Source organism: Pseudomonas sp. BB438 (genome assembly GCF_057180225.1).
Genome location: NZ_CM170001.1, coordinates 1 through 110590, shown reverse-complemented (window position 1 = coordinate 110590; position 110590 = coordinate 1). Strand labels below are relative to the sequence as shown.

General features: G+C 65.8%; 106 protein-coding genes and 1 pseudogene (1 of these 107 cut by a window edge). 62 read left to right on the top strand and 45 right to left on the bottom strand.

Features of this window, described 5'->3' with window-relative positions; all coding sequences use genetic code 11:
* The 4 genes from AC1ZV1_RS00535 to AC1ZV1_RS00520 all read left to right on the top strand — a co-directional run.
* Nucleotides 1-1239: the 3' portion of an inorganic phosphate transporter gene (locus tag AC1ZV1_RS00535; protein ID WP_484297678.1), read on the top strand. It extends 366 nt beyond the left edge of the window; only the last 1239 of its 1605 coding nucleotides appear in the window; its start codon lies off the left edge, out of view; its stop codon occupies nucleotides 1237-1239.
* An 84-nt stretch (nucleotides 1240-1323) separates the two neighbouring features.
* On the top strand, nucleotides 1324-2382 hold the full coding sequence (locus AC1ZV1_RS00530) for a PA0069 family radical SAM protein (RefSeq protein ID WP_484295060.1): 1059 nt from the start codon (nucleotides 1324-1326) through the stop codon (nucleotides 2380-2382).
* Nucleotides 2383-2661: 279 nt separating this feature from the next.
* Nucleotides 2662-3378, top strand: a complete 717-nt coding sequence (locus AC1ZV1_RS00525) for a carbonic anhydrase (protein ID WP_484295059.1) — start codon at nucleotides 2662-2664, stop codon at nucleotides 3376-3378.
* A gap of 195 nt (nucleotides 3379-3573) precedes the next feature.
* Complete coding sequence (locus AC1ZV1_RS00520) at nucleotides 3574-5109, top strand: SulP family inorganic anion transporter (RefSeq protein ID WP_484295058.1); 1536 nt, start codon at nucleotides 3574-3576, stop codon at nucleotides 5107-5109.
* 3 nt (nucleotides 5110-5112) lie between these two features.
* On the opposite strand, the gene AC1ZV1_RS00515 is transcribed toward AC1ZV1_RS00520, so the two are convergent.
* Complete coding sequence (locus AC1ZV1_RS00515; RefSeq protein WP_484295057.1) at nucleotides 5113-5757, bottom strand: hypothetical protein; 645 nt, start codon at nucleotides 5755-5757, stop codon at nucleotides 5113-5115.
* A gap of 417 nt (nucleotides 5758-6174) precedes the next feature.
* Between AC1ZV1_RS00515 and coxB the strand changes: the two genes are divergently transcribed.
* The 4 genes from coxB to AC1ZV1_RS00495 all read left to right on the top strand — a co-directional run bounded on the left by coxB (nucleotide 6175) and on the right by AC1ZV1_RS00495 (nucleotide 10621).
* On the top strand, nucleotides 6175-7299 hold the full coding sequence (gene coxB, locus AC1ZV1_RS00510; RefSeq protein WP_484295056.1) for a cytochrome c oxidase subunit II: 1125 nt from the start codon (nucleotides 6175-6177) through the stop codon (nucleotides 7297-7299).
* 10 nt (nucleotides 7300-7309) lie between these two features.
* Nucleotides 7310-8905, top strand: coding sequence for a cytochrome c oxidase subunit I (ctaD, locus tag AC1ZV1_RS00505; protein WP_184586152.1), 1596 nt, complete (start codon nucleotides 7310-7312; stop codon nucleotides 8903-8905).
* 106 nt (nucleotides 8906-9011) lie between these two features.
* On the top strand, nucleotides 9012-9569 hold the full coding sequence (locus AC1ZV1_RS00500) for a cytochrome c oxidase assembly protein (RefSeq protein ID WP_484295055.1): 558 nt from the start codon (nucleotides 9012-9014) through the stop codon (nucleotides 9567-9569).
* A 164-nt stretch (nucleotides 9570-9733) separates the two neighbouring features.
* Entirely contained in the window at nucleotides 9734-10621 is an 888-nt protein-coding gene (locus AC1ZV1_RS00495; protein WP_484295054.1) for a cytochrome c oxidase subunit 3, read from the top strand.
* 106 nt (nucleotides 10622-10727) lie between these two features.
* Here AC1ZV1_RS00495 and AC1ZV1_RS00490 read toward each other — a convergent pair whose 3' ends face one another.
* Nucleotides 10728-10937, bottom strand: coding sequence for a twin transmembrane helix small protein (locus tag AC1ZV1_RS00490; protein WP_015474903.1), 210 nt, complete (start codon nucleotides 10935-10937; stop codon nucleotides 10728-10730).
* Nucleotides 10938-10981: 44 nt separating this feature from the next.
* Between AC1ZV1_RS00490 and AC1ZV1_RS00485 the strand changes: the two genes are divergently transcribed.
* The 17 genes from AC1ZV1_RS00485 (at nucleotide 10982) to AC1ZV1_RS00405 (ending at nucleotide 28351) form a co-directional block, all read left to right on the top strand.
* Nucleotides 10982-11746 (top strand): SURF1 family protein, encoded by a 765-nt coding sequence (locus tag AC1ZV1_RS00485; RefSeq protein ID WP_484295053.1) that lies wholly within the window; start codon nucleotides 10982-10984, stop codon nucleotides 11744-11746.
* Nucleotides 11724-12287, top strand: a complete 564-nt coding sequence (locus AC1ZV1_RS00480; protein WP_484295052.1) for a hypothetical protein — start codon at nucleotides 11724-11726, stop codon at nucleotides 12285-12287. The genes AC1ZV1_RS00485 and AC1ZV1_RS00480 overlap by 23 nt, the downstream gene beginning before the upstream one ends.
* Nucleotides 12288-12333: 46 nt before the next feature.
* On the top strand, nucleotides 12334-13407 hold the full coding sequence (locus AC1ZV1_RS00475; RefSeq protein WP_484295051.1) for a COX15/CtaA family protein: 1074 nt from the start codon (nucleotides 12334-12336) through the stop codon (nucleotides 13405-13407).
* Nucleotides 13408-13490: 83 nt separating this feature from the next.
* Nucleotides 13491-14393 carry a heme o synthase gene (cyoE, locus tag AC1ZV1_RS00470; RefSeq protein WP_484295050.1) on the top strand — a complete coding sequence of 301 codons (903 nt, stop codon included), beginning with the start codon at nucleotides 13491-13493 and terminating at the stop codon, nucleotides 14391-14393.
* A gap of 155 nt (nucleotides 14394-14548) precedes the next feature.
* Complete coding sequence (locus AC1ZV1_RS00465) at nucleotides 14549-15184, top strand: SCO family protein (protein WP_484295049.1); 636 nt, start codon at nucleotides 14549-14551, stop codon at nucleotides 15182-15184.
* Nucleotides 15185-15809: 625 nt separating this feature from the next.
* Nucleotides 15810-16928 carry a Re/Si-specific NAD(P)(+) transhydrogenase subunit alpha gene (locus AC1ZV1_RS00460; RefSeq protein ID WP_259758384.1) on the top strand — a complete coding sequence of 373 codons (1119 nt, stop codon included), beginning with the start codon at nucleotides 15810-15812 and terminating at the stop codon, nucleotides 16926-16928.
* Nucleotides 16929-16998: 70 nt separating this feature from the next.
* Nucleotides 16999-17313 (top strand): NAD(P) transhydrogenase subunit alpha part 2, encoded by a 315-nt coding sequence (locus tag AC1ZV1_RS00455; RefSeq protein ID WP_015474896.1) that lies wholly within the window; start codon nucleotides 16999-17001, stop codon nucleotides 17311-17313.
* Nucleotide 17314: 1 nt separating this feature from the next.
* Nucleotides 17315-18751: an NAD(P)(+) transhydrogenase (Re/Si-specific) subunit beta gene (locus AC1ZV1_RS00450; RefSeq protein WP_081518899.1), complete on the top strand. Its 1437-nt coding sequence runs from the start codon at nucleotides 17315-17317 to the stop codon at nucleotides 18749-18751.
* A gap of 184 nt (nucleotides 18752-18935) precedes the next feature.
* Complete coding sequence (locus AC1ZV1_RS00445) at nucleotides 18936-20672, top strand: hypothetical protein (protein ID WP_484295048.1); 1737 nt, start codon at nucleotides 18936-18938, stop codon at nucleotides 20670-20672.
* Between the two features lie 79 nt (nucleotides 20673-20751).
* Entirely contained in the window at nucleotides 20752-22479 is a 1728-nt protein-coding gene (locus AC1ZV1_RS00440) for a hypothetical protein (RefSeq protein WP_484295047.1), read from the top strand.
* Between the two features lie 185 nt (nucleotides 22480-22664).
* Nucleotides 22665-24161, top strand: coding sequence for a succinyl-CoA:acetate CoA-transferase ScpC (gene scpC, locus AC1ZV1_RS00435; RefSeq protein WP_484295046.1), 1497 nt, complete (start codon nucleotides 22665-22667; stop codon nucleotides 24159-24161).
* Between the two features lie 358 nt (nucleotides 24162-24519).
* Nucleotides 24520-24726 carry a DUF1127 domain-containing protein gene (locus AC1ZV1_RS00430; protein WP_015474893.1) on the top strand — a complete coding sequence of 69 codons (207 nt, stop codon included), beginning with the start codon at nucleotides 24520-24522 and terminating at the stop codon, nucleotides 24724-24726.
* A gap of 280 nt (nucleotides 24727-25006) precedes the next feature.
* Complete coding sequence (locus tag AC1ZV1_RS00425; protein WP_484295045.1) at nucleotides 25007-25204, top strand: DUF1127 domain-containing protein; 198 nt, start codon at nucleotides 25007-25009, stop codon at nucleotides 25202-25204.
* Between the two features lie 92 nt (nucleotides 25205-25296).
* A complete protein-coding gene (locus AC1ZV1_RS00420) occupies nucleotides 25297-25617 on the top strand; it encodes a DUF2388 domain-containing protein (RefSeq protein WP_484295044.1) in 321 nt (106 codons plus the stop codon).
* 111 nt (nucleotides 25618-25728) lie between these two features.
* Nucleotides 25729-26022 carry a DUF2388 domain-containing protein gene (locus tag AC1ZV1_RS00415; RefSeq protein ID WP_484295043.1) on the top strand — a complete coding sequence of 98 codons (294 nt, stop codon included), beginning with the start codon at nucleotides 25729-25731 and terminating at the stop codon, nucleotides 26020-26022.
* A gap of 38 nt (nucleotides 26023-26060) precedes the next feature.
* On the top strand, nucleotides 26061-26396 hold the full coding sequence (locus tag AC1ZV1_RS00410) for a DUF2388 domain-containing protein (RefSeq protein ID WP_484295042.1): 336 nt from the start codon (nucleotides 26061-26063) through the stop codon (nucleotides 26394-26396).
* Nucleotides 26393-28351 (top strand): DUF7844 domain-containing protein, encoded by a 1959-nt coding sequence (locus AC1ZV1_RS00405; protein WP_484295041.1) that lies wholly within the window; start codon nucleotides 26393-26395, stop codon nucleotides 28349-28351. The genes AC1ZV1_RS00410 and AC1ZV1_RS00405 overlap by 4 nt, the downstream gene beginning before the upstream one ends.
* Before the next feature lie 107 nt (nucleotides 28352-28458).
* Here AC1ZV1_RS00405 and AC1ZV1_RS00400 read toward each other — a convergent pair whose 3' ends face one another.
* The 5 genes from AC1ZV1_RS00400 to AC1ZV1_RS00380 all read right to left on the bottom strand — a co-directional run bounded on the left by AC1ZV1_RS00400 (nucleotide 28459) and on the right by AC1ZV1_RS00380 (nucleotide 32961).
* On the bottom strand, nucleotides 28459-28860 hold the full coding sequence (locus tag AC1ZV1_RS00400; protein WP_484295040.1) for a GFA family protein: 402 nt from the start codon (nucleotides 28858-28860) through the stop codon (nucleotides 28459-28461).
* A 15-nt stretch (nucleotides 28861-28875) separates the two neighbouring features.
* On the bottom strand, nucleotides 28876-29598 hold the full coding sequence (locus tag AC1ZV1_RS00395) for a phytanoyl-CoA dioxygenase family protein (protein WP_484295039.1): 723 nt from the start codon (nucleotides 29596-29598) through the stop codon (nucleotides 28876-28878).
* Nucleotides 29595-30518 carry a LysR family transcriptional regulator gene (locus tag AC1ZV1_RS00390; protein WP_484295038.1) on the bottom strand — a complete coding sequence of 308 codons (924 nt, stop codon included), beginning with the start codon at nucleotides 30516-30518 and terminating at the stop codon, nucleotides 29595-29597. The genes AC1ZV1_RS00395 and AC1ZV1_RS00390 overlap by 4 nt, the downstream gene beginning before the upstream one ends.
* 75 nt (nucleotides 30519-30593) lie before the next feature.
* Nucleotides 30594-31550 carry an agmatinase gene (speB, locus tag AC1ZV1_RS00385; RefSeq protein ID WP_484295037.1) on the bottom strand — a complete coding sequence of 319 codons (957 nt, stop codon included), beginning with the start codon at nucleotides 31548-31550 and terminating at the stop codon, nucleotides 30594-30596.
* A gap of 25 nt (nucleotides 31551-31575) precedes the next feature.
* Nucleotides 31576-32961: a sodium:solute symporter family protein gene (locus AC1ZV1_RS00380; protein WP_484295036.1), complete on the bottom strand. Its 1386-nt coding sequence runs from the start codon at nucleotides 32959-32961 to the stop codon at nucleotides 31576-31578.
* Nucleotides 32962-33222: 261 nt separating this feature from the next.
* Between AC1ZV1_RS00380 and AC1ZV1_RS00375 the strand changes: the two genes are divergently transcribed.
* Nucleotides 33223-33450 (top strand): CopG family ribbon-helix-helix protein, encoded by a 228-nt coding sequence (locus AC1ZV1_RS00375; RefSeq protein WP_045213580.1) that lies wholly within the window; start codon nucleotides 33223-33225, stop codon nucleotides 33448-33450.
* Nucleotides 33447-33728 carry a type II toxin-antitoxin system RelE/ParE family toxin gene (locus AC1ZV1_RS00370; RefSeq protein WP_484295035.1) on the top strand — a complete coding sequence of 94 codons (282 nt, stop codon included), beginning with the start codon at nucleotides 33447-33449 and terminating at the stop codon, nucleotides 33726-33728. The genes AC1ZV1_RS00375 and AC1ZV1_RS00370 overlap by 4 nt, the downstream gene beginning before the upstream one ends.
* Before the next feature lie 243 nt (nucleotides 33729-33971).
* Here the strand turns inward: AC1ZV1_RS00370 and AC1ZV1_RS00365 are convergent, their stop codons facing one another.
* Nucleotides 33972-34259: a DUF2218 domain-containing protein gene (locus tag AC1ZV1_RS00365; RefSeq protein WP_484295034.1), complete on the bottom strand. Its 288-nt coding sequence runs from the start codon at nucleotides 34257-34259 to the stop codon at nucleotides 33972-33974.
* A 97-nt stretch (nucleotides 34260-34356) separates the two neighbouring features.
* On the opposite strand from AC1ZV1_RS00365, the gene AC1ZV1_RS00360 reads away from it, so the two are divergent.
* Together AC1ZV1_RS00360 and AC1ZV1_RS00355 are read left to right on the top strand one after the other, a co-directional pair.
* Nucleotides 34357-35274 carry a LysR family transcriptional regulator gene (locus tag AC1ZV1_RS00360; protein WP_484295033.1) on the top strand — a complete coding sequence of 306 codons (918 nt, stop codon included), beginning with the start codon at nucleotides 34357-34359 and terminating at the stop codon, nucleotides 35272-35274.
* A 43-nt stretch (nucleotides 35275-35317) separates the two neighbouring features.
* Entirely contained in the window at nucleotides 35318-35773 is a 456-nt protein-coding gene (locus tag AC1ZV1_RS00355) for a GNAT family N-acetyltransferase (RefSeq protein ID WP_484295032.1), read from the top strand.
* A 1-nt stretch (nucleotide 35774) separates the two neighbouring features.
* Here AC1ZV1_RS00355 and AC1ZV1_RS00350 read toward each other — a convergent pair whose 3' ends face one another.
* Nucleotides 35775-36725 (bottom strand): alpha/beta fold hydrolase, encoded by a 951-nt coding sequence (locus AC1ZV1_RS00350; protein WP_484295031.1) that lies wholly within the window; start codon nucleotides 36723-36725, stop codon nucleotides 35775-35777.
* Nucleotides 36726-36891: 166 nt separating this feature from the next.
* Here AC1ZV1_RS00350 and AC1ZV1_RS00345 point away from each other — a divergent pair, with 166 nt between their 5' ends.
* The 4 genes from AC1ZV1_RS00345 (at nucleotide 36892) to AC1ZV1_RS00330 (ending at nucleotide 41727) form a co-directional block, all read left to right on the top strand.
* The gene (locus AC1ZV1_RS00345; protein ID WP_484295030.1) at nucleotides 36892-37182 is read left to right on the top strand and encodes a hypothetical protein; all 291 of its coding nucleotides are present in this window, start codon (nucleotides 36892-36894) and stop codon (nucleotides 37180-37182) included.
* Nucleotides 37183-37292: 110 nt separating this feature from the next.
* Nucleotides 37293-39386: a 3-hydroxyacyl-CoA dehydrogenase NAD-binding domain-containing protein gene (locus AC1ZV1_RS00340; protein ID WP_484295029.1), complete on the top strand. Its 2094-nt coding sequence runs from the start codon at nucleotides 37293-37295 to the stop codon at nucleotides 39384-39386.
* 9 nt (nucleotides 39387-39395) lie between these two features.
* The gene (locus AC1ZV1_RS00335) at nucleotides 39396-40586 is read left to right on the top strand and encodes an acyl-CoA dehydrogenase family protein (RefSeq protein WP_484295028.1); all 1191 of its coding nucleotides are present in this window, start codon (nucleotides 39396-39398) and stop codon (nucleotides 40584-40586) included.
* Between the two features lie 10 nt (nucleotides 40587-40596).
* A complete protein-coding gene (locus AC1ZV1_RS00330) occupies nucleotides 40597-41727 on the top strand; it encodes an acyl-CoA dehydrogenase family protein (RefSeq protein WP_484295027.1) in 1131 nt (376 codons plus the stop codon).
* Between the two features lie 500 nt (nucleotides 41728-42227).
* Here the strand turns inward: AC1ZV1_RS00330 and AC1ZV1_RS00325 are convergent, their stop codons facing one another.
* The gene (locus AC1ZV1_RS00325) at nucleotides 42228-43013 is read right to left on the bottom strand and encodes an IclR family transcriptional regulator (protein WP_484295026.1); all 786 of its coding nucleotides are present in this window, start codon (nucleotides 43011-43013) and stop codon (nucleotides 42228-42230) included.
* 210 nt (nucleotides 43014-43223) lie between these two features.
* On the opposite strand from AC1ZV1_RS00325, the gene AC1ZV1_RS00320 reads away from it, so the two are divergent.
* Both AC1ZV1_RS00320 and AC1ZV1_RS00315 read left to right on the top strand, forming a co-directional pair.
* Nucleotides 43224-44855, top strand: a complete 1632-nt coding sequence (locus AC1ZV1_RS00320) for an AMP-binding protein (RefSeq protein WP_484295025.1) — start codon at nucleotides 43224-43226, stop codon at nucleotides 44853-44855.
* 47 nt (nucleotides 44856-44902) lie between these two features.
* Nucleotides 44903-46426 (top strand): 3-hydroxyacyl-CoA dehydrogenase, encoded by a 1524-nt coding sequence (locus AC1ZV1_RS00315; protein ID WP_484297677.1) that lies wholly within the window; start codon nucleotides 44903-44905, stop codon nucleotides 46424-46426.
* Between the two features lie 51 nt (nucleotides 46427-46477).
* Here the strand turns inward: AC1ZV1_RS00315 and AC1ZV1_RS00310 are convergent, their stop codons facing one another.
* Nucleotides 46478-47569 carry an aminopeptidase gene (locus tag AC1ZV1_RS00310; protein ID WP_484295024.1) on the bottom strand — a complete coding sequence of 364 codons (1092 nt, stop codon included), beginning with the start codon at nucleotides 47567-47569 and terminating at the stop codon, nucleotides 46478-46480.
* Nucleotides 47570-47633: 64 nt separating this feature from the next.
* Here AC1ZV1_RS00310 and AC1ZV1_RS00305 point away from each other — a divergent pair, with 64 nt between their 5' ends.
* The 3 genes from AC1ZV1_RS00305 to AC1ZV1_RS00295 all read left to right on the top strand — a co-directional run bounded on the left by AC1ZV1_RS00305 (nucleotide 47634) and on the right by AC1ZV1_RS00295 (nucleotide 49006).
* Nucleotides 47634-48050, top strand: coding sequence for a PA0061/PA0062 family lipoprotein (locus tag AC1ZV1_RS00305; RefSeq protein ID WP_484295023.1), 417 nt, complete (start codon nucleotides 47634-47636; stop codon nucleotides 48048-48050).
* A gap of 43 nt (nucleotides 48051-48093) precedes the next feature.
* On the top strand, nucleotides 48094-48534 hold the full coding sequence (locus tag AC1ZV1_RS00300; protein WP_484295022.1) for a PA0061/PA0062 family lipoprotein: 441 nt from the start codon (nucleotides 48094-48096) through the stop codon (nucleotides 48532-48534).
* Nucleotides 48535-48643: 109 nt separating this feature from the next.
* Nucleotides 48644-49006, top strand: a complete 363-nt coding sequence (locus AC1ZV1_RS00295; RefSeq protein ID WP_484295021.1) for a hypothetical protein — start codon at nucleotides 48644-48646, stop codon at nucleotides 49004-49006.
* Between the two features lie 38 nt (nucleotides 49007-49044).
* Here AC1ZV1_RS00295 and AC1ZV1_RS00290 read toward each other — a convergent pair whose 3' ends face one another.
* From AC1ZV1_RS00290 to AC1ZV1_RS00270, 5 genes are all read right to left on the bottom strand, one after another.
* Nucleotides 49045-49287 (bottom strand): DUF1161 domain-containing protein, encoded by a 243-nt coding sequence (locus tag AC1ZV1_RS00290; RefSeq protein ID WP_484297676.1) that lies wholly within the window; start codon nucleotides 49285-49287, stop codon nucleotides 49045-49047.
* Nucleotides 49288-49372: 85 nt separating this feature from the next.
* A complete protein-coding gene (locus tag AC1ZV1_RS00285; protein WP_484295020.1) occupies nucleotides 49373-49795 on the bottom strand; it encodes an OsmC family protein in 423 nt (140 codons plus the stop codon).
* A gap of 153 nt (nucleotides 49796-49948) precedes the next feature.
* The gene (locus AC1ZV1_RS00280) at nucleotides 49949-50170 is read right to left on the bottom strand and encodes a DUF1161 domain-containing protein (RefSeq protein ID WP_024763675.1); all 222 of its coding nucleotides are present in this window, start codon (nucleotides 50168-50170) and stop codon (nucleotides 49949-49951) included.
* Between the two features lie 132 nt (nucleotides 50171-50302).
* Nucleotides 50303-50518, bottom strand: coding sequence for a dodecin (locus tag AC1ZV1_RS00275; protein WP_017518905.1), 216 nt, complete (start codon nucleotides 50516-50518; stop codon nucleotides 50303-50305).
* Between the two features lie 103 nt (nucleotides 50519-50621).
* Nucleotides 50622-51518 (bottom strand): LysR family transcriptional regulator, encoded by an 897-nt coding sequence (locus AC1ZV1_RS00270; protein WP_484295019.1) that lies wholly within the window; start codon nucleotides 51516-51518, stop codon nucleotides 50622-50624.
* Nucleotides 51519-51675: 157 nt separating this feature from the next.
* On the opposite strand from AC1ZV1_RS00270, the gene trpB reads away from it, so the two are divergent.
* Nucleotides 51676-52884, top strand: a complete 1209-nt coding sequence (gene trpB / locus AC1ZV1_RS00265; RefSeq protein WP_484295018.1) for a tryptophan synthase subunit beta — start codon at nucleotides 51676-51678, stop codon at nucleotides 52882-52884.
* Nucleotides 52881-53687 (top strand): tryptophan synthase subunit alpha, encoded by an 807-nt coding sequence (trpA, locus tag AC1ZV1_RS00260; RefSeq protein WP_484295017.1) that lies wholly within the window; start codon nucleotides 52881-52883, stop codon nucleotides 53685-53687. The genes trpB and trpA overlap by 4 nt, the downstream gene beginning before the upstream one ends.
* A 143-nt stretch (nucleotides 53688-53830) precedes the next feature.
* On the opposite strand, the gene AC1ZV1_RS00255 is transcribed toward trpA, so the two are convergent.
* Nucleotides 53831-55339, bottom strand: a complete 1509-nt coding sequence (locus AC1ZV1_RS00255; RefSeq protein WP_484295016.1) for a YdgA family protein — start codon at nucleotides 55337-55339, stop codon at nucleotides 53831-53833.
* 189 nt (nucleotides 55340-55528) lie between these two features.
* Here AC1ZV1_RS00255 and gloA2 point away from each other — a divergent pair, with 189 nt between their 5' ends.
* Nucleotides 55529-55915 (top strand): SMU1112c/YaeR family gloxylase I-like metalloprotein, encoded by a 387-nt coding sequence (gloA2, locus tag AC1ZV1_RS00250; protein ID WP_484295015.1) that lies wholly within the window; start codon nucleotides 55529-55531, stop codon nucleotides 55913-55915.
* 31 nt (nucleotides 55916-55946) lie between these two features.
* Here gloA2 and AC1ZV1_RS00245 read toward each other — a convergent pair whose 3' ends face one another.
* A complete protein-coding gene (locus AC1ZV1_RS00245) occupies nucleotides 55947-56888 on the bottom strand; it encodes an AraC family transcriptional regulator (protein ID WP_017518899.1) in 942 nt (313 codons plus the stop codon).
* 311 nt (nucleotides 56889-57199) lie between these two features.
* Between AC1ZV1_RS00245 and AC1ZV1_RS00240 the strand changes: the two genes are divergently transcribed.
* On the top strand, nucleotides 57200-57517 hold the full coding sequence (locus AC1ZV1_RS00240) for an antibiotic biosynthesis monooxygenase family protein (protein ID WP_484295014.1): 318 nt from the start codon (nucleotides 57200-57202) through the stop codon (nucleotides 57515-57517).
* Nucleotides 57518-57545: 28 nt separating this feature from the next.
* Here AC1ZV1_RS00240 and AC1ZV1_RS00235 read toward each other — a convergent pair whose 3' ends face one another.
* The 5 genes from AC1ZV1_RS00235 to AC1ZV1_RS00215 all read right to left on the bottom strand — a co-directional run bounded on the left by AC1ZV1_RS00235 (nucleotide 57546) and on the right by AC1ZV1_RS00215 (nucleotide 62989).
* The gene (locus tag AC1ZV1_RS00235; protein ID WP_484295013.1) at nucleotides 57546-59930 is read right to left on the bottom strand and encodes a TonB-dependent receptor; all 2385 of its coding nucleotides are present in this window, start codon (nucleotides 59928-59930) and stop codon (nucleotides 57546-57548) included.
* A 267-nt stretch (nucleotides 59931-60197) separates the two neighbouring features.
* The gene (locus tag AC1ZV1_RS00230; RefSeq protein WP_484295012.1) at nucleotides 60198-61136 is read right to left on the bottom strand and encodes a FecR family protein; all 939 of its coding nucleotides are present in this window, start codon (nucleotides 61134-61136) and stop codon (nucleotides 60198-60200) included.
* A complete protein-coding gene (locus tag AC1ZV1_RS00225; RefSeq protein WP_484295011.1) occupies nucleotides 61133-61654 on the bottom strand; it encodes a sigma-70 family RNA polymerase sigma factor in 522 nt (173 codons plus the stop codon). Before AC1ZV1_RS00225 ends, AC1ZV1_RS00230 begins: the two co-directional genes overlap by 4 nt.
* A 103-nt stretch (nucleotides 61655-61757) precedes the next feature.
* The gene (locus tag AC1ZV1_RS00220) at nucleotides 61758-62096 is read right to left on the bottom strand and encodes a DOPA 4,5-dioxygenase family protein (RefSeq protein WP_484295010.1); all 339 of its coding nucleotides are present in this window, start codon (nucleotides 62094-62096) and stop codon (nucleotides 61758-61760) included.
* Nucleotides 62093-62989 (bottom strand): choline sulfate utilization transcriptional regulator, encoded by an 897-nt coding sequence (locus tag AC1ZV1_RS00215; RefSeq protein WP_484295009.1) that lies wholly within the window; start codon nucleotides 62987-62989, stop codon nucleotides 62093-62095. Before AC1ZV1_RS00215 ends, AC1ZV1_RS00220 begins: the two co-directional genes overlap by 4 nt.
* 129 nt (nucleotides 62990-63118) lie before the next feature.
* On the opposite strand from AC1ZV1_RS00215, the gene betC reads away from it, so the two are divergent.
* The 3 genes from betC to AC1ZV1_RS00200 are packed head-to-tail and all read left to right on the top strand — an operon-like array spanning nucleotide 63119 to nucleotide 67175.
* Nucleotides 63119-64636, top strand: coding sequence for a choline-sulfatase (betC, locus tag AC1ZV1_RS00210; protein ID WP_484295008.1), 1518 nt, complete (start codon nucleotides 63119-63121; stop codon nucleotides 64634-64636).
* 30 nt (nucleotides 64637-64666) lie between these two features.
* Nucleotides 64667-65608, top strand: coding sequence for a choline ABC transporter substrate-binding protein (gene choX / locus AC1ZV1_RS00205; RefSeq protein ID WP_484295007.1), 942 nt, complete (start codon nucleotides 64667-64669; stop codon nucleotides 65606-65608).
* A gap of 7 nt (nucleotides 65609-65615) precedes the next feature.
* Nucleotides 65616-67175, top strand: coding sequence for a SulP family inorganic anion transporter (locus AC1ZV1_RS00200; protein WP_484295006.1), 1560 nt, complete (start codon nucleotides 65616-65618; stop codon nucleotides 67173-67175).
* Between the two features lie 128 nt (nucleotides 67176-67303).
* Here AC1ZV1_RS00200 and aroE read toward each other — a convergent pair whose 3' ends face one another.
* Nucleotides 67304-68125 (bottom strand): shikimate dehydrogenase, encoded by an 822-nt coding sequence (gene aroE, locus AC1ZV1_RS00195; protein WP_484295005.1) that lies wholly within the window; start codon nucleotides 68123-68125, stop codon nucleotides 67304-67306.
* 164 nt (nucleotides 68126-68289) lie between these two features.
* Complete coding sequence (hemF, locus tag AC1ZV1_RS00190) at nucleotides 68290-69204, bottom strand: oxygen-dependent coproporphyrinogen oxidase (protein WP_484295004.1); 915 nt, start codon at nucleotides 69202-69204, stop codon at nucleotides 68290-68292.
* 182 nt (nucleotides 69205-69386) lie between these two features.
* On the opposite strand from hemF, the gene AC1ZV1_RS00185 reads away from it, so the two are divergent.
* Complete coding sequence (locus AC1ZV1_RS00185; RefSeq protein WP_484295003.1) at nucleotides 69387-70364, top strand: NADPH:quinone reductase; 978 nt, start codon at nucleotides 69387-69389, stop codon at nucleotides 70362-70364.
* Between the two features lie 60 nt (nucleotides 70365-70424).
* Here AC1ZV1_RS00185 and tsaC read toward each other — a convergent pair whose 3' ends face one another.
* The 3 genes from tsaC to AC1ZV1_RS00170 all read right to left on the bottom strand — a co-directional run bounded on the left by tsaC (nucleotide 70425) and on the right by AC1ZV1_RS00170 (nucleotide 73286).
* Nucleotides 70425-70982 (bottom strand): L-threonylcarbamoyladenylate synthase type 1 TsaC, encoded by a 558-nt coding sequence (tsaC, locus tag AC1ZV1_RS00180; protein ID WP_484295002.1) that lies wholly within the window; start codon nucleotides 70980-70982, stop codon nucleotides 70425-70427.
* Between the two features lie 41 nt (nucleotides 70983-71023).
* Nucleotides 71024-72130, bottom strand: coding sequence for a DNA-processing protein DprA (gene dprA, locus AC1ZV1_RS00175; RefSeq protein WP_484295001.1), 1107 nt, complete (start codon nucleotides 72128-72130; stop codon nucleotides 71024-71026).
* A gap of 130 nt (nucleotides 72131-72260) precedes the next feature.
* Entirely contained in the window at nucleotides 72261-73286 is a 1026-nt protein-coding gene (locus AC1ZV1_RS00170) for a LysM peptidoglycan-binding domain-containing protein (protein ID WP_484295000.1), read from the bottom strand.
* A 138-nt stretch (nucleotides 73287-73424) separates the two neighbouring features.
* Between AC1ZV1_RS00170 and def the strand changes: the two genes are divergently transcribed.
* From def to kdoO, 6 genes are all read left to right on the top strand, one after another.
* Complete coding sequence (gene def / locus AC1ZV1_RS00165) at nucleotides 73425-73931, top strand: peptide deformylase (protein WP_259758317.1); 507 nt, start codon at nucleotides 73425-73427, stop codon at nucleotides 73929-73931.
* 52 nt (nucleotides 73932-73983) lie between these two features.
* Nucleotides 73984-74943, top strand: coding sequence for a methionyl-tRNA formyltransferase (gene fmt, locus AC1ZV1_RS00160; protein WP_484294999.1), 960 nt, complete (start codon nucleotides 73984-73986; stop codon nucleotides 74941-74943).
* On the top strand, nucleotides 74940-76250 hold the full coding sequence (gene rsmB, locus AC1ZV1_RS00155; protein ID WP_484294998.1) for a 16S rRNA (cytosine(967)-C(5))-methyltransferase RsmB: 1311 nt from the start codon (nucleotides 74940-74942) through the stop codon (nucleotides 76248-76250). Before fmt ends, rsmB begins: the two co-directional genes overlap by 4 nt.
* 45 nt (nucleotides 76251-76295) lie before the next feature.
* A complete protein-coding gene (gene trkA / locus AC1ZV1_RS00150; protein WP_484294997.1) occupies nucleotides 76296-77669 on the top strand; it encodes a Trk system potassium transporter TrkA in 1374 nt (457 codons plus the stop codon).
* A gap of 16 nt (nucleotides 77670-77685) precedes the next feature.
* Nucleotides 77686-78006, top strand: coding sequence for a tetratricopeptide repeat protein (locus tag AC1ZV1_RS00145; protein ID WP_484294996.1), 321 nt, complete (start codon nucleotides 77686-77688; stop codon nucleotides 78004-78006).
* An 86-nt stretch (nucleotides 78007-78092) separates the two neighbouring features.
* The gene (gene kdoO / locus AC1ZV1_RS00140) at nucleotides 78093-78965 is read left to right on the top strand and encodes a Kdo hydroxylase KdoO (RefSeq protein ID WP_484294995.1); all 873 of its coding nucleotides are present in this window, start codon (nucleotides 78093-78095) and stop codon (nucleotides 78963-78965) included.
* A gap of 98 nt (nucleotides 78966-79063) precedes the next feature.
* Here kdoO and AC1ZV1_RS00135 read toward each other — a convergent pair whose 3' ends face one another.
* The 9 genes from AC1ZV1_RS00135 to ehuR all read right to left on the bottom strand — a co-directional run bounded on the left by AC1ZV1_RS00135 (nucleotide 79064) and on the right by ehuR (nucleotide 89407).
* Complete coding sequence (locus AC1ZV1_RS00135) at nucleotides 79064-80443, bottom strand: aminotransferase (RefSeq protein WP_484294994.1); 1380 nt, start codon at nucleotides 80441-80443, stop codon at nucleotides 79064-79066.
* Between the two features lie 16 nt (nucleotides 80444-80459).
* Nucleotides 80460-81917, bottom strand: coding sequence for an NAD-dependent succinate-semialdehyde dehydrogenase (locus AC1ZV1_RS00130; RefSeq protein ID WP_484294993.1), 1458 nt, complete (start codon nucleotides 81915-81917; stop codon nucleotides 80460-80462).
* 134 nt (nucleotides 81918-82051) lie between these two features.
* Entirely contained in the window at nucleotides 82052-82702 is a 651-nt protein-coding gene (locus tag AC1ZV1_RS00125) for a 7-cyano-7-deazaguanine/7-aminomethyl-7-deazaguanine transporter (protein WP_088420633.1), read from the bottom strand.
* 202 nt (nucleotides 82703-82904) lie between these two features.
* The gene (locus AC1ZV1_RS00120; protein WP_484294992.1) at nucleotides 82905-83384 is read right to left on the bottom strand and encodes an Lrp/AsnC family transcriptional regulator; all 480 of its coding nucleotides are present in this window, start codon (nucleotides 83382-83384) and stop codon (nucleotides 82905-82907) included.
* A gap of 18 nt (nucleotides 83385-83402) precedes the next feature.
* Nucleotides 83403-84419 (bottom strand): N(2)-acetyl-L-2,4-diaminobutanoate deacetylase DoeB, encoded by a 1017-nt coding sequence (gene doeB / locus AC1ZV1_RS00115; protein WP_484294991.1) that lies wholly within the window; start codon nucleotides 84417-84419, stop codon nucleotides 83403-83405.
* Between the two features lie 4 nt (nucleotides 84420-84423).
* Nucleotides 84424-85614: an ectoine hydrolase DoeA gene (gene doeA / locus AC1ZV1_RS00110; RefSeq protein ID WP_484294990.1), complete on the bottom strand. Its 1191-nt coding sequence runs from the start codon at nucleotides 85612-85614 to the stop codon at nucleotides 84424-84426.
* A gap of 76 nt (nucleotides 85615-85690) precedes the next feature.
* Complete coding sequence (locus AC1ZV1_RS00105) at nucleotides 85691-86683, bottom strand: cyclodeaminase (protein ID WP_484294989.1); 993 nt, start codon at nucleotides 86681-86683, stop codon at nucleotides 85691-85693.
* On the bottom strand, nucleotides 86676-87650 hold the full coding sequence (gene eutB / locus AC1ZV1_RS00100; RefSeq protein ID WP_484294988.1) for a hydroxyectoine utilization dehydratase EutB: 975 nt from the start codon (nucleotides 87648-87650) through the stop codon (nucleotides 86676-86678). The genes AC1ZV1_RS00105 and eutB overlap by 8 nt, the downstream gene beginning before the upstream one ends.
* A gap of 362 nt (nucleotides 87651-88012) precedes the next feature.
* On the bottom strand, nucleotides 88013-89407 hold the full coding sequence (gene ehuR, locus AC1ZV1_RS00095; RefSeq protein ID WP_484294987.1) for a MocR-like ectoine utilization transcription factor EhuR: 1395 nt from the start codon (nucleotides 89405-89407) through the stop codon (nucleotides 88013-88015).
* 405 nt (nucleotides 89408-89812) lie between these two features.
* Between ehuR and ehuB the strand changes: the two genes are divergently transcribed.
* From ehuB to ehuA, 4 genes are all read left to right on the top strand, one after another.
* Nucleotides 89813-90667 (top strand): ectoine/hydroxyectoine ABC transporter substrate-binding protein EhuB, encoded by an 855-nt coding sequence (ehuB, locus tag AC1ZV1_RS00090; RefSeq protein WP_484294986.1) that lies wholly within the window; start codon nucleotides 89813-89815, stop codon nucleotides 90665-90667.
* A 77-nt stretch (nucleotides 90668-90744) separates the two neighbouring features.
* The gene (gene ehuC / locus AC1ZV1_RS00085; RefSeq protein ID WP_484294985.1) at nucleotides 90745-91401 is read left to right on the top strand and encodes an ectoine/hydroxyectoine ABC transporter permease subunit EhuC; all 657 of its coding nucleotides are present in this window, start codon (nucleotides 90745-90747) and stop codon (nucleotides 91399-91401) included.
* Nucleotides 91401-92057 carry an ectoine/hydroxyectoine ABC transporter permease subunit EhuD gene (gene ehuD / locus AC1ZV1_RS00080; RefSeq protein ID WP_484294984.1) on the top strand — a complete coding sequence of 219 codons (657 nt, stop codon included), beginning with the start codon at nucleotides 91401-91403 and terminating at the stop codon, nucleotides 92055-92057. Before ehuC ends, ehuD begins: the two co-directional genes overlap by 1 nt.
* Nucleotides 92058-92161: 104 nt before the next feature.
* Nucleotides 92162-92926: an ectoine/hydroxyectoine ABC transporter ATP-binding protein EhuA gene (gene ehuA, locus AC1ZV1_RS00075; protein ID WP_484297675.1), complete on the top strand. Its 765-nt coding sequence runs from the start codon at nucleotides 92162-92164 to the stop codon at nucleotides 92924-92926.
* A gap of 119 nt (nucleotides 92927-93045) precedes the next feature.
* Here ehuA and AC1ZV1_RS00070 read toward each other — a convergent pair whose 3' ends face one another.
* The 3 genes from AC1ZV1_RS00070 to AC1ZV1_RS00060 all read right to left on the bottom strand — a co-directional run bounded on the left by AC1ZV1_RS00070 (nucleotide 93046) and on the right by AC1ZV1_RS00060 (nucleotide 95682).
* Complete coding sequence (locus AC1ZV1_RS00070; RefSeq protein ID WP_484294983.1) at nucleotides 93046-93312, bottom strand: PilZ domain-containing protein; 267 nt, start codon at nucleotides 93310-93312, stop codon at nucleotides 93046-93048.
* A 57-nt stretch (nucleotides 93313-93369) separates the two neighbouring features.
* Nucleotides 93370-94683 (bottom strand): Nramp family divalent metal transporter, encoded by a 1314-nt coding sequence (locus AC1ZV1_RS00065; protein ID WP_484294982.1) that lies wholly within the window; start codon nucleotides 94681-94683, stop codon nucleotides 93370-93372.
* Between the two features lie 111 nt (nucleotides 94684-94794).
* Entirely contained in the window at nucleotides 94795-95682 is an 888-nt protein-coding gene (locus AC1ZV1_RS00060; RefSeq protein WP_484294981.1) for a lysophospholipid acyltransferase, read from the bottom strand.
* 157 nt (nucleotides 95683-95839) lie between these two features.
* Between AC1ZV1_RS00060 and AC1ZV1_RS00055 the strand changes: the two genes are divergently transcribed.
* Both AC1ZV1_RS00055 and xrtQ read left to right on the top strand, forming a co-directional pair.
* Entirely contained in the window at nucleotides 95840-97831 is a 1992-nt protein-coding gene (locus AC1ZV1_RS00055) for a VIT and vWA domain-containing protein (protein WP_484294980.1), read from the top strand.
* Nucleotides 97828-99168, top strand: coding sequence for an exosortase Q (gene xrtQ, locus AC1ZV1_RS00050; protein WP_484294979.1), 1341 nt, complete (start codon nucleotides 97828-97830; stop codon nucleotides 99166-99168). The genes AC1ZV1_RS00055 and xrtQ overlap by 4 nt, the downstream gene beginning before the upstream one ends.
* Here xrtQ and AC1ZV1_RS00045 read toward each other — a convergent pair.
* Nucleotides 99165-99719 carry a DNA-3-methyladenine glycosylase I gene (locus tag AC1ZV1_RS00045; protein ID WP_484294978.1) on the bottom strand — a complete coding sequence of 185 codons (555 nt, stop codon included), beginning with the start codon at nucleotides 99717-99719 and terminating at the stop codon, nucleotides 99165-99167. The genes xrtQ and AC1ZV1_RS00045 overlap by 4 nt on opposite strands.
* 192 nt (nucleotides 99720-99911) lie before the next feature.
* On the opposite strand from AC1ZV1_RS00045, the gene glyQ reads away from it, so the two are divergent.
* From glyQ to AC1ZV1_RS00025, 4 genes are all read left to right on the top strand, one after another.
* Nucleotides 99912-100859 (top strand): glycine--tRNA ligase subunit alpha, encoded by a 948-nt coding sequence (glyQ, locus tag AC1ZV1_RS00040; RefSeq protein ID WP_253441723.1) that lies wholly within the window; start codon nucleotides 99912-99914, stop codon nucleotides 100857-100859.
* Nucleotides 100859-102913, top strand: a complete 2055-nt coding sequence (gene glyS, locus AC1ZV1_RS00035; protein WP_484294977.1) for a glycine--tRNA ligase subunit beta — start codon at nucleotides 100859-100861, stop codon at nucleotides 102911-102913. The genes glyQ and glyS overlap by 1 nt, the downstream gene beginning before the upstream one ends.
* 100 nt (nucleotides 102914-103013) lie before the next feature.
* Nucleotides 103014-103544: a D-glycero-beta-D-manno-heptose 1,7-bisphosphate 7-phosphatase gene (gmhB, locus tag AC1ZV1_RS00030; RefSeq protein ID WP_484294976.1), complete on the top strand. Its 531-nt coding sequence runs from the start codon at nucleotides 103014-103016 to the stop codon at nucleotides 103542-103544.
* A 13-nt stretch (nucleotides 103545-103557) separates the two neighbouring features.
* Nucleotides 103558-104331 (top strand): lysophospholipid acyltransferase family protein, encoded by a 774-nt coding sequence (locus AC1ZV1_RS00025; protein ID WP_484294975.1) that lies wholly within the window; start codon nucleotides 103558-103560, stop codon nucleotides 104329-104331.
* 63 nt (nucleotides 104332-104394) lie between these two features.
* Here the strand turns inward: AC1ZV1_RS00025 and gyrB are convergent, their stop codons facing one another.
* The 4 genes and pseudogenes from gyrB to dnaA all read right to left on the bottom strand — a co-directional run bounded on the left by gyrB (nucleotide 104395) and on the right by dnaA (nucleotide 110590).
* Nucleotides 104395-106812 carry a DNA topoisomerase (ATP-hydrolyzing) subunit B gene (gene gyrB, locus AC1ZV1_RS00020; RefSeq protein ID WP_484294974.1) on the bottom strand — a complete coding sequence of 806 codons (2418 nt, stop codon included), beginning with the start codon at nucleotides 106810-106812 and terminating at the stop codon, nucleotides 104395-104397.
* A gap of 3 nt (nucleotides 106813-106815) precedes the next feature.
* Nucleotides 106816-107918: pseudogene (gene recF, locus AC1ZV1_RS00015) on the bottom strand (DNA replication/repair protein RecF).
* Between the two features lie 9 nt (nucleotides 107919-107927).
* Nucleotides 107928-109034, bottom strand: a complete 1107-nt coding sequence (gene dnaN, locus AC1ZV1_RS00010) for a DNA polymerase III subunit beta (RefSeq protein WP_017518853.1) — start codon at nucleotides 109032-109034, stop codon at nucleotides 107928-107930.
* 29 nt (nucleotides 109035-109063) lie between these two features.
* Nucleotides 109064-110590, bottom strand: a complete 1527-nt coding sequence (dnaA, locus tag AC1ZV1_RS00005; RefSeq protein WP_484294973.1) for a chromosomal replication initiator protein DnaA — start codon at nucleotides 110588-110590, stop codon at nucleotides 109064-109066.

Here is a 110590-nt window from a genome sequence, read left to right as displayed (position 1 = left end):
GCCTTCGCCATCGTCTCGTTGCTGCCGCTGGACCTGCTACTCAAGGTGGACAGCAGCGCCGGCCTGGCGATGATCTTCGCCCTGCTGATCGCTTCGATCCTGTGGAACCTCGGCACCTGGTGGCTGGGGCTGCCGGTATCCTCGTCGCACACGCTGATCGGCTCCATCGTCGGCATCGGCCTGGCCCACGGCGCCATGGCCGGGCACATCGGCCTGTCCGGCAACGCCTGGTCGCAGCTGCTGACGGTGGGCTATGCGCTGTTTCTCTCGCCGGTGGTCGGCTTCTTCGCCGCCTTTGTGCTGCTGAGGGTGATGAGCTCCACCATCCGCAACCGCGCGCTGTTCCACGCGCCGGAAGGACGCACACCGCCGCCCCGGTGGATTCGCGCAATCCTCATCCTGACCTGCACTGGCGTGTCCTTCGCCCATGGCTCCAATGACGGGCAAAAGGGCATCGGTCTGATCATGCTCATTCTGATCGCTACCGTTCCCTTGGCGTTTGCCGTGGATCGCGCCCACTCCCCGGACCAGACCCGCCAGTTGCTCACCCTTACCCAGGCCAGCCAGGAACAGTTGCACCGCACTGGTGGCAGCCCGGCGGCCGATCCGCGCCAGGCGCTGCTGAACTACCAGGAGGATGACGTGGTGAAGCCTGAACTGCTGCCCTCGCTGGGCAGCGTCATCGGCGACATCAGCGCGCGCCTGGAGCGCTACGGCCAACTGGACAAGGTGCCGGCCGAAGAGGTGCAGCAACTGCGCAACGACCTCTACCTGATCCTGGAGACCATCCGCCTGCTGGACCGCAGTGGCCAGCATATCGAACTCGACACCTGGAGCAGCCTGCAGGCGCTGCGTGCCGAGGCCGACCAGACCATCCGCTTCATCCCCGTGTGGGTGAAGGTCGCGGTGGCCCTGGCACTCGGCCTGGGCACGCTGGTGGGTTGGCGACGCATCGTCACCACGGTCGGCGAGGGCATCGGCAAGACCCCGCTGACGTATGCGCAGGGCGCCTCGGCGCAACTGGTGGCCATGCTCACCATTGGCGCGGCGGACGGCTTCGGCCTGCCGGTGTCGACGACCCAGGTACTCTCCTCCGGCGTGGCTGGCACCATGGCGGCCAACGGCAGCGGCCTGCAATGGCCGACCATCCGCAATATGTTGCTGGCCTGGGTGCTGACGCTGCCGGCCGCCATCGGGCTGGCGGCGGGGCTGTACTGGCTGCTCACGCGACTACTGTAGGAACCGTCGAGCAGTTAGTGCTGGCTGTGGAAAACTTCGTGGATTACTGTATTCATATACAGTATTTCTTCAGAGCTTTCCCACATGAGCACGTCCCTTCCACCCCGCGGCCGGGGCACCGCCAGCAATCCGCACAACCGCTTCGCGCCGACCACCTCGGTGCCTGTGGATAACGACTGGTACGACGAAGTCCCCAAGCCGCAAGTGACCGAAATCCGCAGCGAGCGAGCGAAGTCGGTGATTTCGCGCAACCAGTCGCCGGACCTGCCCTTCGACCGTTCGATCAATCCCTATCGCGGCTGCGAGCATGGCTGCATCTACTGCTATGCCCGACCTAGCCACGCCTACTGGGACCTGTCGCCGGGGCTGGACTTCGAGACGAAGCTGATCGCCAAGACCAATGCCGCCGAGGTGCTGGAAGAGGAACTGAGCCGCAAGGGCTACGTCTGCGCGCCGATCAACCTGGGCACCAATACCGATCCCTACCAGCCCATCGAACGCCAGCAACGCCTGACCCGGCAGATCCTCGAGGTGCTGTTGCGTTACCGCCATCCGGTGACCATCGTCACCAAGGGCTCGCTGATCCTGCGCGATCTCGACCTGCTGGCCGAGCTGGCGCAGCACAAGCTGGTGGGCGTAATGATCAGCCTGACCACCCTGGACGATGAGCTCAAGCGCATCCTTGAACCCCGCGCCGCCGCGCCATCCGCTCGCCTGCGGGCTATCCGCGTCCTGCGCGAACACGGCATTCCAGCGGGCGTGCTGTGTTCGCCGATGATCCCCATGATCAACGACCGCGAACTGGAAGCGCTGCTCGAAGCCGCCCATGACGCCGGCGCGCAGAGCGCCAGCTACATGATGCTGCGCCTGCCGCGCGAGGTCGGGCCGCTGTTCGAGGAATGGCTGGCAGCGCACTACCCACAGCGCGCCAGTCATGTAATGAGCCTGATCCGCCAGGTGCGCGGCGGGGAAATCTACGACAGCCGCTTCGGCCACCGCTTCCGCGGCGAAGGTCCGTTCGCCGACCTGCTCGCGAAGCGTTTCGAGGTCGCGATGCGCCGCCTGGGCCTGAACCGGCGCGGCGGCTTCGGCCTGGACTGCACGGCGTTCGCCCCGCCGCGCAGCCAGATGAGCCTGTTCTGACAATTGCCACTCGGAATTTTCGACCAGCGGAATACAATCACCGCACCATCTTTTCGCCATGATAGCTTGCCGATATCATCTTGAAATATCGGCGAAACATCATGCAAAAGCTCATTCCAGAGCGGTTTTTTAATTTTGGTTTAATCTTCTTTGTCTAGGGTTTGAGCACAAAGTGACTAATCGGTCACGACAGATTTTTCCTCACGGCTGTGCCTTTTCTCCCCAGGGAGAGCGTCGGCTGACGTGGGAAAATTCTTCGTCATTCTTCGAGGCTGATACATGAACGACAAAACGCACGGTGAGGAACACGCCCACGAATCTGCCGACGAGGCGCTGCGCCATATCGTCGAGGGTTTCCGCCAGTTCCGTCATGAGGTCTTCCCTCAGCAGGAAGAGCTGTTCAAGAAGCTGGCCCACGCGCAGAACCCGCGCGCCATGTTCATTACCTGTGCCGACTCGCGCATCGTCCCCGAGCTGATCACCCAGAGCTCGCCGGGCGACCTGTTCGTCACCCGCAACGTGGGCAACGTGGTACCGCCGTATGGCCAGATGAACGGCGGCGTCTCGACCGCTATCGAATTCGCGGTCATGGCCCTGGGCGTTCAGCACATCATCGTCTGCGGCCACTCCGACTGCGGCGCGATGAAGGCGGTGCTGGCTCCCCAGACCCTGGAAGGCATGCCGACGGTAAAAGCCTGGCTGCGCCACGCTGAAGTCGCCCGCACCGTGGTCGCGCAGACCTGCGGCTGCGCCACTCAGGAACACCTGGGTGTGCTCACGGAGGAGAACGTGGTCGCGCAGCTCGATCACCTTAAAACCCACCCGTCCGTGGCTGCTCGCCTGGCGTCCGGCCAACTGTTCATCCACGGCTGGGTCTACGACATCGAGACCAGCGCCATCAAGGCCTATGACGCCCAGGAAGGCCGCTTCCGCGCCCTCGACGGCGAAGGCCCGACACCCAGCGCCACCCCGCGCCCGCGTTATTCCCCGCAATAAGCGACTGGCGCCCGTGAGTTCCAGGGGCGCGGCGGCCCGTCAGAACAAACGCCGCGCCCTCTTCTGATCTGATTCCTGCCTGAGGCGCACGCTGCCCTGCGTTCGCCCTTCCCTTGAATTGCGCGTGTCGATGCGGTCGAGACCGGCGTCGTGGGCTTTCGCGCGCCCGAAAAATGCTTGAAGGAGAACAGCGCCATGTCGGCCTCCCATCCTGTTCCATCCGGACTCTCCCAGCTGCGCCATGCGCTGCCGCGCGACCTGCTCGCCTCGGTGGTGGTCTTCCTCGTCGCCCTGCCACTGTGCATGGGCATCGCCATTGCCTCGGGCATGCCGCCGGCAAAGGGCCTGGTGACCGGCATCATCGGCGGCGTCATTGTCGGCTTCCTCGCCGGCTCGCCCTTGCAGGTCAGCGGCCCGGCGGCGGGCCTCGCGGTGCTCGTCTTCGAACTGGTTCGCACCCACGGCGTGGCCATGCTCGGGCCGATCCTGCTGCTGGCCGGCGTGCTGCAAGTACTGGCTGGAAGGCTACGCCTGGGCTGCTGGTTCCGCGTGACCTCGCCCGCCGTGGTCTACGGCATGCTCGCGGGCATCGGCATCCTGATCGTGCTGTCGCAGGTTCACGTGATGCTCGACCTCACGCCGCAGGCGTCTGGCCTGGATAACCTGCTGGCGTTCCCGGCCGCGCTCCTGTCCGAGACCAGCGGCTTCGACGCGGCACTGCTCGGGCTGGGCACCATGGCCTGCATGGCGATATGGGACCGCTTCAAGCCGGGCCGGCTGCGCATGCTGCCCGGCGCACTGATCGGCGTGAGCCTGGCGACGCTGGCGAGCATCGCGCTGCGTCTGGATGTGCTGCGGGTGAGCGTGCCGGAGAACCTCGGTGACGCCATCGACTGGGTCCGCCCGGACGATCTGGCCGCCCTGCTCGACCCGACACTGCTGTTGGCCGCCGTGGTGGTTGCCTTCATCGCCAGCGCCGAAACGCTGCTCTCGGCCGCTGCGGTAGACCGCATGCACAACGGACCGCGCTCGGACATGGACCGCGAGCTGAGCGCCCAGGGCGTAGGCAACATGCTCTGCGGACTGGTCGGCGCACTGCCGATGACCGGGGTGATCGTGCGCAGCTCGGCCAACGTACAGGCCGGTGTGCGCAGTCGCGCCTCGGCGATCTTCCACGGGCTGTGGCTACTGGCGTTCGTCGTGCTGCTGGGCGGGCTGCTGCGGCAGATCCCCATCGCGAGCCTGGCGGGCGTGCTGGTCTACACCGGAATCAAACTGGTGGACCTGAAGGCGCTCCGTTCGCTCGGCCGCTATGGACGCATGCCGATGCTGGTGCACGCGGCGACGGCGCTGGCCATCGTCGCCACCGACCTGCTGACCGGCGTACTGCTGGGTTTCGCGCTGACAGTGCTGAAGCTGGTGCTCAAGGCCGCGCGGCTGAAGATCAGGCTGCGCTACGACGACGAGGGCAACGGCGCCGAGCTGCGCCTTGCCGGAGCGGCAACCTTCCTCAAGGTGCCGGCGCTGTCCCAGGCCCTGCAGTCGGTGAAGCCCGGCACGCACCTGCGCGTGCCGCTGCAGCACCTGAGCTACATCGACCACGCCTGCATGGAGCTGCTGGAAGACTGGGGGCGCAGCGCCACCGCCCGCGGCTGCCGGCTGTCCATCGACGGCAACGGCCTGCGTCGTCGCGTCGAAGGCCGGGTACGTGCACTACAGCGAGCGGGCTGAGCCTCAGGCGCGGCCCAGTTCCAGCTCGACGCCGAACTGCCGCGACAGGCACGGCCACTGCTGCCAGGCCATGACGACCTGCGGGTCGTTGAGGCGCGCGCGGTAGCTGACGGCGGATTCGGCACTGAAGGTGCTGTCATCGAGCATGCCGTTGACCGCGTGGTGCACCGCTTCATCCAGCTGATTGGCGAAGGGTTCGCCGATCAGCTGGTGCGCCACCAGGTTGGCCACCGTGGTGTCCAGCGGAATCAGCGGCTGGTTGAAGTGGGCGATGTAGCGGTCGTTCACCTCTTCCACCAGCCGATGGGCGAGGTAGGCCTCGTCCAGCAGCGCGTCCAGGCCATCGTGGCCGTCGAGCAGCGCGGGTGGCGTGAGGAAGAACTGTTCGGCGAGCTTGAGTACCGGCTTGATGCGGTCCTCGATACCGGCCTCGCGGGCCACCGCATTGGCAGCGTCGAGGAAGTCCGGCACCTGTTCGATATAGGCGTGGACGAAGCGCGTCAGCGTGCCGCTGGGATCTTCGCCGGCCAGGGCGATGCTCTTGTGCAGGCTTTGCAGTTGGCTCTGGATCAGGCGGGCGAGATGGCCTTGGCGGGATTCGAGCAGGTGGGCATTCCGGATCAGCTCACGCAGTGCAGCGGTGTTCATGACAACTCCAAGACAACGGGTTTGGAAGGTGAAGAAAGACCTTAGCCGCACCCCGGGCGTAGCTAAGACGCGATTGTCATATTCATGAGCTGGTTATGCCGGCACGGCATATCAGACGGCCAGCATGGTACTCCAAACCCGCGCCGTCCGTGGCTTTGAGATCACACTTCGGTCTTTTAAACAGGTTTTTTACTCTGCGTTGTTATGTCGCAACCCATGGCTATACTCCGGTTCGACACACCGAAAACCTGATGGACCCGGCCTGCCCTGCGTGCTGCCGAGGTACGACGTCAAAGTAAGTTGTCTTGGCGGTCACTCCCTTGGCCGTTGGCGTGTTCAGGCTCGAACCCTCTGGAATGGGGATCGCAGCCAGGGCGCTATGCCGGCGGGATAAAAACAACGATAAGGGGAACCCGAATGCTGCGACATCCACGAGTCTGGATGGGCTTCCTTTTGCTCTTGGCTTTCAGTCAGGCAAACGCCGCCTGGACGGTCAACATGGCCCCCGGTGCGACGGAAGTCAGCCGTAACGTTTTCGATCTGCACATGACGATCTTCTGGATCTGCGTGGTCATCGGCATCGTCGTCTTTGGCGCGATGTTCTGGTCGATGATCGTCCATCGCCGGTCCACCGGGCAGCAGCCCGCGCATTTCCACGAGAGCACCACGGTGGAAATCCTCTGGACCGTCATTCCCTTCCTGATCCTGGTGGTGATGGCCGTCCCGGCCACCAAGACGCTGATCCACATGTACGACACTTCGGAGCCCGAGCTGGACGTGCAGGTCACCGGCTACCAGTGGAAGTGGCAGTACAAGTACCTGGGCCAGGACGTGGAGTTCTTCTCCAACCTCGCCACGCCCCAGGACCAGATCCACAACAAGGCCGACAAGGACGAGCACTACCTGCTCGAAGTGGACAACCCGCTGGTGCTGCCGGCCGGGGTCAAGGTCCGCTTCCTGGTCACTTCCAGCGACGTGATCCACTCCTGGTGGGTGCCGGCCTTCGCGGTCAAGCGCGATGCCATTCCCGGCTTCGTCAACGAGGCCTGGACCAAGGTCGACCAGCCCGGCGTATACCGTGGCCAGTGCGCCGAGCTGTGCGGCAAGGACCACGGCTTCATGCCCATCGTGGTGGACGTGAAGTCCAAGCCTGACTTCGACAAGTGGCTGGCCGAGCGCAAGGAAGAAGCCGTCAAGCTCAAGGAGCTGACCAGCAAGGAATGGACGAAGGAGGAGCTGGTCGCTCGTGGCGACAAGGTCTACCACACCATCTGTGCCGCCTGTCACCAGCCCGAAGGCCAGGGCATGCCGCCGATGTTCCCCGCGCTCAAGGGGTCGAAGATCGTCACCGGGCCCAAGGAGCACCACCTGGAAACCGTGTTCAACGGCGTCCAGGGCACCGCCATGGCGGCCTTCGGCAAGCAGCTTTCGGAAGTCGACATCGCCGCGGTGATCACCTTCGAGCGCAACAGCTGGGGCAACAACGACGGCGACATGGTGACCCCGCAGGACGTGGTCGCCTACAAGCAGAAACAACAATAAGGAGGCCGCGATGAGTACCGTGATCGATCACCCCGACCATTCTCACGCCGGCGACCACCACCATGGCCCTGCCAAGGGCCTGATGCGCTGGGTTCTGACCACCAACCACAAGGACATCGGCACGCTGTACCTGTGGTTCAGCTTCTGCGCCTTCCTGCTCGGCGGCTCCTTCGCCATGGTGATCCGCGCCGAACTGTTCCAGCCGGGCCTGCAGATCGTCGAGCCGGCGTTCTTCAATCAGATGACCACCATGCACGGCCTGGTGATGGTCTTCGGTGCGGTGATGCCGGCCTTCGTCGGCCTGGCCAACTGGATGGTGCCGCTGATGATCGGCGCGCCGGACATGGCCCTGCCGCGCATGAACAACTTCAGCTTCTGGCTGCTGCCGGCGGCCTTCGGCCTGCTGGTGAGCACCCTGTTCATGCCCGGCGGCGGTCCGAACTTCGGCTGGACCTTCTACGCGCCGCTCTCCACCACCTTCGCGCCGCACAGCGTGACCTTTTTCATCTTCGCCATCCACCTGATGGGCATGAGTTCGATCATGGGCGCGATCAACGTGATCGCCACCATCCTCAACCTGCGCGCGCCAGGCATGACGCTGATGAAGATGCCGCTGTTCGTCTGGACCTGGCTGATCACCGCGTTCCTGCTGATCGCGGTGATGCCGGTGCTGGCGGGGTGCGTAACGATGATGCTGATGGACATCCACTTCGGCACCAGCTTCTTCAGCGCGGCCGGCGGCGGCGACCCGGTGCTGTTCCAGCACGTATTCTGGTTCTTCGGCCATCCCGAGGTGTACATCATGATCCTGCCGGCGTTCGGCGCCGTCAGCTCGATCATCCCGGCCTTCAGCCGCAAGCCGCTGTTCGGCTACACCTCGATGGTCTACGCCACCGCCTCGATCGCCTTCCTGTCCTTCGTCGTGTGGGCGCACCACATGTTCGTGGTCGGCATCCCGCTGGTGGGCGAGCTGTTCTTCATGTACGCGACCATGCTGATCGCCGTCCCCACCGGGGTGAAGGTGTTCAACTGGGCGTCGACCATGTGGCAGGGCTCGCTGACCTTCGAGACGCCGATGCTGTTCGCCGTGGCCTTCGTCATCCTGTTCACCATCGGCGGTTTCTCCGGCCTGATGCTGGCCATCGCACCGGCGGACTTCCAGTACCAGGACACCTACTTCGTGGTGGCGCACTTCCACTACGTGCTGGTGCCCGGCGCGATCTTCGGCATCTTCGCCTCGGCCTACTACTGGCTGCCGAAGTGGACCGGCCACATGTACGACGAGACCCTGGGCAAGCTGCATTTCTGGATGAGTTTCATCGGCATGAACATGGCGTTCTTCCCGATGCACTTCGTCGGGCTTGCCGGCATGCCGCGGCGGATCCCGGACTACAACCTGCAGTTCGCCGACTTCAACATGGTCTCGTCCATCGGCGCCTTCATGTTCGGCACCACGCAGCTGCTGTTCCTGTTCATCGTCATCAAGTGCATCCGCGGCGGTCCGCCGGCCCCGGCCAAGCCGTGGGATGGTGCGGAAGGCCTGGAGTGGACCATTCCCTCGCCGGCGCCGTACCACACCTTCAGCACGCCTCCGGAAGTGAAGTAGACACGAACTGGCAGGAGCGAGCTTGCTCGCGAACGGGCCTCCCCGGAGGCCAAGGCATCAAGCGGTTCGCGAGCAAGCTCGCTCCTGCAGGTTGAGGAATCGACCCATGAGCGACGGCAACATCGAAACGCGCAAGCTGGTGACCCGGCTGGTCATTGCCGTGGTCGCCATGTTCGCCTTCGGCTTCGCCCTGGTGCCGCTGTACGACGTGATGTGCAAGGCACTGGGCATCAACGGCAAGACATCCGGCAGCGCCTACCAGGGCGACGGCCAGGTGATCGATCAGTCGCGCGAGGTGAAGATCCAGTTCGTCGCCAACAACAACATCGACATGGTCTGGGAATTCCACCCCGAGGCCGAGCAACTGGTGGTGCATCCGGGTGCGGTGAACCAGATGCTGTTCGTCGCCTACAACCCCACCGACAAGCCGATGACTGCCCAGGCGATCCCGAGCATCGCGCCGTCGGTGGCGGCCACCTACTTCCACAAGACCGAATGCTTCTGCTTCACCCAGCAGGTACTGCAGCCCGGCGAGCGCATCGAAATGCCGGTGCGCTTCATCGTCGACCGCGACCTGCCCAAGGATGTGCGTCACCTGACGCTTGCTTACACGCTGTTCGACATCACTGCCCGCAAGCCACCCGTGGCCAGTAACGAGCGCTGAGAAATCGGTTGATGATCGTTCGAGCTAGAGCGAGGCAAGGCGGGAACGGCCGAGGAGCCGGAGTTTACGAGCTGTAAATGAGGATTCCGAGGCCGTTACCAACGCAGCCTCACCGACGCGCAGTAGATCAGCAGCCGATTTCTGGGCTAAGGAGAACAAAAACGATGGCAACCCACGATCCCTATTACGTCCCCGCGCAGAGCAAGTGGCCGATCATCGCCACCATCGGCATGCTGGTGACGCTGTTTGGCGTCGGCACCTGGATGAACGACATGAGCGCCGGCAAGGATCACTCGCACGGCCCGTGGATCTTCTTCGCCGGCGGGCTGATCCTGGCGTACATGCTGTTCGGCTGGTTCGGCAACGTCATCAAGGAAAGCCGCGGCGGTCTCTACAGCCCGCAGATGGACCGCTCGTTCCGCTGGGGCATGAGCTGGTTCATCTTCTCCGAGGTGATGTTCTTCGCCGCGTTCTTCGGCGCGCTGTTCTACGTGCGCCACTTCGTCAACCCGTGGCTGGGCGGCGAAGGCCACCACGGCATCTCGCACATGCTCTGGCCGCAGTTCGAAACCGGCTGGCCGCAGCTGAACAACCCGGACAACAAACTCTTCCCGCCGCCCAGGGAAGTGATCGATCCGTGGAAGCTGCCGCTGATCAACACCCTGCTGCTGGTCACCTCCAGCTTCACCGTGACCTTCGCCCACCACGCGCTGAAGAAGAACCATCGCGGCCCGCTGAAGCTGTGGCTGGCGGCGACCGTGGCACTGGGTGCGTGCTTCCTGGTGCTGCAGGCCTACGAGTACCACGAGGCCTACAGCGAGCTGGGCCTGACCCTGGGCTCGGGCATCTACGGCGCGACCTTCTTCATGCTCACCGGCTTCCACGGCGCCCACGTGACCATCGGCGCGATCATGCTGAGCATCATGCTGATCCGCATCATCCGCGGACACTTCGACGCCGACAAACACTTCGGCTTCGAGGCGGCCAGCTGGTACTGGCACTTCGTCGACGTGGTGTGGATCGGGCTGTTCATCTTCGTTTACGTGTTGTGAAGCCGATGGACCTTTAGGAGCCAGCTTGCTCGCGAACCGCCCAACACTGAGGCATCAGGAAAAAGCGTTCGCGAGCAAGCTCGCTCCTACCAAGAGCGGTACGGAACTAGAAATGCCAGGGGGCGGAGCTGCCGAGTTGGCCGCTGAAGAAACCCCAGGCGATGAGTGCGACGGTCAGGGCAGTGAGGGTGACGCGCACGGTCAGTGCGTTGACCACCCGCGAACCGTGGCCTTCGTCCTTGACCAGAAAGAACAGGCCACTGAACAGGCTGACAACGGTCGCCAGCAACAACAGAACGATCGCAGCTTTGAGCACTACCGGCCTCCTGTCCGCAGGGGACTGGGGTTGAGGGGGATGACTTGCAGTATAGCCAGCATGCTTCCGAGCACCGCGCGGCCCGCGCCACGCGTGCCTTCCGGCCCGGCATCGCACCGACCCTGGTGGTCCTCGCGCTGCTGCCGGTTTTGATCGGCCTGGGCTTCTGGCAACTCTCCCGCGCCGCCGAAAAACGCACCCTGCTCGCTGCCGCCGAAGTCCAGCGCCAGCAGGACCCGATCAGCATCGCCGAGCTCGAACGCCAGCCGCCACGCAGCTATGTTCGCGTGCGCCTGCAAGGCCAGCTCGACGCCGAGCACACTGCCCTGCTCGACAACCGCACCCGCAACGGCCAGGCCGGTGTCGAGGTACTGCAGCCCTTCTTCGACCGCGTCGGCCATCAGTGGCTGCTGGTCAATCGCGGCTGGGTGCCCTGGCCCGACCGCCGCGTGCCGCCAAAGATCGATACGCCCAGCCACGACCTGCTGCTGGACGCCTGGTCCTACGTCCCTCCAGCCGCCGGCCCGAGCGCTCCGCTCGCCGGCTGGCCGCGCCTGATCACCCAGGTGGACGCGCCGTTCCTGTGGGACCAGCTCGGCCGCGAAGGCAGCCCGCTGGAGATTCGCCTGGAGCCGGGAGACGCCGCCTTCGATACCGACTGGCCGATCGTCGCCATGCCACCGGAGCGCCACGTCGGCTACGCCGTGCAGTGGTTCGCCCTGGCCATCGCGCTGTCCGGCCTTTACCTCTACCTCGGCATCCGTCGCGCACGGGAGACCCTAGACCATGACCGCCATGACTCTGCCTGACGCCCCCAACCGCCGCCGCGGACGCGTTCAACTGCTGCTCATCCTCGGCATGGTGCTGGGGCCGATGCTGCTCGCCACCGCCATGTACAAGCTGCAGTTCTGGGTGCCGGAGGGGCGCAGCTACCACGGCGACCTGATCGCCACCGGGCAGACCCCGGCCGATCTCGGTGTGCAGGACGACAAGGCCAGCGACCAGTGGCAACTGCTGGTCACCGCCCCGGAAACCTGCACCAGCGACTGCCAGCAACTGGTCTACCTGGCGCGCCAGATCAACATCGGCCTGGGCCGCGAGGCCAGCCGCGCCGAGCACGTGCTCGCCTTCGCCAAGCCGCTGCCGGCCGAGTTCACCGGCCTGCTCGAGAAGGACTACCCGCGCCTGCAGCGCCTGGGCCTGACGCCCAACCAGCACACTGGCGCCCAGCCGCAACTGTGGATCGTCGACCCCCACGGCAACCTGGTGCTGCGCTACGACGCCAAGGCCAACGGCAAGTCGATCCTCAAGGACCTGCAGCTGCTGCTGAAGCTGTCGAACATCGGTTGACGCGTTTCTCGCCAGCCCACGACAACAACAAGATCGGGAGCGACGCATGATCCAGGCAAGACGCAAACCCGCCTTCTACCTTGCCGTGCTGGCCACGGCGCTGGCCTTCGTGGTCATCCTGCTGGGCGCTTACACCCGCCTGACCCACGCCGGCCTCGGCTGCCCGGACTGGCCCGGTTGCTACGGCTTCGTCCATGTGCCCCTGAACGAAGCGCAGCTGGCTCACGCCGAGATGCACTTCCCCGACTCGCCGGTGGAGGCGCAGAAGGGCTGGAACGAGATGATCCACCGCTACTTCGCCGGCAGCCTCGGCCTGCTGATCCTCGGGCTCGCGGTGCACGCCCTGGTGCGTCGCGGCCGCGACGGCCAGCCGATGCGCCTGCCGCTGGTGCTGCTCGCGGTGGTGATCGCCCAGGCAGCGTTCGGCATGTGGACGGTCACCCTCAAGCTCTGGCCGCAGGTGGTCACTGCACACCTGCTGGGCGGCTTCACCACGCTGTCGCTGCTGTTCCTGCTCAGCCTGCGCCTCTCCGGCGCCTTCGCCCCGCTGCAACTGCCGTCGAAGCTGCGCGCACTGGCGGCCCTGGCCCTGCTGATGGTGATCGGGCAGATCGCACTCGGTGGCTGGGTCAGCAGCAACTACGCGGCGGTGGCCTGCATCGACCTGCCGATGTGCCACGGCGAGTGGTGGCCGAACATGGACTTCGCCAACGGCTTCCACCTCACCCAGCACATCGGCCCGAACTACCTGGGCGGCCAGCTCGACAGCGACGCCCGCACGGCCATCCACATGACCCACCGCATGGGCGCACTGTGCGTGACCGCCGTGATCCTGCTGCTGGCCTGGAACCTCCAGCGCCACGGCCTGATCGGCATCACCGCGCTGATGCTGCTGGGGCTGTCCTTCCAGATCGGCCTGGGCATCAGCAACGTGCTGCTGCACCTGCCGCTGCCGGTGGCAGTGGCGCACAACGGCGGCGGTGCGTTCCTGCTGCTGATGCTGGTACTGGTGAACTACCGGGTGCGCGCGCCCGCGGCGAAACGCGTCGAGCTGCCCGCCGGCAGCCCGACCGTCCTGGACGCCCTGGAGCGGCCGGTGGCCTATCCCTCGCAAGGATGACATTGAACGGTTGAGCACGACGGCCGGCGCCGCGGCGCACCGGTCCCCATCCAAGCAGTCAGCACGAAGACGGAGAAATGCCCATGGCCAGCGTCATCAGCACTTCCAGCCAAGCCAGCTGGCGCGACCTGCTCGAACTGACCAAACCCAAGGTGGTCCTGCTGATGCTGATCACCTCGTTGATCGGCATGCTGCTCGCCACCAAGGCCGGCGTTGCCTGGCAGGTGCTGGTGTTCGGCAACCTCGGCATCGGCCTGTGTGCCGGTGGCGCGGCGGCAGTGAACCACGTGGTCGACCGCCGCATCGACTCGATCATGGCGCGCACCCACAAGCGCCCACTGGCCGAGGGGCGCGTCTCGCCACCCATCGCGCTGGGCTTCGCCATGCTGCTGTCGGTGGCCGGAATGGCCGTGCTGCTGGTGTTCACCAATGAGCTGACGGCCTGGCTGACGCTGGCCTCGCTGCTGGGTTACGCGGCGCTCTACACCGGCTTCCTCAAGCGCGCCACGCCGCAGAACATCGTTATCGGCGGCCTCGCTGGCGCCGCACCACCGCTGCTGGGCTGGGTCGCGGTGACCGGGCAGATCTCCGCCGAACCGCTGCTGCTGGTGCTGATCATCTTCGCCTGGACCCCGCCGCATTTCTGGGCGCTGTGCCTGCATCGCAAGGACGAGTACGCCAAGGCCGATATCCCGATGCTGCCGGTGACCCACGGCGAGCACTACACCAAGCTGCACATCCTGCTCTACACCCTGGTGCTGTTCGCCGTGACGCTGATGCCCTTCGCCATCCACATGGCCGGGCTGGTCTACCTGTTCGCCGCGCTGGCCCTGGGCGCGCGCTTCCTCGACTGGGCCTGGGCGCTCTACTGCGGCAGCCGACCCCATGCGGCGATCAAGACCTTCAAGTACTCTATCGCCTACCTGTTCCTGCTGTTCATCGCGCTGCTGGTGGACCACTACCTGCCGCTGCACCTGAACTACTGAGGGTTCGCGAGCAAGCTCGCTCCTGCAGTTGCGCCCAACGGCGGTGCGCTTTTCGTAGGAGCGAGCCTGCTCGCGAACATCGCCGCCGCGCTGTCAGATACGGGCACGGTAGGAACAGCAGCCCAAGCCCAGACGTCCCGACCCACGAGAACCCCATGTCCCGAGTCAACAAGACCGTCTTCATCCTCGTCGCCATCGTCGCCCTGATCCTCGGCCTCACCGTCCAGAAGGTGCTCAACCAGCGCCACCAGCTCGACCCGACCGTGCTGCTCGACGCCGGCATCGTGATCCTGCCGCAGACCCGCAGCGTTCCTGACCTCGCCTTCACCGACCAGGACGGCCAGCCGTTCCAGACCGCCAGCCTGAAGGGCAAGTGGTCGCTGCTGTTCTTCGGCTACACCTTCTGCCCGGACGTCTGCCCCACCACCCTGGCGCAACTGCGCGAGCTGCAGACCAAGCTGCCGCCGGACGTGGCGAAGAACCTGCAGGTGGTGTTCGTCAGTGTCGACCCGCACCGCGATACCGCGCCGCGCATCAAGGAATACCTCGGCTTCTTCAACGCCGGCTTCAAGGGCATCACCGGCTCGGAAGAGAGCGTGCAGAAACTGGCCAACGCCATGAGCATCCCCTACATCCCGGCGGATACCAGCAAGCCCAACTACACCGTCGACCACAGCGGCAACCTGGTCATCATCGGCCCGGACAACACCCAGCACGGCTTCATCCGCGCCCCGCTGCACAACGACAAGCTGGTCGCCCAGTTGCCCAACGTGATCAGCGCCGGCAACTGATCCCCGCGACACCGTGTCTCACCCCCAGCGGCCACCCGATAACGGTGGCCGTTGTTTTTTCTGCGTCACTCACGCCTTCCCCGGACAAATCCAACCTTTCTGCTAAACCACTTCTCAGGGCTCTGGCGCGTTGCAACATGCGGCCTTGAAGCTTTCTGACAATTTTCCTGACCCCGTAGTCAATGTAAAAAATCTGCTACAGAAAGTCAGATATCAGGAATGACTCATACTCCATATTAGAAACATTAATTAACACCTATGCCTGAGCCTGTTGCAGGATTACCGGGCCTTTCGGTGGGCATGGGGAGCCTCTGATGGGGGGTCATTCACGGCGAGGATGACATTTCCGTCCGGTCACAATAGGCAATTAGGCTAAACGCCAGGGCCCACGCGGCCTCGGTGGCGACCGGAAAACTACGGGTCCAAACGTGACTTGTAGTTATCGCTCAGTACCACTCCAGAACTTCTTGATGCCCTCCAGGTTCGATTGCACAATGCCGCGGCCACCGGGTCACAGCCCGGTCACACAAGCTCCTAAAATAAAAAACAGACCGTTGCCAGTTCAAAACCCGGGTCGCCAACGTAGTAGCCCGGACAATCCCAGGATCACGCAGGAGATTTGCAAGTGCAGATCGGTGTACCCCTCGAGACCCAAGCCGGTGAGACGCGGGTCGCAGCAACGCCGGAGACGGTCAAGAAACTGATCGGGCAAGGCCACCAGGTCGTCATCCAGAGCGGAGCGGGCGTCAGCGCCAGCCAGCCGGACGCCGCTTATGAGGCCGTTGGCGCCAGGATCGGCACTGCCGCCGATGCGTTCGGCGCAGAGCTCGTGCTAAAGGTTGTCGCGCCCAGCGAAAGCGAGCTGGCGCAGATGAAGCCGGGTACCGTGCTGATCGGCATGCTCAATCCGTTCAACAACGAGAACATCGCCCGCATGGCCGAACGCGGCGTCACCGCCTTCGCCCTCGAGGCCGCGCCGCGTACTTCCCGCGCGCAGAGCCTGGACGTGCTCTCCTCCCAGGCCAACATCGCCGGCTACAAGGCCGTGATGCTCGCTGCCAATCACTACCCGCGCTTCATGCCCATGCTGATGACCGCCGCCGGCACCGTTAAGGCCGCCCGCGTGCTGATCCTCGGCGCCGGCGTCGCCGGCCTGCAGGCCATCGCTACAGCCAAGCGCCTGGGTGCGGTGATCGAGGCGTCGGACGTACGTCCGGCGGTGAAGGAGCAGATCGAGTCGCTGGGCGCCAAGTTCGTCGACGTGCCCTACGAGACCGACGAAGAGCGCGAGTGCGCCGAAGGCGTTGGCGGTTACGCTCGTCCGATGCCGGCCTCGTGGATGGAGCGCCAGGCCAAGGCCGTGCACGAGCGCGCCAAGCAGTCGGACATCGTCATCACCACCGCGCTGATTCCGGGCCGCAAGGCGCCGACGCTCCTTCATGAGGCCACAGTGGCCGAAATGAAGCCGGGCTCGGTGGTCATCGACCTCGCGGCATCGCAAGGCGGCAACTGCCCGCTCACCGAGGCCGATCAGGTCGTGGTCAAGCATGGCGTGACCATCGTCGGCCTGAGCAACCTGGCCGCGCTGGTACCGGCGGACGCCTCCGCGCTCTACGCACGCAACCTGCTCGACTTCCTCAAGCTCACCCTGACCGCCGAAGGCTTCACGGTGAACCTGGAAGACGACATCGTCGCCGCGTGCCTGATGTGCCGTGACGGCCAGATCGTGCGCAAGAACGGCTAACGAGCAATCGCCCTTCTTATATAAGAACGCGCCGGACCCCGCGTCCGGCCCTGAAGACCGGTGAGAAACTATGGAAGACATGCTGATCTCCCACGGCATCTACAACCTGATCATCTTCGTGCTGGCGATCTACGTCGGCTACCACGTGGTCTGGAACGTCACCCCTGCCCTGCACACCCCGCTGATGGCCGTGACCAACGCCATCTCGGCCATCGTGATCGTCGGCGCCATGCTGGCCGCCGCCCTGACCGTCACCCCGCTGGGAAAGGCCATGGGCACCCTGGCCGTGGCCCTGGCTGCAGTGAACGTGTTCGGTGGCTTCCTGGTCACCCGCCGCATGCTGGAAATGTTCAAGAAGAAAGCGCCGAAGGCGGAGAAGCACTGACATGAGCATGAACCTCGTCACCCTCCTCTACCTCATCGCCTCGGTCTGCTTCATCCAGGCCCTCAAAGGCCTGTCGCACCCGACAACGTCGCGCCGCGGCAACCTGTTCGGCATGATCGGCATGGCCATCGCCGCGCTGACCACCGTCGCTCTGGTGTTCAAGATCAGCAGCGAGATCGCCACCACCGGCATCGTCTACGTGATCATCGGCCTGCTGGTCGGCGGCACCGCCGGTTCGATCATGGCCAAGCGCGTCGAAATGACCAAGATGCCGGAACTGGTCGCCTTCATGCACAGCATGATCGGCCTGGCTGCCGTGTTCATCGCCATCGCCGCCGTGGTCGAGCCGCAGTCGCTGGGCATCGTGCAGAACCTGGGCGATACCATTCCGACCGGTAACCGCCTGGAGCTGTTCCTTGGTGCGGCCATCGGTGCCATCACCTTCTCCGGTTCGGTAATCGCCTTCGGCAAGCTCTCGGGCAAGTACAAGTTCCGCCTGTTCCAGGGCGCACCGGTACAGTTCACCGGTCAGCACATGCTCAACCTGGTGCTGGGCCTGACCACCCTGGGCCTGGGCCTGCTGTTCATGTTCACCGGCAACCTGACCGCCTTCGTCGTGATGCTGGCCCTGGCCTTCATCCTCGGCGTGCTGATCATCATCCCGATCGGTGGCGCGGACATGCCGGTAGTCGTGTCCATGCTGAACTCCTATTCCGGCTGGGCCGCGGCAGGTATCGGCTTCTCGCTGAACAACTCGATGCTGATCATCGCCGGTTCCCTGGTGGGCTCCTCGGGCGCGATCCTCTCCTACATCATGTGCAAGGCGATGAACCGCTCGTTCTTCAACGTCATCCTCGGTGGCTTCGGCGCCGAAGCGGACGCTGGCGGCCCGGCTGGCGCCAAGGAAGCCCGCCCGGTGAAATCCGGCTCGGCCGACGACGCCTCGTTCCTGCTGACCAACGCCGACAGCGTGATCATCGTTCCCGGCTACGGCCTGGCGGTGGCCCGTGCCCAGCACGCGCTGATGGAACTGGCGGAGAAGCTGACCCATCGCGGCGTCAACGTGAAGTTCGCCATCCACCCGGTTGCCGGCCGTATGCCGGGCCACATGAACGTCCTGCTGGCCGAGGCCGAAGTGCCTTACGAGCAGGTGTTCGAGATGGAGGACATCAACTCCGAGTTCGGCCAGACCGACGTGGTGCTGGTACTGGGCGCCAACGACGTGGTCAACCCGGCCGCGAAGAACGACCCGAAGTCGCCGATCGCCGGCATGCCGATCCTCGAGGCCTACAAGGCCAAGACCGTGATAGTCAACAAGCGCTCGATGGCCAGCGGCTACGCCGGCCTGGACAACGAACTGTTCTACCTGGACAAGACCATGATGGTCTTCGGCGACGCCAAGAAAGTCATCGAAGACATGGTCAAGGCCGTCGAATAACGTCGATCCTCGCCCTACAAGACACCGGCCTCGCGCCGGTGTCCTTGTTTTTGCCTCCGTGATGGCCTGATGGACCGCAACATGGTTAGATAACGCCGCCAGCGCCTCCGGGGGGAGGCGCCAGACACGCTGTGCCGTCATGGCGCACGCGTCGACCTACAACAAGAAAGCCAAAGAAGTCACGATGACCACTACCAGCCCTTCGCCGCACCAGAATCTTCCGGGCAACGTCCTCTTCCTGTTCGCCGTCCTGGCCTACATGACCTTCTACGCCCTGGGCTGCTTCTTCATCGAAGAAGATAGTTACATCTACTTCCGGGTCGCCGAGAACATTGCCCACGGTTTCGGCTACGTCTTCAACATCGATGACATTCCGATCGAATCCGGTAGCGGCCCCCTCTGGCAGTACCTGCTCGCGCTGGGGGTGTGGCTGGGATGCAATGTGGTGGTGCTGGCCAAGGCAATGGGCCTGATGTTCGGGCTGGGCACACTATTCGTGAGCTATCGCGTCGCCCGACAACTGTCTACGCCGGTGACGGCGGGCTGCCTGGCCATCGCGCTGGCAGCCAGCGTTCCCTTCATCTGGTGGACCGGCAGCGGCCTGGAGGTTTCGCTCTACACACTGCTGCTGGTCAGTTGCGTGGCATTCGCCTGCGCGCCCCAGCCACGCGCGGACGGCTGGCTCAGCGCACTGGCATTCGCCCTGCTCCTTTTCGCCCGGCCGGAAGCCTTCATCAGCGTTGGCGTGTTCGTCCTGTACTTCCTGCTGAGCGGCCGTCGCGCGCTCGCCGCTCGCACCATGGCGCTGTGCACCCTGACCTACGGCGGGTACCTCTTCTTCCGCTACTTCTATTTCGATGAGGTCCAGATCAGCGCCTTCTACGCGAAGATCTCGGTCGACGGCGTGGCCTGGGACTATCTCTGGTCGGTACTGAAACAGTATCGCCTGACCTACTTGCTGGCGCTGGCGCTGCCCGCCGCTCTGATCTGGCGCCGCAACGTCGCCAATGGCCCCTTCCTGCTGCTGTTGTTGCTCAGTTGCGGTGGGCTCTATTTCGCCGCAGCCAACTATGACTTCAAGATTTATCACCGTTTCTTCGCCCACTGTCTGCCCCTGCTGCTTCTGCTGGTCTCAGCCGCAGTGGGACGACTGCTGTCGTCCGTTCCAGCCGCACTCAAGCCGGTCGTCGTGGGCTACGTCGCCGCCGCCTGCCTCGCCGTGGCGTGGATGCCGCGAGTGCCGGGCCTCTTCGAGTTCACACGCAACCCGTTCTACGACGTCCTGGAGCTGCTGCATGAGCAACCGACGGCCGCACTCACCGCGCTGGGCTCGAAGATCGTCACCCCTCACACACGCAGCGCCGTCGATGACAGGCTGCAAGCTCGCGTGCCGTATGTGATCAATGCCAATTACCAGGCCCTGGTAGGCCAGTTCCTCCACGACAACTATCCACAGGGGCTGACCATCGGCTATGACCAGATGGGACAGACCCCCTACTTCGCCGGTTCGCAGCAGCATTTCGTCGACTTCCTCGGCTTGACGACGCGCCCGATCTCGCTCTACTACTTCAACCAGAACGCCCAGGACAGCGCGAGCAAGTCCCTCTACAAGAAAGTGTTCGATCCGCTGATCCAAAGCCGGCGCGCAGAAGATCGCGATATCGACCGGCAGGGCGCGCTCGGGTCGGTGGAACAATCCGACCCGGACATCATCATCATCCACACCCTGGTCGCCAGCTCCGACAAGACACTCACGCACCATGTGCGCGACAGCGAATGGTTCAAGCAGCGCTATGTGCTGCGCTACAACCTCGCGACCTGGCTGCTGGTCTATGAGCGCAAGGACCTGGTGTTCCCGCTCAAGGCCACGCACCTTCCGGAAAGCCTCCAGTTCCGGCAAATGCCGCCAGACAACGGCTAAGCCCGCAATCTCTTCCCACACCTGCCGCACCCGAGTCGCGGCGGGAACACCGATCATCCCGATGACACGGATGTCCGTCATGCCCGTCACACCATCGTCCACCGGAGAAGCCACTCTAGGCCGCGCATTGGTCGCGCTGGCTCTACTTCTCTACTGCGTCCTCACGGCGCTCGCCTACTTCTTCATCGAAGAAGACAGCTACATCTACTTCCGAGCGGCCGAGAACATCGCCCACGGTTTCGGCTACGTCTTCAACATCGGCGACGCCCCCGTGGAGTCGGGAAGCGGGCCGCTCTGGCAGTACCTGCTCGCCCTGGGCGTCTACCTCGGCGCCGCACCGATCCCATTGATCAAACTGCTGGGCCTGTCGTGCGGCCTGGGCACCGTGTACCTGGTCTATCTGGCGGGCAGAAACCTCGCTAGCCCCGCCTGGGGCGCCGCTGCTGCAATAATGATTGCCGGCAGCACGCCCTTCGTCTGGTGGGCCAATAGTGGGCTGGAACTGGCCGCCTATACCCTGCTGCTGTCCGGCTGCCTACTCATCTGCTCGCGCCCGGGAGTGAAAGGGGCATGGCAGGCAGCGCCCTTCGTCCTGCTGCTGTTCGTGCGCCCCGAGGCATTCCTGTTCGTGCCTGTCTTCCTGCTGTTCTTCGCCTTTAACGGCCAACGGGGCTTCGCCCTGCGCATCCTCGTTTGGTGCGCCCTGGGTTACGGCAGTTACCTGGTGTTCCGACTCGTCTACTTCCACGAAGTGCAGGTCAGCGCGTTCTACTCCAAGATCACAGCCGAGGGCGCCAGTTGGTCCTACATCTGGTTCGTCCTGGAGGAGCTCCGGATTCTCTATCCGCTCGCCCTGGCGATTCCGGCGTTTCTGCTGCTCAAGCGAATGAGCCAGCCGGCAAACTTCATGCTGCTGGTGGCACTGTCCCTGATGGGAGTCTTCTTCGCTGGCTCGAACTTCGACTTCAAGCCCTACTTCCGTTTCTATGCCTTGGCCCTGCCGCAGTTTTACCTGCTGTTCGCCTGCGCCGGCCATGCGCTCAGCCAGCTGACCTGGCGCCCCGGCCGAGCCATGGTGGCCGCCTACGCGTGCTGTGCAGTGGTCGCGGTCATCTGGATACCGCGCATGGAGCTGTTTGCCGGACGCAGCCCGAACGCACTGCTGCTGATGGGTCGCTTGATCGCAGATGACCCCGCACGCGCGCTGGCCTCCTACCGCGACAAGTTGCGTAATCCGCAGAGCCAGGTACCGCTCGATGGCCTGCTGGCGGAACGCTCGCCCTTGCTTGCAGCGCAGAGCCTGGATCAGAACTACCAGGCAGCCATCGGCCACTTCCTGCGGGAAAACTATCCACAGGGCCTGCGCATCGCCTACGACCAGATGGGCCAGACCGCCTTCCTGGCCGGCAAGCAGCAACACTTCGTCGACCTGCTCGGTCTCGCATCCCCACCCGTATCGCTGTACTACTTCAACCTCAACGCCGCCAACAGCCACGCGAAACAGCTCTACAAGCGCGTCGTCGACCCACTGATCCGACTGAACTCGGACAGCAATCGCGACATCAGCCTGGAAGAGGCCCTGCAGTATGTCTATGACCAGACCCCGGACGTGGTTCTGATCCATGGATTCGTCACGCGCAATCCGCTGACGCTCACCTATCACCTCTCGCAGAGCCAGTGGCTGCGTGACAACTACATTCCGCGCTACCAGTTGGCGCACTGGGTGACAGTCTATGAGCGCAAGGATCTGGTGTTCCCGCTCAAGGCCAGCAGCTTCCCGCCCGCCCTGGACTTCCGGGCGCTCTAGGTCACCGTTGATCGGACTTCAACCTTGCGCGCGCAGTCCATTGCCTTCCAGCAATGGACGCGTCCATGGACTTTGGTAGTAAGAAGGCGACCGGCCGGGCGATTTTTCGACCTTGGTATAAGAGCCAAAAATCGCCGAGTCCCTAGACTGGCGGCCTCGCACTTCCTACTGCCCGAGGTTTTCCCATGTTCCGTGATCGCGTGCGTATGTCCTCCCTGCTGGACAAGGTGATGACTGCCGACCAGGCCGCGGCCCTTATCAAGGACGGCATGACCGTCGGCATGAGCGGTTTCACCCGCGCCGGCGAAGCCAAAGCCGTACCCAAGGCCCTCGCCGAGCGCGCCAAGCAGGAGCCGCTGCGCATCAGCCTGATGACCGGCGCCAGCCTGGGCAACGACCTCGACAAACAGCTCACCGAAGCCGGTGTGCTGGCCCGCCGCATGCCGTTCCAGGTCGACAGCACCCTGCGCAAGGCGATCAACGCCGGCGAGGTGATGTTCATCGATCAGCACCTCTCCGAGACCGTCGAGCAACTGCGCAACCACCAGCTCAAGCTGCCGGACATCGCCGTCATCGAAGCTGTCGCCATCACCGAGGAAGGCCACATCGTGCCGACCACCTCGGTGGGCAACTCCGCCAGCTTCGCGATCTTCGCCAAGCAGGTGATCGTCGAGATCAACGTCGCGCACAACACCAACCTGGAAGGCCTGCACGACATCTACATCCCCACCTACCGTCCGACCCGCACGCCGATCCCGCTGACCAAGGTCGACGACCGTATCGGCAGCACTGCCATCCCGATCCCCGCGGACAAGATCGTCGCCATCGTCGTCAACGACCAGGCGGACTCCCCGTCCACCGTACTGCCGCCGGACGACGAGACCCAGGGCATCGCCAACCACCTGATCGACTTCTTCAAGCGTGAAGTGGACGCCGGCCGCATGAGCAACAGCCTCGGCCCGCTGCAGGCCGGTATCGGCAGTATCGCCAACGCGGTAATGTGCGGCCTGATCGAGTCGCCCTTCGAGAACCTGACCATGTACTCCGAAGTACTGCAGGACTCGACCTTCGACCTGATCGACGCCGGCAAGCTGCGCTTCGCCTCAGGCAGCTCCATCACCCTGTCGACCCGTCGCAACGCCGACGTGTTCGGCAACCTGGAGCGCTACAAGGACAAGCTGGTGCTGCGCCCGCAGGAGATCTCCAACCACCCTGAAGTGGTCCGTCGCCTGGGCATCATCGGCATCAACACCGCGCTGGAATTCGACATCTACGGCAACGTGAACTCCACCCACGTGGGCGGCACCAAGATGATGAACGGCATCGGCGGTTCGGGCGACTTCGCCCGCAACGCGCACCTGGCCATCTTCGTGACCAAGTCCATTGCCAAGGGCGGCAACATCTCCAGCGTGGTGCCGATGGTCAGCCACGTCGACCACACCGAGCACGACGTCGACATCCTCGTCACCGAAGTCGGCCTGGCCGACCTGCGTGGCCTGGCGCCGCGCGAGCGCGCCCGTGTGATCATCGACAACTGTGTGCACCCGTCCTACCGCGACGCCCTGAACAGTTACTTTGATGCCGCCTGCGAGCGCGGCGGCCATACCCCGCACATCCTGCGCGAGGCCCTGGAATGGCACATCAATCTGGAAGAACGCGGCCACATGCTGGCGGCGAGCTGATTCCAGACGCTCTGCGGGTCATTCAGCAATGAATGGCCCGCAAGGGTTTACAGCCGGAAAAAAACCACGTAAAAACATTCCTGAACAGATTTTTATCCCGCTCCAACTGTTCAGCTTCCCTCGCCGCCCCCCCTGGCTGGCACCCTCGAAAAACCTCAGACGCCCAACCATTGCGCACCAGAATGGAGCGCAACGGTACAGTTCGCCCCGAAAAAGACCATTACAGTTCAAAATTACAATCGGCTGACCAGTCGCAATACCGTGCAACTGTACCTGTCATCCCTGACTAAAAAGTCAGATCATATGCTCAATCCATTCAGCAACTGACTACTCGCCACAAGCGAGAAGGATGACCACCATGGAACGTACCCTCGGTTCCGCAGCTCTGAGCACCACCCGCAGCACCTCCAGCGCCCATCGTGGCCTCGTCGGCACCGTTCGCCTGTGGCAGCGCCGCATGGAAAGCCGCCGTCAGCTGGCCCGCCTGGACTCCCGCCTGCTGGCCGACGCCGGCATCAGCGAAGCCCAGCGTTACGCCGAACTGAACAAGCCGTTCTGGCGTTGATTCAACAGTACAACTGAGCCAAACTCTCCAGGCTCTCTGTAACTGTACTGGTAGTTCGCCTGAGGCCGCTCGACTGGAGCGGCCCGTGGCAGGCTCGAAGCCCGCTTTTCTGCACCACGTCCCTTCACACCCGACAGAACAGCCAGCTGCAGCCGCGGCGGTACAGTTCTGAATTTCGCCTCGCTGTACCCCCGCAATAACGATTCGCTGCCTCTGATGCGTTTTCTCGACTGATGCGAGCCTGTATCGACCTTCCACCACGGTCACGAGGAAGCCCGCCATGGAACGCGCACTGCCATCCGATCTGCCCACGCCTCGCCCTGCCCTGCTGCGCCGCCTGACTGCCATGCTCGGCGAGTGGCTGCGCAACGCCCGCACCCGCCGCCAGCTCGCAGAGCTGACCAGCCTGCAACTGGCGGACCTGGGCATCAGCCCCAGCGAGCGTGTGAGAGAAATCTCGAAACCATTCTGGCGCTGAGCGCTGGTGACGTCGGTCAGTCTTGGCTAGTCTGAGCACAGTTAGAGTGGCCGCCCCGGCCACCTGTGTTTGGTCTTATCCGGAGCCACTCCATGAAGAACAGCCTTCGCCTGATCGCCGCCGCTGCCCTGATCGGCTGCGCCACTGGCGCCTTTGCCACCAGCTTCGTCTACACCACCGACCTGTCGGTGCGCGCTACCGGCGCCACGTCCGATGGCACCTCGGACCTCAGCAACTCCTTCAAGGATGACAAGATCGTCCTCGAAGCCCGTGACGACGCCGCCACCTTCGTCGCCAGCCACGGCCAGATTCGCGGCGCGCACCTGGAAGCGGCCCTCGCCCACATTCGCAGCAAGCTGCCGACCCTGGCCGCCAACGATCAGCAGCTGGCCCAGGCCATCCTGACCATCTGATCCACCGCTAGACCCCTGCCGCGCCGGGCGTTCCGCCCGGCGCTCTGCGCTGGCTCTCCCACGCGCATTCCGTTAGCCTTGGCGGCCGTGCTTTCTCGATCGTCCAAGCCCATGCGTACCCTGCTGTTCCTGCTCCCGCTACTGACCTGCTCCCTGCCTGCCCAGGCGTTCGATCAGACGACTCAGTTCCCGGTGGGAACCAGCTACATCACCAGCCAGGTCACCAGCGCGCCGTTTGACAACAAGCTGCTGCGCGGTGCCCGTGATGACGCGGCCCAGTTCGTTGCCACGGATGGCGCTGTCAGAGGCGTGCGCCTGGAAGCGGCGCTGCACTGGCTGCGGCAGAAATACCCGGCGCTGGCAGCGAACGATCGGGAACTGGCCGAAGCAATTCTTGCCAAATAACGTAGTGAGCAGCTCCCGCTGCCCTTTCGGAGACATCCATGCGCCTCAGCTCGCTTTCCAAGAGCCCCCTGATCCTCGGCCTGCTGCTCGCCGCCTGTGCGTCCACCGCCCAGGCCCACTCGGTGGTCCGTGTGTTCAACATCACCACCAACGCCTTCGCCCGCAGCATCGACTTCACCTCGGACACCACCACCTCCGTGCGTGACATGAAGATCGTCCGCGAAGCCCGCGACGACGCCGCCAGCTACGTCGGCAGCGACGGCGCGATCCGTGGCGCCCAGCTGGAAGCCGCGTTCACGGTGCTGCGCGAGCAGGTACCGCAGGCGCGTGACGCCTCCGACCAGGACCTGGCTGAAGCCATCCTCGCTCTGTGAAACTCCGGGCTGGCCGCTGGCTGGCGGCCCTGGCGCTGATCGTCGCCGCCAGCAGCCATGCCGCGCTTCGCCTCGAGCTGGATACCGACGGCCTGAACGCAGCCCAGCGCCAGGCCAGCCAGCAACTGCTGGACGAAGCCCTGCACACCCTGCCGGGCAATGTCGTCCAGCGTCTGGACCGCCGCGTCGACGTGCAATGGCGCGACGACCTGCCCAGCAATGGGATGGGCCGCACCCTGCGCCCCGGCGCCATCGCCCTGAACACCCGTTATCTCGGCCCGCTCACCGACGGCAGCGCCGCTACCGAGCAGACCGGTCGCACCCACGGCACCCTGCGCCGCGAGCTGCTGGCCACCCTGCTCCATGAGCTGACCCACCTCTATGACCGCGCGCGCCTCTGGGAGCCCGACGAAGCCCGGGTGATACGCCGCTGCACGATGCGCGACAAGAGCCTCGGGCGCGTCGGCGCGCCGGACGAATGCCGTGGCCAGACCGGCCGCCGCTTCACCCTCTCGGACGATCCACGCCTGCTCGACCTGGCCGGCTGGCCGCAGTACGCCGGCAAGCATGGCGAGCGCGAGCAGCACAACCGCTTCCTGCTGCGCAGCCCGGACCGCTACGAGCTGACCAACCCGCGCGAGTACGTCGCGGTGAACATGGAGTACTTCCTCCTCGACCGCAGCTTCGCCTGCCGCCGCCCCGCGCTGTACCGCTACTACGCGGCGCGCTTCGGCGAGCGTCCGCATGACGCATGCTCGACGCAGTACGCCTACCTCAATGCCGGGCGTGACTTCGGCCGCCAGCCGCTGGGCTATCTCGATCCGGAACGGGTCTACGAGGTCGATTACCTGATCGCCGAGGCGAACAACGAGATCGCCAGCCGCTGGGGACACACCATGCTGCGCCTGGTGGTCTGCGCGCCAGGGCGCCCGCGCGGCCCGGCCTGTCGCCTGGACCTGGACCAGCACCTGGTGCTGTCCTACCGCGCCTTCGTCGGCGACCTCCAGCTCTCCAGCTGGGATGGCCTGACCGGTGCCTACCCGTCGCGCCTGTTCGTGTTGCCGCTGTCCCAGGTGATCGAGGAGTACACCAAGGTCGAGCTCCGAAGCCTGGCCTCGATACCGCTCAAACTCAGCCGCGACGAAGTCGCCAGCCTGGTGGAGCGTTCGGCGCAGAGCCACTGGAGCTACGATGGCAACTACTACTTCCTGTCCAACAACTGTGCGGTGGAGACACTCAAGCTGCTGCGCAGCGGTATCCAGCGCCAGAGCCTGCAGACCATGGACAGCATCACGCCCTACGGCGTACTCGGCCTGCTGGAGAACAAGGGCATCGCCGACGCCAGTGTGCTGGACGACCCCAAGGAAGCGCTGCGCCTGGGGTATCGCTTCGACTCCTTCCGCGACCGCTACCAGGCGATGTTCGACGTGCTGAAACAGCGTATGCACGTGCCGCAGGACAAGGTGGAAGACTGGCTCGCCCTGCCCGCCGTCGAGCGCCGTCCCTGGTTCGACAAGGCCGACCTGCGCTCCAGCGCCGCCCTGCTGCTGCTTGAGCAAGCCTCGCTGCGCCGCCAGCTGCTGCTGGCGCAGGACGAGCTCAAGCGCCTGTACCTGAGCAACCCGGACGCCATGCAGAGCAAGCCCGACCTCGCAGCAGCCGGCAAGACGCTGCAGCAGATCCTCGACGACAGCGGCTTCCTCAGTCGCCCCGCCGAGCTTCTGGATGGCGGTTACGGACTACCCCAGGCGTCGGAAACCGCGACCCTGGAGAAACAGACCCAGCAGCGCCAGCAACGCCTGCGCCAGCTCAGCGACAACCTCGATCGCGAAGTGCGTGCCCTGCTGACCCCGGAGCGCCGCGACGAGCTGACCGCGCTGGAAGCCAACACCAAGCAGATCGGCGCACACCTGCGCGAGCTGCACAAGGCGGCGGGCGGACTGGAGCTGCCCTGACAGCCACCGGATAGCCCGTTCTCAAACGAGCTCGCTCCTACAGGAGCGCTAAGGTGCCGCCCTTCGCAGGAGCGATCTGGTGCGCAACCAAGGAGCGACAGCGGGCGCTAGAGCCTCTCCTCCCACTCCTCTTCCAGCTGCTCGTCCAGGTGGATCCAGGGCAGCCGGCTCTTCACCCAGATATGCCGGTCCGGCACTACGGTCGCCACCTCGTCCAGCGTCGCCGTGGTGAGGTCCAGCGTCTCCGGCGCCTGGTCGGTGAACAGCGCCAGCTGCGCACCGCAGTGGCTGCAGAAGTAGCGGACGCAGGACGCCGACGAGCGATACTCGGCCGGCGTGCCGAGGGTCCAGCGGAAGCTGTCCAGGGGCACGGTGGCCCAGGTGGTGACGATGCCGCCGGTGGTGCGCCGGCAGATCGAGCAATGGCAATGGGCGACGTCGGTCAGTGCGGCATCGCACTCATAGCGCAGCTGGCCACAATGGCAGCCGCCGGCATGTACAGCCTTCATCAGTGCACCTCTCATTCAGTCGTACTCGGCCTCGTCGTGATCGCCCAGCAGGCGGCGCTGGCGCGACGTGCAGGCGGCGAGCACCTCGGGGTTGAAGGTCCAGTCCAGGTAGGGCGAGAACTTCTGCGCGACCATCCGGCGCCCATAGTGCACCTGCAGCAGGTAACGCGTGCGCTCGCTCAGGTTGCGGCTGCCGGCGTGCCACAGGTCGCTGCGAAACAGCAGGCAATCGCCCGCGTTGCACAGCACGGGCTCGGCAACCCTGCCCGAGCATTCGCGCTCGTCCGGCGCCGGTGCGCGGCCCGCACGGTGGCTGCCGGGTACCACCCAGGTCGGGCACAGTTCCTCATTGATGTCATCGAGATAGACCTGCGCGGTGCAGATGAACATCGGCAGTTCGAGGCCCGCTCCCGGCAACGCGACCGGCAGGTAATCCTGGTGCATCTCGGCGCCGATGAAGCCGGGATGGCAGCGCCAGGCCGTCTGGCCGATCACGTGGCAGTCCGTGCCCAGAGCGGCTTCCGCCAGCTCGATCAATCCCGGCGGATCGAGATAGGGCAACCAGCGCGGGGAACGGTTGAACACGCACTTGTAGTGATCCACCAGTCCTTCGTAGTCCCAGTGGAGCGGCCGCAGCTCGTCGATCAGCGAGCGCACGTCGGCAACCTGCTCGGCATCCAGCAGCCCGCGCAACAGGACGAAGCCGTCCTCGCGCAGCACCTTGAGGTCATCGATCACGCCGGCTCTCCGCTGCCCAGCGAGGCCTGGGCACGCGCCAGGGCATCGAAGAAGGCGCCGAGCACCTCGCCTGGTTCGGCACCCTGGCGGGTCACGCAATGGAACTCCGAGATGTAGGCCAACTGCGCCGGGCGAATCGCCCGCAGGCGATCCTCGGCGACCCACTCCGCGGCGTAGTGGGTGGGCAGGTAGCCGATGAACGTCCCGCTGAACACCAGGTTGGCGATCGCCTCCATGGTGTAGGCATTGGTGGCGCGACTGAAGATCAGCCCGTGGGGCCGCCGGCTCTCGGTCATGTAGCCGCGCCCGACGTACTCGGCGGCGCAGATCTGCTCCAGCGACGGCTCGTCCGCCACTCGCGCGAAGAACGGGTGCCCCGGGGCGCAGTAGAGGTTCTGCTCCTCGCGGAACAGCAACTGGTAGCGCAAGCCCGACAGGCGATGGTGGAAGGCGCCGATGGCCAACTGCAGGCGCTCCTCCAGCACGGCGTTCTCCAGCTCGTCCGGACGCTGCGTGTGCAGGTTCAGGCGCACCCGCGGGTTGCCTTCGCGGAACAGCCGGATCGCCAGCGGCAGCGGCCAGCACTGCTGGCCGAGCACGCCATCGACGCAGCCCAGGTGCAGCACCTCGCGGTCGCGGCCACCCAGGCCCGTCACCTGTTCGCGGAAGCGTTCGATGTCGACGAACAACCCGAGCGCCGCCTCGTACAGCTGCTGTCCTTCCTCGGTGAGCTGGAAGCCGCTGCTGCCGCGGCGGCACAGCGAATAGCCCAGGCGCAGTTCGAGGTCGCGCACCAGCACGCTCAGCCGAGACAGGCTGGTGTTCAGGCGCACCTGGGCGGCAGTGAAGCCGCCTGCCTCGACGATGGTGCAGAAGGTGCGCAGCAGGCGCAGGTCGATATCGGAAAGATTGCCCAGCATGGGAGTTCTCGTGGCGGCGGGCGCAGGCCTTTCGTTATAGCGCCGAGCGCGCCGCCCCGTGAACCCCCACGGCGGTCAACGGCGTGCGGCGACCGAATCGGCCAGCACGCAGAGCAGCTCGAACATCATGGTGGCGCCCACCAATGCGGTCGCCCCACCCTGGTCGAATGGCGGCGAAACCTCCACCACGTCGGCGCCGATCAGGTTCAGGCCCTGCAAGCCGCGGATCATGTGCTGCGCCTCCAGGGTGGTCATGCCGCCGATCTCCGGCGTGCCGGTGCCGGGCGCGTAGGCGGGGTCCAGCACATCGACGTCGAAGGTGACGTAGGTCGGCCCCTGCCCGACCACCCGACGCACTTCGGCCAGCGTAGCGGCGACGCCCAGGTCGGCGAACTCCTCCATGTGGATCACGCGGATGCCTTGCTCAAGGGCGAAGGCTTCGTCGTCGGCGTCATAGATCGAGCCGCGAATCCCGATCTGCACCGTGCGCTTCGGGTCCAGCAGGCCCTCCTCGATGGCGCGGCGGAACGGCGTGCCATGGGTGTACGGGTTGTCGCCGAAGTAGCGGTCATTGGTGTCGGAGTGGGCATCGAAATGCACCATGCCGACGGGCCGCTCGGCCGCCAGCGCGCGGAAGATCGGCAGGGTCACCAGATGATCGCCACCCACCGACAGCGGGATGGTGCCGGCCGCATGGATACGCCGGTAGAAACCCTCGATCTGCTTGAGCGAATCCAGCAGGTCGATGGGGTTCACCGGGGCATCGCCGATATCGCCGATCCGCAGCAGGTCATAGGGCGCGATGTGGCTGACGTGGTGCACCTTGCGCATCAGGCTCGACTGGTTGCGCACCTCGCGCGGGCCGTGTCGCGCGCCGGCGCGGTTGGTGGTGCCGCCGTCCCAGGGCACGCCGAGCAGGGCAATGTCCACCTGTGCCGGGTCCTCGAAGATCGGCAGGCGCATGAAGCTGGGGATGCCGGCGAAGCGCGGTACCTGCGCGGCGTCCAGGGGTTGCGGGAAGTCATGGGGCATCGGAAGTCTCCTGTCGGATTTCGGTTCAGTCGGCCTGCGCCTGCAGGCGGGCGGCGGGCGCACCCGCAAGGCTGACCACCACGAAGGTGACCAGGCTGGCCAGCAGGCCGTAGGCGATGGGGGTATTGGCGAGCACGCCGTCGATGGCCATGAAGGCGACCACCACCAGGCTGCCGACGACGATGCTCGCCATCGCGCCGCGGGCGGAGGCACGGCGCCACAGCAGGGCGCCGAGGATCGGCACCAGCAGGCCGCCGACGAGCAGGTTGTAGGCAATGCTCAGGGCACCGATGACGTCGTTCACCAGGCACGCCAGGGCCAGCATCACCACGCCCATCGTCAGGGTGAACAGGCGGCTTTCACGCAGACCATTGGGCGCGCCTGGTCGCAGGAAGCGCGCGTAGATGTCCTCCTGGAACACCGTGGCTGCCGCCAGCAGGCAGCCCGAGGCGGTGGACATGATGGCCGACAGCGCCGCCGCGACCACCAGCCCGCGCAGGCCGGGCTGGAGCACCTGGCGGGTCACTTCGGCGTAGGCGTTCTCCGGCACCGCCAGGTTGGGCAGCAGCACGTGGGCGGCGGCGCCGATCAGTGCACAGGCGAGGCCGTAGAGCATGCAGTAGACGCCCGCGCCGAGGCCCGCATAGCGCACCACCTTCTCGCTGCGCGCGGTGAACACGCGCTGCCAGATATCCTGGCCGATCAGCGCGCCGAAGAAGTACAGCAGGAAGTAGGTGAGGATGGTGTCCAGGCCGATATGGCCGAGGTCGAAGAACCCCGCCGGCAGCACTTCCTGCATGCGCGACAGGCCGCCCGCCTCGTGGATCGACAGGGGCAGCAGCACCGCGAAAATGCCGAGGGTCTTGATCACGAACTGGATGATGTCGGTGAGGGTCAGTGACCACATGCCGCCGATCACCGAATAGACGATGACGATGCCACCGCCGCAGAGGATCGCCGGGATGCGCGGGATCTCGAAAACCACCTCGGTCACCGAACCGATAGCGATGGTCGCGGTGACTGCCACCATCAGGTCGTAGGCGACCATCACGATGCCGCCGATCAGCCGCGAGGACGCCTGGTAGCGCTGCTCGAGGATCTGCGTGACGGTGTAGATCTTCAGCCTCGCGATCTGCCGCGAGAACACCAGGCTGAGGACGATGATCCCCAGGCCCAGCATGAACACCAGCCACAGGCCGGACAGCCCGTAGAGATAGCCCAGCTTCACCGTGCCGATGGTGGACGCGCCACCGAGCACCACCGCCGCCATGGTGCCCAGGTAGAGCCCCGGGCCAAGGCGGCGCCCGGCGACGAGGAAGTCGTTCTGGTTGCGCGCCTTGCGCATTCCGTACCAGCCCAGCGCAAGCATGCCCAGGGCGTAGACCAGCATGATCAGGTAATCGAGCAGCATCGCGGGGGGCTCCTGTTGTTGTTGTGTGGGAATCAGGCCTTCGCCCCGCCAGCCTGATGTCCCTTGCCCCGCCGGCAAATCCCCGAAGCCGGAAGCCAACTTTCGTTACCGCGAAAGTGCCGCTCCTGCCCGCATCCACTGGCCTTCAGGCGCGCTTCCAGGCGTCCGTCGCGAAAAAATCTCCCCTCCCAAGTGCTTGATTCGTATACGTATGTTATCGTTGTAAACACTGTATACAGCGTAAACGGAGCTGTTCAAAAAGTGACCACCGTTGTCTCGTTCCGCGCCGATGACGCCCTCGTGGCGGCGCTGGACCAGCTGGCCCGCGCCACCCACCGGGACCGCCCGTATCACCTGCGGCAAGCCCTCGCGCAGTACCTGGAGCGCCAGAGCTGGCACGTGGCGGCCATCGATGAAGGGGTGGCGGACGCTGATGCCGGCCACCTGCTGGAGCACGCGGCCATCGAAGCCAAGTGGGGCCTGGCATGAGCCTGCAATGGACGCATAAGGCCGCGGCCGATCTGGACGCCATCTACGACCACTACGTCGTGCTGATTGGCCCGGAGAAAGCGCTGCGCGCCATCCAGGACATCGTCGAGCAGGTGAGCCCGCTGGCGAACCTGGAGCACAGCAGCAGTGGCGCGCCCAGCGAGGTGCCCGGCGTCCGCGAATTACTGGTCGAGCGCTGGCCGTACCAGGCCGCTTTCCGAGTAAAGGGGCGTTCTGTACAGATTTTGCGCATCGATCGTGTGGATAACTCGGGGTAAAAGTGGCCACACGGTTACAAGATGTTTCAAAGTATTGACTTTGTGATTTGGTTAAAAAGCAATCAAATGCACAAAGCTAAACATATTGGTCTATTTATCGACCTGGCTTTAATTAATGGATTTTCGGTGACCGGCAACATCAGTCATGGTCACAAATCCTCAGCGACGCCTGGCTTTTTCCAGGCAACAAAAAACCCGGCCAAGGCCGGGTTTTTCCGTTTTTGCGCTTTTCCGCCAGCGCTATCAGGCCGCTTGCCAGTTCACCGGCAGTTGGCCTTCTTTCCAGGCGAAGCGGTCGAGATGGCTGACCACCACGTTCTGCAGGCGCTCGAGACCTTCCACATCAGCGGACTCGGCGTCCATCAGCAGCGCGTCGGGGGTCGCGTGCAGCCGGCAGGTGCCGAATTCGAAAGGCAGCACCCCGTGGTCCTCAGTCAGCTCGACTGGCAACTTGTGGGCGAAGTGGTTGCACAGGCGCTTGAGGTAGCGCGCGGCATCGGGGGTAGGGACGGTGGCACGGCTCGAAGGCATCTTTTCTCTTCTCCATTTTGGGAGATGACATCCTAGGCGCCGGCAATCAAGGGAAAAACCCGCTATTTTGCCTTTCACTCTTTAGCGGAGCTTCACAATGGACAATCTTCGCGGCATGGCGGTGTTCGCCACCGTGGTCGCGCGCGGCTCCATGGCCGCGGCGGCCGAAGCGCTGGGCATGACGCCCTCGGCGGTCAGCCAGCAGATCCGCAAACTCGAAGCCCATGCCCAGGTCACGCTGCTGCACCGCACCACCCGCAAGCTGACGCTGACCGAGGCGGGCGAAGCCTTCTATCGCAGCTGTGCGCAAATGCTCGCCATCGCCGAGGAGGCCGAGCAACGCCTGGGCGAATGGCGCGAGGCGCCGGTGGGTGAACTGCGCCTCGCCGCGCCGGTGGGCTTCTCCGGCAAGCTGATCACCGAGGCGTTGCGCCCGCTGCTCGAGAATCATCGCCAGCTGCGCCTGCAGCTGTTCTTCCATGACGAACAGATCGACCTGATCGAGCAGCGCATCGACCTCGCCATCCGCGTCGGCAGCCTGTCCGATTCCAGCCTGGTCGCGCGGCACCTGGCGGAGTGGAACAACGTCATCTGCGCCGCGCCGGCCTACCTGCGCCGCATGCCGGCCATCGATCATCCACAGCAACTGCAGGGCGTGGACTGGCTCTCGCTGAACACCGCGGCACACCAGGCTTACCTGAACTTCAGCGGACCGGGCGGGGAGAGCTGCAAGCTGCGGCTCGAGGCGCGCGTCGCCGCCAACAGCATGATCGCCCTGCGCCAGTTCACCCTCGACGGCCTCGGCGTTTCCGCCCAGCCCGAGCCGGAAGTCCGCGAGGCGCTGGAGGAGGGCAGGCTGGTGCGCCTGTTACCGGAATGGACGCTGCCGCCATTCGGCATCTATGCCGTCACGCCGCGCCGCGACGCCCAGCCGGCCAAGGTAAAAGTGGCCATCGAGGCGCTGCGCCGGCACCTGGGCGGCTCCGCCACGCTGCGTTTCCACGCGCCGGTCTGAGGCGCGCTACCATGGCCGTCCTGATGATTGGAGTGAACACGACATGGCCCTGACCTGGACCTGCAAGCACCACCGCGACCTGACCAAGGAAGAGCTCTACGCCATCCTGCAACTGCGCACCGACGTCTTCGTGGTGGAACAGAAGTGCCCGTACCAGGAAGTCGATGGTCTGGATCTGATTGGCGACACCTGCCACCTGATGACAGAGGAGGCAGGCCAGCTGATCGGCTACCTGCGCCTGCTCGACCCGGAGCACCACGACGGCGACGTGGTGATCGGCCGCGTGGTCATCGCCCCGCAGGGTCGCGGCACCGGCCTTGGCCACCAGCTCATGGAACAGGCGCTGCAGGCCATCGCCCAGCGCTGGCCGGGGCTGCCGGTGTACCTCTCGGCCCAGGCGCACCTGCAGGGCTACTACGGACGCTACGGCTTCACGCCGGTGACAGAGGTCTACCTGGAAGACGACATCCCGCACATCGGCATGCGCCGCGAGGGCTGAGTCAGGCCGGGTAGTGCCGACGGAGGAAGTCCCCCAGCAGCGCATTGACCCGCTCCGGTTGCTGGTTCTGGATCCAGTGGCCGCAATTCTCCAGCACATGCTGTTCGAGGTTGGGCACGTGCTCGGGCATGCGCTGCAGGGTGTAGGCCTCGAAACGCCCGACCGGGTCGCGGTCGCCGATCAGGAACAGCGTCGATTGCTCGACCTTGCGCCCGGCCAGCGGCTCGGTGCGTTGCCAGCTGCGCTCGAAGTTGCGGTACCAGTTCAGCGCACCCTGGAAGCCCCGGCCTTCGAAGGTCCGCACGTACCACTGGAAGTCCTCTTCGCTGCACCAGTCCGGGTGCGTCGTCGGCGGCGGCAGGCCGTCGAACAGGCGGCCGTCCGGGGACTGATCCGGCGCCAGTCGCACGTTGTCGCACAGGAAGTGGCGCAGGCTCAGCGCGATGTCCGCATCCAGCTCGGCCTCGGCGCGGCCGGGCTGCTGGAAGTAGAGGATGTAGAAGAACTTGCCGGCGAACACCTCGCGCATGATCTCCACCGGCGGGCGCTTCGCACGGCCGGCGAAGGGCACCGAGAGCGTCACCAGGACTTCCACGCGCTGCGGCTCCAGCAACGCCAGGTGCCACGCCACCGGCGCGCCCCAGTCATGCCCGACCATCGCCACGCGCTCGTGCCCCAGTGCATCCATGGCGCCTTGGATGTCCGCGCACAGCGTCAGCACGTCGTAGGTGTCCACCTCCGGCGGCGCGCTGGTCTGGCCGTAGCCACGCATTTCCGGAACGAACACGCGGTAGCCGGAAGCGGCGAGGGCGCGCATCTGGTGCTGCCAGGAATGCCAGCACTCGGGGAAGCCGTGCAGCATCCACACCGGTTTGCCGTCGGCCGGCCCACAGCTATAGAGGCTGAGCTGGATGCCATTGACCGCCAGCACGTGGTGTTCGAACTCGTTCATGGCGCGTACTCCCGCAGAGGCTGAGCTTCACTATGCCAAGGCCGGCGTGCCAGCCGAACCTTATTCACCAGGCGAATGAAGGGCTCTTTCCAGCCGGCCAAGCAGCGCTGGAAAACAGCGGATAATGCCCGACGCCACTACCGGCCCCACGCCAGGAAGGAATCCCATGAGACATCAGCCCACTGCCCAGCTCTGCCCGGAACTCGACGCCATCCTGCGGGCCGAACTGCGCGCCGGCAACCACCTCGGCGAAGGACCGGTGCGCACCGACTGGCCACAGCCCGGCTCGATCTACGCCGCCCTGCGCGACAGCCTGAAAACGCGCAAACCGGGCGAATCCGGTCCCGTGCGCCACTCGATCTGCAGCGACCCGCACTACGGCTGGAACGACGAATGCTACTGCGAGCTGCATGGAGACCTGCTGGTCGCCGGCAGCACGCAACCTCCCGGCCGCTGATCCCCCCTGTAGGAGCACCTTCCTGCCCCTACTCGACAGAAGAAAAACGACATCGTATTCTGCACAGCGAAACAACATTCCGTTAAAACAACGCCAAAACGGAGCTCAGCATGTCAGAAGCGGTACAGCTCGAACGCCGGGGCGAGATCGCCCTGGTCACGGTCGACAACCCACCGGTGAATGCCCTCGGACAGTCCGTCCGCGCCGGGCTGCTCGCCGCCTTCCAGCAGGCCGAGGCCGATCCGCAGGTACGTGCGGTGGTGCTGGTCTGCGCTGGGCGCACCTTCATGGCCGGCGCCGATATCCGCGAGTTCGGCAAGCCGCCACAGGCTCCATCCCTGCCCGACGTAGTGGATATCCTTGAAGGCGCCAGCAAGCCCAGTATCGCCGTGATCCACGGAACCGCCCTGGGCGGCGGCCTGGAAGTCGCCCTGGCCTGCCACTACCGCATCGCCCGCCGAGACGCCCAGGTCGGCCTGCCGGAAGTGAAGCTCGGCCTGCTGCCGGGCGCCGGCGGCACCCAGCGCCTGCCGCGCCTGGCAGGTGTGGAGAAGGCCCTGGACATGATCGTCTCCGGCACGCCGATTCGCGCGCCGGAAGCCTTGGCATTCAACGTCGTCGACGAGCTGTTCGACGGCGATCTGATCGACGCCGGCCTCGCCTTCGCCCAGCGCCTGCTGGCGGACGGCAAAGGGCCGCGCCGCACTGGCGAGCGCAACGAGCGTGTGCATGAAAGTGGCCTCGCCGAACTGATTGCCCACAAGCGTGGCGAGGTGCAGAAGCGCCTGCCCGGCCAGTTCTCCCCGCAGCGCTGCATCGACGCGGTGGAAGCCGCGACACAGCTGCCGCTGCGCGAAGGCCTGGTGCGCGAGCGCGAGCTGTTCATGCAGTGCATGGAGTCGCCGCAACGGGCCGCCCTGATCCACGCCTTCTTCGCCGAGCGCGACGCTGCGCGGGTGGAAGGGCTGGCCGCCGATATACAACCACGGGACATCCGCCGCGCGGCCGTCATCGGTGGCGGCACCATGGGCGTCGGCATCGTGCTCTGCTTCGCCAATGCCGGCATCCCGGTACAACTGCTGGAAGTGAACGAAGATGCCCTGCAACGCGGCCTCGACCGCGCCCGCAGCCTGTACGCCGCCAGCGTGGCGCGCGGCAGCCTGAGCGCCGAGGACTTGGATCGGCGCATGGGCCTGATCAGCGGCGTGCTCGACTACGCCGCGCTGGGCGATGCCGACGTGGTGGTCGAAGCGGTGTTCGAAAGCGTCGACGTGAAGCGCCAGGTCTTCGAACAGCTGGACGCCCACTGCAAGCCCGGTGCGATCCTCGCCAGCAACACCTCGTCGCTGGATCTCGATGAAATCGCCGCCTTTACCCGGCGTCCGCAGGACGTGGTCGGCCTGCACTTCTTCAGCCCGGCCAACGTCATGCGCCTGCTCGAAGTGGTGCGCGGCAAAGCCACCTCGGACGCCGTGCTGGCCACCGCCATGCAACTGGGCAAGCGCCTGAAGAAGGTCTCGGTGGTGGTCGGCGTGTGCGACGGTTTCGTCGGCAACCGCATGATCTTCCAGTACGGTCGCCAGGCCGAATTCCTCCTGGAGGAAGGCGCCACCCCCGCGCAGGTGGACGGTGCGCTGCGTGCCTTCGGCATGGCCATGGGACCGCTGGCGGTGCGCGACCTCTCCGGCCTCGACATCAGTCACGCGATCCGCTCGCGCCAGCGACCGAACCTGAAACCCGGCCAGACGCTGCCCACGGTGCTCGATCACCTGATCGCCGCCGGCATGCTCGGGCAGAAGACCGGCACCGGCTTCTACCACTACGGAGAAGGCGGTCGCGGCGCGCAGGACAACCCGGCGCTACCGGCCATGCTGGAACAGGCCGCCGCCGACCGCGGCATCACCCGCGCGCCAGTAGAGGATGACGAGATCGTCGAACGCTGCCTCTATGCGCTGATCAACGAGGCCGCCAACATCCTCGACGAGGGCATCGCCCAGCGCGCCAGCGACATCGATGTGATCTTCCTCAACGGCTACGGCTTCCCCGCCTGGCGCGGCGGCCCGCTGTTCCATGCCGACAGCGTCGGCCTCGACCGCGTACTCGAACGAATTCGCGAGTTCCACCAGCGCCTTGGCGCGTGGTGGCAACCCGCACCGCTGCTCGAACGCCTGGTGGCCGAAAGCCGCCGCTTCGCTGACCTCTGAGGACCCGCCATGGACATCCACTTCACCCCCGACGAACTGGCGTTCCGCGATGAAGTTCGCCACTTCCTCGACACCCAGCTGCCCAAGGACATCGCCACCAAGGTGCGTCTGGGCAAACACCTGAACAAGGGCGACCACCAGCGCTGGCAGCGCGTGCTCGCCGAGCAGGGCTGGTACGCCACGCACTGGCCGGAGGCGTTCGGCGGCACCGGCTGGAACGCCGTGCAGAAGCATATCTTCGAAGAGGAGTGCGCCGCCTTCGGCGCGCCGCGCACCATCCCATTCGGCGTCAACATGGTCGCCCCGGTGATCATCAAGTTCGGCACGCCCGAGCAGCAGGCGCACTACCTGCCGCGTATTCTCGACGGGACCGACTGGTGGTGCCAGGGCTACTCCGAGCCGGGCGCCGGCTCCGACCTCGCGTCGCTGAAAACCCGCGCCGTGCGCGATGGCGACCACTACGTAGTGAACGGCCAGAAGACCTGGACAACTCTTGGCCAGCACGCCGACTGGATCTTCTGCCTGGTGCGCACCGACCCCGAGGCACAACAGCAGCGCGGTATCAGCTTCCTGCTGATCGACATGAAAAGTCCCGGCATCACCGTACGCCCGATCATCACCCTGGATGGCGAGCACGAGGTCAACGAGGTGTTCTTCGACAACGTGCGCGTGCCGGTCGGGAACCTGGTAGGCCGCGAGAACGAAGGCTGGACCTGCGCCAAGTACCTGCTGACCTACGAGCGCACCGGGCTGGCCGGCATCGGCGCGTCGAAGGCGGTGCTCGCCCACTTGAAGCAGGTCGCCAGTCGCGAGTTGTGCGACGGCACACCGATGCTCGACGACGTGCTGTTCCGCGCCCAGGTCGCGGAGGTGGAAATGCAGCTGATGGCCATCGAAATGAGCACCTTGCGCATCCTCGCCGCCGCCCGCGAAGGCGGCGTGCCCGGCGCAGAGAGTTCGATCCTGAAAGTGAAGGGCACGGAGATCCGCCAGGCGATCAGCCACCTGCTGCGCAAGGTGCTGGGCCCCTACGCGCTGCCCTTCATCGAGGACGAATTCGAGCTGGGCAGCGAGGCGCTGCACGCGGACTACTCGGCCGCGCCGGCCAGCCAGTATTTCAACCTGCGCAAGCTGTCGATCTTCGGCGGCTCCAACGAAATCCAGAAGAACATCGTCTCCAAGATGATTCTCGAGCTGTGAGGCCAGGACCATGGACTTCAAATTGAGCGAAGAGCAGCAGATGCTGCAGGACACCGCGGCCCGCCTGGTCCGCGACGCCTACCCGTTCGACAAGCGCGACGGTTTCAGCAAGAGCGAACTGGGCTACAGCGCCGACTTCTGGCGCCAGCTCGGCGAGCTGGGGCTGACGTCGGTATCGCTCCCGGAAAGCCACGGGGGCTTCGGTGGCGGCGTGGAAAGCATGCTGGTGCTCACCGAGCTGGGCCGTGGCCTGTGCCTGGAGCCCTACCTGCAATCGGTGGTGCACGGCGGCGGGCTGATTGCCCAGCTGGGCAGCGACGCGCAGAGAGACCAGTGGCTGCCACGCATCGCCAGCGGCGACGCGCAGTTGGCGGTCGCACTGGAAGAACCGCAGAGCCACTACCAGCTGCACGATGTGCAGACCCGCGCGGAGCAGGCCGGCAATAGCTGGAAGCTGAGCGGCCGCAAGGCAGTGGTGATCGGCGGACAGAGCGCCACGGCGATCCTGGTCTCGGCGCGGGTGTCCGGCAATGCGCGGGACGAGGCGGGCATCGGCCTGTTCCTCATCGATCCGCAGCAACCCGGCGTGAGCCGCCGCGACTACCCGACCGTAGACGGCCAGCGCGCCTGCGAGCTGTTCCTCGACAGCGCCATCGGCGAGGCTATCGGCACACCCGGCGAGGCACTCTCGGCGCTGCGCTACCAACAGGGCCGTGCCATCGCCGCGCAGTGCGCCGAAGCCCTCGGCAGCCTGCAGGAAGCCTGCACGCTGACCCTGGACTACCTGAAGACGCGCAAGCAGTTCGGCATCCCGATCGGCAAGTTCCAGGTGCTGCAGCACCGCATGGTGGATATGCGCAGCGAGCTGGAACAGGCCACCAGCATGGCCATCCTCGCCGCCTGCGTCGCCGACCAGCCCGACAGTGCCGAGCGCAGCCGCACCCTGGCCGCCGCCAAGTTCATCGTCACCCGCGCGGCGCGCTACGTGGCCGAGCAGGCGATCCAGCTGCACGGCGGCATCGGCATGACCTGGGAATACGTCCTGGCACACCACGCCAAGCGCCTGGTGATGCTCAGCCACCAGCTGGGCGATGACGATCATCACCTGAAGGTGTATGCGGGCCTCATGGACATTGCATGACGCGGGCCAGCCCTTGTAGGAGCGAGGGGGACGCCTGGTTCTTGCTTACGCACCGCCCAGTATCGGAGCTGCCGGCAAGTCTGTTCGCGAGCAAGCTCGCTCCTACAGGAGAAGCTTGCCCGGCGATCCGATTCAGGCTCTGGCTTCTGCTCTCGAAGACGTCCAGAGAAACACCCACACACTCCGAGCCGCCCCTTTCAGGAGGCCTCGTTGCAGCGGAGTTTCAGGGGTTGCGCGACATGGATGTCGCGAGAGCCACGATGGGCCAGGGATGGCCCGTCGTGGCGTGCCCCTGAAACTGCGCTTCAACGAGGGTATTTTTCGCCTCAAGCGAAAAACCGGATGGAGGGGCAAGCCTTCTTGGTTACTTCTTCGGCGCTTGGAAGAAGTGACTCGCCGAGAGGCGAAATAAAATGTGCCAGCGTACGCCGAAGCGGCGCAGAACACCCAAACGAAAAGCATCGCGGAGAAGCTTCGCTCCTACGAACGCTCGGAATACATCAGGCCCCGAGACTCTCGATATCCCGCGCGAGGATTTCCAGCTCGTGCGCCAGCGAGCCGCGCAGCGTCTCTTCGCTGAGCTGGAACGACGGCGCCCCGCAGGTCAGCGCCATCAGCCCGCCGTCAGCCAGGCGCAGCGGTACGCCGGCAGCGCGTACATTGCGGTCCCAATCGCCGAGCGACAGGCAGAAGCCGTGCTGGCGGTATTCCTCGAAAGACGCCTCCAGCGAGGCGCGCATGACCGACCAATCGCCTTCGTGACGCTCCTGCAAGGCCGACAGCAGGTGCTCGCGCTCCTGCTCCGGGGTCGCGGCGAGGTACGCGCGGCCTGCGGCGGTGGTCGCCAGCGGCAGGCGCACGCCGGCGTCCATGCGCAGGGAGGTGGCGTCCGGCGGACGGCAATTTTCCACGTAGATCATCGACAGCCAGTCGCGGCAGGTCAGGCCGACCGTGGTGTTGGTGCGACGGGCGAAGGCATCCATGTACGGCTTGGCCAGCTGGCGCACGCGCAGGTTCGAGACGTAGGCGTACCCCAGCGCCAGCACGCCGGAATCGAGCTGGTACTTCTCGTGCTGCTGCGAATAGCAGAGGTAGCCGAGCTGGGTCAGGGTGTAGGTCATGCGCGACACCGTCGCCTTGGGCAGGCCGGTGATCCGCGAGATTTCCTGGTTGCCGAGCACCACCGAGCCATGGGTGAAGGCGCGCAGCACGTCCAGTCCGCGGGCCAGCGCCTCGACGTACTTGCGGTCCTTGGGGTTGCTGCTGTCTTCGACGTCGTCGCTCATGGGGCCTCGGTGGGGGATGTTCTGGGCGGCGCCACGCGCGGCGCGGGCGAACGATAGCAGATAGCCCCGTCGCCCCGCAGCGGTCCGCGTGTGCTCATTGCACGCCGCAAGCCTATCGCATACCATCGATTTCGACACATTGTTTCGCTGTGCAGAACAACAATTCGAAGCCAGAGCCGATTCAGGCTCGGAAAAGCAACGGAGACGTCGATGTCCGCTCAACCGACCGGTCACGTGGCCCGCGAGATCACCCGTCACGGCTACCAGAACCTCCACGACCTGCTGCGCGATGCCTGTCGCGAATTCCCCGAGCGCCTCGCGTTCTCCTGCGGCGACAGCCACCTCAGCTTCGCCGAGCTGGAGCGCCAGGCCGATGCCTTCGCCCGCTACCTGCGCCACCGGGCCGGCCTGCAGCCCGGCGAGCGCCTCGCACTGATGCTGCCCAACTCCCTGCAATACCCCATCGCAACCTTTGGCGCGCTGAAGGCCGGCGTCGTGCTGGTGAACACCAACCCGCAGTACACCGCCAGCGAACTGCGTCACCAGTTGGCCGACTCCGGCGCCAGCGCCGTGCTGCTGCTCGACCGCCTGCTGCCGCTGCTGCGTGGCGTGCAGGGGGACACCCAGGTGCGCCAGGTGCTGCTGACCTCGATCCATGATATCGAGCAGCCGCAGTTCGACACCAGCGAGGCGGACTGCACGCGCTTCCAGCAGGCCCTGCGCCTGGGTGCCGAGGCACCACCGGTGGACGCCGAGTCGGGGCTGGATCGCCTCGCGCTGCTGCAATACACCGGCGGCACCACCGGCGTCTCCAAGGGCGCGATGCTCAGCCACCGCTGCCTGATCGCCAACGTCATCCAGACCCTGGAACTGTTCCTGCGCCCCGGCTTGCTGGAGCCGGCCACCGACGTGCGCATCGCGCCACTGCCGCTCTACCACATCATGGCCTTCGCCACGAACTGCCTGTCCTCGGTCGGCATGGGCCTGCACACCGTGTTCATCCGCGACGGCCGCAACCTCGACGAGATCATCGGCGCGATGCGCCGCTATCCCTTCACCCTGATGAGCGGGATCAACACCCTCTTCGTCGGCCTGATGAACCACCCGGATTTCCCCGCCATCGACTTCAGCCACCTGAAGTGGGTGACCTCCGGCGGCGCGCCGCTGAACCGCGAGGTCGGCCGGCGCTGGGAAGCCCTGACCGGCTCACCGGTGCGTGAAGGATTCGGGTTGACCGAGGCCTCGCCGGTGGTCTCCACCGGCACCCTGCAGAGCCCGTACCGCGAGGGCTACGTCGGCCAGGCGCTGGTGGATACCGAGCTGCGCACCGTGGACGAGGCGGGCAACGACACCGGCCCCGACCAGCCCGGCGAGCTGTGGCTGCGCGGCCCGCAGGTGATGCAGGGCTACTGGCAGCGCCCGGAGGAAAGCGCCCAGGTGCTGACCGCCGATGGCTGGCTGAAGACCGGCGATATCGCCGAGCTGGACGCCGACGGCATGCTGAAGATCGTCGACCGCAAGAAGGACATGATCCTGGTCTCCGGGTTCAACGTATTCCCCAACGAAGTGGAAGACGCGGTGATGCGCCACCCCGGCGTGCGCGAGTGCGTGGCCATCGGCGTGCCGGACGAGCGCAAGGGCGAGTCGGTGAAGCTCTTCGTCAGCCTCAGGGACGAGACGCTGGCGCCGGCGCAGATCATCGCCCACTGCCGCGAGCACCTCACCGGCTACAAGGTGCCGAGCGTCGTCGAGGTGCTCGACGAGTTGCCCAAGACCAGTGTCGGCAAGCTGCTGCGCCGGCAGTTGCGCGAGCTGGAACTGGCCAAAAGGACCACCGCGTGAGCACAACGTCTATGGTTGAAGCAGGTGTGCACGACGAGACCCGCAGCATGACCGAGTCCTTCCACCGTATCGGCGTGATTGGCGCCGGGGCCATGGGCCGCGGCATCGCCCAGCTGTTCGCCAGCGCCGGCCTGCCGGTACGGCTGTACGACAGCAACGCGCAGACCGTTGAGCAGGCCCTGGCCTTCAACCGCGACCTGATGGAGCGGTCGGTGGCCAAGGGCAAGCTCGCCCCGGACGCGCTCGACGCCACCCTGCGGCGCCTGCTGCCGACCCACAGCCTCGACGAGCTGGCCGACTGCGACCTGCTGATCGAAGCCATCGTCGAGGACCTCGGCGCCAAGCAGGCGTTGCTCGCCGAGCTGGAAAAACGCGTGGCGCCGGAGGCCGTGCTGGCAAGCAACACCTCGTCGCTGTCGGTCACCCGCATCGCCGCGCGCTGCCAGCACCCGGAGCGGGTCGCCGGCTTCCACTTCTTCAATCCGGTGACGCTGATGCGCATCGTCGAGGTGGTGCGCGGCCAGCGCACCAGCGAATCGGTGGTGCGCCGCCTGAGCCGGCTGGCGGAGCAGGCCGGACACTACGCGGCGGTGTCGCCGGACAGCCCCGGCTTCATCGTCAACCACGCCGGCCGCGCCTTCAGCACCGAAGCCCTGCGCATCCTCGGCGAAGGCATCGCCAGCCCGGCGCAGATCGACCGCATCCTGCGCGACGGCGTGGGCTTCCGCATGGGGCCGTTCGAGCTGCTCGACCTCACCGGCCTGGACGTCTCCCACGCAGTGATGGAGTCGCTTTACCAGCAGTTCTACCAGGACCCGCGCTACACCCCGTCGCCGCTGGCCGCGCAGCGCGTCGCCGGCGGCTTGCTGGGGCGCAAGAGCGGCGAGGGCTTCTACCGCTACCGCGACGGCCAGGCCATACACGATCCCGAAGAACAACCCGAAGCGATCCTGCTCAATCGCCCCTACTGGCTCGACAGCCAGGACCCGGAGCTGCGCCACCGCGTGGCGGCGATCCTCACCCTCGGCGGCGTGGTGCTGGAGACCGGCGAAGCGCCGTCGTCGCGCGCCATCTGCCTGGTCACCCCATTGGGCGTGGATGCCAGCACGCGCATCGACGCCCTCGGCCTGCCGCCAGAACGCAGCCTGGCGCTGGAGACCTTCACCGAACTGGACCGCCGTCGCGTGCTGATGCGTCAACCAGCGCTCGACCCGCAGCTCGAAGCCCAGGCGCGCCAGGCACTGGGCAGCGACGGCGTGCCGGTGGAAGTGATCAACGATTCGCCCGGTTTCATCTGCCAGCGTGTAGTGGCCGGCATCGTCAATCTAGGTGGCGAGATCGCCCAGCGTGGCATTGCCACCCCGGTGACGCTGGACCGCGCGGTGCAGTTGGCGCTGGGGTATCCCCTCGGCCCGCTGGCCTTCGGCGAGCACTACGGGGCGGCGCGCATCCTCACCATCCTCCAGGGCCTGCAGGCCTGCTACGGCGAGGCGCGCTACCGGCCCAGCCCCTGGCTGCGCCGCCGCGTGCAGCTGGACTTGCCGCTGCATAGCCCGGATCGGGCGGAGTGACGGTCTTCAACCTGTAGCAGCGCGCCGTGCAAGGGGACCACGGCGAAGGGCTCACCGGAAGCTGACGAATTCCCCCGCTTTCAACTTCTCCAGCGCCGCCTTGCGCGCCGCCGGCGGCATCGCCCCGAGCTTTTCCACCCGCGCATAGAACGCCGGCCAGTTGCCGCCGACCTGGGCGAACAGTGCGGCAAAGGCCGGTACCCACTGGTCGTAGAGGCCGAAGGGCAGCAGCTTGGCATTGTTCAGCGGGCCATTGACCCAGGCATCGAACGGCGCCTTGCCGCCCCAGTCTTCATCGCGCATCTGCGCGTAGTCACGGCGCAGGCGCTCGAACTCGGCCTGCTTGCCGGCGCGCTTCTCGGCGTCGCTGCGAGGACTGGCGTAGAGCGCCTGCAGCCGCTCGCGGGTATCGAGCACCAGCTGAGTAAAGCGCTTGCGTTGCTCGGCCAGCAGCGGCGACTCGTCCGGCAGGTGGCGCGCCTCGCGCCAGCGACGGCCGCCCTCGGCTTCGACGAAGGAGGCGTAGGACTCGTTGAAGGCGGTGTCGCCGGGCAGGTAGAACTTCTGGTGCGCCAGTTCGTGGAAGATCGTCTCGGCCAGGCGCTGGTCACCCCAGCGCAGCATGCTGCTGAGGATCGGGTCGTCGAACCAGCCGAGGGTCGAATAGGCCTCCACGCCGCCGATGTAGACATCCAGTCCCTGCGCCTTCAAGCGCCTGGCCTCCGCCTGCGCGCCCTTTTCGCCGTAGTAGCCGCGGTAGGCCACGCAGCCGGCAATGGGGAAGCAATGGGTCAACGGCTGCAGCGACAGTTCGGGCGTGGCGAAGACGTTCCACACCACATTGGGCCGGTGGATATCGCTGTACAGCCGATAGCTCTGGTTGTCCGGCAAGCCCAGCTCGGCGCTGGCGAAGGCGCGCGCCTCCTGGGACAGTTCCAGGCGCTGGCGCAACGCGGGATCGCGGGTCGGGTCGGCGACCACGTCGGCCACCGGTTCGCGGGCGGCGAGCAGGCGCAGCTGACCGTTGGCCAGCTGGCTGTAGTAACTCACCGTGGAACAACCGCTCAGCGCCCAGATGGCCAGGCAGGGAACCCAGCGGCACAGGCGGCGGTCGAGTGTCGGGATAAGAAGGCGGAAGGGCATGCGCGGAACATAGCACAGCGCCTGTTCCGCCCGCTGCCGACCCTTTCGACCAGGAGCCCCACCGATGCGCGCCCTTCTCATTCCTGCCGGCCTGCTCGCCCTGAGCGGCTGTTCGCTGCTGATGCCCCAGCCGGACCCGAACCGCGCCTGGGTCGACCTGGACACCAATAGCCAGAGCGATCTCGCGGCCACGGAAGTGGACAACAAGGAATGGTCCAGCACCCGTTACTTCGAGGTCGACCCGGGCTCCCACGAATTGCGTGTGCGCTTCCAGTTCCAGGTCGAGCCGGTGGATATCGGCCCGGTGGACGAGGCGCTCTGGCGCGACTGCGCGATGACCGTGCAATACAAGGACTTCAGCGCCGGCCAGCGCTACCGCCTGGAGACCGGCAGCATCGGCTTCCGCCCCTGGGCCAAGCTCTACGACGCGCAGGGCGGCGAGATCGCCCGCGGCCGCGAACGGGGCTGCGCCAAGGCCTGAGCGGGGTATGCTGTGGGATGAGCCCCTCCCACGGTGAACCTCCATGCGCCCGCGTTACCTCCCCGGCCTCCTTCCCCTGGGCTTCGCCCTGCTCGCCGGCTGCGCCAGCCCGCTGCCGGCCCACGATCCGCAGATGGCCTGGATCGACCTCTACACCACGCCGGGCAAGACCCTGATGGCCGAGCGCCTGGACGGCCAGTCGGTGAACGACGGCCGCTACTACCAGGTGACGCCGGGACGCCACGAGTTGGTGGTGCGCTTCCAGTACGAAGTCTCCAGCGGTGGCGGCATGGGCCAGATGACGGATCCCTCGGAGCTGACCTGCCGGGTCAAGGTCACCTACGACGAGTTCGCCGCCGGCCAGCGCTACCGCCTGGAGCTGCGCCCACAACTGCGCAGTGCGCTGGCGTTGCTGACCGACAGCAACGGCACGCTGGTGGCGAAGACGGATTTCCAGGGCGCGGTGCGCTGCGGGCCGTTTTGAGCCACAACCTGCAGAGGGTCGGAGCGCCAGCGCGTTCCTATAGTCAGTTCCTCCCGCGCAGCATTCTGTCGTACAGTTGCGCTCCCAGTGAGCGGAGCCTCACGAACACATGCACACGCTGCTCGATTTCAAGGAAGAAGCGCTGGCCGAGTACCTGAATTCGGCCCTGCGCCGGCACGGGCTGGACTCCTACGTCTTCAATGTCGGCGTGGCCCCTGACGGCAGCCCGCTGTTCTCCATCGCCTGCCCCAATGTGAGCGAGATGAATCAGGCGCGCTACCTGATCTACTCCAGCACGTACTTCATCCGCGACATCCACCCCGAGGCCGCCGAAGAGCTACGCAAGATCCGCTGGGAGGCTCGTCGCAAGGGCAGCCAGATGCTGCTCGGGCTGCTGACGTCCAAACCGGCGCTGGTGATCTCGGCGCTGGCGCTGAGCGCCGCCGCGGTGGGTTACCTGCTGGATCTTTAGTCGCGCGCAGGACGTGCTTGCCCGGTCGAGCGCCGCGCTCAGCTGTCGTTCTTCTGATAAATGATCCGCCGCTGGCCGTTGTCGCAGGTGCCGACCACCATGTTCGGGTCCTTCACCTCGGACTTGTCCACGATCTCCAGGGTATAGGAGGTCACCCCGGCGGCCTGGATCTTGGTCTCGATCTCGGCCTTGAGCTCTTCGCAGGGTTTCACCGCCGCCCAGCTCGCGCCGCTCGCCAGCAGCACCGCCACGCCCGTCGCCACGGCCCACTTCATCGTCATCATCACAGTCCCTCGTCAAAGCCCCACGGCGGGGCACCCTATCCTAACGGTGGACCATCACCGGAGGACAGAGTGCCCGGCCGGCCTACTCGAGGCTGGCGTCGAGGGTAATGCGCGCGTTGAGCACCCGCGAGACCGGGCAGCCGGCCTTGGCCTTGTCGGCGATGGCCTGGAAGGTCTGTGCGTCGGTGCCCGGCACCTTGGCCTTGAGGGTCAGGTGCACGGCGGTGATGGTGAAACCGTCGGTGAGTTTTTCCAGGCTGACCTCGGCCTGGGTTTCGATGCTCTCGGCGGTCAGGCCGGCCTCGCCAAGCATCATCGACAGCGCCATGGAGAAGCAGCCGGCGTGGGCCGCGCCGATCAGTTCTTCCGGGTTGGTGCCCGGAGCGCCTTCGAAGCGGGTGTTGAAGCCGTAGGGCTGGTCCTTGAGTGCGCCGCTTTCGGTGGAGATCGTGCCCTTGCCGTCCTTCAAACCGCCTTGCCAGTGAGCCGATGCCGATTTCTTCATGTCGCGTCCTCCGCGTGGATTGCAGTCAGGACGTTCGAGAGCTGCGCCATGGCCAGGGTTCAGCTTTTCTAAGAGGCTCTTCCTACCGGCAGCAAGTGCCATGAAAAAGGCCGGGCCCCTCGCGGAGCCCGGCCTCGATTCACATCCAGGCGCTTACTTGGAGTAAACGATTTCCTTGGTACCGCCTTCACAGGAGCCGACGACTTGCTTGCCGCCCGCGCTGCCCTTGTCGACGACCTCCAGGTTGAACGAGGCGACGCCTTTGGCCTTGATCTTCGCCTCGATCTCCGATTTCAGCTCTTCGCACGGCTTGCCGGCAGCCATCGCATGGCCCGCCAGGGCGAAGATCCCCACAGCCAACAGGAACTTCTTCATCGGTAACGCTCCCTCGTCGTTCACAGAAAAGGCCCGAACGGGCCGGAAAACCGGGCTACCCCGGTGCGCACATCCACGCGCCGCACCAGCATGGCAGCGTCGCGTGACAAAAAAAGCCGATCCGCTCGCGGTTTAGCTGTTGGCGATGCGGAAACCGACCTTGATGGTGACCTGGTAATGTCCGACCGCGCCGTTCTCGATGTGCCCACGGGTGTCCACCACCTCGAACCACTCCAGGAAGTCGATACTCTTGGCCGCTTCGGCCAGCGCGTTGTTGATCGCATCCTCGATGCTGGTGCGCGAGGAGCCGACCAGCTCGATCTTCTTGTAGGTGTGGTGATTGGACATAGCCGCTCTCCTCAGGTCATGGCGCCGCACAAGCAGAATGCCAGCGCGCTCAATGGACAGTAGTAGAGGGGTGGACCCAGGGCAAACGGGTGCAGTTCAGTCTTTACGCGCGGCCGTTCAGCTCGGCCTGCAACCAGTGCGCCAGGCGTTCGGCGCGCGGGTCGGCGCGACGCTCGGGAACCCACAGCGCCAGCCGCGCAGTGGTCTCGACGAAGCCCCAGGGCGCGGACAGGCGGCCGGCGGCGAGATCGTCGGCTACCAGTTGCTGCGGCGCGATGGCCACGCCAAGTCCCGCCACCGCCGCCTCCAGCAGGTAGTAAAGGTGCTCGAAACCCTGACCGAGCTTCAGCCGCGCCGGGTCGAGGCCATGGCGCGCGGCCCATTCCGGCCAGGCCTGCGGGCGCGAGACGGTGTGCAGCAGCGCCTCGCCCAGCAACGCCTCGGCGGGCGCCGCGCGCAGTTGCTCGAAGCGCGCGGAGCGCGGGCTGAGGACCGGGCCGATGCGCTCCACTGCCAGCTCCAGCACGCGCATGTCCGTTGGCCAGGGCGGGGCGGCAAAGCACAGGGTGGCGTCGAGGCCGCCCCGGCGCGGATCGAGATCGCCGTCGCTGGCGGAGAGCTGCAGGCGCAGGTCGGGCAGGTCACGGTTCAGGCGATCCAGGCGCGGAATGAACCAGCGCGCCAGCAGGCTGCCGGGGCAGCCGAGAACGAACGGCGCATCGCCGCCGGCCTGGCGGCGCAGCTCGGCGCAGACGCTGCGCAGGCGTTCGAAGGACTCGCTGGCCACCTCGCTCAGACGAATACCGGCATCGGTGAGTTTTACGCCGCGACCCTCCTTGACGAACAGGGTCACGCCCAACTCCTCCTCCAGCAGACGAATCTGCCGACTGATCGCTCCATGGGTGACGTTCAGCTCATCCGCTGCGGCACTCATGCCACGCAGACGCGCGGCGGCCTCGAAGGCGCGCAGGGCATTGAGCGGCGGAAGGTCTCGGCTCATGGCGATCTATCCGTGAGTTTTACTGACAGGTTGTGGCGATCTTATCGCTTTTCCACGCCATCACACAGCCGTATCCTGAGCCCAATCTGCAGGAGCGGACCCTGTCCGCGATCACGCCCACCGGGCGCCTGCACCACGACACCAGAGGAGCCTTCCCATGTCCACACTGCGCACCGGTCCAGACGCCAAGGGCCTGTTCGGCAGCTTCGGCGGCCAGTACGTCGCCGAGACCCTGATGCCGCTGATCCACGACCTGGCCCGCGAATACGAGAAGGCCAAGGACGATCCGGCGTTCCAGAAAGAGCTGGCCTACTTCCAGCGCGACTACGTCGGCCGCCCGAGCCCCCTCTACTTCGCCGAGCGCCTGACCGAGCACTGCGGCGGCGCGAAGATCTACCTCAAGCGCGAAGAGCTGAACCACACCGGCGCGCACAAGATCAACAACTGCATCGGCCAGATCCTCCTGGCCAAGCGCATGGGCAAGCAACGCATCATCGCCGAGACCGGCGCCGGCATGCACGGCGTGGCCACCGCCACCGTGGCCGCGCGCTTCGGCCTGCAGTGCGTGATCTACATGGGCACCACCGACATCGATCGCCAGCAGGCGAACGTGTTCCGCATGAAGCTCCTCGGCGCCGAGGTGATCCCGGTCACCGCCGGCACCGGCACCCTGAAGGATGCGATGAACGAAGCCCTGCGCGACTGGGTGACCAACGTCGACAGCACCTTCTACCTGATCGGCACCGTGGCCGGCCCGCACCCGTATCCGGCGATGGTCCGCGACTTCCAGGCGGTCATCGGCAAGGAAACCCGCGAGCAACTGGCCGAGAAGGAAGGGCGCCTGCCCGATTCGCTGGTCGCCTGCATCGGCGGCGGCTCCAACGCCATGGGCCTGTTCCACCCCTTCCTCGATGACCAGAGCGTGAAGATCATCGGCGTCGAAGCCGCCGGTCACGGCATCGAGACCGGCAAGCACGCAGCCAGCCTGAATGGCGGCGTGCCGGGCGTGCTGCACGGCAACCGCACCTTCCTGCTGCAGGACGAGGACGGCCAGATCATCGACGCGCACTCCATCTCCGCCGGCCTGGACTACCCCGGTATCGGCCCGGAACACGCGTGGCTGCATGACATCGGTCGCGTCGAGTACACCTCGATCACCGACCACGAAGCGCTGCAGGCCTTCCACCAGTGCTGCCGCCTGGAGGGCATTATCCCCGCGCTGGAGTCCTCCCACGCGCTGGCCGAAGTCTTCAAGCGCGCGCCGAACCTGCCCGAGGACCACATCATGGTGGTGAACCTGTCCGGTCGTGGCGACAAGGACATGCAGACCGTCATGCACCACATGCAACAGGAGCCGCAAGCATGAGCCGCCTGCAGACCCGCTTCGCCGAACTCAAAGAGCAGAACCGCGCCGCCCTGGTGACCTTCATCACCGCTGGCGACCCAGGCTACTCGACCTCGCTGGACATCCTCAAGGGCCTGCCCGAAGCCGGCGCCGACGTGATCGAGCTGGGCATGCCGTTCACCGATCCGATGGCGGACGGCCCGGCGATCCAGCTGGCCAACATCCGCGCCCTGGGCAACGGCCAGAACCTGGCCAAGACCCTGAAGATGGTCCGCGAATTCCGCCAGGACAACACCACCACGCCGCTGGTGCTGATGGGCTACTTCAACCCGATCCACTACTACGGCGTGGACAGGTTCATTGCCGACGCGAAGGACGCCGGTGTCGACGGCCTGATCGTCGTGGACCTGCCACCGGAGCACAACGAAGACCTCTGCCATCCGGCCCAGGCCGCGGGCATCGACTTCATCCGCCTGACCACCCCGACCACCGATGACCAGCGCCTGCCGACCGTGCTCGAGGGCAGCTCGGGCTTCGTCTACTACGTCTCGGTGGCCGGCGTGACCGGCGCTGGCGCAGCGACCCTGGACCACGTCGAGGAAGCCGTGGCGCGGCTGCGCCGCCACACCGACCTGCCGGTCTCCATCGGTTTCGGCATCCGCACCCCGGAACACGCGGCGAGCATCGCCCGCCTGGCCGATGGCGTGGTGGTGGGTTCGGCGCTGATCGACAAGATCGCGGAGGCCACCAGCTCCGCCGATGCGGTGCAGAGCGTGCTCGGCCTGTGCCGCCAACTGGCCGAAGGTGTGCGTAGCGCCCGCTGAGACTGCGGTGCCGCTCTTGGCACCCTCTCCCTGAAGGGAGAGGGCGGGGGAGAGGGTAAGCTCTCGTACCGAACGTCCCCGTGAAAGAGGCACGCACAAAAAAGCCCGGCGAATGCCGGGCTTTTTTTCGTTTCAGGCGAGGCTTATTCCACGCTCTCTTCCTGCGGCTCTTCTTCGCCACCAGCAGCCGGGCCGCCCAGGCCCAGGCCTTGCGCGGAGCCCATGGCGAAGGCCATGAATTCCGGCACGCTCATGTCCTTGCCGTTGAACTTCACCTGATCGTTGGCGTAAGCCAGCGAGCTGGACAGCGCATTGCCGTCGAGCACAGCCCACTGCGAGTTCAGGGCCATGCCGCTGAACAGATCGGTCATGGCGTCGGACTGCTGCTTGAGCGCCACCGGGTCGACGCTGCCAGCGGCTTCGCCACCCAACGAACCCTGCAGGGCGACGATGTCGCCGATCACGGCCTTGTCCACCTTCAGGTCGGCCTTGAGCGCGGCCAGGATGCTGCGGGCCATCTCGTCAGGCGTGGCAGCGGCGGCATCGGGCTTGCGCAGGTCGACCGACAGCGACGCCTTGGCCACGCCGTGGGTGGTCTGCAGGGACAGCTCGTCCAGCGACAGCACCGGCGAGCCTTCCAGCAGGGCCAGGCCGAGTTTCTTCAGCTCTTCTTCCTGCGCCGGGGTCAGCTCGGTGCTTTCCAGGCTGTCCAGCGCCATCTTGCTGTAGGTTTCCTTGAAGGTCTTGAGCACGCCTTCATCCAGGTTGCGCAGGCTCAGGTCGAGCTTTGCGCCGCCGATTTCCTGGCCTTGCACCACGACCTTGCCGATGCGGTAGGAGACGCTCTGGTCCAGGCCCTTGCCGCCCTGCTTGAGCACTTCCTCGACCACGGCTTCACGCAGTTCGACTTCCGGCGCGCCCGGCGACTTGATGTTCAGGCTCTTGATGGTGGCGGAGCTGGGGCCGAGGGCGAAGCCGTTGGCATTTTCCTTCTTGTCGCCCTGCAGACCCAGGTCACGCAGCTGCACATGCGCCAGCTCGCCGGTGTTCTCGTCGGTGAAGTCCAGGTCGACCTCGGCGAGGTTGCCCACGGCGCTCACGTCCTTCTTGTTGCCCGAGACGCTGAAAGCCAGCTTGATCGGCGAGAGGCGCAGCTTGTCGCTGTCCTTGGCGAATTCCAGGGGCGCGGTTTCGACGTTGCCTTCCTGCTTCTGGTCGTAGTGGATGGTCAGGTCGCCGAACAGCGGCGCCTTGCCGCCGGCAGCGGTGAACAACGGGGCGGTGAGCTCGTTCTGCTCGAGGGCGAAATGGCTCTGCGCCATGACCGGCGCCAGTTGGCCGGCCGCCAGGCGCGAGGCCGGGAAGGGACCATGTTCGAGGCGGTCGGTGAAGACCAGGACCTGGGGCGCTTCGCCTTCCTTGCCGGTGAAGGAGAGGTTATAGCGCGCGGTGCTGGAGAACAGGCCGCGCTGGATGTCCACCAGGGTCAGGTGGGCGCCCAGGCCGGGGGCTTCCTGCTGGAACAGTTCGTTGGCTTCGGTGATGCCGCGATTCACTTCCTGCTCGACGCGGCTGCCGGTGTACCAGGCGCCGGCAACGGCGGCGCCGACGATGGCGACGGGAATGGCGATGGCCAGGGCGGTCTTTTTCATGCTGAGTCCTTTCAAGTGCGGCCGTACGGGGACGTCCTGTCGACCGTTTATGGGAGTGGGCGGCGGGATGCTAGCAGGCGCACTGCCATCACTCCAGCGCCGCAGGCGACCGACTTCACAGCGCCAGCATTGACCCTCGGGGCACGGCTGTCAGGATAGAGCGCTCCGACTGCCCGAGAAGCTCCCGCCATGGCCCTGCTGCACAGCCTCCATCATGTCGCCCTGATCTGCTCGGACTACCCGCGCTCGAAGCACTTCTACACCCAGATACTGGGCCTGAAGGTGGTCGCCGAGACCTACCGCACGGCGCGCGATTCCTGGAAGCTCGACCTGGAGCTGGGTGAGGCGCGGCTGGAGCTGTTCTCCTTCCCCGGCGCCCCGGCGCGGCCGTCCTATCCGGAGGCGCAGGGCCTGCGTCACCTGGCGTTTGCGGTGGATGATCTGGAGAGCGCCGTGGCCCACCTGCAGAACCACGGCGTAGCCTGCGAGCCGATCCGCGACGATGAGCTGACCGGCAAGCGCTTCACCTTCTTCGCCGACCCGGACAACCTGCCGCTGGAGCTTTACGAGCGCTGATGGTGAAGAGGCTTTCCCTGTAGGAGCCTCGTCAGGCCGGCACCGCCTCGCTACCCAGCGCGCCGCGCAGGCTCGCCAGGTCGCGCAGCGGCGGCGCGCCGAACAGGCGGCTGTATTCGCGGCTGAACTGCGACGGACTTTCATAGCCGACGCGATGTCCGGCCACCGCCACTTCCAGCCCTTCCGACAACATCAGCCGCCGTGCTTCCTGCAGGCGTAGCTGCTTCTGGTACTGCAACGGGCTCAGCGCGGTCACTTCCTTGAAGCGGTGGTGCAGGGTCGAGACGCTAAGGTTCACCTCGCGGGCCAGGTCCTCGATGCGCAGGGACTTGTCGTAGTTGCGGTTGAGCCATTCGATGGCGCGGGTGACGCGGTGGGTCTGGCTGTCAGTCATCGCCAGGTCGTGCAGCAGATGGCCCTGGGGACCACGCAGCAGGCGGTAGAGGATTTCACGAACGAACAGCGGCGCCAGCATCTCGATGTCGCGCGGAGTGTCCAGCAGACGCATCAGGCGCAGCAGGGCGTCGAGCACGGTGCAGTCCACGCGCTGCAGGTAGATGCCACGGCTGGCCGGGCGCGGCGCACTGCCAGCGAGACCCGCCTCGGCAATCAAGCGGGTCAGCTCGCCGGGGTCGATGTCCAGGCGGATGGACAGGTAGGGTTTATCCGGCGAGGCCTCGATCACCTGGCCGGACACCGGCAGCGTTACCGACACCACCAGCAGGTTGAGCTCGTCGTAGCGATAGACCTCGCTGCCCAGGCGCACTTCCTTGCAGCCCTGCGCGATCACGCACAGGGCCGGGCGGTAGAGCGTCGGCATGCGGCCTTCGCTGGGGCTGTCGTTACGCGCGACCAGCAGCGAATCGATGGCGGTTTCGAAGACACCTTCGCCCTGGCAGTGGCGCTGGATGATGTCGGCCAGTTCCTGGCGGCCGGCGGCAATGGGATCGAAGGCGGGAACGGACTGGGACATGCACGGGACCTCCAGTGACGGCGCACGAAGCTTACGCCCACGGCACATGCGCGCGTGTGACAGTAAGGCAGCCGCTGGAGGATCAGGCAAGCAATCGGCAGGATTGGACAAGCGGCGCTCGCGTCGGGTCGCGCACCGTGGCGGTGCAAGGGCCGGAAACACCCCGTTTCAGAAGGCGACGAAAGCCCCGCAGAATCAGGCAAGAAGGCGACAGCATCCGGATAACGCCCGGGGCTGGCCACGCCGTACGCTTCCTGTCAGTCGTCCGAGGAGCCACTTCGGACGTCTTCCTGTAATGCGGAGGACAGGACATGCACTGGCAGACACCCATCGAACACGAATTGCAGATCCATCCCCGGCTGGGACACGAGGCGGAGCTGGGCGCACTCATCGACGACCTGGTCGACGGCGCACGCCGCGCGCCGGGTTGCCTGCGCTGCCAACTGGTCGCCCCGGAGAATGGCCAGCCGTGGCGGCTGCAGGGCAGCTGGAAGAACGAGGAGGCGCTGCTGGACTATTTCGCCGAACCCTCGTTGCAGCTGCTCGGCGAGGTGCTTTTATGCCACTGCCGAAGCCTCAGCGGCGGCATAGTGGAAACCCTCGATCAGGCCACCGGAAAGGTGGCCTGAGTTTTTCCGGTAGAGAGCCGTCAGGCCCTCAGTATTCCAGGCTCCAGCCCAGGGTGAAGGTGCGGCCACGGCCCTGGTAGTCATACAGATAGGCCGGCCCGTAGGTCGGCGAATAGAACAGCGCGGCACGCTGGCCCCAGACGGTGCTGTACTGCTTGTCCAGCAGGTTCTGGATACCGGCGCTGAAGGTGCCGAAAGCGGTCTTCTGCTCGCCCATCAGGTCGAAGGTGGTGTAGCCGTCGATCTCGTGGTCCGCATCATCCTTCAGGTTGAACGCATGCTGGCCCTGCAGGCGGGCGCTGCGGGTACCGTCGCTCCAGCCGACGAATGCGGTGGACTTGGACAGCGACGCATAGCGCGCATCGCGCTTGATCCAGTCACCGTCCGCATCCTCTTCTTCCGAGCGCACCAGGTGCAGCGTGGTGCCACCCTGCCAACCGCTCTCGAAGTAGCGGGTGACCGCGCCCTCGAAGCCGAAGTCGCGGCTCTTCTGGTCCTGCACGTCGATGGTCAGGGTCGCCTGGTCGGTGGTGATGATCTTGTCCGACCAGATGTAATACACCGCCGCCTGGGTCTGCCACTGCATGTCGCTGTAGCGCCAGCCGGTCTCGACCTGGCGGCTCTTGATGCCGGCCAGCGGGTTGTCGTCCACCGACAGGCCGGCCTTGCCGTAGTACTTGGCCGGGTCGGGCAGGTCGAAGCCTTCGCTGTAGTTGGTCCAGACCTGGTGGCCGTTCTTGAAATCGTAGATCGCGCCGAGGTTGAACAGGTTGACCTGGTAGTCGTTGCTGCCGCCGGGCACGCCTTTGAAATCGTCGACCTCGACGTCCATCTTCTGGTGGCGCGCGCCGCCGGAGAGGGTCAGGTTGTCGGTGGCCTTCCAGTCCAGCTGGCCGTAGACCGAAAGGCCGTCGACGATGTAGCTGGGGTAGCGCGGCGCGCTGCTGGCGGTTTCCAGGTCCAGGCCGCCGCTCTCGGAGGAGACGCGCTGGTCGAAGACCTTCTGCTCGGCGTTGAAGCGCTCGTGGTCGAAGTCCACGCCATAGGTGAACTTGAGCGAATCCCACTGCTTGCTGAACAGGCCCTTGAGGCCGCTGACCTCAAAGTTCTGCTGCGAGGCGGCGAAGTACACGCCCTTGGAGCCGGTGGGCTTGCCGGTGTTGTAGTAGGGGAAGGGATAGAAGTTGTCGTCTTCCTTGCGGTAGTAGGCCTGCAGGTAGAAATCCTGGTCCAGCAGGTTGCTGTGGTGGTAGTTGGCGTTGAGCAGCACGCGGCGGGTGCGCGGCTCGAGGTCGGTGTCCATGCCGCTGCGGATCTCGGCGTCTTCCAGGTTCGACGGCGCCTGGTACTTCAGGTTGGGAAAGTAGATGCCGGTGCTGCCGTCGTTACCCGAGTCGTAGTACTGCGCCAGCAGGTCGAGGCTCTGCTCGTCGGTGAACTGCGCAGTGAGGTTGCCCATGACGTCGACGGTGCGGTTGTACTGCAGGTCGGTCTGGGTGTTGTCGATGAAGATCTGGTTGCCGGCGCCGTCGTAGAAGGCTTCGTTCTTCTCCGCCGAAATCCCCAGGCGGCCAACCACGCTGTCGTTGCCGCCGCTGATGGACTGCGCGGCGCGGGTCGACAGGTCGTCGCTGTTGTTGAAGCCGCTGCTGGCGCCCAGCTGCGTCTCGAAGCGCGTATCGCCGGCCGCGCCCTTCTTGGTGATGATGTTGATGATGCCGCCGGTGGCGCCACCGCCATAGATGGCGCTGGCGCCGGAGAGCACCTCGATGCGCTCGACGTTGAACGGCGAGATGCTGTCGAACTGGCGCGACAGGCCGCGCGAGCTGTTCTGGCTGACGCCGTCGATCATCACCAGCACGTTGCGTCCGCGCATGTTCTGGCCGTAGTTGGTGCGTCCTTCCGGCGCCAGGTCGAGGCCCGGGACCAGCTTGCCGACGGCTTCCTTGAGGCTGACGCCGGTGTCCAGCTGCTCGCGCAGCTGGGTCTGGTCGACGACCCAGACGGTGCCGGGAATCGAGCTGATCTCGGTGGGCGTACGCGCCGCCACGCTGATCTGCATCGGTGCCAGGCTCAGGGCTGCAGAGTCGTCCTTCTCGCGCTTGAGCAGCACGGTGCGCTCATCGGTGAAGCGCCAGCTCACGCCACTGCCGGAGAGCAGCCGGTTAAGCGCCTCCTCGGTGCTGTAGGTGCCGTCCAGTCCTTCGCTCTGCAGGCCCTGGATGTCCTCGGAGTTGAACAGCAGGTGCAGCCCGGCCTGGTCGGCGAACTGGGTCAGTGCGCTGTCCAGGCTGCGCGGAGCGATGTGCAGTTCGACGGCGGCGGAACCGGCCGCATGGACCAGAGGAGCGGCGGCGCCGAGCAGGGAAGCCAGCAACAGCGCGCGGTGCAACGGGGAAGGACGGTAATGCATGCGGGAGAAATCCGTTCTTGTGGGGTCAGGGTCGCGTATTGAGAATTCTTCGCGTTCCTGCCTACGACGAAACGGCCAGGCAAACCTTGCAGTGCTAAATGCAAAAAATTTTCATTTTCTTGAAACGGCCGGCTCTGCGGCTTCCCGTACGTGCAGTAGCGAGCTATCCAGCAGCGGGCGCAGGTCGAATGGGTGGAGCGGAGCGATACCCATGCTGATCGTGCACGGCATGGGTATCGCTTCGCTCCACGCGCGAGCAGTCTCCGATCAGGCTTTGGGCGCGGGACGAATCAGCACCAGCCAGGGCAGGTGAGTCACGCTCACCGGCTGCAACCGCTCCAGGGTCTTGAGCAGCGCGCCGGGGTCCTGCAGGTCGAACACGCCGCTGACCTTGTGCTGGCGCAGCGCGCTGTCGGTCAGCACGATGCGGCCGGGCAGGTAGCGCTCCAACTCATCGAGCACCTCGCCCAGCGGGCGCTGGTTGAAGATCAGCTTGCCGCGTTGCCAGGCGCTGGCGCTGGACAGGTCCAGCGGCTGCACCGGCTCGGGGGCGGCGCTGTCGCGATAGCTCAGGCGCTCGCCGGCGGACAACCGCACCGGCGCACTGCCGGCACTGTTCACCTGGACCACGCCCTCGGTCACGTCCACGCGCACCTGTGACCCTCGGCTGTCCACATCGAAACGCGTCCCCACGGCGCGCACTTCGCCACCCCTGGCTTCGACGATGAAGGGGCGCGACGGATCCTTGGCCACCTCGAACAACGCCTCGCCGCCGTGCAGGCGCAGGCGCCGCTGCTGCGGCCCGAAGTCGACGGACAGCGCGCTGTCGCTGTTCAGCCAGACGCGGCTGCCATCGGCCAACTCCAGCAATCGCCGCTCGCCGGTGCGGGTCGCGTAGTCGGCATACAGGCCGGCCAGCGGCTCGGGCAGGGCGATGGTGACGGCAATCGCCGCGATACAAGCCGCCGCGGCCAGTGCCAACCAGCGGCGCGAACGTCGAGCGCGGCCGCGATAATCTTCCGCAGCGCGGGTTTCCGGCAGGGCGCCCCATAAGGCCTCGGCCTCACGTGCCGCGCGCTCGTGCTCCGCGCTCTGCCCGCGCCAGCGCAGGAACTCCATGCGCTCGGCGGCTCCGGCGCTGCCCGAGTGCAGCTGCACCAGGCGCTCGATGGCCTCGTCGGAGAGAGACGCCTCCACACGGTTCATGGCGTGCCCTCCTGGCGCTGCGCCCAGTCGCGGCAATGGCGCATGGCCTGGACGATGTACTTGCCCACCATGCTCTCGGACACGCCCAGACGCTGGGCAATCTGCGCGTGGGTGAGGCCGTCCAGGCGGTTCATCAGCAGGGCGTCGCGCGCCTTGGGCGGCAACTGGTCGAGGGCCGCATCCAGGTGCTCGAGCGCTTCGTGGGCGAGCAGGCGGTGCTCCAGCCCCGACGCGGGGTCGCTCAGGTCATTGGCAGCGGTTTCGTCGACGTGCAGCTCGGCCAGCCGCCCCTCGCGGCGCAGGTTGTCGATGGCGATGTTGCCGGCGACGCGGAACAAGTAGGCACGTGGGTCCTGCACCTCGGCGTCGGCGGGGTGGTCGGCCAGGCGCAGCCAGGTGTCCTGGGCAACGTCGGCGGCGCGCTGCTGGTCCCCCAGCCTGCGGGCGAGGAAGCGCATCAGGTCCGCGTAATGCGCCTGGAAGCTCTGCAGCAGGGAGGAGGAGGCGAAGCGCCGCATGATGGCCGAAATACCCCGAAAAACCGGCCAACGTCTGTCAGGCCGATGCGAAGGGTGGGCAGCATACACCGAATCGAGAATTATTATCGAATGCAAAAAAGTGTCAGCTCGTGAACTGCGAGAGGTCCAGCGGCCGCGCGTCGCCCAGCCACATGCCGTAGTCACGGTGATCGCGCAGGTCATTACCGGTGTTGGGATGGACGAAGATCACCAGGCCGTCGCGATTGAGCGCCAGCCACGGCACCAGGGTGGCGAAGGTGGCGTTGTCGAAGGCCAGCTGGCAGCTCCAGTCCGGGTGCGGACCGACCGGCCGCTCGTGCACGCGGCCCATCGTCGCGCCGAAGCGGCGCGCCGCCTCCTCGCACAGCGCCCGGGCGCGTGAGAGGCTGCGGGCATCGAAATAGACGTGAGCGTGGAAGTCGTGAATCGGGGTGTCGGTCATCGGTCCTGCTCCAGTTCCGCCTGCAGCCAGTCGACGAAACGCTGCACCAGGCGCATCCGCCGTTTGCGCTCGGGCAGCACGGCGTAATAGCCGAAGCGCGATTCCAGCGATTCGGCGATGGGCCGGCACAGTAACCCCTGCTCCAGCAGTTCGTCGACCAGATGCCGCCAGCCGATGGCCACGCCCTGGCCCGCAATGGCTGCCTGGATCAGCAGGGTGTAGTTATCGAAGCGCAGGCCGGCCGGGGCCGGCGCCGAGTCGATACCGAGCTGGCGATAGACGCCGGCCCAGTCGAACCAGCGGCTGGAAGCTTCGGGCTTGAGGTGCAGTGTAGGCAAGGCAGTGAGCGCCTGGGGTGACAGCGGCAGCTCCCGGTCTTCTACCAGGCGCGGGCTGCACACCGGAAAGACCTCCTCGCTGAACAGGCGCAACGCCTCGCCATGCTTGAAGCGACCGTCGCCGAAGGCGATGGCCACATCGATATCGCTGCGCAGGGCAATCGGGCTGCGGTCGCTGCTGATCAGACCGACGTCCAGCTCCGGATGGGCCTGGCGGAAGCGCGGCAGGCGTGGCATCAGCCAGTACGCGGCGAAGGCGAAGTCGGTGGCGACCTGCAGCACCTCGTGGGGATGTTTCGCGGTGACCGCGGCGATACCCGCATCGATGCTCTCCAACCCGGCCTGAACGTGCTGCTGCAGCACCTGTCCACTTTCGGTGAGGGCGATGCCCCGGTGGATGCGGTCGAACAGGCGCACGGCGAGGAGCTTCTCCAGGCGCTTGATCTGTTGGCTGACCGCCGGCTGGGTGGTGCCCAGCTCACCGGCGGCGGCGGTGAAGCTGAGCAGCCGCGCGGCGGACTCGAACACGCGCAGCAGTTCCAGCGGCACGCTCATGGCTCGCCATCGCATAAGCAGGTGTTATCCGAAGCATGTCGCGCCATGCGCTTTACCCCCTACCCAGCAGCCAACAGACTCGTACCGCACAGCATCCCATAACAGCGCCAACAGGATAAGCCCAACGCCATGAAGCGCCAGCGCCCGAACATCCTCTTCATCATGGCCGACCAGATGGCCGCGCCGCTCCTGCCTTTCTACGACGCCCAGTCGCCGATCAAGCTGCCCCATCTCTCGCGCCTCGCCGGTGAAGGCGTGGTGTTCGATTCGGCCTACTGCAACAGCCCGCTCTGCGCACCCTCGCGCTTTACCCTGGTAAGCGGCCAGCTGCCGACGAAGATCGGCGCCTGGGACAACGCCGCCGACTTTGCCGCGGATATTCCCACCTACGCGCACTACCTCCGCCGCCTGGGCTACCGCACCGCACTGTCGGGCAAGATGCACTTCTGCGGCCCGGACCAGTTGCACGGCTACGAGGAGCGCCTGACCAGCGACATCTATCCCGCCGACTACGGCTGGGCCGTGAACTGGGACGAGCCGGACGTGCGCCCGAGCTGGTACCACAACATGTCCTCGGTACTCCAGGCCGGTCCGTGCGTGCGTACCAACCAGCTCGACTTCGATGAGGAAGTGGTGTTCAAGGCGCGCCAGTACCTCTACGACCATGTGCGCGAACACCCCGAGCAGCCGTTCTGCCTCACCGTGTCCATGACCCACCCGCATGACCCCTACACCATCCCGCGCGAGTACTGGGACCTGTACCGCGACGAGGACATCCCGCTGCCCTCGGTCGCGATCGCCCAGGACGAGCAGGACCCGCACTCGCAGCGCCTGCTCAAGGTGATCGACCTGTGGGGCCAGGAAATGCCCGATGAGAAGGTGCGCGCCGCGCGCCGCGCCTACTTTGGCGCGTGCAGCTATGTGGATGCGCAGATCGGCGCGCTGCTGCGCACCCTGGAAGATTGCGGCCTGTCCGAGGACACCCTGATCGTGTTCTCCGGCGACCACGGCGACATGCTTGGCGAGCGTGGCCTCTGGTACAAGATGCACTGGTTCGAGATGGCCGCCCGCGTGCCGCTGCTGGTGCACGCGCCCAAGCGATTCGCTCCGCATCGGGTCAGCCAGTCGGTGTCCACCGTCGACCTGCTGCCGACCCTCGTCGAGTTGGCTGGCGGCCAGCTCGAACCCGGCGTCGAGCTCGATGGCCGCTCGCTGCTGCCGCACCTGCAAGGCGTTGGCGGCCACGACGAGGTGATCGGCGAATACACCGCCGAAGGCACCGTCAGCCCGCTGATGATGATTCGCCGCGGCGACTTCAAGTTCATCTACTCCGAACAGGATCCGTGCCTGCTGTTCGACGTCGCCCATGACCCTCGCGAGCTGCAGAACCTCATGGATTCGCCGGCCCACGCCAATCGGGCACGCGACCTGCTGGGCGAAGCCCGCGCGCGCTGGGATGTTCCGGCCATCACCCGGCAGGTGCTCGCCAGCCAGCGCCGCCGCCGGCTGGTGGCCGACGCGCTGACCCATGGCACGCTGAAAAGCTGGGACCACCAGCCCATGGTCGACGCCAGCCAGCAGTACATGCGCAACCACATCGACCTCGACGATCTGGAGCGCCGCGCCCGCTATCCGCAACCGACATAACAACCACAACACGCCGAAGGGGTAGGGAGCATGAACAAGCGATTCACCGTATCAAGAGCATCCGCGATATTGCTGGCCGGCGCCCTGGCGCTGAGCGGCCCGCAGGCCTGGGCCGACGATGAAGCCTGCAGCACGGTGAAGCTGGCCGATCCGGGCTGGACCGATATCGCCGTCACCAACGGCATCGCCGCCTTTCTCCTCGACGGCCTGGGCTACCAGGTGAAGATCGACACCCTGTCGGTGCCCATTACCTATGGCGGCCTGCGCGATGGCCAGGTGGACGCCTTCCTCGGCAACTGGATGCCGGCGCAGCAGGGCTTCTACGACCAGTTCATCGCCAGCAGGCAGGTCACCCAGCTGGCGAAGAACCTCCAGGGCACCGAGTTCACCCTGGCCGTGCCCACCTATGTGTGGAACGCCGGGGTGAAGACCTTCGCCGATCTGGACCAGCATGCCGACCAGTTCAACAAGAAAATCTACGGCATCGGTTCCGGCGCGCCGGCCAACCTGTCGATCCAGAAGATGATCACGGGCGACGAGTTCGGCCTGGGTGACTGGAAGCTGGTGGAGTCCAGCGAGCAGGCGATGCTCGCCGAGGTCGGTCGCGCGGTGAAGCGCGAACGCTGGGTGGTGTTCCTCGGCTGGACGCCGCACCCGATGAACGTGAAGTACGACATGAAGTACCTCACCGGCGGCGAGAAGTACTTCGGCAGCACCGGCAGCGTGTTCACCGTGACCCGCAACGGCTACGCCGAGCAGTGCCCGAACAGCGGCAAGCTACTGGCCAATCTGTCCTTCGACCTGAAGATGGAGAACGCCATCATGGCCGAAGTGCTGGAGAAGAACGTGAAGAACCCCGACGCGGTGAAGACCTGGATCAAGGCCAATCCGCAGCGCCTCGACACCTGGCTGCAGGGCGTAAAGACCCGCGACGGCGGCGATGCGCAGGCCGCCGTGAAGGCCAAGCTGTAAGCCGTCGATGGAACGCCTGATCCGCCTGCTGCCGTTCCTCGCCTGGCTGCCCCAGGTCAGCGCGCGCGACCTGCGCCGCGACCTGGGCGTCGGCCTGTCCGGCGCGGTACTCGCGCTACCGCAGTCCATGGCCTATGCGCTGATTGCCGGGTTGCCGGCGGAATACGGACTCTACACGGCCATGCTGCCGGTACTGATCGCCTGCCTGTGGGGCTCGTCGAAACACATGGTCGGCGGGCCGACGGCAGCGATCTCGGTGGTGCTGTTCACCGCCATCACCCCGCTGGCGCCGCCGGGCAGCGCGTCGTTCATCCAGTACGCGCTGCTGCTGACCTTCCTCGCCGGGCTGTTCCAGTGGCTGCTGGGGATGCTGCGCTTCGGCGTACTGGTGAACTTCGTCTCGCACTCGGTGCTGCTCGGCTTCACCTGCGGCGCCGCGCTGGTGATCGTGATCGGCCAGTTGCCCTACCTGTTCGGCATCACCGCGGGTGGGCAGGGCACAGCGCTGACCAGCGCCGCCGCACTCTGGTGGAAGCTACCGCAGTTCCACGGGCCCTCGCTGCTGGTGGGGCTGTTCAGCCTGGCGCTGAGCCTGATCGTGAAGCGCCTGTGGCGGCGCGGGCCGGCGCTGCTGGTCGGTCTGTTCGGCGCCGGCGCGCTGGTCTGGGCGATGCCGACCACCTTTGCCGAGGTCGCCCGGGTGGCAGCCTTCCGCAGCGCACTGCCGCCGCTCAGCCCACTGTCACTCGACCTCTCCGCCATCGCCCAATTGCTCCCCGCCGCCGTGGCCTGCGGCATGCTCGGGCTGGTCACCAGCCTGTCCATCGCACGCGCGCTGGCCACTCGCTCCCACCAGGCGCTGGACGCCAACCAGGAAGTCCGCGCGCAGGGGCTGTCCAACCTGATCGGGCCGTGGCTGTCGGGCACCCTGTCCGCCGGCTCCTTCACCCGCTCCGGGCTGAACCAGGATGCCGGTGCACGCACGCCGCTGGCCGGGGTCTTCTCGGCACTGTGGGTCGCACTGCTGGCGGTGGCGGGCGCCGGGTTGATCACCCACATTCCGCTGCCGGCCATGGCCGCCGGCATCCTGCTGATCTGCTGGAACCTGGTCGATCGCCCGGCCCTGCGCGCACTGTGGACGGGGAGCCGCGCGGAGTCCCTGGTCATGCTGCTGACCCTGGCCGCGACCTTGCTGCTACCGCTGCAGAATGCCATCTACGCCGGCGTGCTGGCCTCGCTGTTCTTCTACCTCAAGCGCACCTCGCAGCCGCGCGTGCAGCAATGGGCGAGGGAAGACGAGGAAGTGCTACGCATCGAGGGCTCGATCTTCTTCGGCGCCTGCGATTACCTGCAGAAGCGGATGCAGCACAGCCGCGGCGCACGCCTGGTGCTGGACGCCCACCACGTGAACTTCATCGACTTCGCCGGTGCGCAGATGCTCCAGCAGGAGGCCCGCCGCCTCGCCAGCGAAGGCCGCAGCCTGGTGCTGCGCAACGCCCGGCCACGGGTACGCGCGGAGCTGGAAAAGCAGATGGGGAGGGGCGGCGCGTTGCTGGTCGAGGAGTGAGGCACGATCCCCATCAATGCGCAGACTGCTTTTCGCAGGAGCGAGCTTGCTCGCGAACGAATTCCCGGTGGCTCAGGTGCCAAGCGGTTCGCGAGCAAGCTCGCACCTACAAGAGCCTGCGCGAAATCTCAGCCCTTGAGCTGACGGCGCAACGCGTCCAGCACCGGCGCCGAGTCCGGGCGTACGCCGCGCCACAACAGGAAGGCTTCCGCCGCCTGCTCGACCAGCATGCCCAGCCCGTCGATGCAGCGCGCCGCGCCCTGTTCGGCAGCCCAGCGGTTGAAGGCCGTCACATCCTTGCCGTACATCATGTCGTAGCAGACGGTGTGTCCCGGCTTGATCAGCGCCGGATCGATGGGTGGCAGCTCGCCGGCCAGGGAGGCCGAGGTGCCGTTGACGATCAGGTCGAACGGCTCGGCGCGCAGGTCGAAACCGCCACCGCTCACCTCGCCGAGATCCCTGAATTTCGTTGCCAGTTGCTCGGCCTTCGAGGCCGTGCGGTTGGCGATGACAATGCAGGCCGGCTGCTGCCCGAGGAAGGGCTCGAGGATGCCGCGCACCGCGCCACCGGCTCCCAGCACCAGGATGCGTGCGCCGCGCAGGACGACGCCGTGGTTCGCCGTCAGGTCGCGGGTCAGCCCGGCGCCGTCGGTGTTGTCGCCCAGCAGACCGCCGCCGTCGAGCCTCTTCAGGGTATTCACCGCACCGGCCCGGCGCGCGCGCTCGCTCAGCTCGGTCGCCAGGCGGTAGGCGTCTTCCTTGAACGGCACGGTGACGTTGCCGCCCAAGCCTTCGGCGAAGAACTCGCGGGCGTTCCCGGCGAAGTCGTCCAGCGGCGCCAGCCGCGTGTCATAGCTCAGCGCCTGGCCGGTCTGCTCGGCGAACAGACGGTGAATCTGCGGCGACTTGCTGTGGCCGATGGGGTTGCCGAAGACGCAGTAGCGGTCCATTCAGAATCCTGGGGCGTGAAATACAAGAAGGCGCAGAGAGTGCGACTTTTCGGTTTGGGTGCCAAGCCATGTTCGCGAGCAAGCTCGCTCCTACGAAGAGCGGTCCGGCTCGCGGGCTTTTAGTAGGAGCGAGCCTGCTCGCGAACCGCCCGGAAGACGCAACGTCAGGCCTGCGCCAGCCAATCCCGATCGGTGAGGAAGTACTCGGTCAGGCGCGCTTCCTCGCTGCCGGGCTCCGGCTTCCAGTCGTAGCCCCAGCGCACCTGCGGCGGCAGCGACATGAGGATCGACTCGGTGCGGCCGCCCGACTGCAGGCCGAACAGGGTGCCACGGTCATAGACCAGGTTGAACTCGACATAGCGGCCGCGGCGGAAAGCCTGGAACTCGCGCTGCTGCTCGGTGTACGGGGTGTCCTTGCGCTTGCGCACGATGGGCAGGTAGGCGTCGATGTAGGCATCGCCGATGGCGCGCAGGAAGGCGAAGCTGGTGTCGAAGTCCCACTGGTTCAGGTCATCGAAGAACAGGCCGCCGACACCGCGCGGTTCGTTGCGGTGCTTGATGTGGAAGTAGCGGTCGCACCATTCCTTGTAGCGCGGATAGACGTCCTCGCCGAACGGCGCGCAGGCATCGCGAGCGACCTGGTGCCAGAGCACGCAGTCTTCCTCGTGGGCGTAGTAGGGCGTCAGGTCGAAACCGCCGCCGAACCACCAGACCGCTTCCTCGCCTTCCTTCTCGGCGATGAAGAAACGCACGTTGGCGTGGGAGGTCGGCACGTGGGGGTTGGTCGGGTGGATCACCAGCGACACGCCCAGCGCCTGGAAGCCGCGTCCGGCGAGCTCCGGGCGGTGCGCGCTGGCGCTCGGCGGCAGGCCGGCGCCGAAGACGTGGGAGAAGTTCACGCCGCCTTTCTCGATCAGCGCCCCGTCACCGATCACCCGGGTCCGACCGCCGCCGCCCGCCGGCCGCTGCCAGGCGTCCTCGATGAAGCGGGCGCTGCCGTCCTCGGCTTCGAGTGCGGCGCAGATGCGGTCTTGCAGGTCGAGCAGGTAGGCCTTCACGGCCTCGATGCGGTCGGTCACGAGAATCACCTTGGAGCGGGAAAGCCACGCGTGGCGCGGGCCGGAGCGGGGTTCAGGTACGAAATCGGGCGCAAGCATACCATCGCCACCGGCAAAGCTGGTCTTGACGCCCGTCACGCGTGCGGCTTGGATGAAAGTCTTTTCCCCGGCGAGGCAGCGCCTCGCGCCATCAGGAGAGCGACATGGCCAAACGTGTTCAATTCGCCAAGACCGGCGGCCCGGAAGTCCTCGAAATCGTCGACGACACCCCCGCCGAGCCCGGCCCGAACGAGGTGCGGGTGCGCAACCGCGCCATCGGCCTGAACTTCATCGACACCTACTACCGCAGCGGTCTGTATCCGGCCCCCGCCATGCCGTCCGGCGTCGGCACCGAAGGCGCCGGCGAGGTAGAGGCGGTGGGCAGCGCGGTGACCAACGTGAAGGTCGGTGACCGCGTCGGCTACGCCACCGGCCCGCTGGGCGCCTACAGCGAGCAGCACACGCTGCCGGCGGCCAGCGTGGTGAAACTGCCGGACGCGATCACCTTCGAGCAGGCCGCCGCCGTCATGCTCAAGGGCCTGACCGTGCAGTACCTGCTGCGCCAGACCTACAACGTGCAACCGGGCCAGACCATCCTCTGGCACGCGGCGGCCGGCGGTGTCGGGCTGATCGCCTGCCAATGGGCGAAAGCCATCGGCGCGCACCTGATCGGCACCGTGAGCTCCGCCGCCAAGGCGGAACTGGCGAAATCCCACGGCGCCTGGGAAACCATCGACTACAGCCACGAGAACGTGGTCGAGCGCGTGCTCGCACTCACCGACGGCAAGAAGTGTCCGGTGGTCTACGACTCGGTGGGCAAGGACACCTGGCTGACCTCGCTGGACTGCACCGCGCAGCGCGGCCTGGTGGTGAGCTTCGGCAACGCCTCCGGCCCGGTGGACGGCGTGAACCTGGGCATCCTTTCGCAAAAGGGCTCGCTCTACGTCACCCGTCCGACGCTGTTCGGCTACGCCAGCACGCCGGAGCGCCTGCAGGCCATGGCCGACGACCTGTTCGGCATGATCACCAGCGGCAAGGTGAAAGTGGAGATCAACCAGCGCTTCGCCCTGGCCGAGGCAGCCAAGGCGCAGACCGAACTGGCGGCGCGGCGCACCACCGGGTCGACCATTCTGCTGCCGTAAGCACACGCCTGCAGGAGCGGGCCATGCCCGCGATCGCGCCCAATGGACGCTCCTGCAGGGCTACGACGGGCGTACCGTCTCGCCGGTACGCAGGTCCCGGATCAGGCTCGGATTGCGCCGCCCGCCCAGGGCGCCGCCGAGCACGCCGTCCAGTTCGCCATGGAAGTACTGCTCCACACGCAGGCGACTGCGCGCAGCCGGGCGACCGGCGGGGTTGGCGGACGTGGAGATCAGCGGGCCGGTGAAGCGGCACAGCTCGCGCACCAGCGGGTGATCGGTGACGCGCAGGGCGACGGTATCGTGCTCGCCGGTCACCCACTCGGGCAGGCGGCCCTGGTGCGGTACCAGCCAGGTATTCGGGCCCGGCCAACTGGCGGCAAGCTTGTCCTGCCAGGCCTCGGGCAGGTCGTCGAGGAGGAAGTCGAACTGGCGGATGTCACCGGCGACGACGATCATGCCCTTCTCCACCGGACGCGCCTTGATCGCCAGCAGACGGTACACGGCATCGGCGCTCCACGGGTCGCAACCCAGTCCCCAGACGGCTTCGGTCGGGTATGCGATCACACCGCCATCGCGCACGACCTGGGCCATGCGCTGGGTACGCCAGTTGCTGTACATCGGGAACTCCTCGGATCTTCGATGCGCGGCAGTTTACGTGCTCAGGGGGCGCGATGCACCCAGACACCGGCCTCGCAGGCCACCCGTCCGTCCAGCTCCAGTTCGGTGAGTTCCGCCAGTACCTGCGGCAGCTCCAGGCCACTGCGCAGGGCCAGCTGTTCACTGCATTGCGGGGCAGCGCGAAGCAGGTCGACCAGGGGATGAGACGGCTGCGAAGATACTGGCGCGATCGCCGGCACGCTCTGCGTCCAGCCCTTCAGGCCCTCGAGAATGTGGTCGACCGTCTCCACCAGCGTCGCCCCCTGGCGGATCAACTCGTGGCAGCCGCGCGCGCCGGGGTGGTGGATAGACCCGGGAATCGCATAGACCTCGCGGCCCTGCTCGGCGGCCAGCCTCGCCGTGATCAGTGATCCGCTGGAGGGACTGGCTTCCACGACCAGGGTGCCCAGGGACAGGCCGCTGATGATCCGGTTGCGCCGCGGAAAGTTCGACGCCTGGGGCGCGCAGTTCAGCGGCAGCTCCGAGACCACCGCGCCGCCGTGCTCGACGATGCGCTTGGCCAGCCCGATGTGCCGACGCGGGTAGAGGTGCTCGAGGCCCGTCCCCAGCACGGCGACCGTGTTCCCGCCGCCATCCAGTGCGCCTTCGTGGGCCGCACCGTCGATGCCCAACGCCAGCCCGCTGGTGATCACGAAGCCGCCACCAGCCAGGCTGCGGGCGAAGGCGCGCGCCGTATCCAAACCCGGCTTGCTGGCCCGGCGGCTGCCGACCATCGCCAGTTGCGGACGCTCCAGCAAGGTCGGATCGCCCGCCAGGAACAACAGCGGCGGAGCATCGTCCAGCTCGGCGAGCAGCGCGGGATAATTCGGTGCGTCCCACATCACCAGGTGGTGTTCCGGCGTTTCCAGCCAGCGCATGGCCCGCGCCGCCTGTTCGCGAATGGAGGCATCGCGGCGCGGCTCCGCGCAGACGGAAGGCAACCCGAGGGATCGCCAGGCCGCTGCTGGCGCGCTCAAGGCTGCGGAGGCCGAACCGAAGGCTTCCAGCAGGCGGAGAAAACGCCGCGGCCCTACCTCGGGCAGGCTGTGCAGGCGCAACCGCGCCTCTAGTTCGGCCGGGGAGTGTGAACGGTTCTGGTCGGCGGGCATGAGACGATCCTTGGCGTGCGGAGACGCCCGGACTATGCCGCGCTGATCTACGTATTCGCTGTCGGACCCTTCCGTATCGCACCCACAAAAAACCCCGCCGAAGCGGGGTTTTCTTCAAGTCACATCCGCATCAGGGGTTCTGGACGCGATCGTTGACTTCCAGGGAGCGGGTGGCGGTCAGCACCAGGCCATAGCTCAGGCGGTTGTAGGTGCGGAAGACCATCACCAGGCCCGAGCGCTCGTCCGGGATCTTCACCATGTCATCGGTGACGCGGTCGCGCACGGTTTCGCCCAGCTTGTAGATCGCCAGCACGTTGCCTTCGGCCAGCCCGTCGCGGGAGCCCTTGTCGATGGTCACCACGTCGTACTTGCCGATCTGGGTCACGCCGCGCGGCACGTCGATGATGGTGCCCTTGATAGGAGTGGTCGGCTCGCTGGGCATGAAGGTCGAGGTGATCGCACGTTCCTCGGTGGGGAACAGGCGGTCGCCCGGGCGAACTTCCTGGGTGGTGCGGGTCAGGTTCAGGGTGGCGATATCGCCTTCCTTCGCGGTGACGTTGGCGCCGCCGACATCCATGGCATCGATACCCAGGACTTCATTGGTGTCCGGGTCGGTGTAGACCTTGGCCTGGCGGAAGATGCCGTAGCTGTTGTCTTCCGCCAGCGAGTTGCCGCGGGCGTAGGCACGGTCGCCGGCGCCGCTGATCACGCTCTCCTGGTCACCAGCAACCACATGGGGGGCGTTGGAGAAGTCGTCAGCGCTGTCGACGATGCGGTTGGAGAGCAGGAAGGCGTTGATCTTATCCAGCGGGATAGTCGGGATCGCCTCGGCGATCGGGGTGCTGCGCACCCGCGGCGACAGCTTGATGGTGCCGCGCGACTCTCCGCGGTTGAGCATCAGGCGAGGCTGGCCGTCGATGTACACAAGGCTCAGCACGTCGCCCGGATAGATCAGGTGCGGGTTCTGAATCTGCGGATTCACCTGCCAGATTTCGGGCCACTTCCACGGCTTGCTGAGGAACTTGCCGGAGATGTCCCAGAGGGTGTCGCCCTTCACTACGGTATAGCGATCCGGATGGCCGTCCTTGAGCTGCACGGCAGCCTGCGCCACCCCGCCTGCGGCGAGCAGCAGCAGGGCGAGTAGTGTTTTCCTCATGCGGTGAATCCCTTTATTATGTGTACACATGAAACGCCTGGAAGCCGCCCCTACCGCGCTTTCCAGCCGTTTTTCGATGCTGCTCAGCATATTAGCAGCCGATTTTGACTTTATTCCACAAGTGCATCACAAACGTATATGGCCATTCTGAACATTCTCGAATTCCCCGATCCGCGCCTGCGGACCATCGCCAAGCCGGTCACGGTCTTCGATGACGCCCTGCGCACGCTGATCGACGATATGTTCGAGACCATGTACGAGGCGCCCGGCATTGGCCTGGCCGCCACGCAGGTCAACGTGCACAAGCGCGTCGTGGTGATGGACCTGTCCGAAGACAAGTCCGAACCCCGGGTCTACATCAATCCGGAGTTCGAATTCCTCACCGAGGAAATGGACCAGTACCAGGAAGGCTGCCTGTCGGTGCCCGGCTTCTACGAAAATGTAGACCGTCCGCAGAAAGTGCGGATCAAGGCCCAGGACCGCGACGGCAATCCGTTCGAGGAAGAGGCCGAGGGCCTGCTCGCCGTGTGCATCCAGCACGAGTGCGATCACCTGAACGGCAAGCTGTTCGTCGACTACCTGTCCAACCTCAAGCGCGACCGCATCCGCAAGAAGCTGGAAAAGCAGCACCGGCAACAGGCGTGACCCATCCCCCAAAGGCTTGCCCCGGCAAGCCTTTCTTTTTTGTGAGCCCGATATGAGCCAAGCACTGCGCATCGTCTTCGCCGGCACCCCGGAATTCGCCGCCGAGCACCTCAAGGCCCTGCTGGACGGCCCCCACGAGCTGGTGGCCGTCTACACCCAGCCGGACCGCCCGGCCGGCCGCGGGCAGAAGCTGATGCCCAGCCCGGTCAAGCAGCTCGCCGTGGAGAACGGCCTGCCGGTGCTGCAGCCGCCGACCCTGCGCGACGCCGCTGCCCAGGCGGAGCTCGCCGCGCTCAGGCCGGACCTGATGGTGGTGGTGGCCTACGGCCTGATCCTGCCGCAGGCGGTGCTGGATATCCCGCGCCTGGGCTGCATCAACAGCCACGCCTCCCTACTGCCGCGCTGGCGCGGCGCCGCGCCGATCCAGCGCGCGGTGGAAGCCGGCGATGCCGAGAGCGGCGTCACCGTGATGCAGATGGAAGCGGGCCTGGACACCGGGCCGATGCTGCTCAAGGTCAGCACGCCGATTTCCGCCGACGACACCGGTGGCAGCCTGCACGACCGCCTGGCCGAACTGGGCCCGAAAGCCGTGGTCGAGGCCATCGCCGGCCTCGCTGCCGGTACGCTCAAGGGCGAGGTGCAGGACGACGCCCTGGCCAACTACGCGCACAAGCTGAACAAGGACGAGGCGCGCATCGACTGGTCGCGCCCGGCTGACGAACTGGAGCGGCGCATCCGCGCCTTCACGCCGTGGCCGGTGTGCCACACCACCCTCGGCGACGCTGCGCTGAAAGTGCTCGGTGCCAGGCCGGCAAAGGGCAAGGGCGAGCCCGGCAGGATCCTCGACGCCAGCCGCGACGGCCTGTTGGTCGCCTGCGGTGAAGGCGCGCTGCTGCTGACTCGCCTGCAACTCCCCGGCGGCAAGCCGCTGGCCTTCGCCGACCTGTTCAACAGCCGCCGCGAGCAGTTCGCCGCTGGCCAGACGCTTGGTCTGCAAGGGCAAGGCGCATGAGTACCAATCCCCGTCTGGCGGCTGCCCGCGCCCTGGCCGCCGTCCTCGGCGGTCGCGCCTCGCTGGGCAGCTCGCTGCCGACTCAGCTGGAAAACGTCGAGCCACGCGACCGCGGCCTGGTGCAGGAACTGGCCTTCGGCGCGGCGCGCTGGCAGCCGCGCCTGTCCACCCTCGCCGCGCGCCTGCTGCAGAAACCGTTCAAGGCCGGCGACCGTGACGTCGAGGCCCTTCTGCTGGTCGGCCTGTACCAGCTGCTCTACACGCGTATTCCCGCGCATGCCGCCATCGGCGAAACCGTCGGCTGCGCGGACAAGCTGAAGAAGCCCTGGGCCAAGGGCCTGCTCAACGCCGTGCTGCGCCGCGCCCAGCGCGAAAGCGCAACGCTGCTGGCCGAAGTCGACAAGGACCCGGCCGCGCGCCTGGCGCACCCGCGCTGGTTGCAGAAGGCACTGAAGAAATCCTGGCCGGAGCAGTTCGAAGCGATCTGCGCCGCCAACAACGCGCACCCGCCGATGACCCTTCGGGTGAACCGTCGCCACGGCAGCCGCGACACCTATCTGGATGAGCTGAACCGCGTCGGCTTCGACGCCACGGCCTGCGCGTTCAGCCGCGATGGCATCAACCTCGTGCAGCCGTGCGACGTGCGCGACCTGCCGGGCTTTTCCGAAGGCCGCGTCAGTGTGCAGGACGAGGCCGCGCAGTTGGCCGCCGACCTGCTGGAGCTGGCGCCGAACCAGCGCGTACTGGACGCCTGCTGCGCCCCCGGCGGCAAGACCTGCCACCTGATGGAAGCCGAGCCTGCGTTGGCCGGCGTGATCGCCGTCGACCTGGAAGAAAGCCGCCTGGTGCGTGTGCGCGAGAACCTCGCCCGTCTGCAGCTTTCCGCCGAGCTGTTCGCCGCCGACGCCCGCGACACCGCCAAGTGGTGGGACGGCAAGCCGTTCCAGCGCATCCTGCTGGACGCCCCCTGTTCCGCCACCGGCGTGATCCGCCGCCACCCGGACATCAAGCTGACCCGCACCGCCGAGGATATCGAGGCACTGGCCACGCTACAGGGCGAGCTGCTCGACGCGCTGTGGGCGACCCTCGACGTCGGCGGCGTGATGGTCTATGCGACCTGCTCGGTGATGCCACAGGAAAACAGCGAGCAGATCGCCGCATTCCTGGCGCGCACCCCCGGCGCCCGCGAGCTGGACCTGCCCGGCCCCTGGGGCATCAAGCAGCCCCACGGACGCCAACTGCTGCCGCAACCGGGCGGGCACGACGGTTTCTACTATGCCAAGCTGATCAAGATTTCGGCGAAGTAACAGCCGCCGATTCCCAACGGATCGAAACGGAATGCACCCCGCTCCATGAAGATCATCATCCTCGGTGCCGGCCAGGTCGGCGGCACTCTGGCCGAGCACCTGGCCAGCGAAGCCAACGACATCACCGTGGTCGACACCGACGGCGAACGCCTGCGCGACCTCAATGACCGCCTGGATATCCGCACCGTCCACGGCAAGGCCTCGTTCCCCACCGTACTGCGCCAGGCCGGCGCCGACGACGCCGACATGCTGGTGGCCGTGACCAACAGCGACGAGGTGAACATGGTGGCCTGCCAGGTCGCCTACACCCTGTTCAACACACCCACCCGCATCGCCCGTGTGCGCGAGGCGGCGTACCTGACCCGCGCCGGGCTGTTCGACAACGAGGCGATCCCGGTCGACGTGCTGATCAGCCCCGAGCAGGTGGTGACCAACTACATCAAGCGCCTGGTGGAATACCCCGGCGCCCTGCAGGTGATCGACTTCGCCGAGGGCAAGGCGCAGCTCGTCGGCATCCGCGCCTACTACGGCGGCCCGCTGGTCGGCCAGGAACTGCGCCAGCTGCGCGAGCACATGCCCAACGCCGATACCCGCGTGGCGGCCATCTACCGACGCAACCGGCCGATCATTCCCCAGGGCGACACGGTGATCGAGGCCGATGACGAAGTGTTCTTCATCGCTGCCAAAGCCCACATCCGCGCGGTGATGGGCGAGATGCGCCGTCTCGAGGACAGCTACAAGCGGATCATCATCGCCGGCGGCGGCAACATCGGCGAGCGCCTGGCCGAGGCCATCGAGAGTCGCTATCAGGTGAAGATCATCGAGATGAACCCGGCGCGCTGCCGGCACCTCTCCGACAGCCTGGACAGCGCCATCGTGCTCCAGGGCAGCGCCTCCGACCGCGACCTGCTGCTGGAAGAGAACATCGGCGACACCGACCTGTTCCTCGCCCTGACCAACGACGACGAGGCCAACATCATGTCCTCGCTGCTGGCCAAGCGCCTGGGCGCGCGCAAGGTGATGACGCTGATCAACAACCCCGCCTATGTCGACCTGGTGCAGGGCGGCGAGATCGACATCGCCATCAGCCCGCAACTGGCCACCATCGGCACCTTGCTGACCCACGTCCGCCGTGGCGATATCGAGAGCGTGCACTCCCTGCGCCGCGGCGCCGCCGAGGCCATCGAAGTGGTCGCCCACGGCGACGCGAAGTCGAGCAAGGTGATCGGCCGCAAGATCAACGAAGTCCAGCTGCCGCCGGGCACCACCATCGGCGCGGTGATCCGTGACGATGACGTGCTGATCGCCCACGGCGAGACGAAGATCGAGTCCGGCGACCACGTGATCCTCTTCGTGGTGGACAAGAAACGTATTCGCGACGTCGAGCGGCTGTTCCAGGCCGGTCTGACGTTCTTCTGAGAAAGGAGTGCAGCCGATGCTCGACGGCCTGGAAAGAATGCTCGCCAAGGGCGTGGACAACCCGCTGCTGCGCTTCGGCCTGGGCAAGGGCTACCTGGATGCCGGCGACGGGACGAAAGCCGCCGAGCACCTGCGCCGCTGCGTGGAGCAGGACCCGACGTACTCCGCTGCCTGGAAGCTGCTGGGCAAGGCGCTACAGGCCGAGGGTGACCTGGACGGCGCCCGCGCCGCCTGGACCGACGGCCTCGCTGCCGCGCAAGCGCACGGCGACAAGCAGGCGGAGAAGGAGATGACGGTGTTCCTGCGCAAACTGGACAAGACGCAAGCCGGGCAGTGACAGTGTCACGCCGTCGCTAATTTCCAAAATTATTTCAGGATGTGTCATATATTTCTCTGCAACGGTTACCGCCCGTTGGAGAGTCCATGGCTATTCCCACTGCCTTACCCGAGCTCGCCCTTCAGCCCGTTGACTCCACGTCCTCTGCAGCCAGTCGCCTGGAGCAGGGCGACATCCTGTTCTTCCCGCAGTTGCGCTTCGACCTCACGCCGGCCGAACAGACGCTGCTGAATCCCGAGCTGGTCGAGCGCAAGCGCAAGAACATCAGCCTCGACGTGCAGCGCGACCGCCTAAGCGGCGTTACCGCTCCCGAGCAGCAACCGCTGGTGCGGCAGTTGCTCGAGCGCTACAGCCGCTTCAGCCAGGACCTGCTGGAAGACCTGATCCCCGCCTATCGCGGGCACCTGTCCCAGCCGACCATCAGCCTGCGCCTGCACGCCATCGCCAACTGGGCGCAGAACAGCTCCTGGCGCAAGGACGACCGGCGCCTGCACGTCGATGCCTTTCCGTCACGGCCGCTGCACGGTGCCCGCATCCTCCGTGTATTCAGCAACATCAACCCACACGGCCTGCCGCGCCGCTGGCAGGTGGGCGACGATTTCGAAACCATCGCCAACCGTTACCTGCAGCAGCTGCGCCAGCCCAATCCGCTGTACACCTGGCTGCTGGCGCAGTTGAAGATCACCAAGCGACCACGGAGCGCCTACGACCACCTGATGCTGCAGTTGCACGACCGGATGAAGGCCGACAGCGAACTGCAGCGTGGCGAGTCCACCCGGCCCATGGAGTTTCCCGCCGGGAGCACCTGGGTCTGCTTCAGCGACCAGGTTGCCCACGCGGTGAGCGAAGGCCAGTACATGCTGGAGCAGACGGTGCTGTTGCCGATCAGGGCCATGCACGATCCGCAACGCTCGCCCCTGCGGGTGCTCGAGCGGCTGACCGGACGCCAGTTGGCCTGAGCGTCGGGCCAGGCCGGTCGGGCGCCAGGGGGTACACCTGCCGGAGTGCCCCCTGGGCGCGGTAGCGGGCATCGCCTGCTCCTACAGGTCCGTGCGCATTACAGAACCTCGGAAGCCACCGCATCCACTGCCGCCTTGGCGATGTCGACGATCTCGTCCGCCTCGGCGCGGGTCAGCACCAGCGGCGGGGCAAAACCGAGGATATCGCCGTGGGGCATGGCGCGAGCGATCATGCCGCGCTCCAGGCAGGCCGCCGAAACCTTCGGGCCGACCTTCAGTGCCGCATCGAACGGCGTGCGCGCTTCCCGATCGGCCATGAACTCCAGCGCCGCCAGCATGCCGTCGCCACGCACCTCGCCCACCAGCGGATGGCCCTCGAAGGCCTGGCGCAGCTGCTGGTTGAGGTAGCCGCCGACCTCCGCCGCATTGGCGGTGATATTTTCCCGCTCGAGGATGTCCAGGTTGGCCAGTGCCGCTGCCGCGCAGATCGGGTGACCGGCATAGGTCCAGCCGTGGCCCATGGCGCCCTCGCGAGTCGAGGCGCTGTCGATCACGTCCCACACCTTCTCGCCGAGGATCACGGCGGACAGCGGCGCGTAGGCGCTGGTCAGGCCCTTGGCCGTGGTGATCAGGTCCGGACGCATGCCGTAGCGCTGGCTGCCCATTCTGTCGCCGACGCGGCCGAAGGCGCAGACCACCTCGTCGGAGATCAGCAGCACGTCGTACTTGGCCAGCACCGCCTGGATCGCCTCCCAGTAACCCTTGGGCGGGACGATGATGCCGCCAGTGCCCATCACCGGTTCGCCGATGAAGGCGGCGACCGTGTCCGGACCTTCGGCGAGGATCAGGCTCTCCAGTTCCTGGGCGCAATGGCGCGCGAAACTGGCTTCGTCCATGCCGGCCGGGGCCTTGTAGAAGTGTGGGCAGAGGGTGTGCTTGACGCCCTCCACCGGCAGGTCGAAGTGCTGGTGGAAGCTGGCCAGCCCGGTGAGGCTGCCGGTGACGATGCCCGAGCCGTGGTAGCCGCGCTGGCGGGAGATGATCTTTTTCTTCTGCGGCCGGCCCAGCACGTTGTTGTAGTAGCGCACCAGCTTGACCTGGGTCTCGTTGGCGTCGGAGCCGGAGAGGCCGTAGTAGACCTTTTTCATCCCGGCGGGTGCCCAGTCACGGATGATCCGTGCGGACAGTTCGATGATCGCTTCGGAGGAGTGCCCCACATAGGTGTGGTAGTAGGCCAACTGCGTGGCCTGCGCGTGGATGGCGTCGGCGACTTCGGTGCGGCCGTAGCCGATGTTCACGCAGTACAGCCCGGCGAAGGCATCGAGCAGCTCGCGACCCTGATGGTCGCGGATGCGCACGCCCGAAGCGCCGGTGATGATCCGCCCCGGCAGCGCGCCACTGGCGTGGTCGTGGGCGTGGGTCGAGGGGTGCATGAAGTGCGCGCGGTCGTCTTCGAACAGTTGGGCGTAGTCGGTCATGGCGATGGTCTCCCGGTCAGATGGCGCCGTGGTGCAGGGCGAAGTACTTGGTTTCAACGAAGGGCTCGAAGCCCTCGCTGCCGCCCTCGCGGCCCAGGCCCGAAGCCTTCATGCCGCCGAAGGGAATGGGGTGGCCGGTGAACCTGGCGCCATTGACCGCCACCATGGCGAATTCCAGGCGCCGCATCAGCGGCCAGAGGTGATCCAGGCGTTGCCCACAAAGGTAGGCGGCGAGGCCGTACTCGGTGTCATTCGCCAGCCGGACGGCTTCGTCGAGGTCGTCGTAGGCGCTGACGCCGGCGATGGGCGCGAAGTTTTCCTCGCGCCAGATGCGCATCTGCGGCGTGACGTCGGCCAGTACCGTCGGTTGGTAGAACCAGCCACCCAGCGCATGGGGCTCGCCGCCGGCGAGCAGGCGCGCGCCCTGGGCGATGGCGTCCTGCACACGTTCGCAGGTGACGTCGAAGGCGCCCTGGTGCATCAGCGGGCCGATCTGGCTGCGCGCATCGCTGGCCGGGCCGACGCGCAGTTCACGCACGGCGCGAGCGAAGCGCTGCAGGAAGGGTTCGTAGAGTTCACGGGCGACCAGGATGCGGTTGGCCGCGCAGCAGTCCTGCCCGGAGGTCTGGAACTTGGCGTCGATGGCGAACTGCACCGCCTGCTCCAGATCGGCGTCGGGCAGGACGATGAAGGGCGCGTTGCCGCCCAGTTCCAGGGCGACTTTCTTCACGTCCTGGGCAGCGGCTTGCAGCACGAGTTTCCCGACGCGGGTCGAGCCGGTGAAACTCACCGCGCGGACGCGGCTGTCACCGACCAGGGTTTCCATGGCCATCTGCGGTTCGCCGAGCACCACGTTGAAGACGCCGGCGGGAAAGCCGGCTTCTTCCGCCAGTTGCGCGAGGGCGAAGGCAGAGTAGGGCGTCTCGTGAGCCGGTTTGACCACCACGCTGCAACCGGCGGCCAGCGCAGCGGCAGCCTTGCGGGTGATCATCGCCGAGGGGAAGTTCCACGGCGTCAGCAGCGCGGCAACGCCGACCGGCTCGACCACCGTACCCAGGTGCGCGTTGGGGATGTGGCTGGGAATATTTCGGCCGTTCAGCCGGCGCGCTTCCTCGGCAAACCAGGGGATGAAGCTGGCGGCGTAGTCGATCTCGCCAAGGGCTTCGGCCAGCGGCTTGCCCTGCTCCAGGCTGAGGATCTGCGCGAGGTCTTCGCGGTGCTGGCGAATCAGTTCGGCCCAGCGGCGCAGCAGCGTGGCACGCTCATCCAGCGAGCAGGCGCGCCAGGCGGGAAACGCCGCAGCAGCGGCATCGACCGCCGCGACGATCTGCTCACGGTCGAGCAGCGGCACGTGGCCGATGGCATCGCGGGTGGCGGGGTTGTCGACGGCGATGCTGGCTCCGCTCGCACTGTGCAGCCAGTGGCCATTCACATAGCAGAGCGACTTGAACAGCAGGGGATGGGCAAAGGACATGGCGGCAACTCCCGGTCGGTTGGCATGGAGACCATGCTAGGGGCCAGGAGCGCGCGGTTTTTTCCTAAGCGGGGGATGGCGGCGGTAACTCTTTTCGCAGTTCTGCCGCCGCTGTTGGGCTTTTTCGGGTGGCGTCAGACGACGGCGGGCTGACGACGCAGGTTACGGGTGATGGCGCTGAGCAGCATGCCGTAGAGCGGCACGAAGAGCATCAGCATGACCGCCAGCTTCACGCCGTAGTCGACCCAGGCGATCTCCACCCAGTGCTCGGCCATGAAGGCGTTGTCGCTATGCCAGAAGGCGATCGAGAAGAAGGTGAAGGTGTCCAGCAGGTTGCCGAACAGGGTCGAGACCACCGGGGCAATCCACCACTGGCGCATGCGGCGCAGCCGGTCGAAGACCTGGATGTCGAGAATCTGCCCGAACACATAGGCCAGGAAACTGGCCAGGGAAATCCGCGCAACGAAGGTGTTGAATTCCCCCAGGGAAGCGAAGCCTCTGAAGGCGCCTTCCTGGAAGATTACCGAGATCACGTAGGAAGCCAGCAGCGCCGGGATCATCACCCGCGCGATCACCAACCGTGCCGGGCGCTTGCCGAGCAGGCGAACGGTGAGGTCGGTGGCCAGGAAGATGAACGGGAAGCTGAACGCGCCCCAGGTGGTGTGCCAGCCAAACAGGGTCATTGGCAGCTGCACCAGGTAGTTGCTGGCGATGATGATCAGAATATGGAACGCGACCAGGCCGGCGAGTGCGCCGCGCCTTGCCGCCGGAAGGGATGCCGACATGCTTGGGCCTTTTTCGTCGATGGGGTGAGGGAACCCATGCCCGGCACCATGCCGAGCGGCGCGCATTGTATACGATCCGGACCTGAAAGTCAGGATTTGTTGCGCAAATTTTGTTCAGATCCGATCCGTACGGTTTTGAGCGAAGCGACGGCGCGATGCCGCAGGAGCGCCCCGTGGCCCGCACCTACAGGAGAAATCGGTGTCAGCCGTCCAGCGCCTCGGCGGGAAGCGCCGCATCCAGCGTCTTGATCACCTTGGTGACGATATAGGTGAAGTAGCGCTCGATGCCCACATCGTCCAGCAGCAGCTGGTCGATGAAGCGCTGGTAGTGGTCGATGTCGCGGGCCTGGATCATCGCGATGTAGTCCACCCCGCCGCCGGTGGCGTAGCAGAAGCCCACCTCCGGCGCCTGCTGCAGGCGCTGTTCGAAGCGCTTCATGTCTTGTGCGGTGTGGCGCGCCAGGGTGATCTCCACCAATACCTGCTGCTGTTTGAACAGCACCGGCCAGTCGATCTGCGCGCGATAGCCCTTGATCAGCCCCGCTTCCTCCAGCTTGCGCACGCGCTCCCAGGCTGGGCTGACCGAGAGGTTGATCGCCTCGGCCAGGCTCGACTTGGTGATGCGCCCGTCGCCGGCGAGGATGCGCAGGATCTTCAGGTCATAACGGTCGAGCTTGATCATGCTTGCCTCCCACACGACTTAGTCGAGCACCTCGGCGACTACCGCGAGGGTGTCGCCGCTCTGCACCAAGCCGGGGAAATGCCGCGCGGCGAGAATGCCGCTGCGCCTGGCGCGGTACTCCATGGGTTCAGCGCCCGTGCGTAACATGTCGTGGACCCGCGCCAGCACTTCGCCTCGCTCGACCCTGTCGCCCAGGTCGCGGCACATCTCCAGCAGGCCGCTGTGTTCACTGGCAACGAAGCAGTCGCCGTCGGGCATGTCGAGCATCACCGACGACGACGGCTCCACGTCGCCGCGCAGGATGCCGGCCTGCACCAGCACGTTGCGCACGCCGCGCCGGGCGATGGCCACGGTGTGCGCGCTGCTGCTACCACCACCACCCAGTTCGGTGGTCACGAACAGCTTGCCCTGCTCCTCGGCCGCCGTGTCGTACATGCCCACCGCGTCCAGCTCCAGCATGCGCATGGAGAAGGGCGCGGCAAAGGCGCGCATCAGCGCCTCGCTGGCCTCCTGCTGGGCCTTGTCCGGCAGCACGTGACAGGCGGCGAAGGGCAGGAAGTCGAGGGTGCGGCCGCCGGAATGGATATCCAGCACCACGTCCGCCAGCGGCAGCAGGGTGCGCTGGAAATAGTCGGCGATCTTCTGCGTCACCGTGCCGTCCGGGCGGCCAGGGAAGCTGCGGTTGAGGTTGCCGGCGTCGATCGGCGAGGTGCGCTTGCCGGCGAGGAACGCGGGGGTGTTCATGAATGGCACGATGATCACCCGGCCGCGCACGTCTTCGGCGCGCAGCTCCTGGGTCAGACGGCTGAGCGCCACCGGGCCCTCGTACTCGTCACCGTGGTTGCCGCCGGTGAGCAGCGCGGTAGGACCATCGCCGTTCTTCACCACGCAGATCGGGATCATCACCGCGCCCCAGGCCGAATCATCCCGCGAGTAGGGCAGCTTGAGGTGGCCGTGCTGCGCGCCGTCGCGCTGGAAATCCACGCTGGCGGCGATAGGGTTCTCGCGCAGCGGCTTGTCGAGTGCATGGGTCATCGCCTCACTCCTTCACGAACAGCTGGCGCGGGTAGTCGCAGAAGGTCTCCACGCCGCGCTCGGTAATGAGGATGCTTTCGGTGATCTCCAGGCCCCAGTCGTCCATCCACAGGCCGGGCATGAAGTGGAAGGTCATCCCTGGCTCGAGCACGCTGTTGTCGCTCGGGCGCAGGCTCATGGTGCGTTCGCCCCAGTCCGGCGGGTAGCTGATACCAATGGGGTAGCCGCAGCGGCTGTCCTTGTGGATGCCGAACTTCTCCAGCACGCCGAAGAAGGCGCGTGCGATGTCGCCGGTGGTGTTGCCGGGTTTGGCGGCGTCCAGGCCGGCGGCGATGCCTTCCACCACGGCTTTTTCCGCATCGAGGAAGTGCTTGGGCGGCTTGCCCAGGAACACCGTGCGCGACAGCGGGCAGTGGTAGCGCCTGTAGCAGCCGGCAATCTCGAAGAAAGTGCCGGCGCCGCGTTCGAAGGGCGTGTCATCCCAGGTCAGGTGTGGCGCGCTGGCGTCGGCGCCCGTGGGCAGCAGCGGGACGATGGCCGGGTAGTCGCCACCATGACCGTCGGCGCCGAGGATACCGGTGCTGTAGATCTCGGCGACCAGTTCGTTCTTGCGCATGCCTGGTTCGATGCGCTCGACGATGTGCGCGTGCATCCTCTCGACGATGCGCGCGGCGACGCGCATGTATTCGATCTCGCGCGGCGATTTCACCGCGCGTTGCCAGTTCACCAGGGCGGTGGCGTCGACGAATTTCTCGCTCGGCAGGTTGGCCTGCAGGGAGCGGAAGGCGGCAGCGCTGAAGTAGTAGTTGTCCATCTCCACGCCGATGGTCTTGCCGGCCCAGCCGCGCGCGCTGATGACCTCGCGGGCCAGGTAGTCCATCGGATGGCGCTCGGTGGACTGCACGTAGTGGTCGGGGTAGCCGACGATGCTGTCGGACAGCATGAACACCGTGCGCCGTGCGCCGTTGGCATCCTGCCCGCGGCCGAACCAGACCGGCTCGCTCTCCAGCGCCAGCAGCACGCACTGGTGCACATAGAAGGACCAGCCGTCGTAGCCGGTGAGCCAGGCCATGTTCGACGGATCGGTGACCAGCAGCAGTTCGATGCCGCGCTGCTGCATGCTGGCGCGGACCTTGGCGATCCGCTGGGCGTATTCCTCCCGGCTGAAGGGGAGGTTGACGACGATTTCGGACATGCGGAAATCCTCTTTCAGTTTTTTGTCTTGTGTAGGCGCGTGCTTCCGGCTCTACCCGCGAAGCAGGACGTTTTTTTCAGCTGCTGAAACGGAATCCCTTGCCCATCCGCTGTGCGCGCTGGAAGGCCAGGCCGGCGATGGCGGTGTCCTGCGCGCCGGTACCGGTGAGGTCGCAGAGGGTGATGTCCTCGGCACGGCGGCGGCCTTCGCGCTGCCCGGCGATGACCTGGCCGAGCTCGGCGAAATCGGCATCCAGGCTGACGTTGCCGGCCTGCACCGCGTGGTGGAGTTCGCCCAGCACCAGGGTCTGGCTGACGCGGTCGGCAACGTAGTGGTCCACTGCCGCCAGCGCGTCGGTGGCAATCTCGTTCTTGTGCTCGGCATCCGAGCCCATGGCGGTGATGTGCAGGCCGGGACGCAGGTGCTTTTTCTGAATCAGCGGCTCTCGGCTGGGCGTAGTGGTGATGGCGATGTCGGCACCTTCCAGCGCTTCGTCGATGCTGGCGCAGGCACTGACGGCAATCCCCAGGCTGGTGCCCAGCTCCTGTGCGCACTGCCGCGCCTTGTCGAGCTCCCGCGCCCAGACGCTGGCAGCCTCGATGGGGCGCACCAGACACAACGCCTTGAGTTGCAGCCGCGCCTGTTCGCCGGCGCCGATCAGCGCGACCTGGCGTGAGTCCTCGCGGGCCAGCCATTTGGCCGCCACCGCGCCGGCACAGGCGGTGCGCACGGCGGTGAGGTAACCGTTGTCCAGCAGTAGCGCATCGAGCAGACCAGTCTTCGACGACAGCAGCATCATCATGCCGTTGAGGCTGGGCAGGCCGAGCCTGGGGTTGTCGAAGAATCCGGGGCTGACCTTGATGGCGAAGCGAGGCAGGCCGGGCAGGTAGGCAGTCTTCACGTCGACTTCGCCATTGTGCTCGGGCACGTCCAGGCGAAGGATCGGCGGCATCGCCACCGGCGCGGTGGCCAGCAGGCGGAAGGCCTGCTCGACAGCGTCAAGGCTTTCCCGGTCAATCGCCACACAGGCGCGCAGATCGGCTTCGCTGAGCAGGGTGACGTCAGCCATGGGCGGTTTCCTCGAGGATTTGCTGGTGTTGTTCGATGGCGATGTTGCGGCCGCTGACGATCACCACCACCGGGCCGACCGGCGCGACCAAGCCGTCCAGCAACGCAGCGATGCCGACGGCGGCGGCGCCTTCCACCACCTGCCGTTCCTCGCGGTAGGCGTGGCGGATACCGGCGGCGATGGAGGGTTCGTCGAGCAGGTGCAACTGGTCGCAGTAGTCGCGGGCCAGGGCGAAGGTGTAGCGGTTGTCCAGGCCGATGCCGCCGCCGAGGGAGTCGGCCAGGGTCGACAGCTCTTCCACTTCGACCGGGTGGCCGGCAGCGAGGCTGGCGGCCATGGCGGCGCCGCGACGCATGCTGATGCCGTGGACGCGGATACTCGGGTCGACGTGCTTGAGCGCCAGCGCCACGCCGCCGAACAGGCCGCCGCCGGAGAGCGGCACCAATACCTGGCGCACGTCGGGTAGCTGCTCCAGGATTTCCAGGCCGAGGGTGCCCTGGCCGGCGATGATCTGTGGATGATCGAAGGGTGGCAGCAGCGTCGCGCCCTGTTCGCGGGCAATCCGCTCGGCTTCGCCCTGAGCGTCGTCCTGGCTGTGGCCGACGATGCGCACCTCGGCGCCCAGTTCGCGGATCGCCTGGACCTTGTTCGCCGGCACCCATTGCGACAGACAGATGGTGGCGTGTATGCCGAGCACCCGCGCGGCATGGGCCAGCGCCCGGCCGTGGTTGCCGGTGGAGGCGGCGACGACGCCCTTGGCTTTCTGCTCATCGTCGAGCTGGGCAATCGCGTTGCTCGCGCCGCGCAGCTTGAAGCTGCCAGTGATCTGCTGCGATTCGAGCTTGAGATGCACCGGCGCACCGAGCAGGCGCGACAGGCTGGGCGAATACTCCAGCGGCGTCTGCCGCACCAGGCCCTGAATGCGCTGGCGTGCGCGGTACAGCTCGACGAGGGAAATCGGTTCCATCTCGGCCTCCGGGGAATGCAGTGGGGCCGAGTGTAGGGGCGGGGAATTGTCGCGATGAATGTACTAGGACGATGTATTGATCAGAGGTGCTTTTCGTAGGAGCAACCGTCTTTCTCTGAAAATTCGTGCCTGAGATGCCCTGCGCGATACTTCAGGTAAGAGCGGAGCTTCTCCGCGAAGGTCGGCATGCGCGGAACGATTCGCGGACAAGGTCCGCTCCTACAAAGGCAGGCCGTACGGCGGATAACGCTGGCGCTTTATGCGCCCTACGACTCTGTATGAGAGCTTGCTCGCGAACCCGCCCAACTGCGATGTCGCCGGGAAACCCGTTCGCGAGCAAGCTCGCTCCTACACAGAAAGCGTCAGAAATCGTGGATCTTCGGGTACTGCCCGAACAGCTCGCGCATGTCGTCCAGCGCGCTGGCCATGCGCTCGTCGCTGCATTCGGCGCCCATGCACAGGCGCACCGCGCGCGGTCGCGGAGTGCCGCGCACCATGAAGGGATCGGGGGGCGTCACGGCAATGTGTCGATGACGCAGCTCGCGCACCAGGCTGTCCAGTTCCCAATGTTCGGGGATGCCGATCCACGCACTTAGCGAATGCGGGTCGCAACCGCGCAGATACTCGCCGAGATACTCGCGCACCAGCCCCTGGCGCTTCTCCAGCACGCGGCGCTGCAGGCCGATCAGCGCCTGGGCGTTGCCGTTGTGGATCCAGCGCGCCGCCACTTCCGCCAGCAGCGGCGTGCCCATCCAGCTGTTCACCCGCAGGATGCTCTCGGTACGCAGCGCCAGGCGCCGCGGCATGGCCAGATAACCAATGCGCAGACCAGTGAGCACGCTCTTGGTGAAGCTGGTGCAATAGAACGACAGGTCCGGCAAGTAATGGCTGAGCGGCGGCGGGCGACGTTCGCCGAGCAGCGGACCGTAGACGTCGTCCTCGATCACGTGCACGCCGTAGCGCTGGGCGATGGCGGCGATCTCGCGGCGACGCGTGTCGGGCATCAGGCAGGAGGTCGGGTTGTTCAGGTTGGGCGTGCACACCAGCGCGGTGATGCGCTCGTTGGCGCAGAGGTCCTCGAAGTGTTCGGGATCGATGCCCTGCTTGTCGATCTCCACGCCCTTCAGGGTAAAGCCCAGTACCTGGGAATTGCCGATCACGCCGTGGTCGGTGAGCTGTTCGCAGAGCACCACGTCGTCCGGCCCGGCCAGTGAGGCGAGCGCGAGGAAGATGCCATGGGCCGCGCCGTTGGTGATCAGCACGTCAGCGCGCTCGCGCTGCAGGCCCAGCTCCGCCAGCCATTGCACGCCAGCGTCGCGGTGCGCATCGAAGCCGGCCACCGGACGGCAGGCGCGCATCCATGGCTGGTCGGTTTCCTGCGCCAGCTCGCGGCAGCTGTCCTGCCACAGGCGGTCGTGCTCGCGGGTGTGGACGATGCTGGCGATGGAGAAGTCCACCAGCGCGCGCTCGGGGTGATCGACCATGTAGTGGGCCATGCCCTCGGTCATCCGCCGCGTGACGAAGCTGCCGCGGCCGACTTCGCAACGCACCAGGCCCTGGCGTTCCAGCTCCTTGTAGGCATTGGTCACGGTCTGCACGCTGATACCCAGACCCTCGGCGACATGGCGCTGCGGCGGCAGGCGCTGGCCGTCGCTCAGGCGGCCCTGCTCGATATCGCCGGCAATGGCCTGCACCAGGGTCTTGTACTTGGATTCGCCGACCCGCAGGTCGGCCAGGGCGCGACGCCAGGCTTCCATCTTCAGCGCTCCGTCTGGTCAGGGGTCCAGAGTGACGGACCCGCACACCGGCGGCAATTGTCCTAGTGCAATGTCGATGCTTCGACCCCTTTTGTATGCTCGGGCGCAGGACATACAGCCGTGCGCGATCGGTACATCGAGCCGCATTGTCAGGCCCACGCAGAAAAAACCGGCGGATGCGTTCGTCGCGACGGTGGCTTTTTCCCGCCGCGGGGTTGTCGATCAGGAACAGCCGCAAGGCGCGGCGGCATAGTCTGGCGTCGAGCTTGTCGCCATTCACGGCGTGAGAACTTCGGAAGGCCCCCGGGCCCGACCTACAAGAACAACAGTCGTACGACATTGCTACCTGCCATCCATCGCCGCGCGCCCACCGCGTTCGGCAAGCGAAGATCAGGAGATCCGAAGATGAGTACCGCCCCTGTTTTCCTGCGCCGCCTGAGCCTTGCCTGCACCCTGCTGGCCTGTGCCGTCGCCAGCGCCGGCAGCTACGCCGACACCACTCTGGAACGCATCAAGAGCACCGGTACCGTGCGCATCGGCTACGCCAACGAGGCGCCGTTCGCCTATACCGAGACCTCCGGCAAGGTCACCGGTGAGTCCCCGGAAATCGCCACGCAGATCTTCACGAAAATGGGCGTGAAGAAGATCGAGCCGGTGCTGACCGAATGGGGCGCGCTGATCCCCGGCCTGCGCGCCGGGCGCTTCGACGTGATCGCCGCCGGCATGTACATCACTCCGCCACGCTGCCAGCAGGTGATCTTCACCGACCCGCACTACCAGATTCCCGATTCGCTGCTGGTGAAGAAGGGCAACCCGAAAAACCTGCACAGCTATGCCGACGTGAAGAACAACCCGGAGGTGAAGCTGGCGATCATGTCCGGCACCGCCGAGCTGGGTTACGCCCGCGCCGAAGGCGTGGCGGAAGAGCAGATCGTCCAGGTGCCCGACACCACCGCGCAGCTGCAGGCCGTGCGCGCCGGCCGCGCCGATGCCAGCGTCGGCACCGCGCTGACCATGAAGGGTCTGGCGGCGAAAGGCGGCGACTCGGTGGAAGCCATCGCCGACTTCAAGGACGACCCGTCGCACATCGGTTACGGCGCCCTGGCCTTCCGCCCGGACGACACGGACCTGCGCGACGCGGTAAACGCGCAGCTCAAGCAGTGGCTGGGCAGCGCCGAGCACCTGGCGACGGTCAAGCCGTTCGGTTTCGACCAGTCCAACGTCACCGACAAGACCGCCGCCGCGCTCTGCAAACAGTGACCGGACGAGGCGCGTCGCCGACATAGGGCGCGCCTGCCCGGCCGTTTGGTCGAACCTGTCGCAACGGGATACGCACCATGGGTGAACTGCTTCCTCTGCTGCTGGAGGGCGCCTGGATCACCGTCCAGGTGACCGTCTTCGGCTCCCTGCTGGCGGTGGCCGCCGCCATCATCGCGGCCGTTGGCCGGCTCTCGCCGTGGCCGGCGCTGCGCTGGCTGTCCATCGCCTACATCGAGCTGTTCCGCGGCACCTCGCTGCTGGTGCAGCTGTTCTGGCTGTACTTCGTGCTGCCGCTGCCGCCGTTCAACCTGGAGATGAGCGCCTACAGCGTGGCGATCATCGGCCTGGGCCTGCACATCGGCGCCTACGGTGCGGAAGTGATGCGCGGCGCCATCGGCTCGGTGCCCAAGGGGCAATACGAAGCCGCGCTGGCGCTGAACATGTCGCCCTTCACGCGCTTCCGCCGGATCATCCTGCCGCAGGCACTGCTCTGTGCGATCCCGCCAGGCACCAACCTGCTCATCGAGCTGCTGAAGAACACCTCGCTGGTGTCGCTGATCACGCTCTCGGACCTGACCTTCCGCGCACGCCAGCTGGACCAGGCGACCTTCGAGACCCTGAAGATCTTCCTGCTCACCCTGGTGCTGTACTTCGTCATGGCCCAGATCATCGTCTTCCTCATGCGCCGCCTCGAACGCTGGCTGGGGCACGGCCGAATCCGCGGAGGCCTGTGATGACATTCTTCGACTGGAGCTTCGCCTGGCAGATTCTCCCGCAACTGCTGCACGCCTCGCTGCGCACCATCCTCATCACCCTGGTGGGGTTTGCCCTGGCGGTGGTGTTCGGTCTGCTCTTCGCCATCGCCCGACGCAGCCGGCATGTCTGGCTGTCATGGCCGGCGGCCTGGCTGATCGAGTTCATCCGCAGCACACCGTTGCTGATCCAGGTGTACTTCCTGTTCTACGTGCTGCCGACCTACGGGCTGAGTATGACCGCCCTGGTGGCCGGCACGCTCGGCATCGCCCTGCACTACGCCTGCTACACCGCCGAGGTGTATCGCGCCGGCCTGGAAGCGGTGCCGCGCGGGCAGTGGGAGGCGGTCACCGCGCTGAATTTCTCGCCGTTCAAGGCCTACCGCGAGGTGATCCTGCCCCAGGCCATCCGCCCGGTGCTGCCGGCGCTGGGCAACTACCTGATCGCCATGTTCAAGGACACCCCGGTGCTCTCGGCGATCACCGTGGTGGAGATCATGCAGCAGGCCAAGAACATCGGCTCCGACAGCTTCCGCTACCTGGAACCGATCACCCTGGTCGGGGTGTTCTTCCTGCTCATCTCCATCGGCCTGGCCAGCGTGGTCCGCCAGGTGGAAAAACGTACGGCGCTGCCATGACTGACTCTTCTGGAGGTACTCCGATGTCCGTTCACTCCCTACAGACTGCGCCGCGCGTGATCAGCCAGGATGCCCCGGCCGCGCGCGCCGAGACGGCCCAGCCGATGGTCAGCTTCCGCAACGTGTGCAAGAGCTACGGCAGCTTCAGCGTGCTCAAGGACCTCAATCTGGAGGTAAAGGCCAACGAGAAGGTCGCCATCATCGGCCCCAGCGGTTCCGGCAAGTCCACCCTGTTGCGTGCGCTGATGACCCTGGAGACCATCGACAGCGGCCTGATCGAGGTCGATGGCGAGCCGCTCACCCACCTCAAGCGCAACGACACGCTGGTACGCGCGCCGGAAAGTCACGTGCGCAAGGTGCGCAGCAAGATCGGCATGGTGTTCCAGAGCTTCAACCTGTTCCCGCACATGAGTGCGCTGCGCAACGTGATGGAGGCGCCAGTGCAGGTGCTCGGCATGCGCCGTGACGAAGCCCGCGAGCGTGCGGTGGAGTTGCTGGAAATGGTCGGACTGGGCAACAAGCTCGACCACTACCCCTCGCAGCTTTCCGGCGGCCAGCAGCAGCGCGTGGCCATCGCCCGCGCGCTGGCGATGCGGCCCAAGGTGATGCTGTTCGACGAGGTGACCTCGGCGCTGGATCCGGAGCTGTGCGGCGAGGTCCTCAACGTGGTGCGCAAGCTGGGCGCCGAGCACAACCTGACGATGCTCATGGTCACCCACCAGATGGGCTTCGCCCGCGAATTCGCCGACCGCGTGTGCTTCTTCCACCAGGGCAACATCCTGGAGCAGGGCAGCCCGCAGCAGTTCTTCGGCCACCCGCAGCACGAGCGGACGAGGGCGTTCCTGAGTGCGGTGAACGAGGCGAATTGAGGGACTCGAAGGCTTTGCCTTACCTGTAGGGGCGAGCTTTCGCGCGAACCTGGACTGCGCAGCAGGGATTGTTCGCGAGCAGGCTTGCTCCTACGAAGAGCCGGTTCCGGAAAGGTATCTCAGGCGTTGCCGACGAAGCGGAAGCCCGCGCCCTCGGCGTCGGTGCGCATCACTTCCATCTCCAGGATCGGCGCCTCGAAGGGCATGTCCTGCACCTGGCCGGTCACCCGGGTGCCGGCGGGCAGGGCGGCGAGCACTTCATGACGGACATAGACGCCGCCGTCCGACAGATCGCGGGTATGGCCGAACACCTCACCGAAGCTGGCGTGGCTGATCTTGATCCGGCATTTCATCGGGGTCCGCGGGTACTGCCTTTGGTTGGCCATGGATGGCATCCGTCCTGAATGTCAGCGCACTAATGGGCCTGAAACCACGGGGTCAGGTCAAGCCAGCAATTGCGCGAGCAACCAGAGATTGGCGGCGCTGATGACGCAGAACAAGGTCCAGGCCAGCACCCGAGTGAGCAGGCTGTTGGCGAACTCGCCCATCAGCGCACGATCGCTGGTGAAGCGGATCAGCGGCCAGAGCGCGAACGGCAGTTGCAGGCTGAGCACCACCTGACTGAACACCAGCAGCTTGCCCACCGCCTTGTCGCCCAGCATCACCACGCCGATCAGCGCCGGGATCAGTGCCAGCGCGCGGGTGATCAGGCGGCGCTGCCAACAGGGAATCTTCATCTGCAGGAAGCCATCCATGATCACCTGCCCGGCGATGGTGCCGGTGAAGGTGGAACTCTGCCCGGAGGCGAGCAGGGCAACGCCGAAGAGGATCGCGGCAAGGCCGGTGCCCACCAGCGGTTCGAGCAGGCGGTAGGCGTCCTGGATCTCGGTGACGCCGGTGTGGCCGGTCTCGTGGAAGGCCGCGGCGGCGAGGATCAGGATCGCCGCATTGACCAGCAGCGCCAGGCTCAGCGAGACCACGGTGTCGATCCGTGTCAGGCGGATCGCCGCGGCCTTGCCGTTGCTGCCGCTGACCTGCCGGGTCTGCACGATGGAGGAGTGCAGGTAGAGGTTGTGCGGCATCACCGTGGCCCCGAGGATGCCGATCGCCAGATACAGCGGCTCGCGCTGGCTCACCGCGTCCCAGCTGGGCAGGAAACCGGCGGCGACGTCCGGCCAGTAGGGTTTGATGAGGATCAGCTCGACCAGGTAGCAGCCACTGATAGTGACGATGAGGCCGAGCATGATCGCTTCCAGGTGGCGGAAGCGCTGGCCCTTCAGGCCGAGCACGATGAGTGTGTCGAAGGCGGTGAGGATGACGCCGGTGACCAGGTCCACACCCAGCAGCAGGTGGAAGGCCAGGGCACAGCCGAGCACTTCAGCGAGGTCCGTGGCGACGATCGACAGCTCAGCCAGCAGCCATTGCAGGCGCGCCGTGCCAAGGCTGTAACGGCTGCGCGAGAGCTGCGCCAGGTCCTGGCCGGTGACGATGCCCAAGCGCATCGCCAGGCACTGCAGGACCATCCCCGCGAGGCTGGAGAGCAGCACCACGAACAGCAGCTGGTAGCCGAAGCCCGAGCCGGCTTCGATGGCGGTGGCCCAGTTGCCCGGGTCCATGTAGCCGATGGAGACCAGCAGGCCGGGACCGGCGAACTGCAGGATGCGCTTCCACAACGGTGCGCCGGCGGCGACCTGGATACTGCCCTTGACTTCCGAGGGACAGAATGGCGCGGTGGCAGTGGTCGGCAAACCGAGCATGGGGTGGAGCTCCTGGAGCGGCGCGTGGCGGACAGAGACGTTCAGCCTGACGCCCCGGGCGTCAACAATCCAGGGGCGCCGCGTCTATCGGGTTGATTGAGGGCAAGGTGGTCAGTACCACTTCGCCTCGCCTTGCGGACGCTTCTTGAAGCGCTTCATGGTCCACATGTACTGGCTGGGGTAGGCGCGCACGTACTTGGCCAGCTCACGGCTGAGCGCCGCCACCGACACCTCCATGTCCTTGTCGTACATGTCCGCCGGAGCCGCTTCGAGGATCACCTTGTAGCCGCTGCCGTCGGGCAGGCGCACGGCGTGGAAGAACACGCCACGGGCCTTGCCGCGCGAGAGCAGCGAGGGCACGAACTTGCTGGTCAGCGCGGTGGTGCCCAGGTAGGGCACGAACAGGCCCGAGCCGAGGTCCGGTTCCGGGTCGCAGGGAATGCCGACGCAGCCGCCGTTCTTCACTTCCTTGATCACGCTCTTGATGCCTTCGGGAGTGGAGGGCGCCACGCGATTGCCCAGCTGCACGCGCTGCTTCTTCAGCAGATCGTCCACGGCCTTGAGCTTCGGCGGGCGGTAGAAAATGATCGGCTTGGCGTAAGAGCAGTAGAAGTGGTTGAGCACTTCCCAGTTACCCAGGTGGCTGGTGATGCCGACCAGGCCGTCGCCCGAGGCCAGGGCTTCCTCCAGCACCTCCATGCCCTCCACTTCGCGGATGTACTGCAGCGACTTCTGCGGCGACCACATCCAGGCGCAGGCACTCTCGGTCAGCGTGCGGCCGATGTCCATCAGGCTCTGGCCAACCAGTTTTTCCAGCTCGGCCCCGGACAGCTCGGGGAAGCAGTGCGACAGGTTGATCCGCACGATCTCACGGGACCGGTTGGGCAGCTTCCACATCAGCCAGCCGATGCCGGCGCCCAATGTGCCCACCGCGCGCCACGGCAGCATGGCAAACAACCGCAGGAAGCCCACCACCAGTGCGCCCTTGAATTTCTCCACGGAAAACTCCTTCAAGCAGATGGCGGCCATTGTAGCCGCTCGCGCCGGCATTTCGGGCGCCATCGAGGCTCCACACAATCTCCACCGGGCGAGCACATGGCGCCCACGGCGCGCGCGCAACCTGCGGCCATTCGATCCACTGGCCCGGAGGCCCGCGATGTGTACCCCAACCTTCCTTGCACGGCTGTGCTGCCTGTTGCTGGCGATGAGCGCCAGCCTGGCGGCGCTGGCTGCCGACGACAGCCGCTCGGATGACAGCAGTTCGAGTCCCTACTTCTTCGTCGACAACGCCGATCCGGCCGTCGACGCCCTGCCGCTCAAGGCGACCCGCGTCGACGCCCGCGTGCTGGGCAACATTGCCGAGGTGACGGTGACCCAGGAATACCGCAACCAGGGCAAGACGCCACTGGAGGCGCGCTATGTGTTCCCCGCCTCGACCCGCGCTGCCGTCCACGGCATGACCGTGCGCCTGGGCGACCGGGTGATCCAGGCGCAGATCCGCGAGAAGCAGAAGGCCAAGGCCGAGTACCAGCAGGCCAGGCAGGACGGCAAGACCGCCGCGCTGCTGGAGCAGGAGCGCGAGAACGTGTTCCAGATGAACGTCGCCAACATCCTCCCCGGCGACGTGGTGCAGGTGGAGCTGCGCTACAGCGAGCTGCTGGTGCCCACCGACGGCCGCTTCCAGTTCATGTATCCCACAGTGGTCGGGCCGCGTTACAACGGTCGCGATGAGTCCGGCAGCGGCAAGCAACAGTGGATCGAGTCGCCGTACCTGCCGGCCGGGGAGCCTTCCGGCACCCGGTTCGACCTGCAGGTCGAACTGCTGGCGCCGGTGCATATCGCCGAGATCGCGTCGCCCTCCCATCGCCTGACGATCCAGCGTGACGGCCAGCGCGCAACCGTGCGCATAGCGGCTGACGATGCCACTGTCAGCAACCGCGACTTCATCCTCGATTACCAGCTCGGCGGTGACGCCGTGCAAAGCGGACTGCTGCTGTCGCGCGGCGAGCAGGAGAACTTCTTCCTCGCCATGGTCGCCCCGCCTCGCGCACCGGATTCCCGGCTCATCGTGCCGCGCGATTACGTCTTCGTGGTCGACGTCTCCGGCTCCATGAACGGCTTCCCGCTGAACACCACCAAGACCTTGCTGCGCGACCTGATCGGCCGCCTGCGCCCCAGCGATACCTTCAACCTGCTGCTGTTCGCCGGCGACAACCGCAATCTGGCGGAACATTCGCTGGCCGCCACGCCGGAAAACATCCGCCTTGCCATCGAGCTGCTGGACAGCCAGGTCGGTTCCGGCGGTACCGAATTGATGCCGGCACTGCGCGAGGCACTGGCCATGCCCACGGATCCGGAGCGCTCGCGCAGCTTCGTGGTGGTCACCGACGGCTACGTCACCATCGAGAGCAGTGCCTACCAGCTGGTACGCGAGAACCTGAGCAAGGCCAACATGTTCGCCTTCGGGATCGGTAGCGCGGTGAACCGCAGCCTGATCGAAGGCCTGGCGCGGGCAGGGCAGGGAGAGCCCTTCGTGGTGACCGATGACGCGGAGGCGGGCAAGGCAGCGCAGCGCTTGCGCAAGATGATCGACAGCCCACTGCTCAAGGGCATCCACGCCCGCTTCGAAGGCCTCGACGTCTATGACGTCGAGCCACTGCAGCTGCCCGACCTGTTCGCCAACCGCCCACTGGTGCTGTTCGGCAAGTGGAAGGGCGAGCCGCGCGGCGAACTGCGTCTCGACGCCCATGCTGCCGAGGGTCCGTTCCAGGTACGACTGCCGATCAGCACCGGCAACCTCACCGACAACGGCGGTGCGCTCGCCCACCTGTGGGCACGCCAACGGCTTGCCACCCTGATGGACCAGGAGGCGCTCGACGGTGGCTTCGGGTTCAGCACGCAGATCCTCGACCTCGGCCTGAACTACCAGCTGCTCACGCCCTACACCTCGTTCATCGCCGTCGACCAGCAGGTGCGCAATCCCGATCCGCAGGCGACCAGGACGGTCGATCAACCGCTGCCGATGCCCCAGGGCGTCAACAACAGCGCCATCGGCAGCACGGTGCCCGGTACGCCGGAACCGGGCGTATGGGGCATGTTGCTGCTCGCCGCACTGGGCGCCTGGTACTGGCGGAGGAAGGCGGCATGATCCGTCGCCTGCCCGGCTGGAGCTGGCTGCTGTTCGCCGCGCTGGCGGCCTGGCCCAGCTGGCTGTGGGCGGCGCGGCGCCTCGCCGATGGCTCGGATGATCCGCTGGGCATCATTGCCTTGGTCGCACTCGGCCTGGTGCTCTGGCGCGACCGCGCCAGCCTGCGCACGCAACCGCGCCTGCGCTGGCTGGGCAGCGCAGCGATGCTGCTGATCGTCGCGGCGCTGTCTCAGTCGATCCTGCCGCCGCTGCTGCGCGGGTTGCTCTCGGTGCTGGCGTTGCTGCTGGTGATCCTCAGCCTGCGCGCCCCCGGCCAGTCCTGGCTGGCTTGGCTGGGGCTGGGCGTGCTGTCGCTGCCGCTGCTGTCTTCGCTGCAGTTCTTCATCGGTTATCCGCTGCGTGTGGTCACGGCCGAGGTCAGCGCATGGCTGCTGCGCCTGGGCAGCTGGACGGTGGAACGGCAGGGCAGTGCGCTGCTGGTGGAGGGCCAGTGGGTGATGGTCGATGCGCCCTGCTCGGGTATCCAGATGGCCTGGGTCGGGTACTTCACCGCCTGCGCGCTGGCAGCCTGGCTGCGGTTGCCGGACCGCCTGCTGCTGCAGCGCCTGCCGCTGGTGGGGCTGCTGGTGCTGGGCGGCAATCTCCTGCGCAACACAGTGCTGGTGTGGGGCGAGAGCCGGGCGAGCGGATTTCCCGGCTGGGCGCACGAGGCAGTCGGGCTGGTGGTATTCGCCGGGGTCTGCGGGATGATCTTCCGGGTGATCGGTCGGCGCGCCTTTGTGCTGTCGGCATCGATCGAGACTGCGCAGGCTGATCCTTCGGCACGAGTCGCCAGCAGTCTGCTTGCCACCCTGCTGCTGGCAGCGCTCTGGCCGTTGCTGGCGCCGGCGCCCACTGCGTCGGAGGCAGCTCGAGTCGCCCATGAATGGCCGGTGCAGTTCGAAGGTCGTACCTTGCGCCCGCTGGCGCTTTCGCCGGTGGAGCAACGCTTCGCTGAGGACTTCCCGGGCCAACTCGGCCGCTTCACCGATGGCCAGCGCAGCATCGTGCTGCGCCAGGTGTTGCGACCGACCCGCAAGCTGCATCCGGCGGAGGATTGCTTCCGCGCGCTGGGTTATCGCATCGAGCAGACACAGCTTCGCCAGCGCCCTGGTGCGCAAGGCCTGCAACGCTGTTTCGTGGTGACGCGCGAGGGGCTGCGGCTGCTGGTCTGCGACTACATCGAGGACGCTGCCGGCCAGTCCTTCTCCGATACCTCGGCCTGGTATTGGTCGGCGCTGTCCGGCCGCTCCGCCGGGCCCTGGCAGGCGGTCACGGTGGCCAGCCCGCTGCCTTAGGCGCGGGTCAGTTGGGCGTAGCGGTCACAGTCGACGGTGTGGTCCATCACCATGCCGGTGGCCTGCATGAAGGCATAGCAGATGGTCGGGCCGACGAAGTTGAAGCCCGCCTTGCGCAGCGCCTTGCTCATGGCCTCGGCCTCCGCCGTCACCGCGGGCACGTCGCCGCGGCCGCTGAAGTGGTTGACCTTGGGCTGGCCGCCGACGAAGGACCAGAGGAAGCCCACCGGGTCCTCCAGCTTCAGCCAGGCCTGGGCGTTCTGCCGCGCCGCCTTGAGCTTGGCGAAGTTGCGGATGATGCCGGGGTCCTGCATGCGTACCTCGATTTCCTCGTCGGTCATGCGCGCCAGACGCTCCGGATCGAAGCCGAACAGCACCTCACGGTAGCGCTCGCGCTTCTTCAGCACAGTGATCCACGACAGACCGGCCTGGGCGCCCTCGAGGATCAGCATCTCGAACAGCGCGCGACCGTCACGCTGGGGTACTCCCCACTCGGCATCGTGGTAGGCGATGTACAGCGGATCGTCGTTACACCAGAAGCAGCGGGGCATGGCAGTCGGCCTTCGAGACGGAGAGGTCCTGACTATAGACAGAATGCTGTACAAAAATACAGTCATCCGCCTGGTTTTTGTGTCTTCTGCAGGGTGCAAACGGTCGCTCAAAAAGCGCTGTGAAGCCCAAGCTGCAAGCGTCTTGGGGTATACTGCCGGGTTTTAGTCGCATATCCAGCACAGGTGAAATTCGTGAGCCAGACTACGCCCGCCGTGCCCACCTTCCAGGACCTGATCCTCGCCCTGCAAAAATACTGGGCCGATCAGGGCTGTGTGGTGCTGCAGCCCTACGACATGGAAGTAGGCGCCGGCACCTTCCACACCGCCACCTTCCTCCGCGCCGTGGGCCCGGAAACCTGGAACGCGGCGTACGTGCAACCCAGCCGCCGTCCCACTGACGGCCGTTACGGCGAGAACCCCAACCGCCTGCAGCACTACTACCAGTTCCAGGTGGTCCTCAAGCCCAACCCGGAAAACTTCCAGGAGCTGTACCTGGGCTCGCTGCAAGCCATCGGCATTGACCCGCTGGTGCATGACATCCGTTTCGTCGAGGACAACTGGGAATCGCCGACCCTCGGCGCCTGGGGCCTGGGCTGGGAAATCTGGCTGAACGGCATGGAAGTCACCCAGTTCACCTACTTCCAGCAGGTCGGCGGCATCGAGTGCTACCCGGTCACCGGTGAGATCACCTACGGCCTGGAACGCCTGGCCATGTACATCCAGGGCGTCGACTCGGTGTACGACCTGGTCTGGGCCGACGGCCCGTTCGGCAAGGTGACCTACGGCGATGTGTTCCACCAGAACGAGGTGGAGCAGTCGACCTACAACTTCGAGCACGCCAACGTCGAGAAACTCTTCGAGCTGTTCGACTTCTACGAAAGCGAAGCCAACCGCCTGATCGAGCTGCAGCTGCCGCTGCCGACCTACGAGATGGTCCTCAAGGCCTCGCACACCTTCAACCTGCTGGACGCCCGCCGCGCCATCTCGGTGACCGAGCGTCAGCGCTACATCCTGCGCGTACGCACCCTGGCCCGCGCCGTGGCGCAGAGCTACCTGCAAGCCCGCGCCCGCCTCGGCTTCCCGATGGCCACCGCCGAACTGCGTGACGAAGTACTGGCCAAGCTGAAGGAGGCCGAATAATGAGCGCGAAGGATTTCCTCGTCGAACTGGGCACCGAAGAGCTGCCACCCAAGGCGCTGAAAAGCCTCGGTGAAGCCTTCCTGGCCGGCATCGAGAAGGGCCTCAAGGCCGCCGGCCTGACCTACTCCGCCGCGCGCTGCTACGCTGCGCCGCGCCGCCTGGCCGTGCAGATCGACCAGCTCGCCGTGCAGCAGCCCGACCGCACCGTGAATCTCGACGGCCCGCCGCTGCAGGCTGCCTTCGACGCCAGCGGCAACCCGACCCAGGCCGCCCTCGGCTTCGCCAAGAAATGCGGCGTGGATCTGGAGCAGATCGACAAGAGCGGCCCGAAGCTCAAGTTCAGCCAGACCATTGCCGGCCAGCCGGCCGCGGGCCTGCTGCCGGGCATCGTCGAAGCCTCGCTGAACGACCTGCCGATTCCCAAGCGCATGCGCTGGGCGGCTCGCCGTGAAGAGTTCGTGCGTCCGACCCAGTGGCTGGTGATGCTGTTCGGCGACGACATCGTCGACTGCGAAATCCTCACCCGGAAGGCCGGCCGCGAATCCCGCGGCCACCGCTTCCATAACCCGGCCAACGTGCGCATCTCCGCACCGGCCAACTACCTGGAAGACCTGCGCAGCGCCCATGTGCTGGCCGACTTCGCCGAACGCCGCGAGATCATCTCCAGGCGCGTCGCCGAACTGGCGGCCGAACAGAAGGGCAGCGCCATCGTTCCGGCCGACCTGCTGGACGAAGTGACCGCGCTGGTCGAGTGGCCGGTCCCGCTGGTGTGCTCCTTCGAGGAGCGTTTCCTCGCCGTGCCGCAGGAAGCCCTGATCACCACCATGCAGGACAACCAGAAGTACTTCTGCCTGCTGGACGCCAACGGCAAGCTGCTGCCGCGCTTCATCACCGTGGCCAACGTCGAGAGCAAGGCGCCGGAGCACATCGTTTCCGGCAACGAGAAGGTCGTGCGCCCGCGCCTGACCGACGCCGAGTTCTTCTTCAAGCAGGACCAGAAGCAGCCGCTGGAAGCCTTCAACGCCCGTCTGAAGAACGTGGTGTTCCAGGCCCAACTTGGCACCGTCTTTGAAAAGGCCGAGCGCGTTTCAAAGCTGGCCGCCTATATCGCCGCGCGCATCGGCGGTGACGCGACCAACGCCGCCCGCGCCGGCATCCTCTCCAAGTGCGACCTGGCCACCGAAATGGTCGGCGAGTTCCCGGAGATGCAGGGCATCGCCGGTTACTACTACGCCACTGCCGGTGGCGAGGCCAAGGATGTCGCCCTGGCGCTGAACGAACAGTACATGCCGCGAGGCGCTGGCGCCGAACTGCCGAGCACCCTGACCGGCGCCGCAGTGGCGGTGGCCGACAAGCTCGACACGCTGGTCGGCATCTTCGGCATCGGCATGCTGCCCACCGGCAGCAAGGACCCATATGCCCTCCGTCGTGCCGCCCTGGGCGTACTGCGCATCCTCATCGAGAAGCAGCTGGACCTGGACCTGGTCGACGCCATCGGCGTGGCCGTGACGCAGTACGGCGACAAGGTGAAAGCCGAGGGCCTGTCCGAGCAGGTGCAGGACTTCGTCTTCGACCGTCTGCGTGCCCGTTACGAGGACGAAGGCGTCGACGTGGCGGTGTACCAGGCCGTGCGCGCGCTCAAGCCGACCGCGCCGCTGGATTTCGATCAGCGCGTGCAGGCCGTCCAGGCCTTCCGTCAACTGCCCGAAGCCGAAGCCCTCGCCGCCGCCAACAAGCGCGTATCGAACATCCTGGCCAAGGCCGAAGGCGACGTGCCTGCGACCGTCAATGCCGGGCTGTTCGCCGAGGCCGCCGAGAAGGCCCTTGGCAGCGCCGTAGCAGCTGCCGAAGCTGAAGTGGCTCCACTGGCAGAGGCTCGCGACTATCGCGCTGCGCTGGCCCATCTGGCGGCCCTGCGCGCGCCGGTGGATGCCTTCTTCGAGGAAGTCCTGGTCAACGCGGACGACAGCGCCGTGAAGGCCAACCGCTACGCGCTGCTGGCCAAGCTGCGCGGGCTGTTCCTCGGCGTCGCCGACATCTCGCTGCTGGGTTGATGCCCGCCTGAAAGCCGGGAGTTCGCAACGGTTCGCCGTGACGAACTCCCGGCTTTTTCATTTCCGCCTTATCGAAAGCGTCTGACTTGTCGAATCACTCATGAAGCTACTGATCCTCGACCGCGACGGTGTCATCAACCAGGACTCCGACGCCTACATCAAATCCCTCGACGAGTGGATACCGATCCCCAGCGCGATCACTGCCATCGCCCGCCTGAGCAAAGCCGGCTGGACGGTCGCCGTGGCCACCAACCAGTCGGGCATCGCCCGTGGCTACTACGACCTCGCCACCCTGGAAAGCATGCACCAGCGCCTGCGCGAGCTGGTGGCGGAGCAGGGTGGTGAAGTCGGCCTGGTCGTCTACTGTCCCCACGGCCCCGACGAGGGTTGCGACTGCCGCAAGCCGAAACCCGGTATGCTGCTGCAGATTGCCCAGCACTACGGCGCCGAGTTGCATGGGATCTGGTTCGTCGGTGACAGCCGGGGTGACCTGGACGCCGCGCTGGCCGTCGATTGTCAGCCCGTGTTGGTAAAGACCGGCAAAGGCGAACGTACCCTGGCCAAGCCGTTGCCCGAAGGCACGCTGGTTTTCGACGATCTGGCGGCAGTCGCCGACCAACTTCTTTCCTGAGGATCCATCCCCCATGTCGATAGTGCAGGCCATCAGAACCGTTCTCTTCTACCTGCTGCTGTCGTCCAGCGCTTTCGTCTGGGGTACCCTCAGCCTGCTCATCGCGCCCTTCCTGCCGTTCCGCGCGCGTTACCGTTTCGTCGCCCAGGCCTGGTGCAAGTTCGCCGTCTGGCTGGCTTCGTGGATGGTCGGCGTGCGCTACGAACTCAAGGGCGTGGAGAACATCCCGGACCGGCCCTGCGTGATCCTCTCCAAGCACCAGAGCACCTGGGAGACCTTCTTCCTCACCGGCTACTTCGAGCCTCTGGCTCAGGTGCTCAAGCGCGAGCTGCTGTTCGTGCCGTTCTTCGGCTGGGCCATGGCGTTGCTCAAGCCCATCGCCATCAACCGCGACCAGCCCAAGGTCGCCCTCAAGCAGATGGCCAAGCAGGGCGACGAGCGCCTGAAGCAGGGCGCCTGGGTGCTGATCTTCCCGGAAGGTACCCGCGTACCCACCGGCCAGATCGGCAAGTTCTCCCGCGGGGGCGCCGCGCTGGCAGTCAACGCCAACCTGCCCGTACTGCCGATCGCCCACAACGCCGGGCACTGCTGGCCGAAGAACGGCTGGGCGAAATACCCCGGCACCATCCAGGTGGTGATCGGCCCAGCGATGTACGCCGAAGGCGAGGGCGCACGCGCCATCACCGATCTGAACCAGCGCGCCGAGAACTGGGTGGCTCAGACCCTGCGCGAGATGGGCGAGCTGCCGACCGATGCCACACCTCAATCGGTGGCCGAGGCGTCCTGACTCAGCGCTTTCCCGCAGACAAAAGAAAAGGGCCCCGAAGGGCCCTTTCTTTTTGCTTGCAGATCAGACGTCCAGGTTGGACACCGCCAGGGCGTTGCTTTCGATGAAGTCGCGGCGCGGCTCCACGGCATCGCCCATCAGGGTGTTGAACAGCTGGTCGGCAGCGATGGCATCCTCGATGGTGACCTTCAACATGCGGCGCACGTTCGGGTCCATGGTGGTTTCCCACAGCTGATCCGGGTTCATCTCGCCCAGACCTTTGTATCGCTGGATGCTATGGCGCTTGGTGCCTTCGGTCATCAGCCAGTCCAGTGCTTCCTTGAAGCTGCTGACGCTCTTCTTGCGCTCGCCCTTCTGCACATAGGCGCCGTCTTCCAGCAGGCTGTTCAGCTTGCCGCCCAGCTCGGTGACCGCGCGGTAATCGTTGCTGGCGAAGAAGTCGCGGTTGAAGGTGACGTAGTTCGAGAGACCGTGAGCGACCATCTCGACTTCCGGCAGCCACAGGTGGCGCTCGCGGTCTTCGCGCAGGCTGACCTTGTAGGTCAGGCCGGACTTCTCGACAGCCTTCAGGCGCGCCTGGAACTGCTCGACCCAGGCCTGCATGGTGGCCTCGTCACCCAGCTTGTCAGCTTCGATACGCGGCAGGTAGATGAAGTGCTCGGTCAGGTCCTGCGGGTACAGACGGGACAGGCGGGAGAGGGTACGCATGACACCGCGATACTCGTTGACCAGCTTCTCCAGCGCTTCGCCGGACAAGCCCGGGGCGCTTTCGTTGACGTGCACGCTGGCCTCTTCGAGGGCCGACTGGGTCATGTACTCCTCCATGGCCACGTCGTCCTTGATGTACTGCTCCTGCTTGCCACGCTTCACCTTGTACAGCGGCGGCTGGGCAATATAGATGTAACCTCGCTCGACCAGCTCCGGCAGCTGACGGAAGAAGAAGGTCAACAGCAAGGTACGGATGTGCGAACCGTCGACGTCAGCATCGGTCATGATGATGATGTTGTGGTAACGCAGCTTGTCGATGTTGTACTCCTCGCGACCGATACCGCAACCCAGCGCGGTGATCAGCGTGCCGACCTCCTGGGAGGACAGCATCTTGTCGAAGCGGGCTTTCTCGACGTTGAGAATCTTGCCCTTGAGCGGCAGGATCGCCTGGGTCTTGCGGTTACGGCCCTGCTTCGCAGAACCGCCCGCGGAGTCACCTTCCACGATGTACAGTTCGGAGAGAGCGGGATCCTTTTCCTGGCAGTCGGCGAGCTTGCCCGGGAGGCCGGCGATGTCCAGCGCACCCTTGCGGCGGGTCATCTCACGGGCCTTGCGTGCGGCCTCGCGGGCGCGGGCGGCATCGATCATCTTGCCAACAACAGCCTTGGCTTCGTTCGGGTTCTCCAGCAGGAAGTCGGCGAAGTACTTGCCCATCTCCTGCTCCACGGCGGTCTTCACCTCCGAAGAAACCAGCTTGTCCTTGGTCTGCGAGCTGAATTTCGGATCCGGCACCTTCACCGAAATAATCGCGGTCAGACCTTCACGGGCGTCGTCGCCAGTGGTGGCGATCTTGAACTTCTTCGCCAGGCCTTCCTGCTCGATGTAGTTGTTCAGGTGGCGGGTGAGGGCGGAACGGAAGCCCGCCAGGTGGGTACCACCGTCACGCTGGGGAATGTTGTTGGTGAAGCAGAGGATGTTCTCGTTGAAGCTGTCGTTCCACTGCAAGGCAACTTCGACGCCGACGCCATCTTCTTCGCGTTGGCAGTTGAAGTGGAAGACCTGGTTCACCGCAGTCTTGTTGGTGTTCAGGTACTCGACGAATGCGCGCAGGCCGCCTTCGTACTTGAACAGCTCTTCCTTGCCGGCACGCTCGTCACGCAGGACTATGCCGACGCCGGAGTTCAGGAAAGACAGCTCACGGATCCGCTTGGCCAGGATGTCCCAGCTGAAGTGGATGTTATGGAAGGTTTCCGGGGACGGCTTGAAGTGCACCTCAGTACCCGAGCCATCGGTGTCACCGACCGGGCGCAGCGGGAACTGCGGGACGCCATGATGGTAGACCTGCTCCCAGACCTTGCCTTCACGGCGAATGGTCAGGCGCAGCTCGTGGGAGAGGGCGTTCACCACCGACACCCCCACACCGTGCAGGCCGCCGGAGACCTTGTAGCTGTTGTCGTCGAACTTACCGCCGGCGTGAAGGACGGTCATGATGACCTCGGCCGCGGAGACCCCTTCTTCCTTGTGGATATCCACCGGAATACCGCGGCCGTTGTCGCGCACGGTGATGGATTCATCGGTGTGAATGGTGATGCTGATCTCGCTGCAGTAGCCCGCCAGCGCTTCGTCGATCGAGTTGTCCACGACCTCGAAGACCATGTGGTGCAGGCCAGTGCCGTCGTCGGTATCACCGATGTACATGCCCGGACGCTTACGTACGGCATCCAGCCCCTTCAGTACCTTGATACTGGAAGAGTCGTAGGTGTTCTCGCTCATTCTTCACTCCCGATGGTAGTGTCCTGAGAGACGCGCCCATGTTCCACGTGGAACATCGACACCGGCGTTTCCGTTTGCCAGCCGTCTTTCAATAAGTGCGGGTCGACACAGGTGATGAATACCTGGCAACCCAGATCTTCGAGAAGCCGGCACAAAGACAACCGATGCTTCTCATCCAGTTCGGAGGGGAGGTCATCTACCAGGTAGACGCATTGCCCGCGCTTGGCCTGGTTGATCAAGTGCCCCTGGGCGATCCGCAACGCGCAGACCACCAGCTTTTGTTGGCCGCGGGACAGTATCTCCGCGGCGTTGTGTCCCCCAAGACGAATTCTCAAATCAGCCCGTTGCGGTCCGGCCTGGGTATGCCCCATCTGCTGATCGCGCAACAGACTGGAAGACAGTACTTCACTCAGATCGCGGTCCTTGTCCCATCCCCGGTAGTAGCTGAGCGTCAGATCGTCGATCTGGATCAGCTCCGCCAGAGTCCGCTCGAACTGAGGTTTGAGCGCCTGAATATAGGACCGCCGATAGCCGTCGATTTCGTCGCTCGCCGCACACAACTCGCGGTCCCACGCAGCCTGCGAAGCACCGTCCAGTTTACCATGCCGGAGCCACGAGTTCCGCTGCCGCAGGGCCTTCTGCAGTCTCTGCCAGGCGACCATGAAGCGTTGTTCCACGTGGAACACTCCCCAATCCAGGAACTGTCGACGAATCTTCGGCGCGCCCTCGAGCAGGCGAAAGCTATCCGGGTTGATCAACTGCAGCGGCAGGGTCTCGGCAAGCTGCGCGGCGCTGCGAGCATTCTGCCCGTCGACACGAATCTGGAACTCGCCCTGGCGATCCCGAGAAACTCCGAGACTGCTATCGAAACCATTGCCTAGACGCACCTGCCCGAACACCGTGCAAGCCGGCTCTTCGTACTGGATGACAGGCTGGAGGCGCATGCTGCGGAAGGAGCGGGCGAGGCCAAGCAAGTAGATGGCCTCCAGCACACTGGTCTTGCCGCTGCCATTTTCGCCGTAGAGGATGTTGATGCGGGGGGAGGGGGAGAAGGTCACCGGGTGCAGGTTACGCACCGCGGTGACCGAAAGGCGGGTAAGGGACATCGATACGCGTCAGAGGCGCATCGGCATGACGACGTAGGCAGAGTCGTCGTTGTCCGCTTCCTGCAACAGCGCACTGCTGTTGGAGTCGGAGAGAATCATGCGCACCTGCTCGGTACCCATGACACCCAGGACGTCCAGCAGATAGCTGACGTTGAAGCCGATTTCCAGGCTGCCGCCGTTGTAGTCGACCTGCACTTCTTCCTCCGCTTCTTCCTGCTCCGGGTTGTTCGCCTGGATTTTCAGGAGGCCATTGGAGAGCTGCAGGCGAATACCGCGATACTTCTCGTTCGACAGAATCGCAGTACGGCTGAAGGCTTCGCGCAGCACCTGCCGATCACCGAGTACCAGCTTGTCGCCGCCCTTGGGCAGTACACGCTCGTAATCAGGGAACTTGCCGTCCACCAGCTTGGAGGTAAAGGTGAATTCGCCCGTGGTGGCGCGAATGTGATGCTGGCCCAGGACGATGGAAACCTCGCCGTCCTGCTCGGTGAGCAGGCGCGCCAGTTCGAGGATGCCTTTGCGCGGCACAATCACCTGGTGACGATCCTGTGCTTCCGGCACGCCGTTGCTCAGCGAGCACATGGCGAGGCGGTGGCCGTCGGTGGCCACGGCGCGGAGCGTGCCGCCGCCCACTTCCAGCAACATGCCGTTCAAATAGTAGCGGACATCCTGCTGCGCCATGGCGAAGCTGGTGCGGTCGATCAGACGACGCAGCTTGCTCTGCACCAGGCTGAAGGTCAGCGAGCCGGGGCCTTCTTCCACAGTGGGGAAGTCGTTGGCCGGCAGGGTGGAAAGGGTGAAGCGGCTACGGCCGGCTTTCACCAGGAGCTTCTGCTCGTCGACGCGGATATCGATCACGGCATCGCTGGGCAGGCTCTTGCAGATGTCCATCAGCTTGCGCGCGGGCACGGTGATTTCGCCCGGCTCGGCAGCATCTTCCAGCGTGACGCGTCCCACCAGTTCGACTTCGAGATCGGTGCCGGTCAGCGACAGCTGCTGACCTTCGACGACCAGCAGGACGTTGGAAAGAACCGGCAGCGTCTGGCGGCGCTCGACGACGCCAGCGACCAGCTGCAGGGGTTTCAACAGAGCTTCGCGTTGAATAGTGAAATGCATGGTCTAGTCCCTTGCCTCGTGAGGCTGCGTCAGGTGGTCAGAGTACGCAGCAGGTTCTTGTAGTCCTCGCGGATATCCGCGTCGGATTCCTTGAGTTGAGCGATCTTACGACAGGCGTGCAGCACCGTGGTGTGATCCCGACCGCCGAAGGCCACGCCGATTTCCGGCAGGCTGTGGTTGGTCAGTTCCTTGGACAGTGCCATGGCGACCTGCCGCGGACGAGCCACCGAACGCGAACGGCGCTTGGACAGCAGGTCGGCGATCTTGATCTTGTAGTACTCGGCGACGGTGCGCTGGATGTTGTCGATGCTGACCAGCTTGTCCTGCAGGGCCAGCAGATCCTTCAGCGACTCGCGGATCAGCTCGATGGTGATCGGCCGCCCCATGAAGTGCGAGTGAGCGATCACGCGCTTGAGCGCACCTTCCAGTTCACGCACGTTGGAGCGGATGCGCTGGGCGATGAAAAATGCAGCATCGTGCGGCAATTCGACCTTGGCCTGCTCGGCCTTCTTCATCAGGATGGCCACGCGAGTTTCGAGTTCCGGCGGTTCCACGGCCACCGTCAGCCCCCAGCCGAAGCGCGACTTCAGGCGCTCTTCCAAGCCTTCGATTTCCTTCGGGTAACGGTCACTGGTCAGGATGACCTGCTGGCCGCCTTCAAGAAGGGCGTTGAAGGTGTGGAAGAACTCTTCCTGGGAGCGCTCCTTGCGGGCAAAGAACTGGATATCGTCGATCAGCAGCGCATCGACCGAGCGGTAGAAGCGTTTGAATTCATTGATAGCGTTCAATTGCAGCGCTTTTACCATGTCCGCGACGAAGCGCTCCGAATGCAGGTATACAACCTTGGCATTGGGGTTCTTCTTCAGCAGATGGTTACCCACAGCGTGCATCAGGTGGGTCTTGCCCAGACCGACGCCGCCATAAAGGAAGAGCGGGTTGTAACCATGCTTGAGGTTGTCTGCCACCTGCCAGGCTGCCGCGCGGGCCAACTGGTTGGATTTACCTTCGACGAAGTTCTCGAAGGTGAAGGTACGATTGAGATAGCTGGTGTGCTTGAGCGCACCTTCTACCTGCACGGTACGCTCAGTGCGCACGGCTGCGGCCGCCGGCATGACAGCAGCCATCGGATCGATGCCCGGGCTGGATTCGTCGAGATCGACAATGGTCTGAACCGGCACAGCCTGGATCGGCTGAGGCTCGGGCACGGGCACGGGTGCCGGTGCGACGACCGGCGCCGGAGCTGCGGCTACCGGTGCGGCCTGCACACTTACTTGTGGCGTCGGCACCAGGGCGGGGCGCGGTGTACGACTACGGCGGCTGCCGATCAGCAGCGAGATCGCTGGGATCTGGCCATTACCGCGCTCGCTCAGCAGCTCGAGCATGCGACCCATGTACTTCTCGTTGACCCAGTCGAGTACGAAGCGATTGGGTGCGTAGACGCGCAGCTCCTCACCCTCGGCCTCGACCTGCAAAGGTCGGATCCAGGTGTTGAATTGCTGGGACGGCAGCTCGTCGCGCAGAAGCTCCACGCACTGCTGCCAAAGTTCCACGGACAC

What these genes read in the sequence shown, in the direction of transcription:
- AC1ZV1_RS00450 (WP_081518899.1), top strand. Translation starts at nt 17,315, where the DNA reads ATGAGCATGAACCTCGTCACCCTCCTCTACCTCATCGCCTCGGTCTGC.
- AC1ZV1_RS00145 (WP_484294996.1), top strand. Translation starts at nt 77,686, where the DNA reads ATGCTCGACGGCCTGGAAAGAATGCTCGCCAAGGGCGTGGACAACCCG.
- AC1ZV1_RS00415 (WP_484295043.1), top strand. Translation starts at nt 25,729, where the DNA reads ATGCGTACCCTGCTGTTCCTGCTCCCGCTACTGACCTGCTCCCTGCCT.
- AC1ZV1_RS00220 (WP_484295010.1), bottom strand. Translation starts at nt 62,096, where the DNA reads ATGACCGACACCCCGATTCACGACTTCCACGCTCACGTCTATTTCGAT.
- rsmB (WP_484294998.1), top strand. Translation starts at nt 74,940, where the DNA reads ATGAGTACCAATCCCCGTCTGGCGGCTGCCCGCGCCCTGGCCGCCGTC.
- AC1ZV1_RS00330 (WP_484295027.1), top strand. Translation starts at nt 40,597, where the DNA reads ATGGACTTCAAATTGAGCGAAGAGCAGCAGATGCTGCAGGACACCGCG.
- AC1ZV1_RS00310 (WP_484295024.1), bottom strand. Translation starts at nt 47,569, where the DNA reads ATGCCCTTCCGCCTTCTTATCCCGACACTCGACCGCCGCCTGTGCCGC.
- cyoE (WP_484295050.1), top strand. Translation starts at nt 13,491, where the DNA reads ATGGCCAGCGTCATCAGCACTTCCAGCCAAGCCAGCTGGCGCGACCTG.
- AC1ZV1_RS00530 (WP_484295060.1), top strand. Translation starts at nt 1,324, where the DNA reads ATGAGCACGTCCCTTCCACCCCGCGGCCGGGGCACCGCCAGCAATCCG.
- AC1ZV1_RS00275 (WP_017518905.1), bottom strand. Translation starts at nt 50,518, where the DNA reads ATGTCCAATCACCACACCTACAAGAAGATCGAGCTGGTCGGCTCCTCG.
- AC1ZV1_RS00215 (WP_484295009.1), bottom strand. Translation starts at nt 62,989, where the DNA reads ATGAGCGTGCCGCTGGAACTGCTGCGCGTGTTCGAGTCCGCCGCGCGG.
- AC1ZV1_RS00230 (WP_484295012.1), bottom strand. Translation starts at nt 61,136, where the DNA reads ATGAACCGTGTGGAGGCGTCTCTCTCCGACGAGGCCATCGAGCGCCTG.
- AC1ZV1_RS00270 (WP_484295019.1), bottom strand. Translation starts at nt 51,518, where the DNA reads ATGAGCCGAGACCTTCCGCCGCTCAATGCCCTGCGCGCCTTCGAGGCC.
- AC1ZV1_RS00390 (WP_484295038.1), bottom strand. Translation starts at nt 30,518, where the DNA reads ATGCTGGGCAATCTTTCCGATATCGACCTGCGCCTGCTGCGCACCTTC.
- gloA2 (WP_484295015.1), top strand. Translation starts at nt 55,529, where the DNA reads ATGGCCCTGCTGCACAGCCTCCATCATGTCGCCCTGATCTGCTCGGAC.
- AC1ZV1_RS00430 (WP_015474893.1), top strand. Translation starts at nt 24,520, where the DNA reads ATGGAACGTACCCTCGGTTCCGCAGCTCTGAGCACCACCCGCAGCACC.
- betC (WP_484295008.1), top strand. Translation starts at nt 63,119, where the DNA reads ATGAAGCGCCAGCGCCCGAACATCCTCTTCATCATGGCCGACCAGATG.
- fmt (WP_484294999.1), top strand. Translation starts at nt 73,984, where the DNA reads ATGAGCCAAGCACTGCGCATCGTCTTCGCCGGCACCCCGGAATTCGCC.
- AC1ZV1_RS00410 (WP_484295042.1), top strand. Translation starts at nt 26,061, where the DNA reads ATGCGCCTCAGCTCGCTTTCCAAGAGCCCCCTGATCCTCGGCCTGCTG.
- AC1ZV1_RS00455 (WP_015474896.1), top strand. Translation starts at nt 16,999, where the DNA reads ATGGAAGACATGCTGATCTCCCACGGCATCTACAACCTGATCATCTTC.
- AC1ZV1_RS00365 (WP_484295034.1), bottom strand. Translation starts at nt 34,259, where the DNA reads ATGCCTTCGAGCCGTGCCACCGTCCCTACCCCCGATGCCGCGCGCTAC.
- ehuC (WP_484294985.1), top strand. Translation starts at nt 90,745, where the DNA reads ATGGGTGAACTGCTTCCTCTGCTGCTGGAGGGCGCCTGGATCACCGTC.
- AC1ZV1_RS00495 (WP_484295054.1), top strand. Translation starts at nt 9,734, where the DNA reads ATGGCAACCCACGATCCCTATTACGTCCCCGCGCAGAGCAAGTGGCCG.
- kdoO (WP_484294995.1), top strand. Translation starts at nt 78,093, where the DNA reads ATGGCTATTCCCACTGCCTTACCCGAGCTCGCCCTTCAGCCCGTTGAC.
- AC1ZV1_RS00335 (WP_484295028.1), top strand. Translation starts at nt 39,396, where the DNA reads ATGGACATCCACTTCACCCCCGACGAACTGGCGTTCCGCGATGAAGTT.
- AC1ZV1_RS00290 (WP_484297676.1), bottom strand. Translation starts at nt 49,287, where the DNA reads ATGACGATGAAGTGGGCCGTGGCGACGGGCGTGGCGGTGCTGCTGGCG.
- AC1ZV1_RS00475 (WP_484295051.1), top strand. Translation starts at nt 12,334, where the DNA reads ATGATCCAGGCAAGACGCAAACCCGCCTTCTACCTTGCCGTGCTGGCC.
- dnaN (WP_017518853.1), bottom strand. Translation starts at nt 109,034, where the DNA reads ATGCATTTCACTATTCAACGCGAAGCTCTGTTGAAACCCCTGCAGCTG.
- ehuR (WP_484294987.1), bottom strand. Translation starts at nt 89,407, where the DNA reads ATGGAAGCCTGGCGTCGCGCCCTGGCCGACCTGCGGGTCGGCGAATCC.
- def (WP_259758317.1), top strand. Translation starts at nt 73,425, where the DNA reads ATGGCCATTCTGAACATTCTCGAATTCCCCGATCCGCGCCTGCGGACC.
- AC1ZV1_RS00400 (WP_484295040.1), bottom strand. Translation starts at nt 28,860, where the DNA reads ATGAAGGCTGTACATGCCGGCGGCTGCCATTGTGGCCAGCTGCGCTAT.
- AC1ZV1_RS00520 (WP_484295058.1), top strand. Translation starts at nt 3,574, where the DNA reads ATGTCGGCCTCCCATCCTGTTCCATCCGGACTCTCCCAGCTGCGCCAT.
- ehuA (WP_484297675.1), top strand. Translation starts at nt 92,162, where the DNA reads ATGGTCAGCTTCCGCAACGTGTGCAAGAGCTACGGCAGCTTCAGCGTG.
- ehuD (WP_484294984.1), top strand. Translation starts at nt 91,401, where the DNA reads ATGACATTCTTCGACTGGAGCTTCGCCTGGCAGATTCTCCCGCAACTG.
- choX (WP_484295007.1), top strand. Translation starts at nt 64,667, where the DNA reads ATGAACAAGCGATTCACCGTATCAAGAGCATCCGCGATATTGCTGGCC.
- AC1ZV1_RS00440 (WP_484295047.1), top strand. Translation starts at nt 20,752, where the DNA reads ATGCCCGTCACACCATCGTCCACCGGAGAAGCCACTCTAGGCCGCGCA.
- doeB (WP_484294991.1), bottom strand. Translation starts at nt 84,419, where the DNA reads ATGACCCATGCACTCGACAAGCCGCTGCGCGAGAACCCTATCGCCGCC.
- AC1ZV1_RS00380 (WP_484295036.1), bottom strand. Translation starts at nt 32,961, where the DNA reads ATGCTGCTCGATTACCTGATCATGCTGGTCTACGCCCTGGGCATGCTT.
- AC1ZV1_RS00235 (WP_484295013.1), bottom strand. Translation starts at nt 59,930, where the DNA reads ATGCATTACCGTCCTTCCCCGTTGCACCGCGCGCTGTTGCTGGCTTCC.
- AC1ZV1_RS00360 (WP_484295033.1), top strand. Translation starts at nt 34,357, where the DNA reads ATGGACAATCTTCGCGGCATGGCGGTGTTCGCCACCGTGGTCGCGCGC.
- tsaC (WP_484295002.1), bottom strand. Translation starts at nt 70,982, where the DNA reads ATGTACAGCAACTGGCGTACCCAGCGCATGGCCCAGGTCGTGCGCGAT.
- aroE (WP_484295005.1), bottom strand. Translation starts at nt 68,125, where the DNA reads ATGGACCGCTACTGCGTCTTCGGCAACCCCATCGGCCACAGCAAGTCG.
- AC1ZV1_RS00340 (WP_484295029.1), top strand. Translation starts at nt 37,293, where the DNA reads ATGTCAGAAGCGGTACAGCTCGAACGCCGGGGCGAGATCGCCCTGGTC.
- AC1ZV1_RS00055 (WP_484294980.1), top strand. Translation starts at nt 95,840, where the DNA reads ATGTGTACCCCAACCTTCCTTGCACGGCTGTGCTGCCTGTTGCTGGCG.
- AC1ZV1_RS00125 (WP_088420633.1), bottom strand. Translation starts at nt 82,702, where the DNA reads ATGTCGGCATCCCTTCCGGCGGCAAGGCGCGGCGCACTCGCCGGCCTG.
- AC1ZV1_RS00420 (WP_484295044.1), top strand. Translation starts at nt 25,297, where the DNA reads ATGAAGAACAGCCTTCGCCTGATCGCCGCCGCTGCCCTGATCGGCTGC.
- AC1ZV1_RS00300 (WP_484295022.1), top strand. Translation starts at nt 48,094, where the DNA reads ATGCGCCCGCGTTACCTCCCCGGCCTCCTTCCCCTGGGCTTCGCCCTG.
- AC1ZV1_RS00255 (WP_484295016.1), bottom strand. Translation starts at nt 55,339, where the DNA reads ATGAAAAAGACCGCCCTGGCCATCGCCATTCCCGTCGCCATCGTCGGC.
- AC1ZV1_RS00315 (WP_484297677.1), top strand. Translation starts at nt 44,903, where the DNA reads ATGACCGAGTCCTTCCACCGTATCGGCGTGATTGGCGCCGGGGCCATG.
- AC1ZV1_RS00070 (WP_484294983.1), bottom strand. Translation starts at nt 93,312, where the DNA reads ATGGCCAACCAAAGGCAGTACCCGCGGACCCCGATGAAATGCCGGATC.
- trpB (WP_484295018.1), top strand. Translation starts at nt 51,676, where the DNA reads ATGTCCACACTGCGCACCGGTCCAGACGCCAAGGGCCTGTTCGGCAGC.
- AC1ZV1_RS00345 (WP_484295030.1), top strand. Translation starts at nt 36,892, where the DNA reads ATGAGACATCAGCCCACTGCCCAGCTCTGCCCGGAACTCGACGCCATC.
- trkA (WP_484294997.1), top strand. Translation starts at nt 76,296, where the DNA reads ATGAAGATCATCATCCTCGGTGCCGGCCAGGTCGGCGGCACTCTGGCC.
- AC1ZV1_RS00445 (WP_484295048.1), top strand. Translation starts at nt 18,936, where the DNA reads ATGACCACTACCAGCCCTTCGCCGCACCAGAATCTTCCGGGCAACGTC.
- AC1ZV1_RS00305 (WP_484295023.1), top strand. Translation starts at nt 47,634, where the DNA reads ATGCGCGCCCTTCTCATTCCTGCCGGCCTGCTCGCCCTGAGCGGCTGT.
- AC1ZV1_RS00285 (WP_484295020.1), bottom strand. Translation starts at nt 49,795, where the DNA reads ATGAAGAAATCGGCATCGGCTCACTGGCAAGGCGGTTTGAAGGACGGC.
- AC1ZV1_RS00245 (WP_017518899.1), bottom strand. Translation starts at nt 56,888, where the DNA reads ATGTCCCAGTCCGTTCCCGCCTTCGATCCCATTGCCGCCGGCCGCCAG.
- AC1ZV1_RS00135 (WP_484294994.1), bottom strand. Translation starts at nt 80,443, where the DNA reads ATGACCGACTACGCCCAACTGTTCGAAGACGACCGCGCGCACTTCATG.
- AC1ZV1_RS00045 (WP_484294978.1), bottom strand. Translation starts at nt 99,719, where the DNA reads ATGCCCCGCTGCTTCTGGTGTAACGACGATCCGCTGTACATCGCCTAC.
- ctaD (WP_184586152.1), top strand. Translation starts at nt 7,310, where the DNA reads ATGAGTACCGTGATCGATCACCCCGACCATTCTCACGCCGGCGACCAC.
- speB (WP_484295037.1), bottom strand. Translation starts at nt 31,550, where the DNA reads ATGCCCCATGACTTCCCGCAACCCCTGGACGCCGCGCAGGTACCGCGC.
- dprA (WP_484295001.1), bottom strand. Translation starts at nt 72,130, where the DNA reads ATGCCCGCCGACCAGAACCGTTCACACTCCCCGGCCGAACTAGAGGCG.
- AC1ZV1_RS00130 (WP_484294993.1), bottom strand. Translation starts at nt 81,917, where the DNA reads ATGTCCTTTGCCCATCCCCTGCTGTTCAAGTCGCTCTGCTATGTGAAT.
- gmhB (WP_484294976.1), top strand. Translation starts at nt 103,014, where the DNA reads ATGAAGCTACTGATCCTCGACCGCGACGGTGTCATCAACCAGGACTCC.
- coxB (WP_484295056.1), top strand. Translation starts at nt 6,175, where the DNA reads ATGCTGCGACATCCACGAGTCTGGATGGGCTTCCTTTTGCTCTTGGCT.
- AC1ZV1_RS00320 (WP_484295025.1), top strand. Translation starts at nt 43,224, where the DNA reads ATGTCCGCTCAACCGACCGGTCACGTGGCCCGCGAGATCACCCGTCAC.
- AC1ZV1_RS00465 (WP_484295049.1), top strand. Translation starts at nt 14,549, where the DNA reads ATGTCCCGAGTCAACAAGACCGTCTTCATCCTCGTCGCCATCGTCGCC.
- AC1ZV1_RS00515 (WP_484295057.1), bottom strand. Translation starts at nt 5,757, where the DNA reads ATGAACACCGCTGCACTGCGTGAGCTGATCCGGAATGCCCACCTGCTC.
- AC1ZV1_RS00500 (WP_484295055.1), top strand. Translation starts at nt 9,012, where the DNA reads ATGAGCGACGGCAACATCGAAACGCGCAAGCTGGTGACCCGGCTGGTC.
- AC1ZV1_RS00105 (WP_484294989.1), bottom strand. Translation starts at nt 86,683, where the DNA reads ATGGCTGACGTCACCCTGCTCAGCGAAGCCGATCTGCGCGCCTGTGTG.
- gyrB (WP_484294974.1), bottom strand. Translation starts at nt 106,812, where the DNA reads ATGAGCGAGAACACCTACGACTCTTCCAGTATCAAGGTACTGAAGGGG.
- AC1ZV1_RS00425 (WP_484295045.1), top strand. Translation starts at nt 25,007, where the DNA reads ATGGAACGCGCACTGCCATCCGATCTGCCCACGCCTCGCCCTGCCCTG.
- AC1ZV1_RS00350 (WP_484295031.1), bottom strand. Translation starts at nt 36,725, where the DNA reads ATGAACGAGTTCGAACACCACGTGCTGGCGGTCAATGGCATCCAGCTC.
- ehuB (WP_484294986.1), top strand. Translation starts at nt 89,813, where the DNA reads ATGAGTACCGCCCCTGTTTTCCTGCGCCGCCTGAGCCTTGCCTGCACC.
- AC1ZV1_RS00355 (WP_484295032.1), top strand. Translation starts at nt 35,318, where the DNA reads ATGGCCCTGACCTGGACCTGCAAGCACCACCGCGACCTGACCAAGGAA.
- AC1ZV1_RS00480 (WP_484295052.1), top strand. Translation starts at nt 11,724, where the DNA reads ATGACCGCCATGACTCTGCCTGACGCCCCCAACCGCCGCCGCGGACGC.
- AC1ZV1_RS00120 (WP_484294992.1), bottom strand. Translation starts at nt 83,384, where the DNA reads ATGATCAAGCTCGACCGTTATGACCTGAAGATCCTGCGCATCCTCGCC.
- AC1ZV1_RS00525 (WP_484295059.1), top strand. Translation starts at nt 2,662, where the DNA reads ATGAACGACAAAACGCACGGTGAGGAACACGCCCACGAATCTGCCGAC.
- doeA (WP_484294990.1), bottom strand. Translation starts at nt 85,614, where the DNA reads ATGTCCGAAATCGTCGTCAACCTCCCCTTCAGCCGGGAGGAATACGCC.
- AC1ZV1_RS00295 (WP_484295021.1), top strand. Translation starts at nt 48,644, where the DNA reads ATGCACACGCTGCTCGATTTCAAGGAAGAAGCGCTGGCCGAGTACCTG.
- xrtQ (WP_484294979.1), top strand. Translation starts at nt 97,828, where the DNA reads ATGATCCGTCGCCTGCCCGGCTGGAGCTGGCTGCTGTTCGCCGCGCTG.
- glyS (WP_484294977.1), top strand. Translation starts at nt 100,859, where the DNA reads ATGAGCGCGAAGGATTTCCTCGTCGAACTGGGCACCGAAGAGCTGCCA.
- AC1ZV1_RS00170 (WP_484295000.1), bottom strand. Translation starts at nt 73,286, where the DNA reads ATGAGGAAAACACTACTCGCCCTGCTGCTGCTCGCCGCAGGCGGGGTG.
- AC1ZV1_RS00240 (WP_484295014.1), top strand. Translation starts at nt 57,200, where the DNA reads ATGCACTGGCAGACACCCATCGAACACGAATTGCAGATCCATCCCCGG.
- AC1ZV1_RS00025 (WP_484294975.1), top strand. Translation starts at nt 103,558, where the DNA reads ATGTCGATAGTGCAGGCCATCAGAACCGTTCTCTTCTACCTGCTGCTG.
- AC1ZV1_RS00065 (WP_484294982.1), bottom strand. Translation starts at nt 94,683, where the DNA reads ATGCTCGGTTTGCCGACCACTGCCACCGCGCCATTCTGTCCCTCGGAA.
- trpA (WP_484295017.1), top strand. Translation starts at nt 52,881, where the DNA reads ATGAGCCGCCTGCAGACCCGCTTCGCCGAACTCAAAGAGCAGAACCGC.
- AC1ZV1_RS00200 (WP_484295006.1), top strand. Translation starts at nt 65,616, where the DNA reads ATGGAACGCCTGATCCGCCTGCTGCCGTTCCTCGCCTGGCTGCCCCAG.
- AC1ZV1_RS00225 (WP_484295011.1), bottom strand. Translation starts at nt 61,654, where the DNA reads ATGCGGCGCTTCGCCTCCTCCTCCCTGCTGCAGAGCTTCCAGGCGCAT.
- scpC (WP_484295046.1), top strand. Translation starts at nt 22,665, where the DNA reads ATGTTCCGTGATCGCGTGCGTATGTCCTCCCTGCTGGACAAGGTGATG.
- AC1ZV1_RS00325 (WP_484295026.1), bottom strand. Translation starts at nt 43,013, where the DNA reads ATGAGCGACGACGTCGAAGACAGCAGCAACCCCAAGGACCGCAAGTAC.
- eutB (WP_484294988.1), bottom strand. Translation starts at nt 87,650, where the DNA reads ATGGAACCGATTTCCCTCGTCGAGCTGTACCGCGCACGCCAGCGCATT.
- AC1ZV1_RS00185 (WP_484295003.1), top strand. Translation starts at nt 69,387, where the DNA reads ATGGCCAAACGTGTTCAATTCGCCAAGACCGGCGGCCCGGAAGTCCTC.
- AC1ZV1_RS00370 (WP_484295035.1), top strand. Translation starts at nt 33,447, where the DNA reads ATGAGCCTGCAATGGACGCATAAGGCCGCGGCCGATCTGGACGCCATC.
- AC1ZV1_RS00280 (WP_024763675.1), bottom strand. Translation starts at nt 50,170, where the DNA reads ATGAAGAAGTTCCTGTTGGCTGTGGGGATCTTCGCCCTGGCGGGCCAT.